Origin of the sequence: Rhodococcus sp. PML026, assembly GCF_000963615.1 — a bacterium.
Taxonomy (GTDB): domain Bacteria; phylum Actinomycetota; class Actinomycetes; order Mycobacteriales; family Mycobacteriaceae; genus Rhodococcoides; species Rhodococcoides fascians.
Map to the genome: position 1 here is coordinate 347,538 of NZ_KQ031373.1, position 115,052 is coordinate 462,589.

The following is a 115,052-nucleotide window of genomic DNA, read 5'->3' on the forward strand; positions in this document are numbered from 1 at the left end:
ACCGCCGATGTCGGGGTTGATACCGTAACCCTGGCCTGCGGTGTCGCCACCCCACAACAGGCGGATGTCGGATGGGCCGTCAGGAGCTGTGGAGAACACTCCGGTGATGGGTTCCGACGTCGCGCCGTCCTCGCCCTCGAGCGTGACGCGATAGTGAACCTTCTGTCCCGCAGGCAATCCGGTCAGGCGCAGCACTCCCGTGCCGTCCGACTGCGGGGTCAGCAGTGGCCCGCGCATCGTCGTCACCGAGGAGAACGAGTCCGTCGCGGACGTATCGACGATCATCGTCGCCGGAGTATCGGAACGTGCCCACACCAGCGCTCCGTCGGCACGCACATCACCGCTGGCGACGCCGTGTGTCAGCATCGGCCGGGTGCGAACCAACGCCGGGCTGCACGCCAGCACGGGCGTGGCAGCGGCACCGAGAGCGGCATATCTGAGGAGGGATCGACGGGTGAGCTGCATGTCCTCCACCGTCCAGCATCGACATGAACGGCCCGTAGCGCCCAGGAAGACAGACGATTTCCGCCACAAGCGCGTCGTACCGTGCGACGAGGAACGCGGCCGCAGGATCGGAAAACACAACCACCGATCCCGACCCTGCGGCGCTACCTCACCGAACCGCTGTGAGGGGTCAGCTCACCCCGGCGCGCACGTCCGGTGCCCCGAGCCTGGCCGCATCGGCAGTCTCGTCGTCGGGCTGTTGCTGTGAATCCCGTTCTGCCAGAACACGAAGACGGTAGTGCTCGATCTCCTCGGCCCGGTGCTGATCGTCCCAGCCGAGAATCGGAGCCACCAGCCGAGCCACTTCCTCGGCTGCCGCTTCACCACGATCGGGAACCTCGATGGAGATGCGGGTGCGCCGGGTCAGGATGTCCTCGAGATGCTGCGCGCCTTCGTGACTCGCGGCATAGACGACCTCTGCCTTGAGGTACTCCGGTGCGCTGTCGAGAGGCTTCCCGAGTTCGGGATCGGCGTCGATCAGATCCAGCACCTCACCCATCAGGGTGCCGTACCGACCCAACAGATGCTCGACGCGTGAGACCCGCATGCCGGTGCGCTCGGCCGTCAGATTGCGGGAGTTGTACGCCCCGAGGTAGCCGTCGGCCCCGACGAGTGGGATGTTCTCGGTGACGCACTTGGGCACTGTGCGTTCGAGCCCGTGCACCGCGGCATCCACTGCGTCCTTGGCCATCACGCGGTAGGTGGTGTACTTGCCACCGGCGATGACGGTCAGTCCTCGCACCGGGCTGGACACCGCATGCTCGCGGGAGAGCGTGCTGGTGGAGTCGGACTCTCCGAACAGCAACGGCCGCAGACCTGCGTAGACCCCGACGACATCGGCGCGGTCCAGTGGATCGGCCAGCAGCTTGTTCACGTGCCCCAGGATGTAGTCGATGTCGCTCTGGCTCGCGGCCGGGTGAGCGAGATCGAGCTTCCAGTCGGTATCGGTGGTGCCGATGATCCAATGGCTTCCCCACGGGATGACGAAGAGCAGGCTCTTCTCGGTGCGCGTGATGATGCCCGTGGCGCTGTTGATGCGGTTGCGGGGCACCACCAGGTGCACGCCCTTGGATGCGCGAACCTGGAACTGCCCACGCCCGCCGACCATCTGCTGGACCTCGTCGGTCCAGACACCCGCGGCATTGATGACCTGCTTGGCACGCACCTCGAACGAACGACCCGTTTCCAGATCGCTCGCCACGACACCGACGACCTTGTCGTCCTCCCGAAGGAAGCCCGTGACGCGAGTGCTGTTGGCGCACAACGCCCCATAGGCGGCCGCGGTCCGCGCAATCATCATCGTGTGCCGAGCGTCGTCGACCTGGCCCTCGTAGAACTTCACCGCACCGCGAATCGCCGACCGCTTACCCGAAGGGAAGGATTCGAGCGTCTTCTTCTTACCGAGATGCTTGTGATGACTTGGTACGCCGCGTCCGGCACCCATGACGTCGTACACGCCGATACCGAGCCCCACGTACGGACGGTCGATCACCTTTTCGAGCGGATAGATGAACGGGACCGGCCGAGCGAGGTGCGGGCACAACGTGTTCAGCACGAGCGAGCGCTCTTTGAGGGCCTCGAACACCAGCGAGAAGTTGAACTGTTCGAGGTACCGCAGACCGCCGTGGAACAGCTTGCTCGAGCGACTGGACGTGCCGGCCGCATAGTCGCGTGCTTCGAGCAGTCCGACCTTCAGACCACGCGTCACCGCGTCGAGAGCCGTTCCCGCGCCGACGACGCCGCCGCCGATCACCAGGATGTCCAGCTCTTCGGCTTCCATCCGTGCGATCGCCTCGGCGCGCGCGGTTGGACTCAAAGCCGTTGTGGTGGAACTCATTCTTCATCAACCCAATCGAGAGTACGTGTCACTGCCTTCTTCCAGCCGGCGTACAGCTTTGCCCGCTGGTCTTCGTCCATGGACGGTGTCCATGTCTTGTCCTCGGCCCAGTTCTGGCGAATGTCGTCCTCGCTCGCCCAGTACCCGACGGCAAGGCCTGCCGCGTATGCCGCTCCGAGAGCGGTGGTTTCGGCTACGACGGGCCGCACCACGTCGACGTTCAGGATGTCGGACTGGAACTGCATCAACAGTTCGTTGACGACCATTCCGCCGTCGACCTTGAGCACCTCGAGGTCGACGCCGGAGTCGGCGTTCATGGCCTCGATGACCTCACGCGTCTGGTACGCAGTGGCTTCGAGCACGGCACGGGCCAGGTGGCCCTTGTTGACGAACCGCGTCAATCCCACGATGGCACCGCGCGCATCGGCACGCCAGTGCGGAGCGAACAGACCCGAGAACGCGGGCACGAAATACGCGCCGCCGTTGTCGTCCACCGAACGCGCGTCGGTCTCGATGTCCGCAGCCGAGGAGATCATGCCGAGGTTGTCCCGCAGCCACTGCACGAGCGAACCCGTCACCGCGATCGAGCCTTCGAGCGCGTACACCGTCGGCTGGTCGCCGATCTTGTAGCAGACGGTGGTGAGCAGGCCGTTCTTGCTCATGACCTTCTCGGTGCCGGTGTTGAGCAGCACGAAATTGCCTGTGCCGTAGGTGTTCTTGGCCTCACCGGGAGACAAGCAGGCCTGCCCGAAGGTGGCGGCCTGCTGGTCTCCCAGGATGCCGGAGATCGGCACACCGCGGAACGGTCCGCGTTCACGGCCGGTGCCGTACACCTCGGAACTCGACCTGATCTCGGGCAGCATCGACATCGGAATGCCCATGTCGGCGCAGATGCCCTCGTCCCACTGCAGGGTGTCGAGATCCATCAACAGCGTGCGCGAGGCGTTGGTCGGATCGGTGTAGTGCAATCCGCCGTCGGTTCCGCCGGTCATGTTCCACAGCACCCAGGTGTCCATGTTGCCGAAACACAGCTCTCCCGCTTCGGCTTTGGCCCGTGCACCGTCGACGTTGTCGAGAATCCACTTGATCTTCGGCCCGGAGAAGTAGGTGGCCAACGGCAGACCGGTCTTGGCGGTGTACTTGTTGGCATCGCCGCCGCCGAGTGCGGTCGCGATGCGATCGGTACGGGTGTCCTGCCAGACGATGGCGTTGTAGATCGGCTTGCCCGTCTCGCGGTCCCACACCAGCGCCGTCTCACGCTGGTTGGTGATACCTACTGCGGCGATGTCCTCGCGCGTCAGATCCGCTGCGGCCATGGCACCGGCCGCGACGGCGCGCACGTTATCCCAGATCTCCGACGCGTCGTGCTCGACCCAACCGGCCTGCGGGAAGATCTGCTGGTGTTCCTTCTGATCGACGGCGACGACGGTGCCCGCGTGATCGAAGATCATGCAGCGTGAAGACGTGGTTCCCTGATCGATCGCGGCGACGTACTTTCCTGCGAACTCGGTCATGGCTTCTCTCCTGTGGTCTGGGTGTCTGCTGGGAGTCGTGATGGCGGCTCGGGCGTCGAACCTTCTTGTTTGCGTAGGTTCTTCCCGATCAACAGGTCGTACAGGAACACTCCTATCGGTCCACCTACGAGAGGTCCGACGATCGGCACCCAGAAGTACAGGCCGCCGTATTGATCTCGCCACGCTCCACCGTAGCCCGTGATGTACGACGCCAGGCGAGGTCCGAAATCTCGAGCCGGGTTGATCGCGTAGCCGGCGTTGGTGGCCCAGGCGAATCCGATGGCGACGACGATGAGGCCCACGATCAGGGGAGCCATGTTGGCCATCGGTGCGGTGCCGAGCGAATCGGTCACGGCCACGATGAGGAACAGCAGAATGGCGGTACCGATGATCTGGTCGATCAGCGCCGAGGACACACTCACCGGCAGTGTCCCGTTACCGGGCAGTGTCGAGAAGATGGTCTGGGTGGCGGTGGTGTGCCCGGGGTCGACCGCGTTGATCATGTCGTTGTAGTTCCAGCGCACCAGCAGGGCGGCCACGAAGGCACCTGCGGTCTGCGCGAGAATGTACGGCGCAACCATCTTCCAGCTGAATCCGCGGAAGAGTGCGAACGTAATGGTCACCGCGGGATTGAGGTGCGCGCCGGTGATACGGCCCGCGACATAGATACCGAACATCACGCCCAGCCCCCACGCCCAGGCGATCGAGTCGTGACCGCCGAGGCTGCCGGACTCACCACCCGAGACCACCTGAGCGACGACGCCGACACCGAACAGAATGAGAATCATGGTTCCGGCGAACTCCGCGGCCATGTGCGCCGGTAGCCCCCATTCCGGTTCCTTACGTGCCATCTTTCAGCCTCCACACAGTCAGTGATACACGCCACATTGCGTGCCATTTGCCACGGTAGACGGCCTGCACTGCGTTTCACAGCTGATGCACATATGTGCAATTCGGTCGTACACTGGCGCCGGTGACGGACCCCAGCATCACTCCCGAATCCGACCTGCGGACCGGCCATGCCACCCAGGCGGCGCGGCTCTACTACTTCCAGGACATGACGATGGCGGCCATCGGCCGTGAGCTGGGCGTATCTCGTTCGACAGTCTCACGACTCATCACGTTCGCGCGGGCGTCGGGACTGGTGGAAATCAAGATCTCCACCCCACTCGGTCAGGCACCGCGGATCGAGCGTGCATTCGCCGATCTGTACGACATTCGTGCACACGTGGTGCCGGTCGCGGAGACGGTCGACGAACTGCAGCGTCTCGATCGGGTCGCGACCTTCGCCGGCCGACTACTCACGTCGTTCTTCGAGTCGGACATGGTGATGGGCGTCGCCTGGGGAACCACCGTCAGCGCCGTCAGCCGCAAGCTCGCCCCCAAGCGAACCCACAACTCGAGCGTGGTGCAACTGAACGGGGCAGCCAACATGCGCACCACGGGGGTCTCGTATGCCACCGACATCATCCGGACGTTCGCCGACGCGTACGGGGCTGCGGCACAGGGATTTCCGGTTCCCGCATTCTTCGACTATCCGGAAACGAGACAGCACCTGTGGCGCGAGCGCAGCATCAGGCGCGTGCTCGAACTTCAGGATCGCATGAACCTCGCCGTCTTCAGCATCGGCGTCATGAGTGGAGCCGTTCCGAGTCACGTCTACAGCGCCGGCTATCTCGAACGCGAGGACAGAGCCGAGCTGCAACGTGACGGCGTCGTCGGCGACATCGCCACGGTGTTCCTCCGATCCGACGGCAGCTACAACCGAATTGCGTTGAACGACAGATCGAGTGGGCCGAGCCTCGATCGACTCAAGGCCGTCCCGCGCAGAGTCGCCATCGTGGCGGGAGAGTCCAAACTCGACGCCCTCACCGCCGCACTGCGCGGTGGCCTGATCACCGATCTGGTGATCGACGACATCAGCGCCGCGAAATTGGTGTTGCGCTCGCGCTGACCCATGTGAGTGGAAACTCGACCCCTGCTACGTGTGCTGTCTTGATACATGCGGGACACGGGTGTCTCGATACATGTGAGACACGATTCTAGGCTGCGGGGCGGTGGAGTTGTCCTTGGTAGCGCTTGTCGATGTTCAAGTGCAAATGGCCGAGGACTTCTCCGCTGGCCGTGTAGGTGGTGATGTGGTTGCCGTCGCGCAGGACGGTCACGCGACTGTGAGCGTGGGACCGTCCGACCGAGATCGTGTGGTCGCCGACGGAGATCACGCCGGAGCCGGAGACGGAGTGGGTACCGACTGTGGCGTCGACCTGGGCGGGTAGGTGCTGCGGACCGCCCAAGGTTGCAGCGCCGTTCCATGCCTGCTGCGGGGGCATGTTCACGGCACTGTGGCGGCGGTCGTTGTTGTAGAACGTCTGGTACCGATTGCACGATGTCTGCAACTCGGCGGTCGTGGCGGGCCGGGTGGGTTGGTCGGTGAGCCACTGTTTGAAGGTGCGGTGGTGGCGTTCGACTTTGCCGTTGGTCTGCGGGTGGTACGGGCTCGAGTGAATGAGCCTGGCACCGGACCCGGTGACGAACGCGCCGAACTTCGAGCGGCCCTTCGACGCGGTCGCGCAGAATGCCATTCCGTTGTCGGACAACACGATTGCCGGTACTCCGTAGTCGGTGAACGCTCTGCCGATGGCGGTGATGGCTCCGGCGGTGGTCTCGGCGTGGCAGACGTACGTCGCGACGAGGGTGCGGGTGCAGTCGTCGAGAACCTCGAAGACGGTGGCTTTCCCGCCGCCGGCGAGTACGACTTCGGTGGCGTCGATCTGATAGCAGTCACGGGGTCGGGCGTATTGGAATCGGCGGTAGGACGATTTGGGTCGCTTCTTGGGTTCCGGGGTCACCAGGCCGTGGCGGGTGAGGATGTTGTTGATGGTCGATCGGGCCGGGACCTTCCAGCCTTTGCCGGCCCAATCATGTTCGGCGGCAATCTTGGTCAGCTCGTAGCGGATGTTGTCGGCACCGTTGTCGCGGCCCAATTCGCCGCGGAGCGCGATGATGCGGGCTTCGACAGCGTCGGGGGTGCGTGCCGGGCTCGAGCGGGGCCGGCGGGAGTCGAGTTCCCACCGGCCCCGTTCTCGGATCCGGGCGGCGTGACGGTTGGCGGTACTGCGGGAGAGCCCGTGATCGGCGCAGAAGCCTGACAGGCCTCGTTCGTCGAAGACGTCGGCTCCCTCGATGATCCATGCGGTCAAGGTGGCGTCGAGCAGGTTCATCCGGGCATCCGATCTGGCCATGGATTACTCCATAGCCGGTCACAGTGCCCCGCAGCATCATCACAGCCCGTGTGTCACATGTCCGTGGACATCTCGTGTCTCATATGTCCCCGGACTGAACACGACCCCTGCTACGAACTTCCGCGCACGTGGGCAACCCTTGCGCTCGGCCGAATCTCGTGTCACTCTTGGTTCATGACAACAGGAAAGGCGGACACCGCCTCACCGACGTGAGCGCCGTGCCGATGCCGTCGACATTCCCCCGTCGAGGCACATTCTCCGAAGATCCCGATTCCTACGCCGAAGACATTCGCGCGGTCTGTGCACAACGCGACCGGTGGCTCGATTACGGACTGAAAGCCGGCCCAGCCGACAGATCCGTCGCAGAACATGCTGTGGCACAACTGTATCGATCAGCCGGGTTCGACGAGCCCGAGTTCCATTGGGTGCCGTCGCCACAGGCTGCAGCGACCTTCATCGCCGGCAGACACTTGGCGAGAACACCGTCGATATCCACCGCCGGTACCGAGGTGGACGCCGCGATCGCGACCATGTTGTCCGACTCCCGGCACCGTATGGACCGCATCATCGAGCGCCGCCACATCGAATGGCCGCGGGAAAATCGGTGGTCGACGGTCAACGGCAGCAACGACTTTCGAGCCCGCGGCATCGTCGCCCGCGGTACCCCGATCGAGGCGGCCCTCGCCGGTATCAGCCCGGATCCCATCATCGACCGGACCGTCCGTACGTCGTTGCACACCAGCCTGTTCGACGGAATTGCCACTTCCATCCGCACGACCACTCCCCGCCCGTTCGGCTCCATCACCTGGTACGGCCAACAAGAAGCCCATCGCGTCGCCTACTACGACGCTTTCCGTCGCCACGGACTCGCCCGGTTCTCCTTCGAAGACGTCGAACTACTCGACGTCCAAACCGCCGTCATCGAGTCGACGGGCTGGTGGTGGGCGTTCGAGAACATCGCAGTGATGGCAGAACGGCCCACCTCCGTATACGTCGAACCGCTACCCGATTCACCGCACGGTGAAGTGCGGCTGCATAATTCGGAGGGCCCGGCCGTGGAGTTCGCCGACGGCAGCGCAGTCCACGTACTGAGCGGCACCGTCGTTCCGAGCTGGGTGATCGACAATCCCACGATCGACCGCATCACTGTCGAACGCAACGTCGAAGTGCGACGAAGCGCCATCGAACGAATCGGCTGGGACACCTACCTGGAGCAGGCCGGTCTACGCCTCGTCGACACCGGCCAGGATCCGGGGAACCCGGGCTGCACCCTGGAGCTGTACGCAGCACCGGAGGGCTGGCAGGACGGGGGACGAATTCTGCTTGCCGTCAACGGTTCTCGTGAACGCGAAGGTCGACGGCGCCGCTACGGGCTGCGGGTCCCCGCTGCCTTCACCTCCGCCGTCGACGCGGCAGGCTGGACCTACGGTCTTGCCGGAGCCGACTATGCCCGGCTCCTCCGCCGTACGTGACTCCGCACGACCTCCATCGATACCCACCCCACAACTACCCACCCCAACGACCAACCACAGGTGACCCCATGAACTCGAACATCACGCTGTCCACTCTCACCGACCGCACCGGTCTGGATGTCTTCGACTACCTCGACAAGGAGATATCGGTGCCCGTCGTCAACGGGTCGCAGGCCCAGGGAGATCTGATCGTCGTCCCGCTCGCCGTACTCGACGGCATCGTCGTCACCACCGAACGGACACGACACGAGACCGTGCCGTTGTCCGGCATCGAACTGCTCCGCAGTGCGGCGGGCGGCAATCCGCACAGCCTCGTCGCCGACGGCCGCGGGTGCACGTGGTCGAGTCCGGTGCACGACGTTCGACGCCTTGCTCTGGGCATCCTGAGCAATTCGGAGACCGCCTACCTCATTCACCCCGAACACGGAGCCACCGGAATTGCACCCGGCCGATACGTCATCGGGCGTCAGCGCGAACGCGGCGGAGACGGCTGGTTCTCGTCGACGCAACTGATCGCGGACTGACACACCGACCGAGTGTGATCTGTATCGCATCAACCAGGCACTGATAGGTGCATCTCAGAAGGGGCGTCGGAGCAGTAAGTGTGACTCTATGTAGCACTAAGGTTCGCGTCATGACTGCTGTTGTCGCACAGACCGTCGCATGACCGGCGCCCCTTCGCCGGTGCAGAACCGTCTCCTCGGAATCGCCCTCGTCGTGCTCATCGTCGTGTTCGTCGGGTGGAGTGTCACCTCGTACAACAAGACGTTCGTCGACGTCGTGACCGTCTCCCTCGAGACCGACAGCGTCGGCAACGCGCTGCCCCGCAATGCCGACGTCAAGGTGCGCGGCATGATCGTCGGCGAGGTCCGATCGGCTACGACCACCGACGGCGTCGTCACCTCGGAACTGGCGATCGAGCCGGACAAAGCCCCGATGATCCCCTCGAACGTCACGGCCCGCCTGCTGCCGAAAACCCTGTTCGGTGAGCGGTACGTCGCGTTGATTCCGCCGGACGGCAAGCCCGGTTCGCCCATCACCGAGGGCACCGTGCTGAAGCAGGATCGCAGCGGAAATGCCATCGAGGTGGGGCAATTGCTCGACGGCCTGCTGCCGTTGCTCCAAGCCGTGCCGCCACAGGATCTCTCGAACACCCTCGGCGCACTGGCACAGGGGCTCAGCGGCCGCGGAGAACAGCTGGGCCTGACGATCGATCGGCTGGAGAACATCTTCTCCGGACTGAACACCGAACTCCCCGCCATCCAGCAGGACCTACGCGGATTGGCGGACTTCTCCCAGACCTACGCAGACGCAGCTCCCGAGTTGGTCAGCGCTCTCGACAATCTGCGGACCACCGGCAACACCGTCGTCGAGAAGCAATCCGCGCTCGCGACGCTGTACACGTCGGTGTCATCCGCCTCGAACACGACGGCCGGCTTTCTCGAGGCGAACTCGACGCAGCTGATCGGTCTCGCCGCGAATTCGCGCGAGGCACTCGAAGTGCTGGCCGAGTTCTCCCCCGCCCTGGGTTGCACGGTCGCGCAGTTCGCCGAAGGGGCTCGACGCGGCAGGATCGTCACCGGCGTCGGCGACGAGTATCCCGGCATCAACGTCTCGATGCCGTTCGTCAACCCGAAGGGTCGGTACCTGCCGAACCAGGACGAGCCACGGCTGTTCGAGCAGACCCGCGGACCGAGCTGCTACACCCCCCTCGACCGCAATGCGGGCGAGTACTTCCCGCAGTACCCGGGTGGGTCACCCAACGACGGCTCGTACCAGGTGCCGACCAGAAACCCGGGCGAGCAGAACATCCCGGTGCTCTCGGCTCCGCAGCTCTCTCCTGTTCCCGCTTCGTATGCGGGCTCGGTCACCGAGCAGCAGACCCTGGCCGTCATCTACGGCGGTGCCACCGGAATCGCACCGGAGGCCGTCCCCTCCTGGACCACCACGGTGGGCGCGCCTGCGCTTCGAGGAACTCAGGTCACGCTCCGCTGACACCGCCTGATTGAATGGTCCGCATCCCCCGTCGACGAGCGCGGCGGGTAACGATTCAGGAGTACAGATGCCAGTCGACACGAACGCCGCAGGATTCTCGATCCAGTCCTCCAACGACGGGCGCGCGGCCGTCATCTCGGTAGCGGGCGAGCTCGACGTCACCACCGCTCCGGCACTGTCCGAGGCCATCACCGCACAGACCGCGACCGGCCCGGCTGCACTGATCGTCGACCTGAGCGGAGTGTCGTTCCTGGCCTCGGCGGCCATGACCGTTCTCGCGACGGCGCAACAGGATCACGGAGAGTCCCTCTCGTTCTCGGTCGTCGCCGACGGACCGACCACCAGCCGGCCGATCAAGCTGATGGGCTTGGATCAGGAATTCACCCTGCACGCCGACCTGGCGTCAGCCCTCGCTGCCCTCGGCTGAGTCGGGGGCCGGGGATACGCCCAGTGCCATGACGGCGGCGTCGTCGGCCAGCCCGTCGCCGAAGCTGCGCAGCAGCAACCGCAGATCGTCGACGATCGCTGCCGGAGTCGCCGGAGCGTGCGCCGTCGCGAATTCCAGCAGGGCACCGTCGTCGTCGTATCGACCCCGGCCGACTCGCGCTTCGGTGAGACCGTCGCTGTAGAGCATCAGGGTGTCCCCTGCTTCGAGCGTGACGGTCGCCGGAACGAAGCGAGCGTGCCGAAGAATCCCAATCAGCTGGCCGCCCGTCATGGTCACGTAGTGGGCGGTGCCGTCGGCCCGAAGGACCAGCGGTGGGGGGTGCCCGCCACTGGCCATCGATACCTCGAATCCGGTGTCCGTTCGGCTCAGAATGCCGAAGACCGCGGTGCAGAACTGCGCATTGGCGTCCCGAAACTCTTGTCGCAGAACAGAATCCAGATTCTGCAGCACCGCGACGGGATTCTCGTCGTACACCGCTGCCGCGCGCAACGTGTACCGCGTCAGCGACGTCACAGCGGCCGCCGATGCACCTTTGCCACAGACGTCGCCGAGAAAGAAGCCCCAGCAGTCGTCGGACAACGGAAACAGGTCGTAGAAGTCGCCACCCACCTCGTCGCGGGACGCTGCCCGGTAGTGCGCCGCGGCGGTCATCCCCGACGGCGGTAGCAGTGCGGGCGGCAACAGCGACCGCTGCAGCGTCTTGGCCAACAGTTCTGCACGCGTGCGTGATTGCAGCAATTCGCGCTCGTAAGTACGGCGATCGCGAGCGTCGAGCGCCGTGATGCGGATCAGTACCGGCCGGCCCTCTGCGTCGATCTTGACGTTCGCCGTGATGAACACCGGCAGCCGTCGACGATCCGCCGTCACCAGGTCCAGTGCAATGCCGTCGAGCTTGCCGTTCATCAACAGCATCGGCCCGAAGTGGGTCTCGTAGTGAATGCGTCCACCGACGGTGAGCAGCTCCCCGAAGTCGGTGCCGACCAGCGCGTCGACCTCGAAGCCCAGCCAGGTTGCCAGCGTCGAGTTCAGTCGCGCGATCCGCATGTCGGGGCGCACGGACAAGTACCCGCATGGCGCATTCTCGTACAGGTCCTCGACATCGAGGTCATCGATCACGACGGTCTCACGAAGTCCGCGATGGTCTCGGCCGTCAGTTCGGGTGCGGTGATCTGCGGGCAATGGCCACTGACGTCGAGAGTGATGCGGACGCTCCCCGGGATCTGTTCGTGCACGAACCGGCCGACCTGAGGCGGTGCGAGCGAGTCGCGCGCACTGTCGATGATCAACGTCGGCACCGGTACTGCAGGCAGATCCGCCCGATTGTCGGACAGAAAGGTGGTGCGGGCAAACACCCGTGCGCACGCCGGATCGGTTCGGCACACGCTCGCGGTCCACATGTTCTCGAGTTCCGGTCGATCGGGTGCGTTCACGACCACCGATGCCATCGATGCAGACCAACCGAGGTAGTTGCTGTCCAGCGATTCGAGCAGTTCGTCGATGTCCTCTGCACTGAAGCCGCCGCGGTAGTCGCCGTCGTCGATGTACCGGGGGGACGGAGTCAGCAGAATCAACTTGGTGAATCGATCGGGCGCAGCGGTGGCGGCCAGCACCCCCATCATCGACGCCACCGAGTGACCGACCAACGTGACGTCGGTCAGGTCGAGTTCCTGCGCGATCTCGACGATGTCGGCGGCGTACGTGCTCATGTGGGCGTATCTCTCGGCGTCCCAGGCCGCGGGGTCGGCTGCACCGGCCCCCACGTGGTCGAACAGGACGATCCGGAATCGCGAAGCCAGGATTTCGGTGACGCCTCGCCACAACGTCTGGTCGCAGCCGAAGCCGTGCGCCAGCATCACGACCGGGCCGTCGGCAGCTCCGACGACTTTCACGTTGTTCCTGAGGCGCGCACTCACCTGCACAGTGTGTCATCCGGCACCGGAAGCGGGGAGTGAGACTGCCCGGACAGGGTATGACCCCTGTCTACAGAAACGAGAATCTCATGCGAGTGCTGGTCACCGGCGCAACCGGATACATCGGATCTCGGCTGATCCCCGTGCTTCTCGAACAGGGCCACGAGGTACACGCCGCGATGCGTGACCCCAAGAAGAAGTCGCGTTTCGCCTGGGGTGCGCACGTGACGGCAGTGCACTTCGACCTCGACGACCACGACAGCTTCGACTCCGCTACCGAGAACGTCGACGCGGTGGTCTACCTGGTCCACTCGATGGACGAAGGCGATTTCGTCGAGAAGGATCGCCATGCCGCGCAGTCCATGGCCGCCGCTGCGGAACGCAACGGGCTCCAGCGAATCGTCTACCTGTCCGGACTGATTCCCGACGACGGCACTCCGCTGTCGGACCACCTGCGCTCACGGCTGCAGGTCGAGGAGGCGTTCCTCGACAGTTCCGTCGATGCCACCGTCCTTCGGGCCGCCATTATCCTCGGTTCCGGATCCACGTCGTTCGAGTTGGTGCGGCGCATGACCGAGCGACTGCCGGTGACGCCGATTCCGACGTGGATGCGGAGGCAGGTGCAGCCGATCGCCGTCGTGGACGTCGTCGCCATCATCGCCCGCGCCCTCGGCGACACAGCCCGTCCCGGATCGTTCGACATCGGCGGCACCGAGACGATGAGCTACCCGGAACTCCTGCAGGCGTACGGCAGCGTCGCCGGTCTGCGCCGAGCACAGATTCCGGTGCCACTGCTGCCGACGGGGCTGGTCGGCCGCGCGGTCGCAGTCATCACCGCGATGCCGCCCGGCACCGTGATCTCGTTGGTGGAGAGCCTGACCCACGACATGGTTGTGCGACGCGGCAATGCCGCGACGGAGGTGTTCGCAGAACCGGATACGACGTTGCTCAGCGTGCGGGAGGCCTTGGAACGCTCCATCACGGTGGCAGCCGAGGAAGGTACGGACGCACACGCCGACCCTCAGGCCGCAGCCGACACCGATCCGGACTGGGCAGGCGGAGTCGTCGACATCGTCGACGGCACCGTGCGACAGCGTCCGTCCGGCATCGCGGGCAAGGTCCAGCTCGGGGCGACCCGCTAGCCGGTGTCGATGTCTGTCAGCTGATGTAGCTGTCAGCCGATGTCGCTGTAGCGATGAGCCCAGGGCACTGCTCGTTCCAACTGCGCCGCGAGTTGGACGAGGAGCCCCTCCCCGCCCAGCGGGGCGAGAAAGTGTGCGCCCATGGGCAGACCTGAGCTCGTCCAGTGCAGCGGAACGGACAGGGCGGGACGCCCGGTGACGTTGGCGGTCTGGGTGTACGGGATCCACGAGATGTTCTCGTCGATCATCTGATCCACGATGCCGGTGTACTTGAGCATTCCCGCAGTTCGGCTGCGCAACAACAAGTCCGATGCCAACTGCAGCGGCTTCGCGAGCTCGAACGCCCCGATCTTCGGGGGCAGCTCGGCCAGAGTCGGGGTCAGCAGCAGGTCGTACGTCTCGAAGTAGGTGGCCAGGGCCCGCACGTGCACGTGTCGGCCCTCCACCGCATCGAGGTAGTCGACTCCGCTCGCGGATCGGCCGAGCGCGGCCATGATTCGGGTGTCCCGCTCGAATGCGTCGTCACCGCACCCGGTTCTGCGCTTGACCTCTTCCATTTCCCACGCCAGGTACGTGAACCAGGCGAGCAGGAATTCGCGGTTGAGCGCTGCGTCGTCGAACGGCGGGGCCTCGAGGAGTTCGACGGTATGGCCCAGTTCGCCGAGCGTGGTCGCTGCCGATTCCATCGCAGCGATCGCCTCCGGGGCCGGAGACGGATTCACCGAGGTCGCGGCGTACATGCCGATCCGTAACGGCCGCGGGTCGGTGTCCATCCGAGACAGGAACCCGTCGGGCGGCGGCGTGGACGAGTATCCCGACGTCGGCTCACCACCGGCGAGGACATCGAGCATCGCGGCGGTGTCGCGGACCGACCGCGACACCACGCCCTGCACTGCGGCCCCGTGCATCGGCTCGCCGAACGTCGGTCCCGACGGCACCAGCCCGCGGCCGGGCTTGAGCCCGACCAGTCCACAGCAGGCCGCCGGAATGCGGATGGAGCCGCCGCCGTCGTTCGCTCCCGCCACCGGCGCGATCCCGGCCGCGACCGCCGCGGCGGAGCCACCCGACGAACCACCGGGAGTTCTGCTGCGGTCCCACGGGTTTCGAGCCGGGCCGAACACTGCTGGCTCGGTGATTCCCTTGGCACCGAACTCCGGGGTGTTCGTCTTACCGAAGATGACCAGGCCGGCGTCGAGCCAGCGCTGAACCACCGTCGCGTGTTCGGGCATCGGCAGCTCGGTGAGTGCGCGCGAACCACTGGACGTGGGCAGCCCCGCGTAATCCTGCGACAGGTCCTTGATCAGAAACGGCACCCCGGCGAACGGGCCTTCCAGCGTTCCGGCCAGCCGCTGCTCGGCCTCCTCGCGCATCGGGCGCACGATCGCGTTGAGACCCGGGTTCACCGACTTCGCCTGCTCCAGTGCGCAATCGAGAAGTTCACGCGGGGTGACATCGCCTGTGGAGACCAACTCGGCCAGCCCGAGGCCGTCGTACGTCCGATACTCGTCGATGCGCATGAAGTCACTGTAGATGTCGGTTGCCGCCGGAGGCACGAACTCGACGAGATCGCAGTTGTGCAGGCATTCCGGGCCGAAACAGCCGCATAACTGCGAACTCGACGCGAACCGTCAGAATCCGATGGGCAATCCGGCGTAGTTCTCCGCCAGTCCCTTGGCACCCGCCTCGCTGGACGCCACCCATTTCAGTTGCGAGAGTTGCAATTGCGCGTCGAAGGGGTCGTCGCCGGTATGCAGCATCGTGGTCATCCACCACGAGAAGTGGGTGCAGCGCCAGACGCGCCGAAGGGCGTCGTCGCTGTAGCTGTCTGCGGCCCGAGAATCGTTCCCCTTCAGCTTCTGCGCCAGGGCAGGCGCGAGCAGAGCCACGTCGGCTACCGCGAGGTTGAGGCCCTTCGCTCCGGTGGGCGGCACGATGTGCGCGGCGTCGCCGGCCAGGTACAGGTTGCCGTGTCTCATCGGTGTCTGCACGTAGCTGCGCATCGGCAACACGCTCTTCTCGGTGATGGGGCCGGGGTTCAGAGTCCACCCGTCCTGACCGTGACCGAGCCTTAACGCCAACGCATCCCAGATGCGGTCGTCGGACCACGTGTCGATATCGGTTCCGTTCGGCACCTGCAGATACAGCCGGCTGACCGCCGACGACCGCATCGAGTGCATCGCGAAGCCGTCCTGATGCCAGGCGTAGATCAGTTCGTCCGTCGAGGGGGCGACATCGGCGAGCACACCGAGCCAGGAGTAGGGATAGACCCTTTCCCAGGTGTTGCGCACCGAATCGGGCATCGCCGCCCGGCTCGGCCCGAAGGAACCGTCGCATCCCGCAACGACTGTCGCGTCGATTCGCACCGCGTTGCCCGACGCGTCGGTGAAGGTGACGTAGGGCGCGTCGGATTCGACGTCGTGCAACGCCGTGTCCGAGACGTCGTAGTAGATCTGTTGGCCGGCCTTCTCGCGTGCCACCACGAGGTCCTTGGTGACCTCCGTTTGCCCGTACACCCAGACACTCCGGTCGACGAGATCTCGAAAGTCGATGTGGTGCCGCTCTTCCGGCCACTGCAAGTAGATGCCTCGATGCTCGTCGCCCTCGCGGTGCAGACGCTCACCGAGCCCGTGTTCGTCGAGCAATTGGACCGTCGAGTGTTCGAGGACTCCGGCCCGGATTCGGGAGAGCACGTATTCCTGAGTACGTGACTCGATCAGAATGGAGTCGATCCCCTGCTCGTCGAGCAGGTGGGACAGCAGCAGACCCGCGGGCCCTGCACCGATGATGGCAACCTGTGTACGCATGCAAGCAGTAGACCCCGGGATCTCGACCCGAACAAGACCGCACTTCCACTCAGTGAAAACGGCCGACTACCCGCCAAGACTTCGTCCGATCCCGTGGGCCGCAACCTGAAGTGCGGCAACCAGTCTCACTCGATCGCGGCCCAGCTTGGGAACCACGATTCCCAATGCGGCGACCACACTGTCGCCGGCATGGACCGGCACAGCCACCGAACACGCACCGAGTGTCATCTCCTCGACCGTCTGCGCGAAACCCTCGCGACGCACTCGACGCAACTCGCTCTCCAGCTGCCCAGGATGCGTCACCGTGTACGGGGTGAGGCGATCCAGAGAGCGCATCACCTGCTCCTGCACCTCCCGCGGCGCGTACGCCAGCAGCACCTTGCCGACGCCGGTGGCGTGCAGCGGCAGCCGAGCGCCGACGCGACTGACCGCGGGAACCGATGCGTGGCCGGCCAACCTGTCGAGATAGAGCACTTCGCACCCGTCGCGGATGGCCAGGTGCACCGTCGCAAGGGTCGCTCCGTAGATGTCGTGCAGAAACGGTGATGCGATGTCGCGAAGATCGGACTGATCGGGTGCGAGCAAGCCCAGTTTCCACAACCGCCTACCGACGACGTAGCGCCCGTCGTCGCCCCGGACCAACGCGCCCCACTCCACCAGTTCTCGCACCAGCCGATGCGCAGTGGCGATGGGTAGGTCGGCACCGGCGGCCAGGTCGGTCAAGGTCAGCGACGGAGCCTTCTCGTCGAACACGCCGAGCAGGGCCAGCAGGCGCGCAGCCACCGAGACTCCGGGGTCCCGAGCATTGCCAGCCACCCCAAGGACGATAGCCGCCCCCACTCGCCGCCGAACTCGAAGTTATGGATGAAAACGGACTCGAATCCGTCCATAACTTCGAGTTCGGCGGGAAATCAGACAGTGGCAGCGGCAAAGCCGATTCGATTGAAACGCTTTTCGCGCGCGATCATCCGCATCGAAGGGTCCTGAGCGATCAGCTCGGCAAGTTCTCGGTGCAATACCGCCCCCACTCGATCGCAGAACTGCTGTGATTCGTCTGCGGCGTCGGGCAACTCGGGAACGATGATGTCGACGACACCGGCCCGGAAGAGATCGAGCGAGCGCACTCCCTGCTTGGTCGCCATCTCGGCGGCGTGGGTGGTGTCGCGATGCACGATGGCCGAGGCACCCTCGGGCGGCAACGGCGAGAGCCAGGCGTGCTGAGCAGCGAGAACTCGATCCGCCGGCACCAACGCAAGGGCACCGCCGCCGGTTCCCTGCCCCAACAGCAAGGAGAGCGTGGGGGTTTCGAGGTCGACCATGTCTGCGATACACCGTGCTATCTCGCCGGCCAGGCCGCCTTCCTCCGCCTCCTTGGACAGCGCTGCACCGGCAGTATCGATGACGGTGACGAGGGGAAGCTTCAAATCCTGCGCCAGCCGCATGCCGCGTCGGGCCTCACGCAGAGCCGCGGGGCCGAGTGGCGTCTTCGTCGTCTGACTCCTCCGGTCCTGCCCGAGAAGAACGCACGGCATGTCGCCGAACCGGACGAGCGCCAGAATGAGGCCCGGATCGGACTCGCCCTGACCGGTTCCGTTGAGCGGTAACACGTCTGCCGCTGTGTTGAACAGCAATTCGCGTACCCCAGGCCGATCGCTCCTGCGTGAGGCCAGAATGGAGGTCCATGCCGGCACGTCCTCGATCTCCCACTCGAGAGCATCGGAATGCCGGACGCGACACGACGGCACGTCGGTCATGATGCGTAGTGCCCGGTCGACGATCTCACCGAGCTGCTCGGGCGGACGGATGGCGTCGATGAGTCCGTGCGCCTGCAGGTTCTCCGAGGTCTGCACGCCGGCGGGGAATTTCGCGTCGTACAACGCCTCGTAGACGCGGGGCCCGAGGAATCCGACGAGCGCACCGGGCTCGGCAACGGTGACGTGACCGAGCGATCCCCAGGATGCGAAGACGCCGCCGGTGGTGGGGTGGCGCAGATAGACGATGTACGGCAGGTTCGCCGCCTTGTGTGCGGTTATCGCTGCGGTGATCTTGACCATCTGCAGAAACGCGACGGTGCCCTCCTGCATGCGCGTTCCACCCGAGGTCGGCAACGCGAGCAGCGGCATTCGCTCGGCGGTGGATCGGTGCACCGCACTGACCAAGCGTTCACCGGCGGCCACTCCGATGGATCCGGCCAGAAAGGCGAACTCGCCCAACAGGATTGCCACCTTACGTCCGCGCACGGTCGCGGATCCGGTGAGAACGGATTCGTCGAGTCCGGTCTTCTCACGCGCCGCAGCCAGTTCGTTCGCGTACTCGTCGTCGATGACGTAGTCGGCAGCCGGGCTGTCCCACGACTCGAAACTCCCGGGATCGATCACCAGATCGAGGAGTTCGAGCGCGGTCATCCTCGTCATCGGATCGCTTCCTTCAACCAGTCGCGGACGAGTTCATCGTCGGCTCCGAGAACCGGCGGTGCCAGATGTCGGTTCTCGGTGACCTCCGTCCCGTCGGATTCGAAGAATCGCAGCGGCGGCCCGGGCAGGGTCACCGTGCCCAGCGTCTCGTGCTCGACGTCGATGAGCAGGCCCTGAGACTTGGTCTGCTCCCACTCGTACACTTCCTGCACGTTGCGTACTTTGCCTGCGGGGACACCGATTTGGTCGAGAAGCGCCAACAACGGCTCGGTCTCGTAGGTACGGAAGATCTTGGACACGAGTTCGACGACGTCGTCGCGACTGTCGACGCGTTGCGGGTTGGTCGCCATACCCTCGAGGTCGGGATCGATACCGAAGCCCTCACAGAAGCGATGCCACAGACCCTCGCTGCCCACCGAGATCTGCACGGCTCCATCGGAAGTGGGAAAGAGGCCGTACGGACAGATCGACGGGTGGTGGTTGCCCTGCGCCTCACCGATCTCGCCTGCGACGGTCCACTTGGTGCCTTGAAAGGCGTGCACCCCGACGACGCTGGCCAGCAACGACGTTCGAACCACCTTGCCTCGGCCGGTGCGGTCGCGCTCGCGCAGCGCAGCGAGAACACCGAAGGCTCCGTACATTCCGGCGAGCAGGTCCGCGATCGGGACCCCCACGCGCTGAACATCGTCGGGACCGGAGCCGGTGAACGACATCAACCCGGCCTCGCCCTGAGCGATCTGGTCGTAGCCGGATCGGCCACCCTCGGGGCCGTCGTGTCCGAATCCACTGATCGACAGCACGACCGTGCGCGGGTTGATCTCGGCGATGCGCTCGGGCGAGAAGCCGAGCCGATCGAGCACTCCCGTGCGGAAGTTCTCGAGCAGAACATCCGCGCGTTCGATCATGCGCTCCAACGCTTCTCGGCCATCGTCGGTTTTGAGGTCGAGCGCGATCGACCGCTTGTTGCGGTTGGCCGAAAGGAAGTACGTCGATTCGCGCTCCGCGTCACGCGGGGTGACGAAAGGCGGCCCCCACACCCGAGTGTCGTCGCCGCCCTTGGGGGTCTCGACCTTGATGATGTCCGCACCGAGATCTCCGAGCATCATCGCCGCGTGCGGGCCGGCCAGGGCGCGCGTCAGATCCACCACCACGGTGCCGTCGAGCGGTCCGGTTCTGCCTGTCGTGTTGAGGGGCATCGAATTGATCCTTACGTCGAAAGCAATGAGGGGGTAAATCGCCAGTGTGGCCCATTGGGTCAGTGGCCTAGCCAATTTCATTGGACCAGCGATCCGGGGGGAAGTCAAGATCGAGTTCTCGGACGTCCGCGCAGCTCGAGAGCTAGAGCCAGCCGGGCACGACCAGTACCGCCCAGGCGATCAACGGACCGACGACGACGACCAACGCGCTGTATTTCAGGATCTGCTTGTAGAAGACGTCCCGATCGATGTCCTGGGCATTGGCCAGCACCAGAGCGCCGTTGGTGGAGAAGGGACTGACGTCGACGATCGTCGAGGCGATGGACAGGGCCACGATGACGCCGATGGCACCGACCTCGCCGGCGAGCAGGAACGGGACGGCCAGTGGGATGGTGACGCCGAGGATGGCGGTCGACGACGCGAACGCCGAGACGATGGCACCGATGTAGCACAGCAACAGAGCCACGAGCAGCGGAATACCGATGCCGGCAACCGCATCACCGACGTACTCGACCGTGCCGGCTTCCTGCAGCACGCCGACGAACGTCAGCACGCCGCCGATGAGCAATACCGTCGACCAGCTGATCTGGTTGATCGCACCCTTCTGCGCCTTGGGCGACGCCAGGGCGAGGACCACGGCGACCGTCATCGACACGAAGCCGACATCGAGATCGAGGACGAGTGAGAACAACGCCAGCGAGGCCAGCCCCACGAGCGTGAGGATCTGATCGAACGTGATGGCCTTGACGGCGGTGGCCAAAGGTGGCGCGTTCTCGACCGTGACCGTCTGACCGGACGGCTTGGGCGTCGACGATCCGAAGCCGCGCATCACAGTCCTCGAGCCGCCCCCGCCTACTCCGCCCGAATCTCCCTCGGGGCGGGTGCCGTCCTCGTCGTGCACGCTACGTCCGAGAAGTGCGCGTCCGCCCAGGAACATGAACAGCAACGCACCGATTGCCGCGTTGAACAGCATGCTGCCCAGGAACAAGGTGAGTGGGCTGTCGACCAGACCCGCCTTCTGAGCGATGTTGTTGACCGTGACGCCGTAGATGCTGATCGGCGAGAACCCGCCCGCCTGTGCGCCGTGAATGACCATCATGCCCATGAGCAGGGCATTGATCTTGTACCGCGCCGCGAAGCCGAGTGCGATCGGTGCGACGATGGCCACGGCTGCCGGTCCCAGCGCTCCGATGGAGGTCAGCACGCCGGTGATACCGAACATGACCCACGGAATCAGGGCGACCCGGCCACCGACCAGCCGCACCGCACCGCGGACCAGGAGGTCGACAGTGCCGTTGTTCTGGGCGATCGCGAAGAGGTAGGTGATACCGACCAGCGTCAGGAACAAGCTGCTCGGGAAGCCGGCGATGATGTCGTCGGTGCCCATGCCCACGGCAATGGTTCCGACGAAGAACGCCGCCACGAACCCCAGCGCGCCCATGTTCACCGGGAACACGGTCGCAGCGAGGAACATGACGACGAGCGCAATGATGGGTATCAACTCGGTCGACATCGAAGGTCTCCGGTTCGTCTGAGGTTGTCCCCCGAGCGGGCGCTCGGGTTCCGTGGCCAATTGGACTAGCCACTGAGTCTTTACAGACTGAACCAGTGAAGTGGATCACTTGTCAACAGTTGCTATGACCCGAGCCACTACCTACCCGACGGTTAAGGTGGGGGTCCAGAGGAGCAGAGAGCGAGTGACACAGTGGCTGAGCAAATTCGCCCGGTGACCCGACCACGGCTGTACGAGGTCATCGTGGAGCAGCTGTGCAGACACATCGCCGATCGCGACATGAAGCCCGGCGATCGCCTCCCGCCCGAGCGTGAACTGGCGGGTCACCTCGGCGTCAGCAGAGCCTCACTGAGCCAGGCCCTCGTTGCACTCGAAGTACAGGGCATACTGGCCGTCCGCCACGGCGACGGAGCGGTACTCGTGCGACGGCCAGTGGGGGACATGGCTATTCGCGCACTGCGCGAGCACGCCGATCGCCTGCCCGAGGTGATCGAAGCCCGTGAGGCACTCGAGGTCAAGCTCGCCGAGCTCGCCGCAACCCGTCGCAGCGACGCCGAAATGGCGGCGATCGACCACGCTCTGTCGGTGATGGCCTCGGAAATCACCGACGGAAATCGCGGCGACTCCGGCGACGAGCTGTTCCATCACGCCATCACCGAAGCCGCACACTCGCCGCTACTCGCCCGCCTCATGGGTGAAATCGCCGGCCTGATTCGCGAAACTCGAATCGAATCATTGTCGCAGTCGAACCGTCCGCAGACTTCATTGGAACACCACCGCCGCATCGCCGACGCTGTGCGGCAACAGAATTCGGCCGAGGCCGGACGCGCGATGGCCGAGCACATCCGCCTCGTCTCGGACGTTGCACTGCTCCGCTCCACGGACAGCTAGAGAACTCACCCGCCGCAGAACATGGTTGACATCCGTGGCCACGTCGGTGCATCGTTATTGGCACAGCGCCAACAACGCGTCGTACGCTCCGACCCGAGGACCCTCCATGACTGCACTCGCAGACCGCACCGACGACGTCACCACCGAGCTCGCCGACGTCCGACAGCTCGCCCGCAGCTTCTTCGAGAAGGAGGTCGCGCCGCACCGCGAGGAATTCGCGGCGGCCGGACGCCCCAGCCGCGAGGTCTACCGGAGTGCGGGCAGCCATGGACTCCTCGGAATGTCGATACCCCAGCAGTACGGCGGAGGCGGCGGCGACTTCCGCCACGAGGCGGTGCTGTTCGAGGAGCAGGTCCGCGCAGGCGACTCGGCCATGCAGTTGGGTGTGCACAGCGGCATCGTTCCGCACTACCTCTTGGCCTACGCCTCCGAGGAGAAGAAGCAGCAGTGGCTGCCGAAGCTGTGCTCGGGCGAGTGGATCGGCGCGATCGCGATGACCGAACCGGGCACCGGATCCGACCTCCAAGGCATCACCACCCGCGCGGTGCGCGACGGCGACGAATACGTGGTCACGGGCGGAAAGACGTTCATCTCCAACGGAGCTCACTGCGATCTGATCATCATCGCCGCCAAGACCGATCCGGCCGCCGGAGCGCGGGGGCTGTCGCTGCTCGTCGCCGAGGTCTCCGACGACACCGAAGGTTTCCACCGCGGCCGGGTACTGCACAAGATCGGCCAGAAAGGCCAGGACACAGCAGAACTCAGCTTCGACGGTCTACGTGTTCCGGCTGCCAACCTCCTGGGTGAAGAAGGTCGCGGCTTCGCGCAGTTGATGCAGCAGCTTCCTCAGGAACGGCTGATCTGCGGTATTGCCGCCGCCGCGATGATCGAGGCCGCCGTCCAGCAGACCGTCGACTACACCAAGACACGAAACGCGTTCGGCAAGACACTGTTCGACCTGCAGAACACCAAGTTCGAGCTCGCCGAATGCGCCACCATCGGACGCGTCGTCCGCACCTTCGTCGACGACGCAGTGGCCCAACATATTTCGGGTTCACTGGACGTGACGACGGCCGCGATGGTCAAGTACTGGACCACCGATCGACAATTCGAGGTGGTCGACCGCTGCCTGCAACTCTTCGGCGGCTACGGCTACATGGAGGAATACCCCATCGCCCGCATGTTCGTCGACGGTCGCATCGCCCGCATCTATGCCGGTGCCAACGAAGTCATGAAAGACCTCATCTCTCGCTCTCTGTAGAACCCGCACCGACCCGAGGACCCGATGACTAGCCCAGCCGCACTGCACACTTCCACCATCACCGGCGAGATCGGTACCGACCGTATCGTCGTTCTGACGATCGACGATCCTGCGCATTCCACGAACACCATGAACGCGGCATTCGGTGAATCGCTCGAGCAGACCGTCGACTGGCTCGAGACCGAACTCGATGCGTACGACGGCATCATCGTCACGTCGGGCAAGGATTCGTTCTTCTCCGGTGGCGACCTCGAATTGCTGCGTGACGCCGGTCCGTCCGACCATGCAGCCATCGCGGGTGCGCTCGATTTCACGAAGGACAAGTTTCGGCGGCTCGAGACGCTCGGCAAGCCGGTCGTGGCCGCACTGGGCGGCACCGCGCTCGGCGGTGGTTTCGAGATTGCCCTGGCCTGCCATCATCGAATTGCCCTGAACAACAGCAAGGCTCGGTTCGGGCTGCCCGAGGTGACCCTGGGGTTGCTGCCCGGGGCCGGTGGCGTCACCAGGACGGTCCGCATGTTCGGCATCGTCGAGGCTCTGACACAGGTCGTGGGCCAGGGCCAGCGGTATCGGCCGACGCAGGCCCTCGAACTCGGACTCATCGACGAGGTCGTCGACACCCACGAGCAGATGATGGCGCAGGGACGTTCCTGGATTGCCGCCAATCCCGAGGCCCTCCAACCCTGGGACAGAGAGGGATTCACAATCCCCGGCGGTACTGCGGCAGCACCGGCTGTGGCCGCGCAGCTGCCGGCACTCACGGCGACGGTACGTAAACAGGTCAAGGGCGCGCCGATGCCTGCCCCCATCGCGGTCGTTGCCGCGGCAGTGGAAGGATCGGTACTCGACTTCGAGGCCGCCTCGCTCGTCGAAACCCGCTACTGCACATCGCTCGCCTGCGAGCCGATCTCGGGCAACCTGATCCAGTCGATGTTCTTCGATCTCGGCTCCATCACCAAAGGCGCTTCCCGCCCTCCGGCCGAACCACATCGAGTTCCGGAGAAAGTGCTGGTGATCGGGGCCGGAATGATGGGTGCCGCCATCGCCTACGTCGTCGCCTCGGCCGGGGTTCCGGTGATCCTCCGCGATGTCTCGATCGAATCCGCCGAGCGCGGGAAGAATTATGCACGTTCGGTTCTCGGTAAAGCCGTCGCGAAAGGCCGCGCAAGCAAGGCCGATGCCGATGCGGTGCTCGCGCTCATCACCCCCAGCTCCGACGCGGCGGACGCCGAGGGGTGCGATCTGGTCGTCGAGGCAGTGTTCGAGGATCCCGCCGTCAAACAGCGTGCGTTCGAGGACGTCGACAAGTACTTGACCGCCGACGCGCTGCTGTGCTCGAACACCTCCACCCTCCCCATCACCGAACTCTCGCACTCTGTTTCGCGAGCCGGCGACTTCATCGGCACGCACTTCTTCTCCCCCGTCGACAAGATGCCGTTGGTGGAGATAGTGGTGGGAGAACACACCAGCGACTCCGCTCTTGCCCGCGCATTCGACTTCGTCCGCCTGATCGGCAAGACACCCATCGTCGTCGGCGACAATCACGGCTTCTTCACCACCCGCGTCATCGGCCGATTCATGGACGAGGCGATCTCGCTGGTCGCGGAGGGCGTGCATCCGGCCACCGTCGAGCAGGCCGCACTCCAGGCCGGCTACCCGTCCGGCGCACTGGCTCTGATGGACGAGATTTCGTTGACCCTGTCGCGGCACATCCGCGAGGGCATGGCCGAGGCCGCTCGCGCGGACCGTCGCCCCTGGATCGTCTCGAATTCGTACGCCCTGGTCGATCGCCTCGTCGACGAGTTCGACCGTCCGGGCCGCAAGGCGGGGCGCGGGTTCTACGAGTACGCCGAGTACGGCAGCAAGGTCCGGCTCTGGCCGGGCCTGGTGGAGCACTACCATGACCCCGATCACGGAATTCCGTTCGAGGACATGATGGATCGCATGCTCGTCGCCCAATCGCTGGATTCGGTGGCGTGCCTCGACGAGGGCGTTCTCCGAACAGTCGCCGACGCCAATATCGGTTCCATTCTGGGTATCGGCTTCCCTGCCTGGACCGGCGGTGTGCTGCAGTTCGTCAATCAGTTCGACGGCGGTCTCCCGGGATTCGTGCACCGAGCCGACGAGTTGCGGGCGCGATACGGCGACAGGTTCGTCGTACCGGCGTCGCTGCGAGCACGCACCGAGCGGTACCTCTGAGATCGCGCTCGCTCGGTTCGGTGCGATCATGACAACCATGCCGGCTGCAAGCACACCCAAGTGGAATCGACTGGAACCGGACGAGCGACGGACCCAGATCCTGGCCGCCGCCGTTCGCTTGTTCGGCGACAAGCCGTACGCCGAGGTCTCCATGGCCGACGTGGCTGCGGCTGCGGGTGTTGCACGCGGGCTCATTCATCACTACATCGGCAGCAAACGCGATCTGTACCTCGAGTGTGTTCGTTTCCTGGTCACCGTGCCGCCGATCGAGGACGTGCACTTGCCCACGGGCTCGGTCGAGGAGAGGGCTCGCGGGAGTGTGCACTGGCTGGTCGGCGTCATCGAGGCACACGGAACGGCGTGGGTGTCGGTGGCGAGCGGCTCGGGCGTGGACCAGCAGGTGGCGCAGATTCTGGACGAGGCGGACGACCTTGCCGCCGAGCGCGTCTTGGACGCAACGGCTTTCGAGACACACCGCGGCGACAGACGCATCGCAACGTCGGCAGTGCGGGCGTTCGGCGGCATGGTGAAGGCGGCAGGTCGCGAGTGGCTGGTGCGCGGCACGCTGACCCGGGACCAGGTGGAAACACTTCTGACAGACGTGCTCGTCACCGTTCTCTCCACCGCACGCTCTCTCGACAACGCCCCAGAACGGTAGCTGGGCAATCCTTTTCACGGTTCACATCCCGTCGATCACTCACGGCTTCGCTATTGACACCACGCCAACAAGGTGGAACTGTGACCGTATTCACTCGGGCGTACCGCGCCCCCTCTCGCACAAGGGACCTCGCCATGTATCTCACTCAAGGCCTCCATCGCTCCGCAGCCACCACACCTGATCGCGCTGCAACGGTGTTCGGCGATCGCGTGCGCACCTTCTCGGAACAGATCGATCGTGTGGCGAGGTTGGCGGCCGGTCTGCATTCCGTCGGAGTCGAGAGCGGCGATCGAGTGGCAATGCTGGCGTTCAACAGTGACCGCTACTCCGAGTACCTGCTTGCGGTCCCGTGGGCCGATGCCGTGCTCAATCCCGTCAACATTCGGTGGTCACCCGTCGAAGTTGCGTATGCACTCAACGACTCCGGGACCAAGGTACTCATCGTCGACGACACCTTCGGGGCGATGGTTCCGGCTCTACGCGCGTCGTGCCCCGACCTGGCCACCGTCGTCTACTGCGGGGACGGTTCCACCCCTGACGGCATGGTGTCGTACGAGGATCTGGTGGCATCCCACGGTCCCGTTCCCGATGTACGACGCAGTGGTGACGCCTTGGCCGGCCTCTTCTACACCGGCGGCACCACAGGATTCCCCAAAGGCGTCATGCTCTCGCACGCGAATCTGGTGACCTCCGGCCTGGGGACGGTGGCCACCGGACAGCTGCTCGACGACGCCTCGGTTCTTCTCCATGCCGCCCCGATGTTCCATCTCGCCGATCTGGCCGCATGGGTGGGTCAGGTCATGCTCGGTGGCACCCATGTCATGGTTCCGTTCTTCGAGCCGACCGCCGTCCTCGGCGCAATTGCGCGGCACTCCGTCACCGATGTGTTGCTGGTGCCGACCATGATTCAGCTGCTCGTCGACCACCCCACGTTGAGCGAGTTCGACACCTCGTCGCTGAGCCGCGTCCTGTACGGAGGATCGCCCATCTCCGCCGGCGTGCTCGAGCGGACCCTGGCCAGGCTTCCGCAGGCCCGCCTCACGCAGGCCTACGGCATGACCGAGCTTGCGCCGGTCGCAGCTCTTTTGTGGCCGGAACATCATGTGGGAGAACGCATCGGATCGGCCGGTCGCGCGGCCCCGCACTCCGAGATCGAGATTCTCGGACCCGACAACGAGCAGATGCCCACCGGCTCGGTCGGCGAGATCTGCGTCCGCGGCGGTCATGTGATGCTGGGCTACTGGAACAAGCCGGAGGAGACCGCGGCCGCCGTTCGAGACGGCTGGATGCACACCGGCGACGTGGGCTACCTCGACTCCGACGGATTCCTGTTCGTCGTCGACCGCTTGAAGGACATGATCATCACCGGCGGCGAGAACGTCTACAGCGCCGAGGTGGAGAGTGCGCTCAGTCGTCATCCCGCCGTTCTGGCCTGCGCTGTGATCGGCGTTCCGGACGAGGAATGGGGCGAGCGTGTCCATGCGTGTGTCGTTCTGGCCGAGGGACTCTCACCCACTACGACCGAACTGCGCGAGCACACCCGCACCTACGTTGCCGGATACAAAACTCCGCGCACCATCGAGTTCGTCACGGCTCTTCCCATGAGCGGGGCAGGCAAAATCCTCAAGCGCGACCTGCGTGACGCCTACGTCGCGAAGGAAGCGCTCGGAACCGCGACGGATTCGCGCCCGGGCACGACACGAACTCTGTGATCACCGAACCGATTTCACCTGCCATGTCACGGCTGCCCCGAGTGCGGCCAGTACCCCCACTGCCGCGAACAGAGCCGGGTACCCACCGACGGCGGAGAGGAACACGCTCGCGATCAGCGGAGCCATGGCAGGTGGAACGATCGCCCCGATGTTCATCACGCCGAGATCGGTCGCCCGACTGTCGGCGGACGGAAGGACCCCGGTCACCAGTGCCTGATCGACGGCCATGTACGCGCCGAATCCGCCGCCCAGCAACGCAGCCGAGACGAACGTCGCCTCCATCGTGGGATGTACCGCCAGGACGAAGCCGGCAACGGCCTGCATCGATGCCGCAACCGCCACGAAGATCTTTCGGCGACGCATCCTGTCCGACAACGGACCGAAGGTGAACGTGCACAGCACACAGGCGAACAGATAGACGACGGTGACCTCGAGCAGCGATGCCGTCGGATCGGCGACTCGAAGGCCGTCGGTGAGGAAGAACAGCAAGTAGCAGGTGCCGAGCGAGTTCGCCACGTTGACCAGGATTCGACCCCCGAAGACCCACGCGAAGTCGCGGTGACGCAAAGAAACGAGCAGCGAGGCCACGATGCTGTGTAGGCTCAACAGCGCTGTCGCTGAGTCAGTTTCGCGATACGACAGCAGAAACGGCACCGCGCAGATCACCAGGGCGATCGCCACGCAGAAGTACCCGCCCAGTACCGACAGGGCGAGCGTGGACACCAGGGCCAGGCCCGCCACCACGCCCAGTGCCTGTGGCGCATAGATCGCACTCGACACCGTTCCACGCTGCTCGTCCGCCACACGGTCGGCCACCACGGCTGTCAAGCCTGCTGTTGCAGCATTCAATCCGAGCATCGCTACCGACCACGCCGCCCCGATTCCGAAGACGGTGTTCTGCAGCCCGGTGACCACCAACGCACCGGCGAAGAACAGGACACCGCCGCCGAACCAGACGCGCCGTCGCCCCAACCTGCTGCGAGTGCGATCGCACAGCGACCCGCACACAGGCAGACCGATCAGAAGCACCACGGCAGAGACCGCGTTGATCACGGCGAAGTCGAACACCTTCGATTGCGGATCGATCTCCTGCAACCGCTCGGGTAGAAGCAGCTGCAGCGGAACCAGATCGGCCATCCAATAGCCCAGCCACGCCATGGAGAACACGGCAATCCAGAGCGGGCGCACCCGGGCGGTCATCGATCAGTCTCTTCGTACGGGTGCGGCTGTTCCGTATGCACGGCGCACCACCTCGTCGAGGGTCGCCGCCAGCTGCGCGTCGTCGAGGGTGCGCGGGTTCGACACCGACGCGGCGGAAAGGTAGACCCCGCAGAGCCATTCGAGCAGTTCGATGTTCGACAGCGCGGCCCCGAGATCGTGACCGGTGGCCACCGATCCGTGATGGGCCATGATCACCGCCGACCTCGAATGCATCGCCGCCACCACCGCGTCGGCGAGCTCGGCCGTACCGAACGGCGCGAACGGCACCACCGGGACCCTGCCGCCGAGGGCCAGCTGCGCGTAGTGCACGGGCGGCAGTGCGTCCGCGACGAGCGAAAGAGCAACGGCTGCAGAAGAATGCGCATGCACCACCGCCTGCACCTCGGACGACGCGTAGATGCCGAGGTGCAGGCCGAGTTCCGAGGTCGGCTCGCACGCACCTGCACGTACGACTGCGTCCATACCGACGAGCGTGACGTCCTCGAGCGTGGCGTTCGCCAACACCAGTCCGGTCGCCGTCACCGCCACCACATCACCCGCGCGTGCGCTGACATTGCCTGCGGTGCCGAGAACCAGGCCCCGTCGGCCCAGTTGCCGGGCGGTCTCGGCGACGGACTGCCGTAGCTCGTCCACGTCGGCCGGCATCAGATGGTCCTGCAGGTACGTGCGAACTTTCGGACGAAGTCGAGGTCGTAGGTGCCGAAGTCGGTACCGAGGCCCTGCGCCACCTGCGCGGCGGTCGCATTGCCCAGTTCGGCCGACTCGACGATGTTCAGATTCAGGGACAGGCCACGAACGAACCCGGCCGAGAACGCATCTCCACATCCGCTGGTGTCCACCACGTCCACGGAGTATGCGGGGACCTCGACGGCCCCGTCGGCCGTGACGACGAGAGTGGGCGACGCCCCCGCGGTGGCCACCACGCAGGACGCTCCGAGCTCGAGCAGTCGACGACACCCGTCCTCGACAGAGGCGCAGCCGGTCCAGCCGAGGACCTGCTCGTCGTTGGGCAGCAGGTAGTCCACGTGGGGCAGCGCGGCGGCGAACGCACCGAGTCCTTCCGGAACGGACGGTGCCAGGCTGTCGACAGTGACGACGACGCCGTCCTCGCGGGCGCGGCGTGCGATGTCGCACGCGGTGTCCGGTCCGAAGAACTCGGGTCCGCCGAGGTGAAGAAAGTCGACGTTGTGAAACATGTTCCACGGAACATGTCGAGCCAGATAGCCGTTGGCTCCGATCACGTGCAGAGCCGGCCGGGATCCGTCCGGCCTGATCGGCAACACCGACGCCGAGGTCTGCACCCCGTCCATGCGATGAACGAGGGAGACGTCCACCCCGTCATCGGCGAGAAGCTGCAGGAGAAACGCGCCTGCCGAATCATTACCGACAACTCCTGCGGTGTGTACCGCGGCACCCAGTCGGGACAGCACCAGCGCCGTTCCCGCGGCGGTGCCCGCGGCCGATAGCGCGATCTGCTCCGCCAGTACGGCCTGCTGACCGTCGGGTATCTCGGTCACCGGACGAACCAGAGTGTCGAGTACGTGCACCCCGAGAGTGAGGACTTCCGCCGGTTCTCTCATCGGATCGACGCGGTTCGCTCGGAGAGGATCAGCGCCTCGAGGTTGCACATCGAGACGTCGAATCGTGCGGACATCCCGGCGGTCGCGATCAGCCGCACAATACGTCCCAGCCAGCCCGGAGCCACATCGAACCAGAACTCGAAGGTCATTGCGGTGGAGGTTGCGTCACTGAGCGGTGCGAAGCGAAATACGTTGGCCACGTTGGTCAGCGGCGCGAATCCTTCTCCCGAATCGATCCGCAGTCGGTTCGGTTCCAGGTGCCGAACCGTCCATGTGGCGTGACTGGTGAAGCGACCGAGCGTCGCCACCTCCTCGGTGTAGACACCGCCGGTGCGCGCGCTGCCGTGATGCGTGGTGACGGCCCGAACGTCGGTGACCCATTCCGCGTAGCGTCTGGTGTCACTGGTCAGTGCCCACACTTCCTCCGGGCTCACCGACAGGGTGCGATGGGCCGAGACTACGAAGCGTTGTTCCACGAGAGTTCTCCTTCGGTCGAAAGTACTTCTGCTGCCGCCTTTTCACCCGATCGCACAGCACCGTCCATGTATCCGTTCCAATAGTCGGAGTGTTCGGCACCGGCCCACCGCACCCGACCGAACGCGGTGTCGCGCCACCGGCCCAGTCCGGTCGAGACGCCGGGCGTCAACACCGCGGTGGGACCACCACGGGTCCATTGCTCGCGGGTCCAGTCCAGTTCTATCCATTCGGTCGGTTCCAGTGCGCGCGGCCCCACCGCGGAGGCGAATGCCCGAAGAACCTCACCACGTCGCTCGGATTCGTTGCCCTCGGACCAGTTTCGACCTCCTCGACAGGCTGCGCCCCAGGTGCCGACGAATCCCATCAGCACTCCGTGGCTTCCGTCGGGAGGCGAGTTGTCGAACATCGAGGACACCGGTACGTCGCTGTCGCGAAAGAGTGCCTGGCCGGAGAGCCCGCTCGCGCGCCAGAACGGTTCGGGATACACGGCCTCACACTTGGCCAATCCGCCGAAGTTCATCCGCTGGAACAGGGCTTCTTGAGGCGCGGGCAGCGCTGGGCTCCAGTCGATTCGGGCAGCCAGAGCGGGCGGAATCGCAACAACGACCGATCGGGCCACCCACGATTCGGTATCACTGTGCACCACCACACGATCCGGATACTGCTCCACGCGGCGCACGGGAGTATCGAGGCGGACCGAATCACCGAGTCGCGACGCCATTTCGATGCAGATCGCCTGCGAGCCACCGAGAAATCGCCACTGCTGCGCTCCCCCAGCGACACTCATCAACCGGTCGACGGTGCCGGGGGTGTACTCGTTGCCCGCCCCGGCGATGTACGCCAGGCCGAAGAGCGCCGACACGTCGGCGGATGTGCCACCGAACACCGAACCGAGCAGGATGTCGAGTAGCTCCACTCCACCGTCGGTGGCCGCGTGCCTCCGGGCCCAGGTGGCGAGAGTCTGGGTGTCCCACTCGGTCGCACGCGGTGCAGCCCACGGTCTGCCCACGGGAATCTGCCCGGCGGCCCGATCGATTCGCGCCACCAGCATCCCGACGTCTGGAAGTGCCGCCAGGTCCGGCGGGACCCCGCCGTCGAAGCGTCGGGCGCGTCCGTTCTTGACGTACATGCTCGATCCGATGTCGTACGCGGGGAACGTCCCGACGCCCACCGACGCGGCCAAGCGGAGGATGTGGTCCTGCGTCGGACCGACGAACTGTCCGCCGGTCTCGACCACAGCGCCTCTGCCGATCGCATGGTTGACCGTCCGCCCGCCCACCCGGTCTCTGGCCTCGAGGACCTGGACGATCAACCCCGCGGCCGTCAGTTCCCTGGCGGCGGTCAGACCCGCGAGTCCTGCGCCGACGACCACTACGTCCACACGTGAGGCTTCCGGAATGTCGGTCATGGGTGCTCCTTGTCAGGGCTGTTCGATGTAGCGGCGACAGTAGCTCAATGTTGGCCACTAGGCCAGGATTGGGCGAAAGCGCCTGCTCGAAAGCACTGCGATGGGGGTATACGACAGCGCCCCGGCTACGTTGTATCGATGACCGAAGAGCGCCGAAAGACTCGATACGCACGTGGCCAGGAGCGCCGCGACGCGCTGGTCGCCGCTGCCATCGGCGTGATCGGAACGCGTGGACTCGAACGTGTCTCGTTTCGGTCCGTGGCCGACGCCGCCGGCTTTCCGCCGTCGACCACCAGCTATTTCTTCGGCTCGGTCGGCGAACTCATCGATGCCGCGATCACTCGAATCGCCGAGAACGTGACAGCGAAAGTGACGGCTCTACTCGACGTCGCGCACACCGGCGGGCTCACTCGCGACGATCTCGCCGACGCGATCATGGACCTCGTCTCGATGCTGTCCTCCCCCGAGGACGACGACTCCCTCGTCCAGTTCGAGGCATACCTCGCCGTACGCAGACGACCCGAGCTGACGGATTCGGTACACCGAATCATGCGGATGATCGAGGAAGCGGCCGAGGCGGCGCTCGGAGCATTCGGCATCCCGGAACCACATCTACCGGCTCGGCATTTCCTGGCTTTGATCGACGGCTACACCCTGCACGAGATCGCAAGGCCGACACCGGGTGGCAATCGAACTGCGTTGCGAGATGCCCTGTTTCGGGTTCTGGATTCTTACGATCGGGCACCCTGACCACAGCCCGCGTTGCTACAAACCAGCGCGCTCGAGGATCTCGTCCCAGTGGATTTCGGCCTCGGCCTCTCCCATGCCGGTGGCCGCCATTCGCTCGTAGTCGTCGATCAGTGAATCGGCCACTCTCTCATAGCGTTCGATCCATGCTTCCTTGTCGTCTCGCCAGTAGCCGACGATGGCCATGCGGCTAGCAGGGAAGCCGATCTCACTGCGGAAGTACTTCCGTACGCCTCTACCCACCGACGCCTCCCCGCCGAACCAGACGTACCCGTTTCCTGCCGGAACTCGGAACGTGCGCACAGCATCGACGAGTTGCGATGGTGCGCGCCCGTTTCCGGCCACCCTCCAGTCCATCGTCACCGAGGCTGCCGATCGAACGTCCAACACGTCGTTGTCGTGAGCCACCTCGACGATCGCATGCGCGCGGAGTCCGGCAGGCAGCTGCTCGAGAGCACGGCACAGAGCGGGTAGCCCCGGTAGATCGGCGATCAACAACATCCACTCCGTGTCGGCGGGCGGCTCGTACCACGACCGTGTTCCCCACATCCCCAGCGCCGTACCCGGCTCGGCCGAGCGAGCCCAGTCCGCGGCCACGCCGCCGACGTGGTCCACGAAGTCGATCGTGATCCGGTTCTCGTCCCAGCACCGGACGGTGTAGTTGCGGCATTCACGAACCACGTCGTCATGGTGCGCGAGAACGCCGTCGCGTCGGGTCATCTCGGGCGGTACGTCCTCTCCGTCGGCCGGAAAGTACAGGTGCACGATTTCGTCGGGCACTCCGCTCGACTCGAACCCGCGTGCAGCGGAAGCATCGAACACGACGCGAATCAGCGACGGTGACAATCGTTTCGATTGGACTACCCGTGCGGTGAGATATCCACCCTCGTCACGTCGACCGGCCATGACAGGGCGTTCAGCTCTGCTCTGCCGGCTCGACGAACATCGTTTCGATGTCGTCCATGATCCTGTTCAGGCCGATCGGGTCCGACGAATTCCACACGCTCGCCGAGACCCAGTGCACCCGATTCTGCTGCACCGCAGGCAGTGTCGACCACAGCGGTGCAGCACTGATCGCGTCCCGTTCACTGTCGGCACCCTGGTCGGTGTACACGAACAGGGTGTCGGCGGAGTTCAGAATGTTCAGCGTCTCGTCGGTGATGTCGATACGGAACACACTGGGATCCTGCTGGCCCTCGGGCTGCGCCATGCCCACACCGCGGAAGGCGATGCTCTCACCCGTGCCGACGCGAATCGAGTACTCCCCACGCTCGCTCAATCGAACAGCGGAGACCGGCTTGTCGGCCAGGCCCGCGTCGGCAACCCGTTGCTTCAGCGCGGCCATGCGATCGGTCAGCCCCTGCATGAGGTCCGTTGCCTGGCTCTGCTTTCCGAGCGCATCCCCTACGGCCGCTACCCCGTGCGAGACATCCTCGAGCGACACCCCGTCGTTGTAGGCGAAGCCGTAGGTCGGCACTCCGCTGGCGGCGAGCTTGTCGTAGATCTCCTTGTTCCACGCCTTCTCGCCTTCGCCGTCGTACCCGGCGACCACCACGATCAGGTCGGGGTCCTGAGCCAGAATTCCCTCGACGTTGGGATCGAAGCCGCCACCCTCACCCGCAATGTTCGCGATGTCGCCGATGCGCTCGTCGACGTGCGCGGGTAGCGCCAGCGGGTTGAAGGACGCGGCCACGGGATTCACATCGAGCGACAGCATCAAAGCCAGCGAGATGGGATCGGCGGCGACGACCCGGGCGGGTCGGTCGGGAACCTCGACCGGGCCGAAGTAGTCCTGCACAGTTCTGGTGCTCGCAGTCTCGCCTGGACTCGACGGTTCCGTGGTGGCGGTCGAGCATCCGACCAGAGCGATCGCGGCCAGGGAAAGAGCGCCGCCGAGCGTGTACAGCCGCGCACCGGCGGAACGTCTCATCCGGCCGGTTGCACGGCCGTGGAACACGAAGAATCGAGGCATGACTGGGCAGCCTAGCCTAACTCCTAGCCGCGGTGGTCATCGCCGACAAGCAACGGCACGATGCTGCGGTGCGCGAAGGCCAGCAGATCGTCGTACGTCTCGAGTGCAGCGCCGGCTGCCGGAGTCAGCAGAATCGAATGCACGACACGGACCACGATTTCCGGGGCGTCTGGTACTGCGAAACTGTCCGAGTCCAGCCCTCCCCGGGCGATCTGGGCGGCAGCGTCTATTGCAGACGCGAGCAGGGTCGACGCATTGGTCGTCAACTGTTCGAGTACCAGTGCACTCTCGGAGTCGAACATCTTGAGCAGGACGGGATTCGTTCGCACCGACTCGATCGTCGTCGCGAATCCGTGCGCGGCACGATCCGCCCGAGACGATTGTTCGGCGGCCGCTGCCGCCACCGCGACGAACAGTCTCGTCGACTCACGTGCCATGACCGCGCGCACCAGCTCGTCCTTGGAGCCGATGCGGCGATAGACCGTCACCCGGTTGATCTTGGCGCGCTTGGCTACGTCCCCGATGGTCGTTCTGGGGATGCCGACCTCGCCGAACAACTCCAACGCGGCATCGAGGATCGGCCCGTCGTCACCGTCTGGATGCATCGTCCGATCCTAACGGCACCTTCGATAATTGAATGCAACATTGCAACACTATCTGTTGCTATGTAGCATCACTGCATCAGCATCTCGACGAATGGAGCTCGAATGTCTCGTGACAGAGCGATCGACCCGAACGCGCGCCACCTGGACGAGTCCTACGCGATCGTGGCCCGCGCGGTGACGTTCGACTGGACCGGCGTTCCGCTGCAGTACATTCCGCACGAGTGGTATGCCACGCACTTCTGGAACGTGATGCACCTGGTGCTGCCCGAGGGCGAACGGGCGATGGCCGACGTGTTCGCCCTCGCGCTTCCGTACATCGACGACCGCAGACTGCACGAGGAGGTCGTCGGATTCGTCGGACAAGAAGCCACGCACGCGTCCTCGCACGAGAGCTTTCGTACGTACCTCGTCGCGCACGGAGTCGACATCGAGCCGATCCTGCAGCGCATTCGATTTGCGGTGGGCGTGGTGTTCGGCGACCACGGCCTCACCGGCCGCGCAGGCAAAGCGTGGCTGAACGAGCGCCTCGGGATCTACGCCGCAGCCGAACACTTCACCGCAGTAGTGGGCGAATGGCTTTTGGACAACACCGAATTCGATCGCCTCGGTGTCGATCCGACGATGCTGGACCTGCTTCGCTGGCACGGGGCCGAGGAACTCGAACACCGCAACGTTGCCTTCGACGCATTCCAGTACGTCGACGGGGGTGCGTTTTGCCGCGCCCGCACCGCGGTGATAGCCAGCGCGGGGTTGGCCGTGCTCTGGTTCAGCACCGCCGCGTACCTGTACAAGAACTCGGTGGCCACCCCGCGCACCGGGAAGCGCCGACTTCGCACCCCCTGGCCTCTCGCCTTCGCACGAGCATCCCGCAAGCAACTGATACCTGGCCTGTCGTTTCTGTTCGTCCAACTCGCCCTGTACATCCGACCGGGTTTTCACCCATCGAAGATGGGCGACATCGACAAGGCCGTGCGATACCTGGCGACGTCACCCGCGGCACTGGCGGCACAGCAGTGACCACCGAAACAGCCTCGAGGCACAGCCATCTGGGTGAGAACACGGTGACCGACCCCGGCCGTGGCCTCCGAGCCATCGCTGCGGCGTCTCGGGTGTACGCAAGACTGGTCACCGACTCGTCCGTCGTCACCGCCCTCTCCCCGGCGCGACCGCGCCGATGCGTCGGCTACGAATTCGAGACCACCATCGACGAGATCGTCGACGAGGCCGAGGACGTGCGCTCACTTCTACTGCGTCGCAGCGACGGAAGCGCAATGCCGACCTGGTTGCCCGGTGCACACATCGACGTGACCACACCGGCAGGCTCGGTTCGGCAGTACTCGCTCGCAGGTCGGCCGGCAGGAGGAGATCGGTATCGCATCGGTGTCCGCGGGATCCCCGGCGGCGCGGCCTCCACCGAAATACACGGTCTCGTTCCAGGAGACACCCTCCGAGTCCGTGGACCCCGCAACGCATTTCCCATGGCCGCCGCCGAGCACTACTTGTTCGTCGCGGCCGGCATCGGCATCACGCCCATTCGGTCCATGATCGAGCGCGCCGTCGCCGACGGCACACGGTGGACCCTCTACTACCACGGCAGATCTCGTGCGAGTCTGCCTTTCGTCGCCGAACTGCAGCGGCTGGCGCTCACCTCCCGCGGGCACGTGATCGTCAAAACCGATGACGTAGAGGGACTTCCGAGTCCGTCGGACATCGTCGATCTCGGGACGGGATCCTCCGCACTGTACGTCTGCGGCCCCGCGGCACTCTCGCGCCGGCTCCGCGAGGAGGCCGCCCGAAGTACCGCGGTTCGAGAGTTCCACACCGAGCTGTTCGCGCCCGCCCCCGTGGTCGACGGCCGCCCGTTCGTGCTGAAGCTCGCACGGTCCGGCGACACCGTCGAAGTCGGCGCACAGGAGACCGCCCTCGACGCCCTCCGACGAGTCCGTCCCGATCAGCCGTTCTCCTGCCGCCAAGGTTTCTGCGGTGCCTGCGTCGTCGGCCTCACCGGTGGACGCGTCGAACATCGCGATCGCGTGCTGAGCCGCACCGAACGCGAGAACTCACTCACCCTGTGCGTGTCACGCGCCGCGGTCGACGGCGACGTCGTCGTTCTCGATCTGTAGAAGGAGCCACACATCATGACCGACAACGACTCTGCCGCGGCGCACATCGACGTCGCCATCATCGGTGCCGGCTTCGGCGGTCTCGGAGCTGGAATACGGCTCGAACAGGAAGGCCGCGGCGACTTTCTGATCTTCGAGCGTGACAGCGCGGTCGGCGGGACGTGGCACGTGAACACCTATCCCGGTGCCCAGTGCGACATTCCCTCGGCGCTGTATTCGTTCTCGTTCGCACCCAACCCGGACTGGACCCGCCTGTATCCGCTGCAGCCCGAGATCGAGCAGTACCTCAACGACTGCACCGACCGGTTCGGTATCCGGGATCGAATCCGGTTCGGACACGAGGTGCTCGACGCGACGTGGGACGACGACCGGGCGCGTTGGATCGTGCGAACGAGCGGCGGAACATGGACTTCCCGGATTCTGATCGGAGCCCTCGGCCCGTTCAGTGAACCCGCCACTCCGAGTATCGACGGCCTGGACTCGTTCTCGGGCAGCGTCTTTCACTCGGCTCGGTGGAACCACGAGCATTCGGTCGAGGGTAGGCGTCTTGCCGTCATCGGCACCGGCGCATCGGCGGTACAGTTCGTACCCCGACTCGCTCCGTCGGCCGCACATCTGACGCTTTTTCAACGCACGCCCACGTGGATCCTTCCCCACCCGGACCGTCCCATCTCCGAGTCCGGCAGATCCGCGCTCAGGAAGTTTCCGGCGGCTCAGCGTGCCATGCGTCGTACGTTCGATCTGTTCCAGGAAGCTCTGGTGCCCGGCCTGATTCGGCACCGCGCCCTGCTGACGCCGTTGACTGCACTGGGCCGGGCTCACCTACGCAGACAGGTGAAGGATACCGTACTTCGTGAGAAGCTCACTCCCACCTACACATTCGGCTGCAAGCGGCCGACGTTCTCGAACAAGTTCTACCCCGCCCTGTGCCGCGACAACGTCACCGTCGAGACCACCGCCATCTCCCGCGTCGTGCCCGAGGGCGTCGTCACGACCGACGGAACGGTCCACGAGGTCGACACCATCGTTCTCGGAACAGGTTTCACCGTCGCCGGGCATTCAGGCTTTCGGCGCATCGTCGGTCGTGGCGGTCGGTCGTTGGCGCAGACCTGGCCCGACGGAGAGATGTCGTCGTATCGAGGGACGACGGTGCACGGCTTTCCGAACTTCTTCATGGTGCTCGGCCCCAATTCGGTGGTGTACACCTCGCAGGTCGTCACCATCGAAGCGCAGGTGAACTACGTTCTCGCAGCACTGCGAGCGATGGACGACAAAAGCTTGGCCGCAATCGACGTCACCCGCACTGCACAAACGGAATTCGCGGACTACACGGACGAACGGTTGGCCGGTTCGGTGTGGAACTCGGGTGGGTGCAGCAGCTACTACCTGAGCCCATCGGGCCGCAACGTCACCTACTGGCCGGGTTCGGTACGCAACTTCACCCGTCGTATGTCGACCATCGAACTCGACCACTATTCCTGCCGCAGTGCCACTGTCGATGTGCCGGGCACACTCGCCGTCACCGAGGAGTCCGCATGAAGAACCACATGGACCTCACCGGCAAGGTCGCACTGGTGACCGGCGGTGCACGCGGCATCGGTGCCGCGACCGTAGCGAAACTGGTGACCGCCGGTGCGTCCGTGGCAGTGGTGGATCTTCACTTCCCGACCGACGCGGCTGGTGCTGCACGGGTGTTGCTGTTGACCGGGGACGTCACGGATCCGGAGGCGATGACGGAGTGCGTGCAGGCGACGGTGCGCGCCTTCGGCGGGATCGACATCGTGATCGCCAACGCCGGCATCACACCGCCGCCTGCCACCATCAGGACCGTCGACCGCGCGGTCTTCGACTCCGTCATGGCGGTCAACTTCGGCGGTGTGCTCACCATCGTCCGCGCCGCGGCGGACGAGATCGTGACCAGTGGTGGACACATTTTGCTCGTATCGTCCTGTGCTGCATTCACTCCCGGCATGGACGGGTCTGCCTACATGGTCAGTAAGGCAGCCGTGGAACAACTGGGCCGCGCGCTACGCATCGAACTCGCCGCGGTCGGTGCATCGGCCGGTCTGGCGTACTTCGGGGTGGTCGACACCGATCTGGCGCGCCACACCCTCGACAACGATCCGATGGGCCAGCGGATCGGTGCTTTTCTCCCCTGGCCGTTGAGCCGTCGACTCCCGTCCCCACGGGCGGCGGACCTCCTGGTCGACGCGGTCCGTACGCGTCGAGCACGGCTGATCGCCCCTGCAGTGTGGGCACCGTACTTCTGGTTCCGTGGGATCCTCAACCCGATCCTGGAGTGGAAGCTACTGCGTGACAACGCAGTCGGCGATATCATTCGCGACCTCGAACACAGCCGGGCGCACTGACACCCGGACGGGCCCGTTAAGCGTCGACGCTGGGAACCGCGTCCAGCGGAGGCAGGGTTCGCGAACACAGCTCGCGCGCATCCGCGTCGGACATTCCGAGGGCGAGCAGCACGCTGTGCGCCATGTTGTCGACGGCATCGACGTCGCTACGTTCCGGCTGTTCGAGCAGTAGTTGCCCCATGCCCAGCAGTGCCCCCGCTGCCAGAGCCAGAGCCAGCTGGGTGTCCTGCACGCGGAAGTGCCCGGTCAGTACTCCGGCTTCGATGTCGCGCGAGGCCCGCGGACCGAGACCGTGCTTCGAGGTGATCAACTCCGGCCCGGAGTGGATGAGCACTCGGCTCAGATCCGGTTGTTGCCGGAACAGTCGGCCGGCGATGCGGAACGACCGGGTGAACGCTTCCGCGGGATCGTCCTCGTCGTCGCTCAACGAGTCCAGGTAGATGCCCAACAGCTCGAGGGCCCCGTCGACCGCAGCCTGGAACAGCTGCTCTCGGCTCTCGAAATGGTTGTAGAACGACCCCATGCCGACGTCTGCGGCCTGAGTGATCTCGGCAATCGGCACGTGCAATTCGCCGCGGGCGATGAAGCTCTGCGCGGCAGAGATCAGGGCACCGCGCGTGCGCGCTTTACGTCGCTCGAGGCGATTCGGGGTTTCGGTCATGGTCCCTACTCCTGAGTGCACTTGTCGCCGCCTTGACCCTTCCTCACCGCTGACGAATTTGTCAACACTCTTGACTGACCAATTAGTCATAGGTGACGATAGTGTCACCAACGAGGGAGGGCTGATGGGACACGACGTCGACGGCCACAAGAACATGCATGTGGATCAGGGCGCGCTTCCAGGCGAACACCCGGGGAAAGCCAGCGATCCGATCATCAAGGTGCGCGACATCGCGTGGCTCGAGTTCCGCAAACCCGACCTGGCCAAGGCCGAGGCATTCGCGGTGGCGTTCGGTTTCACCGTCTCACTGCGCACGTCCGAGGAGATTCACCTGCGCGGCACGCACGTCGGGTCGCCGTGCGTGATCATCCGACGCGGCAAACGAACGCGGTTCGTCGGCGCGGCATTCGCTGCCGCAGAGGACGCCGACGTCGTCCGCCTCGCCGATGCCACCGGGCAGCGCGTGCACCGGCTACCCGACACACTCGGCGGCATCGCCGTCACTCTGACCGATCCGGGCGGACAGCCAGTGCAGATCGTGTCGGGCTACACCGAACATCCCGAACTGCCGGGCCAGGATGCACACACCTACAACTTCGGTGATCCACGCAACCGGATCAACGCCACCCAGAGGCCCCCGCGTCAGCCGGCGCGCGTCCAACGGCTCGGGCACGTGGTGCTGCAGCGAGTGGACTATCTGGAGAACCTGAACTGGTACCTGCACCACCTGGGTCTGATCGTCAGCGATTTCCTCTACTACGACGGCCAACGCGACCGCGGACCGGTGATGAGCTTCATCCGCTGTGATCGGGGCAGCATCCCGTCCGATCACCACACACTCGCGATGACTCTCGGCCCGTCGAATCGCTACGTGCACTCGGCGTACCAGGTGACCGACATCGACGCCATCGCCGCCGGTGGCGAATTCCTCACCGAGCGTGGGTACAAGCACTCCTGGGGCATCGGCAGACACATCCAGGGCAGTCAGATCTTCGACTACTGGCGTGATCCCGACGGTTTCCTGGTAGAGCATTTCAGCGACGGCGACATGTTCGACAGCTCGCTCGAACCCGGCTGGGCACCGATGACGGCATCCGGCCTCGCCCAGTGGGGCCCACCGGCATCGAAGGACTTTCTCGGTATCGCCCCGAGCAAAGCCTCTCTGCACGAGCTCAAATCGATCCTGTCCTCCCTACGCACCGACAACGAGTTCGACACCGAACGCCTTCGTGGCCTGATGAAAGTGGCTTCCTCATGAGCATCGCTGTACTACGCACCGCCGACGCCTGGTGGGTCGAGACCCCGGCCGGGGCGTCGCGCATCGACACGTCGGCAACCACGACCGCCGAGCTTCTCGCCGATCGCGCCGCTGTGGACGCAGCGCGTACCGGCACCGATGTGGTTGCAGTGGAGACGCTTTCGCTCCTCTCCCCGGTCACCGCACCGTGCCGGGTAGTGGCGAACATGACCAATTTCGTCTCGCACGTCAAGGACTCGGGAATGAACCCCGACACGGTGCCACTGACGTTCTTTCGGAAGACGTCCGGTTCGATCAGCGGCCCCACCGACGACATCGTCAAGCCGCCACACGTGAAACTCCTCGACTACGAAATCGAGATCGGCCTCGTGTTCGGCAAGACGCTGACCGTCGGCACCACTATCGACGCCACCAACGTGGCCGAGTACGTCGCCGGACTCGTCATCACCAACGACGTATCGGCGCGAGACGTCCAACTACCGAAAACCCAGTTCTACGAGGGCAAGTCGTACCCCACGTTCACGCCGGTCGGCCCACGACTGCTCCTTCTCGAGGCCGGAGAATTCGACCGGTTCGGCGAGCTGACTCTGACACTGCGCGTCAACGGGACTGTGCGACAGGACAGTACCGTCGCAGACATGATCTACCGTCCCGTCGAATCTCTGAAGGCGCTGAGCAAGTTCCAGCGGCTCGACGCGGGAGATCTGCTGCTCACCGGCACTCCCGGCGGCACCGCGCTGAAGGCTCCGGCCAAGCCGATCGAGATGATCGGATCTCTGATCCCGCCCGCGCTCAAGTGGAAGGTGTTCTTCAAGAAGCAGGCCAAGAATCCCGACTTCCTGCAGGACGGCGACGTTCTCGAACTGACGTGCTCCACCCCCGACGGTTCCCTCGACCTGGGAGTGCAGCGCACCCGGGTCTCGTACCGATGACCGAACGCGGATCCGACGGCACCCACTACCCGGTGGTCATCGTCGGATCCGGCCCGACGGGCATGACGGCCGCTCTACTGTTGGCGCAGTACGGCATCTCCTGCCTGGTGCTCGATCGCTGGGCCGACGTCTATCCGCAGCCGCGCGCAGTACATCTCGACGACGAGGTGTACCGAATTCTGCACGACATCGGTGTCGCGGAGGATTTCGCCGGCATCTCACGTCCCGGCCGCGGGCTGCGACTGTGCACCAAAGATCTGCGCACCCTGGCCGAGTTCGAGCGCGATCCCGACGACAGACCGCACGGCTATCCCCAGGCGAACATGTTCGATCAACCGGACCTCGAGCGTCTCATGCGCACACACGTCGCCCGATACGAGACGATCGAGATGCGCGGCGGGTGCGAGATCACCGACGTGCAGAACCTGAAAGATGCTGTCCGAGTGTCGTACACATCCACCGAGGACGACACCCCACACTGGGTGACCGCGGATTACGTACTGGGCTGCGACGGTGCCAACAGCATCGTGCGCCGGTCTATCGGGTCGAAGATGGAGGACCTCGGGTTCGCGCAACGGTGGTTGGTGATCGATATCGCCACCGATGCCGAACTCGATCAGTGGGACGGCGTTCACCAGGTGTGCGACTCCGAACGATCCGCCACGTACATGCGGATCGGCTCCACCCGCTACCGCTGGGAGTTTCGGATGCTCGACGGCGAAACCCTCGACGAGTTCGGGGATCTCGCGGCCGTCCGGCCGCTCATTGCGCCGTGGCTGCGGCACGTCGACGACCCCGCCATGGAGCTGATTCGGAGCGCCGAGTACACATTTCGGGCGCAGGTCGCCGGCCGTTGGCGAGATCGACGTGTGTTCGTCCTCGGCGACGCGGCGCACTTGACTCCACCGTTCATCGGACAGGGAATGGGCGCGGGTCTGCGCGATGCGCGCAACCTGGTCTGGAAGATCGCCGGGGCCCTCGACGGGCACGTCTCCGATTCGGCACTCGACAGTTACGAAATCGAGCGAAAGACTCATGCCACGGCCATGATTCGGATGGCCGTCGCCATGGGCTGGACAATGACCGGTGGCAGCCGACTGACCGGAATTCTGCGCACCACGCTCGCACCGGCTCTCGGCCACCTGCCCCTCATCGGAGCGAAGGTGTCCGACAGCGCCACTCCCCCGCTCACCCGTTCCGATTTCGTCCAGCGTCCGGCAGCGCAGATCCGTTCGGTGATAGGCGCGCTGTGCCCCAACAGCTCCCTGGACAACGGCGCCCGACTGGACAGCATCGCGCCGGGACAGTTTCTCTTCGTCTCGACGACCCCGTTGACCGTCGAACAGCGACGCGAGATCGATCGTCGTGGCGCTGTCGTCGTCGAGGTCGCGGCCTCCTCCGAGCTCGGGCTGTGGTTGCGGCGCGGTCACGCGGTAGCGGCTGTCGTACGACCGGACCGAACCGTCATGGCGGCGGGTAAGTCGGTGCCGGCCTTGCACACCCGAGTTCCGAGCACCAGGTTGCGACGAATCGATCGAACCACTCCCACGGCGGCAGTAGCCACCCCGAGAACCAGAAACACCGCAACGAAGAGGCGCAGATGAATACCGCACTTGTCACCGGAGCCACGTCCGGTATCGGCCAAGCCGTCGCCGAACTACTGCTCGCTCGCGGCTACCGCGTCATCGGTACGAGCCGCAGTTGTTCCACCGTGGTCGACCCCATCCCCGGGGTCGAGTACCGAGATCTCGATCTGACCGACCCGGACTCCATCCGGACGTTCGTCGACGGACTGGCCGACGTGGAGATCGATGTTCTGATCAACAATGCGGGCGAAAGCCAGTGCGGCCCCGTCGAGGAACTCCCCATCGAGGCGGTCACCCGGCTGTTCCAGCTCAACGTGTTCGGTGCCGTCGAGCTCATGCAAGCCGTACTGCCGGGGATGCGCGAACGCCGTCGGGGCAAGGTCGTCAACATCGGCTCGATGCTGGCCAGCTTCCCGTTGGCCTATCGCTCGTCCTACGCCGCGACCAAGGCAGCGATCAAGGGCTTCTCGACAGCGGCCCGCTTCGAGCTCGCGCCCTACGGGGTGGACGTCACCACGGTCGAGCCCGGCTCCATCGCCACCGGACTCTCCGCCCGCCGCACCAAGTACTGCGGACCGCATTCGCCGTATCTGCGCGATTTCACGACAGTGATCTCGCACCTCGACGCCAAAGAGGCACAAGGCATCTCGGCGGACACCGTGGCCGAGACGGTCCTGAAAGCCGTCGAGGACAAGAGGACTCGACCCCTCTACGCCGTCGGCAGCAATGCTCCCGCAGTGTTCATGGCGCAGCGACTGCTGCCGCGCACCGTGCTCGAAAAGTTCACCGCCCGGGCATACGGACTGCCCAGCAAGCGACCGGTGACCTAACGGAACAGCCCTGCGACGAACGGAATCGTGTCGGCCTGTGATTGCACGAGCGTTCCGCTGTGATCGGCGTCGTAGGGTCGGAAGGTCACCGGCTGACCGTTGGCGGTGAGCCTGGCGACGTAGGCGGCGGTGGTCGGGAACGGGACATCGGTGTCCCGTAGGCCGTGACCCATGAAGAACGGCTTGTCGAAGCCGGCCTCGGGCATGGCCATGTAGTCGTCGAGTACTGCGGTGAAATTCGGCAGGCTGGTCAACGGCGCAGTGAAGAAATCACCGACCTTGACGCCCTCGAGCTGCTCCTCGAGGTCCGCGACACAGGCCGTCTCGGCCAGATCCGCGTACTTCTTTCCGGCGGGGGTGAGGATATCGTCCAGGCCCAGCTCGGGGTGCGAATAGCGAAGAGCCGCAGCGATGTACACGACGTACGCGGTCAGACCGGCCGGGAGCGCCACCGGCGGCATCCCCGGTCCGCCGATCGAGACGAGCTTCTCGATGTACGCGGGAGTTCCGGTACCCACTGCGCCGCGATAGTCCAGATCCGGTCCACCGAATTCGGTTGCGTAGCGCGCGGTGTAGATCGCTGCGCCGCCGCCCTGGGATTGTCCGACCGTCACCCACTTGCGCGAGAGTTGGTCGCTGTAGTTGCGGCCCGCCTTCACCATGTCGACCACGTTGTGCGCCGTGGTCCGCCCGTCCAGATATGCCTGCAATCCTTCGGTGCCGAGGCCGGCATAGTCACTGGCCACAACGGCGTATCCCTGCGCGAGCCAGTTGCCGAGGTACGGCAGATCTCGTTCGGCCAGCGCCGGTCCCGCAACCGAGGGCGCACACGAGTCACCGAGCCCGGAGGTGCCGTGGGCCCACGAGATCACCGGCCAACCGCCCTCGGGCGCAGTGCCCTGCGGGAGGAAGACGGTGCCGGTGCTGAGCGCCTTCTCGCCGAACGTATCGGTGGTGACGTAGGTGAGCACCTCGGCCGAGGACGAACCGGGGATCCAGAATTCCTGCGGTAGAGCGCGACTGGAGACGACGTCGCCGATGCTCTGGGTGATCGTCGGCGCTGCGGAGGCCGGGGCGGTCAGCAGGCCAGAAGCCATACTCGACGCCAGCGCCGTAACTACTGCGAGGGCACCGATCCGACGACGAGCGATCACTGGGTCTCCGTTGCATTCGAGTGTGCGCCACCGCGTTCGTCGATGCGCGCCACCTTGTAATACACGACCGCGCCGATCCAGACAACGAAAAATGTGCCGACGACGAGTTGGCCGGCAAGGTTGAGGTCGATGACGGCCAGTGCGTCCCACAGGCCACCGGTCAGCTCGAACTGCTCGGCAAGCAGCGTCAGCAGCTGGACCGTCCCGATCACCAACGCAACGAAGACCGACAGGCCCGTCATCGTCATGTTGTAGTAGATCTTGCGGACCGGAGTGACGAACGCCCAGCCGTAAGCCTTGGACATGAAGATGCCGTCGATGGTGTCCATCGTGGTCATGCCCGCAGCGAACAGGACCGGAAGCGCGATGATGGCCATCGGTGGGAGCCCGCCGGCGATAGCGGTGGTGCCGGCGATCGCGAGTAGACCGACCTGAGTGGCGGTGTCGAAACCGAGTCCGAACAGCAAGCCGAGCGGGTACATCTGCCACGAATGGTTGATTATCTTGTCGTAGCGGCCCCGAAACAGTCGATTCATCAAGCCGCGCTTGGCCAACAGCTCGTCGAGCCCGGCCTCGGTGACGTCACCGCGTTTTGCGCGCCGCCAGACTCCGACGATGCCGGCGAGGACCGCGATGTTCAGCGCGGCGATGAGGTACAGGAAGGTTCCCGACACCAACGTGCCGATGATGCCGCCGACCCCGGCGAACGCGTCCTGAAACGCCGTCGCCTGCGACGCGACGAACGCAATCGCAGCGACGAAGACGAACACGACCGTCGAATGCCCGAGCGAGAAGAACAGCCCGACGGCCAACGGTCGCTTACCCTTCTGCAGCAGGAAGCGGGTGGTGTCGTCGATGGCGGCGATGTGATCGGCGTCGAACGCATGCCTGAGACCGAGGGTGTACGCCAGCACACCGGCTCCGGCGTAGACGAGAGTGCCGTCGGCTCCGGTGAGGCCGTGGATGCTGGGAATCGAGTCGTAGTGGGTGAACAGGCCCCAACCGATCACATGCAGAGCGGCGATGAAGCCGGCCATCGCCAGCAGTCGCGGCACCTCGTCACGAGTGAATCGACTCTGCCGTCGGCCGGTCTCGACGGGCGAAAGTTGGGTCGTCATGGTGATCATTGTCGCCGATTTAGGCGGTTTGCTCTTCCTGTGCGCGGCGCAGAGGTGACCTCAGCGCCCACTATTCGTATCTGCAGGCGGAATCCCGCTTACGTAGTCGAATTGTGGGCGCTGAGGTCAGTGCAATACCCCCAATGCCGCCAATGCCATTGCTCGAAGCACCGGTCGAGCATTGCGCGACGGCGTGCGGCCCGCGCTGTAGGGCGTGGAGTTGATGAGTCCGAACACCGCGTGCGCCGTAGTGCGCGCATCGGCCTCGTTCAATTCCGGGTCGACGGCACACAACGTCGACACCCACAGCTCCACGTACTCGCGCTGCATGCGGCGCACCTTGCGTCGCGCACCCTCAGGGAGGCTCTGCAGGTCGCGATCCTGAATCCGAATGAAAGCCGGTGTCTCGAAGGCGAAGTCGAGGTGGAAATCGACCAGGGCCGACACCGTCTCCTCATCGACCTTCCGCGAGCCGACCACCTCGCGACCGCCGTCGAGCAGATACTCCGAGATTCCGACCATCAGTTCGACGAGCACCGCCTCCTTGTTCGGGAAGTGGCGATAGACGGCCGGTCCACTGATGCCGACGGCAGCACCCAGATCCTCGAGCCGCACCGACGCGAACCCGCGTTCGGCGAACAGCGATGCCGCGGCATCGAGCAGTTGCTGCCGACGTTCGGCTTTGCGTTGCTCACGCACAGTGGCCGGCTTGACCTCGATCTCCTGCACTGCCACCCCCTCGAACCTGGACTCTCGGTTAATCGTAGTTTACTATCATGTCAGTTATCAACCATTAACTGAACCCTGTGTGACACCGACGTCCAACCCCTGAAGGCGTGCATCTCATGGCGATCGATACCGCTGCCAACCGCGCAGATCATCAGCTACTCGCGCAGCAGCTCTCCCAGAAGCTCGCCGTGGCAGCACTCGGCGGTAGCGAGAAGTCCCGGGAACGGCACATCGCCCGCGGCAAGCTGCTCCCCCGCGACCGCGTCGACGAACTCCTGGATCCGGGTAGCCCGTTCCTCGAGATCGCACCGCTGGCGGCCAACGGCCTGTACGACGACGAGTGCCCCGGGGCAGGCGTGATCGCCGGCATCGGTCGCGTGGCCGGTCGAGAGTGCATCATCATTGCCAACGACGCCACCGTCAAAGGCGGCACCTACTACCCGATGACGGTGAAGAAACACCTCCGCGCTCAAGAGATCGCCCTGCAGAACACACTGCCGTGCATCTACCTCGTCGACTCCGGTGGCGCATTCCTGCCGCGTCAGGACGAGGTGTTTCCCGACCGCGACCACTTCGGACGCATCTTCTTCAACCAGGCGACCATGAGCGCCAAAGGAATTGCGCAGATCGCCGCCGTGATGGGCTCCTGCACCGCGGGCGGGGCATACGTACCTGCGATGAGTGACGAGGCCATCATCGTCAAGAATCAGGGCACCATCTTCCTCGGCGGCCCGCCCCTGGTGAAAGCCGCGACCGGCGAGGTCGTCACCGCCGAAGAACTCGGTGGTGGAGACCTGCACTCCAAGGTCTCCGGAGTCACCGACCATCTGGCAGACGACGACCGCGACGCATTGCGCCGCGTCCGGAAGATCGTCTCCACCCTCGGGCCCCGCACGCCGCGGCCATGGGATGTCGTTCCCACCCGCGACCCGATCGTCGACCAGAGCGAGATCTACGACGTCGTCCCCACCGACCCACGCACCCCGTACGACGTGCGAGAGGTGATCACCCGGGTGGTCGACGCAGGCGAATTCGACGAGTTCAAAGCCGAATACGGCAAGACACTCGTCACCGGATTCGCCCACCTCCACGGCCATCCCGTCGGAATCATCGCCAACAACGGTGTGCTGTTCGCCGAATCTGCGATGAAGGGCGCGCATTTCATCGAACTCTGCGACAAGCGCAGCATCCCACTGGTGTTCTTGCAGAACATCACCGGCTTCATGGTCGGCCGAGACTACGAAGCCGGCGGCATCGCCAAGCACGGCGCGAAGATGGTCACCGCAGTGGCCTGCGCCCGCGTTCCGAAGATCACCGTCGTCATCGGCGGCTCGTACGGTGCAGGCAACTACTCCATGTGCGGCAGAGCGTATTCCCCGCGCTTCCTGTTCATGTGGCCGAATGCGCGGATCTCGGTGATGGGCGGCGAACAGGCAGCGTCCGTCCTTGCCACCGTCCGAGGTGACCAACTGGATGCGTCGGGTAATCCGTGGTCGGAGCAAGACCAGGAGGCCTTCAAAGCTCCGATTCGTGACCAGTACGAAAGTCAGGGCAACCCCTACTATTCGACGGCCCGGCTGTGGGACGACGGCATCATCGACCCCGCCGACACCAGAACTGTTCTTGGACTGGCACTCTCGGCGTGCGCCAATGCGCCGCTCGAGCCGGTCTCCTACGGCGTTTTCCGGATGTGAGAGAGATGACCACGATGTTGGACACCATTCTGATCGCCAACCGCGGTGAGATCGCGGTACGCGTCGCTCGAACGTTGCGCCGCATGGGCATTCGGACCGTCGCCGTCTACAGCGATGCGGACGCCGACGCCCGGCACGTCCGCGAGGCCGATACCGCGGTACGACTCGGCCCCGCCAGCGCACGCGAGAGCTACCTCGACATCGACAAGGTGATCGCCGCCGCGAAAGCCACCGGCGCACAGGGAATTCACCCCGGCTACGGATTTCTCTCGGAGAACCCCCACTTCGCTGCGGCCTGCGCCGAAGCCGGAATCGCATTCCTCGGACCGCCGGAAAAGGCCATCGAGGTGATGGGCGACAAGATCGCCGCCAAGGCCGCCGTCAGTGCCTTCGGCGTCCCCGTCGTACCCGGCATCTCTCGCCCTGGCCTGTCCGACGAGGACCTGATCGCCGGTGCCCCCGACGTCGGCTTCCCGGTCCTGGTCAAACCCTCGGCTGGGGGCGGCGGCAAAGGAATGCGCCTGGTCGAGCGCGCCGAGGCCTTGCCTGCCGCGCTGGCCAGTGCCCGCCGCGAGGCGGCCTCCTCGTTCGGCGACGACACGCTGTTCCTCGAGCGATTCGTGTTGCGGCCCCGGCACATCGAGGTGCAGATCCTCGCCGACGGTCACGGCAACGTCATCCACCTCGGTGAGCGTGAATGCAGCCTGCAGCGACGCCATCAGAAGGTCATCGAAGAAGCGCCGTCCCCACTGCTCGACGCGCAGACCCGAGCGCGTATCGGCGAGGCTGCCTGCAACACCGCTCGCAGCGTCGACTACTCCGGTGCCGGCACCGTCGAGTTCATCGTCTCCGCCGACCATCCCGACGACTTCTTCTTCATGGAGATGAACACTCGACTCCAGGTGGAACACCCGGTGACCGAGATGGTGACCGGCATCGACCTCGTGGAGTGGCAGGTCAGGATCGCCGCCGGCGAGCCACTGACGCTGAGTCAGCACGATATTCGACTGACCGGACACGCCATCGAAGCCCGCGTCTACGCCGAGGATCCCGGCCGCGAGTTCCTCCCGACCGGCGGCACCGTCGTCGGGTTGCGCGAGCCCACCGGCACGGGCATCCGCGTCGACTCCGGTCTCGCCATCGGCACCGAGGTGGGCAGCAATTACGACCCCATGCTCTCGAAGGTCATCGCGCACGGCCCCGATCGGACTACAGCGCTGCGCAGCCTGGATCGTGCGCTGGCCGATACCTCGGTACTCGGCGTCGTCACCAACATCGAGTTCGCTCGATTCCTGCTCGCCGACACCGAGGTCCGTGCCGGCAATCTCGACACCGGCCTACTGGACCGCCGCGTCGAGGATTTCGTTGCCGCCGACGCCCCCGACGAGGCGATGATCGCCGCAGCCACCGTCGCCTGGCTCGATACGTGGCAGGAGGCGGGCCAGGACATCTGGGCAACGCCGTCGGGCTGGCGGGTGGGAGCGCACGCACCGTTCCAGCTCCGGCTGACATCCGGCACTCGGACCGCGCACGTGTCCATCACCGGGACCCTCGATGCGGCGACGGTCGTCGTCGACGACGAAGAACCGCGCCGACTGCGGGCCTCCGCTACCGAGGATTCCATCGACCTCGTACTCGAGGATCGACGCGATTCGATGACCGTAGCCCGAAACGAATCGTCCACCTGGGTATCCAGCTCACGCGGCACCTGGAGAATCGATCGAATCGCCGAACCCAATGTGCGCGAGGACGACACGCAGTCCGGCGACGCAGAGATCCTCTCGCCGATGCCGGGTTCGATCATCGCGATCGGAACGACCTCCGGCAGCGCCGTCACCGCAGGCACGGCCATCGTCGTCGTCGAGGCGATGAAGATGGAACACACTTTGACCACGCCCATCGACGGCACCGTCGAACTCACAGTCGCAGTAGGAGATCAGGTCCGCGTCGACCAGGTCCTCGCCCGCATCGTTCCCACCGACACCGAAGAGGACAAGTCATGACCGAACATCTGTCGTCGTCCAATCTGCCCGACGAATACCAGCAACTGGTCAAATCCGTGGCGGACTTCACCCGCACCGTCGTCGCGCCGGTCTCGGCGAAACACGATGCCGAGCACTCCTTTCCGTACGAGGTGGTCGCAGGGATGGCCGAGATGGGCCTCTTCGGTCTGCCCTTCCCCGAGGAGTACGGCGGCATGGGCGGCGACTACTTCGCCCTGTGCCTGGCACTCGAAGAGCTCGGCAAGGTCGACCAGAGCGTCGCGATGACGCTCGAGGCAGGCGTCTCGCTCGGTGCCATGCCCGTCTACCGTTTCGGCAACGACGAGCAGAAGCAGCAGTGGCTACCCAAGCTCACCGCGGGCAAAGCTCTCGCGGCCTTCGGGTTGACCGAGCCGGGTGCCGGTAGCGACGCGGGCGGCACCAAGACCACTGCCAAGCGCGACGGCGGTGACTGGATCATCAACGGCAGCAAGCAGTTCATCACCAACTCCGGAACCGACATCACCGAACTGGTGACCGTCACCGCTGTGACCGGCGTCGACGAGACAACAGGACGCAAGCAGATCTCGTCGATCCTGGTGCCCACCGACACTCCCGGGTTCGTGGCCGAAGCTGCGTACAACAAGGTCGGCTGGAATGCCTCGGACACACACCCGCTCAGCTTCACCGATGTACGAGTCCCGCAGGAGAACCTGCTCGGCCAGGAAGGCCGCGGGTACGCGAACTTCCTGCACATCCTCGACGAGGGCCGGATCGCGATCGCCGCGGTATCGGTCGGTGCGGCTCAGGGTTGCGTCGACGAGAGCGTCAAGTACGCCAAGGAGCGCGAGGCATTCGGTGCTCCGATCGCGCGCAATCAGGCGATCTCGTTCAAGATCGCCCGCATGGAAGCACGCGCACACACCGCGCGGACGGCGTACTACGACGCGGCGGCACTGATGTTGGCCGGCAAGCCGTTCAAGAAGGCCGCGTCCATCGCCAAGCTCGTGGCCTCCGAGGCTGCGATGGACAACGCCCGCGACGCGACGCAGATTCACGGCGGCTACGGATTCATGAACGAGTACGTCGTCGCCCGTCACTACCGCGACAGCAAGATCCTCGAAATCGGCGAAGGCACCACCGAGGTTCAGCTGATGCTCATCGCCCGGAGCTTGGGGCTATGAGCGACAAGCGCATTCGGCAACGCGGCCTGTGGTTCGAGGAGATGCAGCTCGGTACCGTCTACGAACATCGCCCCGGACGGACCATCACCGAGGCCGACAACACGCTGTTCACCACGCAGACGATGAACACCCAGGCCCTGCATCTCGATGCCGCCTACAGTGAGACAACCTCTTTCGGTCAGCGGCTGGTGAACTCGATGTTCACCGTGTCCACCCTCGTCGGATTGTCGGTGACGCAGCTGACCCAGGGCACGATTGTCGCCAACCTCGGCTTCTCCGAGGTCTCCTTCCCGAAGCCGCTGTTTCACGGCGACACCCTCTACGCGGAGACGGTGATCTCGGACAAGCGCGAATCCAAGTCCCGCCCCGGCGAGGGAATCGTGACGTTCACCCACACCGGTCGAAATCAGCACGGTGACGTCGTCGCGATCGCCGTCCGCAAGACTCTCGTCCGGATGCGGCCCGAGGACGACGCGTCGTGACCTGGATTCCCCCTGGCCCGGCGTGGCTGTTCTGTCCCGCTGATCGACCCGAGCGATACGAGAAGGCAGCGGCCCGAGCCGATGTCGTCATTCTGGATCTCGAGGACGCTGTCGGTGCCGCGGACAAAGCCGGCGCTCGCGAGTCCGTGGTGTCGACACCTCTGGACCCGTCGCGCACCATCGTTCGAGTCAACGCGCACGGCACCGAAGACCAGGCTGCCGACCTCGACGCGTTGCAGCGCACCGAGTACACGACCGTCATGTTGCCCAAGTGTGAATCTGCCGGTCAGATAACAGCTCTGGCATCACTGAATGTCGTCGCACTGATCGAATCCCCGCTCGGCGCGATGACGGTCTTCGACGCACTCGCAGCCGACAATGCCATCGGTGCCATGTGGGGTGCCGAGGATCTGGTCGCTGCGATGGGCGGGAATTCGAGTCGACTGGGCGACGGCCGCTACCGCGATGTCGCACAGCATGTTCGATCGCAGACATTGCTGGCCGCCAAGGCGCGGGGACTGTTCGCGCTCGATTCGGTCTACCTCGACATCCCCGATCTCGACGGGGTGCGCGCCGAGGCCGACGACGCTGTAGCCGTGGGCTTCGACGGCAAAGTGGCCATCCACCCCAGCCACATCCCCGTCATTCGCGAGGCCTATGCGCCCACGGTCGAGGAAATGGACTGGGCCACAGCCGTACTCGACGCCGTCGAGCACAATCGCGGGGTGTTCGCCTTCCGAGGTCAGATGGTGGACGCACCGGTGCTGGCGCATGCTCGACGCATCGTCGCCCGCCGACCGATGTAGTTGCAGACGCCGATTAACGGCAGGCGCTGTACGGTGGCTGTACGAGCATCGGCACGGAAGGCGCAGCAATGACGGCGAAGGACCCCGCCCTGACGGCGCTGGCCCAGAACTGGCTGGCGTTGTCGGTCCTGCACGGTCGCATCGAGAGCCGCATCGAGAAGGCTCTGCAGGCCGGCCACAACCTCAGCGCTCGCGAGTATTGGCTGCTCGACGTCCTGGCACGTCAGCACGACGGGGTGGGCGGACACCTGCAGATGAAGCAGGTGGCCGACGCCGTCGTCCTGAGCCAGAGTGCAACGACCCGTCTGGTCACCCGCCTCGAGGACCGCGGCCTGCTCACCCGGTACCTCTGCCCCACCGACCGCCGCGGCATCTACACCGACGTCAGTGACGAAGGCCTGGCTCTGCTCGAGGCAGCGCGGCCGACCAACGACGCGGCCCTGCGTGAGGCCCTCGACGAAGCAGCACGCGAACCGGACCTCGTACCCCTCGTCGACGCCGTCCGCCGATCCGCGAACTGACGTCAATCCAGCTGTTCGACGACCGTCCGAGTCGTATCGGCGACAAGGGCGTTCATGGCCGGTGAGTCCTCCGCGCCCGACGTCGTAGCACTGAGGACGACGAGCAGGATCCTCTGACCTTCGGGTCCGAGCATGAGGCCCGCGTCGTTGGAGACACCGTAGCTACCGGTTCCGGTCTTGTCGGCCGACGTCCACTGCGGGGGAATGCCCGCGCGGAAGCGAGCCGTGGAGGTTTGGGTGCCCGCCATCCAGTCCAGCAACTGCTGTCGTGATGCCTGCGTCAATACGTCGCCGTCGAGCAGGGTCCGATAGCCGGCGGCCATCGAATTCGGAGTTGTGGTGTCCCGAGGGTCGTCCGGGATGGCCGTGTTCAACTCCGGCTCGATGCGATCGAGGCGGAATTCGGTGTCGCCGAGCGATCGCGCGAAGTCGGTGAGCGCCGCTGTGCCACCTGCTTCACGTATCAGCAGATTGCCGGATGTGTTGTCGCTCTTCGTCAACGCTGCGGAGGCGAGATCTGCGATGGTGACGACCGAGCCGGGTGCCCAATCGACGGCCGACTCGGGCACCTTGTCCTCTGCGGCGATTGTTCTGGTGTCGGTCAGCTGCAGCCTGCCTGCGTCGACGGCAGCGAGTACGGCACCGACGGCGTACACCTTGAACGTCGAGCAGAACGCGAAACGTTCGTCACCGCGATAACTCTGGATGGATCCGGACGTGAGATCGAGTGCGCTGACGCCGAGCCGAGCGCTGTCCCTCGCCTCGAGCTGAGAATATGGCTGTTCGGCCATGGCCTGATCGGTCGTGGTCCGAGATGCACTCGCTCCGGATTGCGGTGGCTCGGTAGTGGTCGTCGAGGAGCACGCGACGCCTGCCGTCAACGTTGCCGCCGCGATCACGGTGATCAGTCGGGTGGATGTCGAGGTACGCATGGGGTCATGCGATCACAGAACCGTCGGTACGTAGCTACTGGCCCCACGCCCTTTCATTCCGCTTTCGGCCCAGCAGCTGTTCGCGGGCTCGAGCGCCTGGTGGCGAAAGCCGACCACGCGGGTGCGTGGAACCTTCAGCTCCATTATCGTTACTTCTGGTACGTAACGGAGGCCTCAATCGACCTCGAACGAGCCGCCCGGACGACAACAATCAGGAGGCACTTCATGAACGCCACCACACGCGCGATACTGAGCCCGGTCGTCGGTGCCGTCGTCGCGCTGGCAATTATCTGGGGCGTCGGCGGAGACATCCCGCTCTGGCGAGCCGCATCGATGGTGCTGGTCGGTGCGGGCGTCGTCTTCGCACTGAATTTTGCGTGGGAATCCAATCCCTGGACCGAGAATCCCACAAGCGACGAGCACGAGCAGGTCACTGCCCGATAGAGGAACACTGCGGGAGGATCAATCGACTTTCGACAGCGCCTCCCGCACTGCAACCGCCTGAGTAAAGCTTGGATTTCCCACGCTCACGGCCGTGCGCTCACTGCGCGGTCCATGTCGGGTCGCGTTTCTGCAGGAATGCGGTGATTCCTTCGACGACGTCCTGCGTGGTGGTGAGTCGATCCAATTCCTGACGGTTCTGTGCCCACGAATCTTTCTCGTGCGCGATGGCACCGTCGGTGATACGTCGGGCCAGACGCTTGGATGCGCGCACCGCCAGCGGAGCGCCTTCCGCGCAGAGCCGAGCGAGTTCGAGTGCGGTGTCGAGGACCTCGGTCGGGGCCACAACTCTGTTGACCAATCCCCACCGTGCGGCTTCCTGCGCGGAAATCGGCTGTCCGGTCAAGATCATCTCCAGGGCAATGTGTTCCGGCACCGCGGACATCAGCCGAAAAGCGCCACCTGCACCGGCGATGAGACCACGCCGGATCTCGGGCAGGCCGAACACGGCCGTGTCCGACGCGACGACCATGTCCGAGACCAGAGCTATCTCGGTTCCTCCTCCCATCGCCGACCCGTTCACGGCCGCGATGACCGGGACCGAGATCGGGTGTTGGACAATGCCGGCGAACCCCCAGTGTTCGGTCTCGGGCGGGGTCACCGCGCCGGGTCCTCCGGTGCCGAGGGCCTTCAGATCGGCACCGCCACAGAAAGTCGCCGATCCCGCGCCGGTCAGGACGATGGCTCGGATGTCTCGATCTGCCTCGGCGGACTCCCACGCCTCCCCGAGCAACGTGTGCACGCGGGCATCGATGCTGTTGGCAGCTCGCGGTCGGTTGATGGTGACGACGAGTACGTGACCTTCCCGCCTGGTCAGGACGACAGGTTCGGCGCTAGCTGCTTCGGACACGAATGTTCCCCTCGATGGTGTCGACAGTGACTGTGGTCCCGATGATTTCGCGTGCCGGGTCGGTTCGATACAGAGACAGCGCACGGGCGCTGGCCGTGTCCCCGGGTGCCGTCTGTGCGGCGACGCGTCGCCCGCGCTCGTCTCTCGCGACGAGGAACGCCTGGTTCGGTTCCTGCTGCCGAGAATGCTCGACGGACACTGCCTCCACCACGAGAGTCCCGTCCTGTACAGGTGCACGAGGCGGTGAATCCGGCATCAGCACTGCGGGTTCGGGATTTCCGACGTAGCCCAGTGGGTGCTGGTCGCCACCGAGCAGCACCGAGTGGTGATACGTCATGTATCCACCGTTCGCGTGCACCAGTGCGCAGTTCTTGCCGCCGCGAATCTCGCGGACGGATGCGGTGATCGAATGCAGCGAATGGCTACTGAGGGGACCACCGAAGGACGAATGACCACCGGTCACACTGGGTACCAATGATTTCGGCGTTCCGAGGTGTCGGGTGGCGAGGGTCGGCACGATCGGGAAGCAGCTGTACACGTCGACCACGTCGAGTTGTTCGACTCCGATCTCTGCGGCGCGCAAGGCTCGGTCCATCGCATCCTCCATCGCTGGAGACCGGCCGAAATCGCTGCGGTCGAGAATGTCGACCGAATCCTCGGCACCCGCACCACCCCAGACGAACACGATGTCGCCCTCGGGAACACCGCGTTCTCGGGCTTCGGCCAAGCTGGTCACCACGATGCACGCTGCCTGGTCGACGAAGGGCATGGCGTTCATCGACAACGGATACGGCTCGCACACGATGCGGTTCTTCGGCGACGGCGTGCCGATGTCGGCAGCCGTCCGCACTCGCCCGTTCCACGAGTACGGGTTCTTCTGGGCGACAACGGAAAACTCCGCATACAGGTCGCTGCACTCGGCCAGTCGAGACTCCGGATCCAGTCCGGCCTCGAATCTGAAGCGGCTCTCGAACAAGGGATAGATCCGAACCGGAGTGATCAGTCCGGCGTCTTGCATTGCGGCACTTCCGAGTTGATCGAGGTCGAAGGTGGGCGGACCTCCCGGGTCCGCGCTCCATCCCCCATCCCGCACGGGCTCTCGCCCGGCCTTGACCAAGGCACCCATCGAGGCCTGCGTTTCACCGCCCGCGATCACCGCTACCGTCGACTCCCCGGACGCAATGCGCGAGGCTGCGCGATCGAGAAGGCGCGCGGGCCACTGGCCACCGATCGGCGCGTCGAACACATCTGTGGGGGTGGCACCGATTCTACGGGCCAGCGCAGCGGCGGGACTGGCGTAAGCCCAGCTGGCGATGTGGCAGAACGTGATGCTGTCCGCTCTGCGAATCCACGGCTCCGACGTCTGCGAATCTTGGAGTGCCTCGGTGGCAGCGCGAGTGATCAGTTCCATGGGTTCGACGCCCATGGGTTCTCCGCGGCCGCTTGTCTCGCCGATAGCCACGATCACCGGAACACGTCTCGGATCCACCGTCGATGCCTCGTGGCGTACTGAACTCATGACCGGGAACCTATTACAGACACGGATTGTCCGCAATGCTGGGTAGGTGCCACAATCCCTGGGTGACCGACAAAACCAGGAGCCGACGGGGCAGGCCGCGTGATCCTGATCTGGAGGACCGCGTCTACGACGCAGTGCTCGAGGTCTACTGGGAGAAAGGCTGGTCGGGTTTCACACTCGACGCCGTTGCCCGCCGCGCGTCCGTCGGCAGGGCGGCGCTTTATCGGCGCTGGGAATCGAAGGGGGCCTTGGTCGTCGACGCGCTGGACGCTCGAAGTCCGCTCGCGACACCGATCGACCTCGGCAACCTGCGGGCGGATCTCGTCGAATTGGCGGTGCAGCTTCTGCAGGGCTACCGAGGAACGGCCGGTCTCGTCAGCCTGCGCGTCGCCCTCGATGCGCGGGTGCACCCCGACCTACTCGGGCACATGATCGACACACTCAACCGAAGCCGACTGGTTGCGGCCCGGCTGATCGTGCACCGAGCCCAGAAACGGGGCGAATTACCCGAGTCGGCCGATACCACCAGGATTCTCGAACTGGTAACCGGAGCGGTTCTCAGCCACGTCATCTTCTCGCATCACACCGATGCCGATCGAGGAGACACCGAGGACCGCGTCTACGCAGAAAGTCTGGTCGATGCTGTGCTCGGTGGTGTGTAGCTCCGGTCGTGCGCGTTTTGCGCGCCTCCAGGTACGCAAAACGCGCACGAGGGAAGCTGCTCAGAACGCGTGGGCACCGACCAGAGCCGGCATCGGCACCACGAAGAGGTCTGCGGTGGCGATGCGTCGCACTGCGCGGTGCAGGGTGACCGACTGCAGTAACCCGTTGGCGTCCACCGTGTAGTCGACCTCGAGCACTCCCGCGGCGGTACCGATTCGGATGGTTCCCGGACGGCCGGACCCTGCGTTGGCAGTGACGACCCCACCGATGACCGTCGCCGCTGCGGCCACGGCCACCGCGGAGGTCAGTCCGATCGCCGGGTGCGGGGCCATCATCGAGAGCATGCGTACCGAGATGTCGTAGTCGGCGGAGGCAACGTGCTCACCCGTCGTCGTCACGTACTCCCGCGGCGGGCCGACGATCCCGACCTTCGGAATGGCATGCGAGACAGGTTCTTCGGGCTTGCTGAGCCCCATCCGCAGAGCGGCCTGTCGCCGTAGCGCGATGAGGGTGGGGACGTGAGCGGCGACGACGTCGTTCGTCTCCGACCCGGTCAGCCCGAAATCGGCGGCGTCGAACAATGCGGCGGGTGCGCCCGCTCGAACGAACGTTCCGCGGAACTCGTTGCCGCCGAATGCGACTCGATCGACCTCTGCGCCGGTGGGAAGCATCGTCACTCGATCCGAGGCCGGATCGGTGAAGGTCAACCCCACCGGGACGCCGAGTGCCGTGGTGCCGGGGACGGACGCGTCACCCTCGGCAGGAATGCGTCCGCCGGGGGTCGCGATCTCCGCCGCCAGAATCGCGCCGGTGTTCTCGTTGCGCATCCGGACCACGGTGACGTGGTCGTCCACGGCGACGAGACCGGTCTGCACGGCGTAGAGGCCGATCGCCGTCGCACAGTTTCCGCAGTTGCTGCCCCACTCCACGGTGCGGTTCTCGATGGCAACCTGAGCGAACAGGTAGTCGACGTCGATACCGGCTGCGCTGGAGCGTCGCACGATGGCGGCCTTGGAGGTGGTGGAGCTGCCGCCCCCGACCCCGTCGAGCTGACGCGGGTCACCCGAACCGAAGGCCGCGGTCAGGATGTTGTCGAGACCGCCGGCGTCGGCGATGTACGGGTCGATGTCGACCGCGTTGAACAGCCAGCACTTGCTGGTGCCTCCACGCATCCACGTTCCACGAAGAGTGAACATCTGGTGTGCCTTCCGATCAGGATCCGATGCTTCCACCCTGCGACAGAGGATGGTCAAGCACAATTACGAAATATGTTCAGTCCGTGCAGCAGCGCTTAACGTGCTCGCCTCGGTCAGAACAGCTCGGGCACGACCACCAGGATCAACCAGCACAGGGCCGGCGCGATGGCGACGACGATTCCTGCATTGAGCAGCAGCTGACGGTAGAAGCGCGGGCGCTCGATGTTCTGAGCGTTGGCCAGCACCAGCGCACCGTTGGTCGAGAAGGGCGAGACGTCGACGACGGTGGCCGAGATGGCCAGAGCAGCGACGACTCCGACGACCGGCAGTGCACCGGTTCCCAGCAGCGGCATGGCCAGCGGGATGACGGCGGCCAGAAGGGCGGTTGAGGACGCGAACGCCGAGGTGATGCCGATGACGTAGCACAGCACAATGGCCACGATGATCGGAGCGCCGATGGTGATCGCCATTTCGGCCAGGTGATCGATGGTGCCCACTTCTTGCAGGATCGAGATGTAGGTGACCATGCCGGCGACCAACAGAACCGTCGACCAACTGATGTCTGCGATCGCCTCGTTCTGCTTCTTCAAATCCGTGAACGCCAGGACCGCTCCGGCTCCGATGGCGATGAAGCTGATCGGCAAGTGCAGTACGAGAACGAGTACCAGGAGTGCGCCGATGAGGAAGAGCGTGAGCTTCTGGACGAACGTGACCGGGGCCGGGGCGTCGACCAGGGTGGTAGTGGTCGGACGAGTGAGCACCTGGGTGCTGCCGCCTGCCGAGCTGCCGCCGCCGGTACCGCCGCCGGTGGGGACGGACGTCTTGACCGGCGTTCCGCCGACGGGGCCACTGCCGGGAGCGGGGTCGGTGGACCCCGTTGCGGTGTACTCGAAGCCCTTCATGCGGGCCAGGGCCGCGTAGCCGACAACCGTCAGCACCGAGAGCAGCAGGTTGATGCCGTAGCTGGCGAAGAACAGCGTCCACGGGTTCAGGGCGAGGCCGTTGTTCTCGACGATGTCGCGAACCAGGACACCGGAGACGGAGATCGGGGAGAACGCGCCTGCATGGGCACCGTTGATGACCATGATGCCCATGACCAGCGGGCTCATGCCGGTTCGAGCTGCGAATGCCATGGCTGCAGGCACGATGAGCGCCACCGCGGCGGGGCTGAAGGTACCGAGTGCAGTCAGGACCGAGGCGACGAAGAAGAACACCCACGGAACCACCGTCACTCGACCGTGCACCGCTCGGATGCAGCTGTTGACCAGAAGATCGATGGTGCCGTTGCGTTTGGCCATGCCGAAGAAGTAGGTGACTCCGACGATGGTCAACACGATCGAGCTGGGGAACTCGTTCAGAATTTCCTTGTCGTCGAATCCCAGCGCGAAGTATCCGACCACGAAGGCACCGATGAAGCCGAGGATGCCGATGTTGATCGGAAAGAAGGTTGCGATCACGAACATCGCAACCAATGCGATGAGCGGGAGGATCTCGATGGAGGTCATGGGCGTCTTTCAGGTGGCTGGTAGGTGCTCGGTTACATCCGCACTCGAACGTTGTCCCAGTCACATTATTGACGTCCGCCTTTTAGGACAATATCGTTTTGCTACCTGGCCGTTTAGCTCAGCTGAAAGATATCCGTATGAACCACACCTTCGACGTCGTGACGTTGTTTCTTCTTCTCGACATCGCCGAGGCCGGATCGCTGACGGCCGGTGCCGAGCGGGCGAACATGACCCCCTCCGCGGCGTCGCAGCGCATCAGCAAACTCGAACACGGCATCAAACAACCGGTGTTGACCCGCCTGCCACGCGGCGTACAACTCACCGAAGCCGGCGAAATCCTCACCAGCCGCGCCCGCTTGTTCAGACGGGAGATGCGCGCCGCGAGCGGCGACCTCGAAGCGATCCGAGGGCTCGAACGCGGTTCGGTCCGCCTCGGCTCGTTTCCCACGGTCAGCGCGTCGCTGCTCTCCGACGCGTTGAAGGACTACCACTCGCGGTGGCCCGGCGTCGACGTCCGCGTGCGATCGGCGGTCCGCCCACAGTTGCTCGACATGCTGCATTCGAGCGAAATCGACCTGGCGCTGCTGTGGAGCTACGCCTGGACGGAAGAGGCCGAACGATCGCTGTCCCTCGAGCCGCTGATGGAAGACCCGACCGTGCTGCTGCTGCCGATCGACGACGATCGGGTGCAGCACGATGTATCGCTGCACGATCTTCGTGACGCGCGATGGATCATCCGCAGCAACGACCACCCGGCTGCCGAAGTTCTCTATCGCAGTTGTCGCGTAGCAGGATTCGAGCCCGACGTCGTCTACGAGGCACACGACTACCAGGAGATCGAGGCCATGGTGGCTGCCGGTGTCGGAATCGCAATGGTGCCCGGGTTGTCGGTGATTCACCATCGACCCGACGTCACCACCATCGACTTCCCCGACACGGATCGGGTGCCGACGCGCGTCATTTACATCGCGTCACTCGCCAGGCGTCAGTACACCCCGGCGATGTATGCCATCTCGACCGCGCTGCGCGGTGCCGCCGAGCGCATCGCGGCGGCGACTACAACAGTTCCCTGATCGCGTTCTCGAAGCCGGTGACGTGTTCGAGGGTCAGTTCGGCAGCGGTATCGGCGTCGCCGTCGATGATCGCCTGAAGCAACACGACGTGCTCACGGACATGGCCGGCCACGTTCGGCAGTCGGTCGAGAAACAGGCACCAGATGCGCGTGGCGTGCGCGTCGAGGCTGACCAGAATGTCTTCGAGGTGAGGATTGCCCGACGCCCGATAGATCTCTCGATGCACCGCAACATCTTTGCGCAGCACCTCGCGTGAATCGTCGGTGTCGTCGATGCTCGCGATGGAGGCCGCGAGCTCGGCCAGCCGGTCTCGAGCCGCCCGTGTCGCGGTCCGCGCCGCACGAGCCGAGGCCGCCGGCTCGAGCTGCTTGCGGATCTCCGAGATGTTGGCCAGGTCGGTCATGTCGACGGCGGTCGCGAAGGTTCCGCGTCGGGGATACGCGACGACGAGGCGCTCACGTTCGAGTCGTTTCAGACCCTCACGAATCGGTGTGCGCCCCAGCCCCAATTGCTCGGCCAGGCGGTCGTCGTTGATCGGTTCACCGGGACGAATTTCAAGCATGATCAGCTGCTCACGCACTATTTCGTAGGCTCGATCGGCATTGGTTCCGACAAACTGCGTTGCATCCATCACCGGCTGAATTTCGATCGTCATCTTGTCTGCTCACTCCCGGTCGACGCCCCGCCCTTGACGGCTCTGCTTTGTGATCTTACTCTATTGGCATCTTGATATATCAGTTCCAGATCATTGATCTTCCAGAAGGGCGGCCATCTTGACGCAGGACTTCGCACCGACGGCGACGGCACCGCACCCGAGAGGCGTGACGAACCGAGTACTCGCCGATCTCGACCCCGAGGTGCACCGCGCGATCAGTGCCGAGCTCGGCCGCCAGCAGAACACCTTGGAAATGATCGCGAGCGAGAACTTCGCACCATTGGCCGTCATGCAGGCGCAGGGTTCGGTACTGACGAACAAGTACGCCGAGGGCTACCCCGGCCGGCGCTACTACGGCGGATGCGAGAACGTCGACGTCATCGAGCAACTCGCGATCGACCGGCTCAACGCCCTGTTCGGGTCGTCGTTCGCCAACGTGCAGCCGCACTCGGGTGCGCAGGCGAATGCCGCTGCCATGGCGGCACTGCTGCAGCCGGGCGATTCGATTCTCGGTCTCGCACTCGCCCACGGCGGACACCTCACGCACGGCATGAAGCTGAACTTCTCGGGCAAGTTGTACGACGTCTCGGCCTACCACGTCGGCGAGCACGACCACCGCGTCGACATGGAAGAGGTGGAGCGCCTCGCCCACGAGCACCGTCCCAAGCTGATCATGGCCGGTTGGTCCGCCTACCCGCGCCACCTCGACTTCGCCGAATTCCGCCGCATCGCAGACGAAGTCGGTGCCTACCTGATGGTGGACATGGCGCACTTCGCCGGCCTGGTCGCCGCCGGACTGCACCCGTCACCGGTACCGCACGCGCACGTGGTCACCTCGACGACGCACAAGACGCTCGGCGGACCGCGCGGCGGCGTCATCATCACCAACGACGCCGCGCTGGCGAAGAAGTTCAACTCCTCGGTCTTTCCCGGTCAGCAGGGCGGGCCCCTCGAACACGTCATCGCCGGCAAGGCCGTCGCCTTCAAACTTGCTGCCGAAGAGGACTTTCGGGAACGGCAGCAGCGCACCCTCGAAGGCGCGAAGATCCTGGCCGATCGACTGTTGACCGACGACGCAGCAGCCGCAGGCATCGACGTGGTCTCGGGCGGCACCGACGTCCACCTCGTTCTCGTGGACCTGCGCAAGTCCGAACTGGACGGCAAGCAGGCCGAGGACCGACTCCATCACGTCGGAATCACCGTGAACCGCAACGCAGTTCCGTTCGATCCACGGCCGCCCATGGTGAGCTCCGGAGTCCGCATCGGCACCCCGGCCCTCGCGACCCGCGGCCTGGACGCCACGGCGTTCGCCGAGGTCTCCGACGTCATCGCCCACGCGTTGCGTCCCGACACCGACGACCGCGGACTCGATGCACTGCGAATCCGGGTCGAAGCCGTCGCCGCGCAGTTCCCCCTCTACTCCGACCTGACGGAAGGCTACCGATGACCGCCCCCGCAACCCCTCCGGGCGCACATCTGCCCGACCATCCGGACTTCCTGTGGCGCAACCCCGAGCCGAAGAAGTCCTACGACGTCGTGATCATCGGCGGCGGCGGACACGGCCTGGCCACCGCGCACTACCTCGCCAAGAACCACGGCATCACCAATGTTGCTGTGCTGGAGAAGGGGTGGCTCGCCGGCGGAAACATGGCGCGCAACACCACCCTCATCCGGTCCAATTACCTGTGGGACGAGAGCGCGCGCATCTACGAGCACTCGCTGAAGCTGTGGGAAGGGCTCGCCGACGACCTCGACTACCCCATCCTGTTCAGCCAGCGCGGCGTCCTCAACCTCGCGCACAGCCTGCAGGACGTGCGCGACAGCGTGCGACGCGTCGAGGCCAACCGACTCAACGGCATCGACGCTCAGTGGGTCGACCCCGACGAGGTCAAGAAGCTGTGCCCGATCGTCAACATCTCCAGCGACATTCGCTACCCGGTGCTCGGTGCGACGTACCAGCCACGCGCCGGCATCGCCAAGCACGACTACGTCGCCTGGGGATTTGCCCGACGCGCCGACGCGGCCGGTATCGACATCATCCAGAACTGTGAGGTCACCGGCTTCACCACCGACGGCAACCGCGTCACCGGGGTGAAGACCACGCGTGGCGACATCGCCACCGGCCAGGTCGCGCTGTGCGCGGCCGGGCACACCTCGACGCTGACGGACATGCTCGGCATCAAGACTCCGCTGCAGAGCCATCCGCTGCAGGCCCTCGTCTCGGAGTTGCTCGAGCCCGTGCATCCCACGGTCGTCATGTCGAATGCCGTGCACGTGTACGTCTCTCAGGCCCACAAGGGCGAACTGGTGATGGGTGCAGGCGTCGACTCCTACAACGGCTACGGCCAGCGCGGTGCGTTCCACATCATCGAACGGCAGATGGCAGCTGCAGTCGAGTTGTTCCCCGTCCTCGCTCGCGCGCACCTGCTGCGCACCTGGGCCGGCATCGTGGACGTCTGCCCCGACGCCTCCCCCATCGTCGGACGCACCCCGTTCGACAACGTGTTCCTCAATTGTGGCTGGGGTACAGGCGGATTCAAGGCCACCCCCGGTGCCGGTTGGTGCCTGGCCGACACCATCGCCAACGACGAGGTGCACGAGTACATCGCACCGTTCAGTCTGGACCGATTCGTCACCGGCGCGCTGGTGGACGAGCACGGTGCCGCAGGCGTGGCGCACTAGTTTCTCCGCCCCGACACACGCAGCACCCGAACGAGAAATCTTGGAGTGGCAATGCAATTGATCGAATGCCCGTGGTGCGGGAGTCGAGAAGAGACCGAGTTTCACTACGGCGGCCAGGCGCACATCGCCTACCCCGAGGACCCCTCGGCCCTCACCGACGAACAGTGGGCGCATTTCGTGTTCTTCCGTGACAACCCCAAGGGGCTCTTCGCGGAACGGTGGAGCCACAGCGCGGGCTGTCGGCGATGGTTCAACGCCGTGCGGGACACCGCCACCTATCGAATCCACAGTGTCTATCGCCTCGACGACCCGAAGCCGGTGAACCCATGACCGCATTCCGCACCGCATCCGGCGGCCGCATCGACCGCACGAACACCTTCGAATTCACGTTCGGCGGCTCGGCCCTGCAGGGACATCCCGGCGACACGCTGGCGTCTGCGTTGCTCGCCAACGGTATTCATCAGGTCACCACCAGCATCAAGCTCGGTAGGCCGCGAGGATTCACCGCAGCGTGGGCCGAGGACACCGGCGGACTCGTACAGATCGAGGAGCCGTTCCCCGAGCCGATGCTGCTCGCCACGACGATCGAGCTGTACGACGGCCTGGTCGCTCGGGGCATCCCCGGACAGGGGCGTCTCGCCGAGATCTCCGACTCCGCCAAGTACGACGCCATGCACGCCCACGCCGACCTGTTGGTCGTCGGAGCCGGCCCGGCCGGTCTGACGGCCGCTATGGTCGCCGCCCGCAGTGGCGCTCGCGTGGTCGTCGTCGACGATCAGAGCGAGTTCGGCGGCTCCCTGCTCGGCTCCGACGACGTCATCGACGGACGGCCGGCCCTGGACTGGGTTGCCGACGCGGTGGCCGAGTTGTCGACGTTCCCCGACGTGACGTTGCTGCGCCGCACCACCGCGTTCGGTTCCTACGACGACGGCTTCGTGCTCGCCCTCGAGCGCCGCACCGATCACCTGGGCTTGGAAGCTCCTGCAGCGCTGAGCCGTCAGCGAGTCTGGCGTATTCGCTCGCGTCACATCCTGGTGGCCACCGGTGCCCACGAGCGGCCCGTCGTTTTCACCGACAACGACCGACCCGGAATCATGTTGGCGCACAGTGCACGTACGTTCCTGCATCGCTACGGCGTGACGGTAGGAACCGAGGCCGTGGTGTTCACCACCAACGACAGCGCGTACAAGGCAGCCGTCGATCTGCACGACGCTGGGGTCCGCATCGCGCGCATCGTCGATGCCCGCTCCGAGGCACCGGAACACTGGCTCGGCCTGTGCCGCGAGCGCGGTATCGAGGTGCGCACCGGCAGCGTCGTATCCGGCACCCGAGGCGACACCCGCGTCACCCACGCACTGGTCACCGGTGCCGACGGTGCCACCGACACCGTGGCGTGCGACGTGCTGCTCGTCAGCGGTGGCTGGAACCCCGCCGTCCACCTGTTCAGCCAGGCCCGCGGAAAGCTCCGCTACGACGGCGAACTCGGTGCGTTCGTCCCGGCGGACGACGTCGAGGGCATCAGTGTCGCCGGGTCGGCCTCGGGAGTGTTCGATCTGGCCGGATGCCTCCGCGACGGCAACTCGGCCGCGGCAGGTGTGCTGACCCGTCTCGGCTTCGACATCACCGAAACATCGCTGCCAGCAGTCGACTCCGTGCCGAACACCGAGTCACTGGTGCTGTGGCGGGTGCGCGACGACTTCGGAGCCGACAGCCAGTTCGTCGATGTGCAGCGTGACGCGACGGTGGCCGATCTGGTCCGCGCCGTCGGTGCGGGCATGTCGTCGATGGAACACATCAAGCGCTACACCACGATCGGTACCGCACACGATCAGGGCAAGACCTCCGGTGTGGTGTCCTCGGGCATCGTGGCGGAACTGCTCGACAAGCCGGTGGAGAACCTGGGCACCACCACCTTCCGCCCGCCGTACACTCCGGTGGCGTTCGCGGCGTTGGCCGGCCGCAACCGCGGCATGGCCTTCGACCCGGAACGGGTTACTGCAGTTCATGATTGGCACGTCGCACGCGGCGCGGTCTTCGAGGACGTCGGACAGTGGAAGCGGCCCCGCTACTATCCACTGCCCGGTGAGGAGATGCACGACGCCGTGCTCCGCGAGTGCGCGGCCGTGCGTGCGAGCGTCGGCATGCTCGACGGTTCGACACTGGGCAAGATCGACGTACAGGGCCCCGACGCCGGTGTGGTGCTGGACATGTTCTACACGAACATGATGAGCAACTTGAAGGTCGGCATGGTTCGCTACGGCGTGATGTGCGGTGCCGACGGCATGGTGATCGACGACGGCACCGTGATGCGGTTGGCGGACGACCGATTCCAGGTGTTCACCACCACGGGCGGCGCAGCAGGAATGCTCGACTGGATGGAGGAATGGCTGCAGACCGAATGGCCGCACCTCGCGGTTCGGCTGACATCGGTGACCGAGCAGTGGGCCACGTTCCCCGTCGTCGGACCGCGCTCCCGCGACCTCGTCGGCGAAATCTTCCCCGAGCTCGACGTCTCCAACGAAGCGTTCCCGTTCATGGCCTGGCGTGACGCCTCGGTCGACGGTGTGCCGGTACGCGTGGCGCGCATCAGCTTCTCCGGTGAACTGGCCTTCGAAGTGAACATCGATTCTTGGCACGCCCACGCACTGTGGTCGCGGCTGATCGATGCGGGCGAGAAGTACGGCATCACCCCGTACGGCACCGAGACCATGCACGTACTGCGGGCCGAGAAGGGCTACCCGATCGTCGGCCAGGACACCGACGGGACCGTCACCCCACAGGACCTCGGTATGAGCTGGGCGGTATCGAAGAAGAAGCTCGACTTCATCGGAAAGCGCTCGTTCGAGCGTGCCGAGAACCGGAACCCGTTGCGCAAGCAGTTCGTCGGGCTCCTGCCCGTCGATCGGGAGACCGTCCTCCCCGAGGGCTCGCAGATCATCGAGCACTCCGAGAGCGGCGTCCTCCCCGAGCTTCCGGTTCCGATGCTCGGCCACGTCACGTCGAGTTACGCCAGCGCAGAATTGGGCAGGCCGTTCGGGCTGGCCCTGCTCGAGGCCGGGCGTGACCGACTCGGCGACATCCTGCACGTCCCGGTGGGCGACACCCTCGTCGCCGTGGAAGTCACCGGCTCCGTACTCGTCGACCCGGAAGGTAACCGCCGTGATGGCTGACCGACTCGCCGCCAGAAGCCCACTCGCAGAAACAGTTCTGCCGGACTCGTCTGCTGTCCGCATCGTGGAGGAACCGTTCCTGGCCGGGATCGACCTGTGGGTCGACCCGAGCGGGCCGGGCGGTGCCGCTGCCTCGACCGAGCTCGGCACCGAGCTGCCCGGCCCCGGCCGCGTCGCCGAGGGCACGAACACCACCGCGATCTGGCTCGGCCCGGAGGAGTGGCTGATCATCGGGGCTGGCCTCGATCCGGTCGAACTCGAACACCGTCTCGGCTCGGCCGTTCGTGAGCATCGCGGTGCGGCAACCGATGTGTCCGCACAGCGAACCAGTCTGCGCCTGAGCGGTTCCCGGGCCCGCGACGTGCTGGCGAAAGGGTGCTCGATCGATCTGCACCCCCGCGTCTTCCCGGCCGGGTCGACGGTACAGACGATGCTGGCGATGGCAGGCATGATCCTCATTGCCTGTGACGACACCGGAACGGACTATCGAATCCTGGTGCGCTCGTCGTTCGCACGCTATCTCGCAGCCTGGCTGACCGACGCGGCCGAGGAATACACCGACGCCGGCTGAGTCGGACCACCGAACCCGACGCGAGAGAAAAGGTGACCGCAGTGCTCACGACCGTCTCCACGGCAACCCGGGCAGCCGATGCCCGCGACCGGCTGCTGACCCGGTTGACGACCTCGCATCCGGTCGTCTGCGGAATCGTCAACGTCACCCCGGATTCGTTCTCCGATGGCGGCCGCTTCCTGGACTCGGATCGTGCTGTGGCGCACGCTCTGTCGATGGTCGACGAGGGTACCGAACTGCTCGACATCGGCGGTGAGTCGACCCGGCCGGGGGCCACCCCACCCACCGTCGACGAGGAGATCGAACGAGTCGTACCGGTGATCGACGCCCTGTCCAGGCTTACCTCGACACCGCTGTCGGTCGACACCTCACGACCCGAGGTGATGCGAGAGGCGGTGCGCGCCGGGGCGAGCGTCATCAATGACGTTCGTGCTCTTCGTCTTCCGGGCGCACTCGCCGCAGCTGCCGAACTGGACGTTGCCGTGTGCCTGACGCACATGCAGGGCGAGCCGGCGACGATGCAGCATTCCCCTCGGTACGGCGACGTCACGGCAGAGGTCTGCGAGTTCCTCGACGACCGGGCCGCCGAATGCATCCGAGCCGGAATCCCGGCGTACCGCATCCTGGTCGATCCCGGATTCGGATTCGGAAAGACTCTCGAGCACAATCTGCAACTGCTGCAGAGCCTTCGGGCGCTCACCGCGGCCGGGCGACCGATCATGGCGGGTCTGTCGCGGAAGGGAATGATCGGTGCCATCACCGGACGAGAGGTCGACGGCCGACTCGCCGGATCACTCGCCGCCGCGATCTTCGCGGCCCAGAACGGGGCGTCACTCCTGCGGGTTCACGACGTCGCCGCCACCATCGACGCACTGGCCGTGATGCGGGCAGTGCGGTCGCTCGACGTACTGCCCTCACACCCAGGTCAATCCACGACGAATGCCGAGGCCACCTCATGACCGCATCCCTCTCCTCCGCCCGTCGGCTCTTCAGCGCCGAGCACGGTTGGATGGCCGTCGACCCGTTCGGCTCACCGGCCCAGACTCCGAGCCGTGTGGGTGTGACGCCGGCAGCGTTGGCCGACGCGGCCGACATCGTCGGCGTCGATCTTCCGTCGGTACGTACCGTGCTCACCGCCGGTGATGCGTGCGGCACCATCCACACTTCCGCCGGCTCGGTCACGGTGTACGCCCCGGCGAGCGGCATGGTCACGATCGTCAATCCGGCTGTGCGCGAGGACCCGTCGCTCGTCGCTGCCGATCCACTCGGTGCCGGCTGGCTGTTCGCCGTCCTGACTCCCGCGGCCTCGTCGTTCGACGACCTGACCATGCGCGAGCCGACCGGCGCAGTTCGGACTACCTCATGACCATCAGTGTGTTCGACCTCTTCTCCGTCGGAGTCGGCCCCTCGAGTTCGCACACCGTCGGACCGATGCGCGCGGCCGCCCGGTTCGTCGACGACCTGCGGACCATGTCTGCGTTCGACGACGTTCGAGAGCTGGCGGTCGATCTGTACGGCTCGTTGGCCGCGACCGGAGCCGGCCACGGCACCATGACCGCCGTACTGCTGGGGTTGGAAGGCCATGCGCCCGAGACCATCACGACCGAGGTCATGGAAGAACGGCAGGCATCGATGGCGGCCACCGGCCGAATCGTCTTCGGTGGTCACCGCGAGATCGACCTGGCGGTCGACGACATCGTGCTGCGTCCGTTGACGGTACTGCCGTTCCACCCGAACGGGATGAAACTGACTGCGCGCAGAGCGGATTCGACCGAACTGCACAGCGAGGTGTACTTCTCCGTCGGTGGCGGCTTCGTGGTGACCGAGGCCGAAAGCGTCGAGGCCGTCGCACCCCTCGCCTCCGCGAACGGATTCGCGTCGGCCAAGGAACTACTTCAGCTCTGTGAACGTCGGCGCTGCAGCATCAGTGACGTCATGACCGAGGTCGAACTCGAACGCCGCACGCACGAGGAAATTCGGGACGCGTTGCTGCACATCCGTGACGTCATGGTCGAGTGCGAGGTTCGCGGCATCTCCCGCGACGGCTACCTTCCCGGCGCGCTGGGAGTGCGGCGTCGAGCACGGGACTGGTTCCTGCGGCTCGATGCCGAGGATCCGAACCGTTCGAGCGAATTCGCCGAGGACTGGGTCAATCTCGTCGCCCTCGCCGTCAACGAGGAGAACGCCTCCGGCGGACGCATCGTCACGGCACCCACCAACGGCGCGGCCGGCATCATCCCGGCCGTGCTGCACTACGCCACTCGCTACACCGCCGCGGGGGTCGCCGATCCCGACGGCAGCACGGTGCGTTTTCTGCTCACCGCCGGCGCGATCGGATCGCTCTACAAGGAGATGGCGTCGATCTCCGGTGCCGAAGTGGGCTGCCAGGGCGAGGTGGGTTCGGCGGCGTCGATGGCCGCGGCCGGTCTGGCCGAGGTTCTGGGCGGCACACCCGAACAGGTGGAGAACGCCGCCGAGATCGCCATGGAACACAGCCTCGGTCTCACGTGCGACCCCATCGGCGGACTGGTGCAGATTCCGTGCATCGAACGCAACGCGATCTCGGCCGGTAAGGCCATCAATGCGGCTCGGATGGCATTGCGCGGCAACGGTACCCACCGCGTCAGCTTGGACCAGGTGATCGAGACGATGCGGTCCACCGGGGCCGACATGCACTCGAAGTACAAGGAGACCTCCAGCGGCGGCCTCGCGATCAACGTGCCGGTGAACTTCGTGGAGTGCTAGAGGCCGAGAACTTTCTCTACCGCCACACAACGACGAGGGGCCCGTACCGATTCGGTACGGGCCCCTCGTCGTATGTCGGTTCAGCTGAAGATGACTGTCCGGTGTCCGTGCAGCAGGACGCGATTCTCGCAGTGCCAGCGGACCGCCCGCGAGAGTGCGAGTGCCTCGGCATCCTGTCCGACGGTGGCCAGACGAGACGGGTCGTGAGTGTGGTCGATGCGAATGACCTGCTGCTCGATGATCGGGCCCTCGTCGAGATCGGGAGTGACGTAGTGCGCCGTCGCTCCGACCTGCTTGACGCCCCGGTCGAAGGCCTGGTGGTAAGGCTTCGCGCCCTTGAAGCCGGGCAGGAACGAGTGGTGGATGTTGATCGCCTTGCCGTGCAGCGCTCGACACGTCTCGTCGGAGAGCACCTGCATGTACCGGGCCAGGACCACCAGGTCCACCTCGTACTCCGCGACGAGGTCCAGCAGACGCTGCTCGGCCTCGGCCTTGGTGCCCGGGGTGACGGGGACGTGGACGAACGGCAGCCCGGCGGCCTCGGCCATCGGCCGCAGCACCTCGTGATTGCTCACCACGGCCACCAGTTCGCCGCCGAGATTCTGTGAGCGCCAACGGAAGATGAGGTCGTTGAGGCAGTGCCCCATCTTGGACACCATGACGAGCACACGCGGCTGGCTGCAGCCGTTGAAGGTGTACATCATCGAGAATCGCTCGGCCACCTCGCGGAAGCTCTCGGTCAGCTTTTCGATGTCGGTGGTGCCGCTGGCCACGAACGAGGTGCGAAGAAAGAACGAGCCGTCCGTGGAGTCGTCGAACTGTTGGTGTTCGGCGATGTCGCAGTCGTTGTCGAAGAGGAATGCACTGACGGCCCGGACGATGCCCGGCCGCTGTCCGCAGCTGAGCGTGAGGGTGAAGTTCTCGGTCATCGAATCTCCTGGTACTGGTCGGTCGTCAGCTGCGGATCTTGGCCATCTCGGGGTCGACGAGGGGCTCGGCCACGACGGTGGCGGACACGAGCCGATCGAAGTATCGAATCTCTACTGCTGCACCGGGTTCAGCGCTACCGGCCGGAACCCAGGCGTAGGCGATCGGCGCACCGACGGTGTGCCCGAACGAGGCGCTGGTGACGTAGCCGGCGGGTTCGCCGTCCACCAGGACCGGCTCGTGGCCGAGTACCACCGACGTGCCGTCGCCGATCTTCAGGCAGACCAACTTCTTGGAGACGGTGTCGTCGGACATCTCGAGTACGGCGTCGCGGCCGCGGAATTCACCCTTCTGGGGGCGCACCGCGAAGCCGAGGCCTGCCTCGTAGGGATTGTGCTCGGTGGTCATGTCCGAGCCCCACGACCGGTAGCCCTTCTCCATGCGCAGGCTGTTGAACGCAGCGCGCCCGCCGGCGATGATGCCGAACTCGGAACCGGCCTGCCACAACGTGTCCCACAGTCGCTGCCCGTAATCGGCAGTGGTGTACAGCTCCCACCCGAGCTCGCCCACGTACGACAACCGCATCGCGGTGACGGGCACACCCCCGATGCGAACCTGCTTGCAGCGGAAGTACTTGAAGTTCTCGTTCGAGAAGTCGTCCTGGGTCAGCTTTTCGACGACCTCGCGGGCGTGCGGACCCCACAGACCGATGCAGCACGTGGATCCGGTGATGTCGTCGACGGTGACGCTGCCGTCGCTCGGTGCTTCGCGGCGAAGGTAGTCGAAGTCGAGGTTGCCGTTGGCCCCGACCTGGAACTCGTCGGCGGACAACCGCGCCACGGTGAGATCGCTTCGGACGCCGCCCTTCTCGTCGAGAGCCAGCGTGTACGTAACGGCCCCGACGGACTTGTCCATCTTGCCGGACGTCAATCCCTCCAACAGTGCCAGCGCACCGGGTCCACGTACGCGCAGCCGCTTGAGCGGGGTCATGTCGTACATGGCGACGGACGTACGGGTCTTCCATGCCTCGGCCGCGGCAATGGGCGAATGGAACATCGACGCCCACTCGTCGCGCTCGGGCGGCTGCCACTCGACGGGAAGCTGGTGCACCAGATCGGCATTGGCCTCGTACCAGTGCGGGCGTTCCCACCCGCCGCCTTCGAGGAACACGGCACCGAGTTGATGCTGCCGCGCATTGAAGGGGCTGACCCGAACGTCACGCGGGGACAACCGCGGCTGCGAGGGGTGCAGCACGTCGTAGATCTCGACGAAGTTCTGCTGCGAGGTTTCGCTGACGTACGAGGGATCGAGCTGGAAATCCTCGAAGCGGTTGACGTCGCATCCGTGCAGCTCGACCTCGGATCGTCCGTCGACCAGCAACTGTGCGATGGCCCGGCCGACTCCGGCCGAGTGCGTCACCCACACGGCCTCGGCGATCCAGAAGCCCTTGACGTCCGGGGATTCACCGAGCAGCGGTCCGCCGTCGGGGGTGAACGAGAAGACTCCGTTGAAGCCGTGGTCGATCTTGGCGGTCTCGAGGCAGGGCAAGAGCAGCTTGGACTGCTCCCACGACGGCGCGAAATCCTCCTGCGTGAAGTCGAGCATGGACGGCATCGCCTCGTCGGACACACCGTCTCCGCCGGGCAGGGTCTTGGTGTCGACGGGCATCGGGCGGTGCGCGTAGGTTCCGATGCCGAGACGGTCGACGTGCTCACGGAAGTACAGATCCTGATCCTGGTGACGCAGGATGGGCATGCCGGCCTCGGCCGCTTCGGTGTTGCGTCCCACCAGTTCCGGGATTTGATCGGTCTTGGCGTACTGGTGCGCCAAGGGCAGCAGCGGCACCTTCATGCCGACCAGTTCGCCCACATCGGGGCCCCAGAAGCCGGCGCAGGACACCACGATGTCGGCCTCGATGACGCCGTTGTCGGTTGCCACACCGGTGACGCGGCCACCCGTCTGTTCGATACCGATGACCTTGGTGGAACCACGGAACACGGCTCCGCGCGATTCTGCGCGACGGGTGAGTGCCACGACGGCACGGGACGCTTTGGCAAGACCGTCGGTCTCGACGTACAGACCGCCGAGTACCCGCGAACGATCGATCAGCGGATGCAGTTTGGCGCATTCGGACGGGTCGATGACCGATCCTTCGATGCCCCAGGACGTGGCCCAGCCCTGCTTACGATGCAGGTCGGCCAGTCGCTCCTCGGTGGTGGCCACTTCGAGGCCGCCGAGCTGATTGAAGCACCACTGCCCGTCCACCTCGAGGCCCATGAACTTCTCGACCGTGTATCGGGCGAGTTCGGTCATGGTCTTGGATGCATTGGTCTGGAACACCAGACCCGGTGCGTGCGAGGTGGATCCACCCGTGAGAGGGAGCGGCCCCTGATCCAGCACGGTGATGCGATCCCAACCGCGTGCGGTGAGCTCGTCGGCCACGTTGGTACCGACTATGCCGGCGCCGATGATGACAACACTCGGTGAACCCATGGTGGTCCTTCCGTATCGGGGTGGAGAGATGGAGCTCGGCCGAAGCGGTCCACGGCCTGCACGACAACTAACCAGAGATTGATATATCAAGAGTATGGGCAGGGATGGTTGTGGTCAACCCCCGAAATACCGATGGTGCGGGACCCATAGTTTCGCGTCCCGCACCATCGCTCACTTCACTTGCCGGCCTTGACTTTCGGCGGGGCCTTGGGGTTCTTGACGATGAACGGATCGTTCGTGACGTCCTTGTACAGCGAGACACACGTACCGATCATCACCAGTACGAACGGCGCCGCCACGATGATGGTCATCGTCTGCAACCCGTTGAGAGCGTCCGAACCTCCCGTCCACAGCATCAGGATCGCGATGCCGCCGGTGACGACACCCCAGAAGGCGACGACCCCACGGGACGGATCCAGGGTGCCCCGTTGCGACAGCGTGCCCATCACGATCGAGGCAGCGTCGGCACCACTGACGAAGAAGATGCCCACCAAGACCATCACCAACACCGACGAGATGCCGGCCAACGGGAAGTGGTCGAGAACCGCGAACAGCTGCGACTCCGGCTTACCCAGGGCCACCAGATCCTCGGTTCCCTTCTGCTGCTCGCCGATTGCCGCTCCACCGAAGATCGAGAACCAGACCAAGCTCACCGACGTCGGGATGAGAATGACGCCGATGACGAACTGGCGGATGGTACGGCCGCGACTGATGCGAGCGAGGAACATACCGACGAAGGGGGTCCACGAGATCCACCAGGCCCAGTAGAAGATCGTCCAGGACGAGAGCCAGGACTCGGTCTCGGGGCCACCGGATGCCGCCGAGCGCGCCGACATGCCGGCGATGTGCGCGGCGTAGTCGCCGAGAGTGGTGGGCAGCAGATTCAGGATCAGGACCGTGGGGCCCGCGACGAACACGAAGATCGCAAGCACGAGAGCCAGCACCATGTTGATGTTCGACAGCCACTGAATTCCCTTGGAAACCCCGGACACTGCCGAGGCCACGAACGCAAGTGTCAGGATGGCGACGACAGCCACGAGCAGAAGCGTCCCCGCTTGGTTGACCCAGCCGAGAACCTCGATACCGGAACCGATCTGGAGTGCGCCGAGGCCGAGGGATGCCGCGGTGCCGAACATCGTGGCGAAGATCGCCAGAATGTCGATGACCTTGCCGATGGGGCCTTCGGCGCGGCGACCGATCAACGGAATGAACGAGGAGCTGATGAGCTGCTTGCGGCCCATCCGGTAGGTGCCGTAGGCGATGGACAATCCGACCACCGCGTACATCGACCAGGGATGCAGTCCCCAGTGGAAGATGGCTGTCGAAAGTGCCGTTCCCACAGTAGAATCGGTGATTCCGGGCGGCGGGGTGACGAAATGAGTGAGGGGCTCGGCCACTCCCCAGAAGATCAATCCGATTCCCATGCCGGCGCTGAACATCATCGCGATCCAGCTGACGGTGTTGAATTCGGGCTTCTCACCGTCTTTACCGAGCGGAATCTTTCCGTAGCGACTGAGCGCGAGCCACAGCGCGAAGATCACGAACCCGGTGGCCGAGAAGATGAACAGCCAGCCGACGTTGGTCACGACCCAGTCGAGTACCGACGCGTTGACGGACTTCATGTTCTCGGTGCCGAGGATGCCCCATGCCAGAATCGCGATGACGATGGCGGCGGTGATACCGAACACCACCTTGTCGGTGCGCGGCTTGCCCTCCTCTCCGTGGTGGTAGACCTCGAGGGGGCCGTAATGATGAGGGGAATGTTTCTCGGGTGCAGCGACGCGAGTTTTGTCGCCCCGGGGTTTGCTGTTCGTTGTCACATCGTTCTCCCTCCGGCTCTCGCCGAATAGGTGTGTCGCCCGTGCACGCAGCGTGGGTGGTCGGATAGGTGCGCGACTCGTTGCTCTCTGCGCAACTACGATTTGTTTGGACTCGAACAAGACTGAGCCGACCCAGGGGCTATGTCAATAGACGGCTGGTCATTTCGACGCATTCATCACGGATCTTCGAAACGGACAACGCCTCTGAACAGCATCTACGCAAGTACAAATGCCAAAAGTTGTCAGAATTCGATACTCGCTTTTAACATTGGATACTGTCCGGTAACTGATATATTAAGCCGATTCCACACCGCCGGCGGCCTCGAACGCCGCTCCTTCACCTCACCCAGGAGTACCAGTCATGCCGCAGCAGGTCCGCGCCGTCGTCGCCAAGAGCAAAGGCGAGCCCGTCTCGATCGAGACGATCACCATTCCCGATCCCGGCCCGAACGATGTCGTGGTCACCATCGCCGCGTGCGGGGTGTGTCATACCGATCTGCATTACCGCGAGGGCGGCATCAACGACGAGTTCCCGTTCCTGCTCGGCCACGAAGCCGCAGGCACCGTCGAAACCATCGGCGACGCTGTCACTCATGTCGAGGTCGGCGACTTCGTGGTGCTGAACTGGCGGGCGGTGTGCGGGGAATGCCGAGCCTGCAAGAAAGGCACCCCCTGGTACTGCTTCGACACCCACAATGCCTCGCAGAAGATGACCCTCGCCGACGGCACCGAACTGTCCCCGGCGTTGGGAATCGGGGCGTTCGCCGACAAGACCCTCGTCCACGAAGGACAGTGCACCAAGGTCGACCCCGAGTCCGATCCCGCCGTCGTGGGACTGCTCGGGTGCGGGGTGATGGCCGGACTCGGGGCGGCGATGAACACCGGCCACGTCTCGCGCGGCGATTCGGTGGCGGTGATCGGCTGCGGCGGTGTCGGCGATGCCGCGATCGCCGGAGCCCGCTTGGCGGGGGCGTCGACGATCATCGCCGTCGACCGCGACAAGAAAAACTCGACTGGGCTCTCGAACTCGGTGCCACGCACACCGTCGACGCCTCCCAGGTCGATGCAGTCGAGGCCATCCAGGAGCTGACGGGCGGGTTAAGGGCCGATGTCGTCATCGATGCCGTCGGTCGCCCGGAAACCTGGAAGCAGGCGTTCTACGCCCGCGATCTCGCCGGGACCGTCGTCCTCGTCGGCGTCCCGACGCCGGAGATGACCGTCGAGATGCCGTTGATCGATTTCTTCTCCCGAGGTGGGTCGTTGAAGTCGTCGTGGTACGGCGATTGTCTGCCCGAACGGGATTTTCCGATGTTGGTCGATCTGTACGAGCAGGGCCGATTGCCGCTCGAGAAGTTCGTGACCGAACGCATCGGTCTCGGTGATATCGAGGCGGCGTTCGACAAGATGCACCAGGGCACCGTGCTGCGTTCGGTGGTGGTCCTGTGAGCGGGCAGTTCCGCGTCCAGGAGGTCGTCAGGCTCGGCACCTCGAGCCCGTACGCTGAGGCTCGACACCGCTGATATATCAAGATGGCGGTTTTTACCCGTCGGTAGCGTTTCGCTTCCTGGTGCCCTCGACGTATTGCGACGTCGGGGGCATCATCGAGTCGAGCGGACACGGCACCGGCTCCGCATGTCATTGCACGGGCTAACCACCTGCTCAGCTGGTACGAAGCGTGATTTGTCCGGTTCCGGTTACGTCGTGTTTCGCGTGTATGAAAAGTGCCGTCACCTATTGACACACTCTTGTGGCGATGTTCACACTGTTGTTGCGGGAAGTAAGACGTGTTCCGCATAGCGATACAGAAAGGATCCGAATGCTCAAGGTGTGTTCCTTGGCCGATCTCCCCGGCGGCGAAGCTCTGCGCGTCGACACCACCCCTCCCGTGGCGGTGTTCCACACCGAGGACGGTGAGCTGTTCGCGATCGATGACACCTGTACGCATCAGGACGCGTCGCTCGCCGACGGCTGGCTCGAGGGGTGCGCGGTCGAATGCCCGCTCCACGCATCCACCTTCGACCTGCGCACCGGAGCTGTCGACGCTCCGCCCGCCAAATTGCCGGTCCGCACGCATACCGTCGTCGTCGAGGACGGCGTCGTCTACGTCGAGCTGAGCACCGCGGCCCCCAATCTTCCGCCCGACGTTCGCAGCCGGTTGGCCGCCGAGGGACATTCGTGAAGAGCGTCACCATCGTCGGAGCCTCCCTGGCAGGCCTGTGCTCTGCGCGTGCACTGCGGGCGGCCGGATTCGACGGCTCGGTCACCATCGTCGGTGCCGAAAACCACCGCCCCTACGATCGCCCTCCCCTGTCCAAGGAGTACCTCGCCGGCGACGTGGACATGAGCACTCTCGCCCTCGAACCCGACGACGAAGACCTCGATGCCACCTGGATTCTGGGCCGGACAGCCACCGCCCTCGATCCGTCGCGTCGCACCGTCACTCTCGACGACGGTGCCGAACTGACCTCCGACGGCGTCGTCCTCGCCACCGGCTCACGCGCGCGCTCGCTTCCCGGTACCGATCACCTCGCCGGTGTGCACGTATTGCGGACGATCGACGACGCCGACCGGCTGCGTGCAGATCTCGCGCCCGGTGCACGTCTCGTCGTCATCGGTGCCGGCTTCATCGGAGCCGAAGTAGCCTCCACCGCAAGAAAACTCGGTCTGGACGTCACCGTCGTCGAAGCCGCCCCGTCACCGCTCGCCGGGCCACTCGGTGCACGGTTGGGTAGCGCGGTGGGAAATCTGCACCGCGACAACGGCACCACGCTGATCTGCGGAACAGCCGTCGACGGCCTGGCCGGCACCGACCGAGTGACGGGCGTTCGTCTCGCGGACGGCCGACTGCTCGATGCCGACGTTGTGGTCGTCGGCATCGGCGGCATTCCGAACATCGACTGGCTCGGCACCAGCGGCCTCGCACTGGGCAACGGAATCCTGTGCGACGGCGGCGGCGCGACTGCCGTGCCCGGAGTTGTCGCAGTCGGCGACTGCGCCGCATGGCTGGATTCGACCGGTGTCCACCGACGCGTCGAGCATTGGGCCGGGGCCTCCGAACGACCCACTGTCGCGGTGGCCACCCTGCTCTCGGGTAGTTACGGCGGCCAACACGTCAAACCTCCGTACTTCTGGTCCGACCAGTACGGGTCGCGTATTCAGTTCGCCGGCACCGCTGGACCGGACAGTGAATGCACCATCGAAGAGGGGTCGCCCGAACTCGGGAGCTTCCTCGCCGTGTATCGATCCGACGGACTCCCGGTCGGCGTACTCGGTGTCAACCAAGTTCGGTTGTTCACCCGCTGGCGCCGACAGCTCTCGGCTCCCGCTCGCGCGGTCTGAAACCACCCGGACCGCTGTTCCACCCGTCGTATTCCATTACCCCAGTTGACGTCTCGTCACCGATCCACAAGATCGGCCACGTACGGAGGACCGAAGTGACCACCATTCCCGACACCACGCCGCCCGCAACCTCCCTTCCCCTGCCCGAAAGTCTGATCTCCACCCTTCCCGGCCGGTATTACACCGATCCGGCCATCTTCGAGCTCGAGCAGGAGAAGATCTTCGAGGAGCTGTGGATCTGCGCGGTCCGTGCCGCTGACCTGGACAAGCCCGGCGCCTTCCGCACCGTGCAGATCGGCCGCGAAAGCGTCATCGTGACGCGCACCAGAACAGGGGCGATCAAGGCCTACCTGAACGTGTGCGCGCACCGCGGTGCGCGAATCTGCATGGAGGACAAGGGCGAAGTCAAGCGATCGTTCCAGTGTCCGTACCACGCGTGGACCTACGACCTCGACGGAAAGCTCATCGCAGCACCGAATCTCACCAAGATGCCCGACATCGACCGGGTTCGTTACGGCCTGTCACCGGTGTCGGTCGAGGAATGGCTCGGGTATGTCTGGGTCAATCTCAGCGACAATCCGGCCTCCTTCGACACCACTGTCGTGCAGGACATCCGTGATCGACTCGGCGACGTGGAGTCGATCGACCGCTACAAGATCGAAGACCTCGGTCTCGGCCGCCGCGTGAGCTACGACGTCAAGGCCAACTGGAAGCTCATCATCGAGAACTTCATGGAGTGCTACCACTGCGCCACAATCCACCCCGAGCTGACCGAGGTACTTCCCGAATTCGCCGACGGTTACGCCGCCCAGTACTACGTGGGCCACGGAGCCGAATTCGGGGAATCCGTCAAGGGATTCACGCTCGACGGTTCCGAGGGACACGACTCCATTCCCGGAATCGCACCCGAACAGGACCGGCGCTACTACGCCATCACCGTCCGGCCACAGGTGTTCGTCAACCTCGTCCCGGATCACGTGATCATCCATCGGATGTACCCGCTTGCCGCCGATCGCACTCTGGTGGAATGCGATTGGCTGTACCTGCCCGGAGTCGTCGCATCGGGACGGGATCTGCAGAAATCGGTGGAGTTGTTCCACCGCGTCAATCTGCAGGACTTCGAGGCGTGCGAACGCTGCCAGCCCGCCATGAGCTCACGGAAGTACCGCGACGGCGGAGTGCTGGTGGGCAGCGAACACCACATCGGCATCTTCCACGATTGGCTGAAGAACCGCATCGAGGCCTGACCGCACGCTGCCCCGCACTCGGTGCCGATAGGATCGGTAACCATGAGTGTCGAGGTCGCATCGCCGGGCGCCCCCGGATCGTCGGGGGTGCCGGGCGAACCCGGAGCGACGATGGCCGACGTCGCCTATTCGGCTATCCGCGACAAACTGATCATGCTGACCATCAAGCCGGGTGAGGCCGTCGTCGAATCGGCGTTGTCCGCCGAGCTGGGCGTTGGACGCACGCCGGTACGGGAAGCTCTCAAACGGCTCGAGTACGAGCGCCTCGTCATCTCGCACGCCCGCCGCGGCACTTTTGCCACTGCCATCGACGTCGCCGATCTGGGCAACATCTCCGAAATCCGCCAGCGGCTCGAGCCCCTGGCCGCCGCCAAGGCAGCCACCGCGGCCACCGCAACCCAACGCCAAGTTCTGCTGGGCATGGCCGACCGCACCGAGAAGTTCGAGGCGACCCCGCCGAGCCAACACGACCTGATCAACTGGGACGCCGAAGTGCATCGCACCGTCTACCGGCTGGCGGCCAACCCGGTTCTCGAAGACGCATTGATTCGCTACAACAATCTCGCGACGCGAATCTTCTGGTTGTTCATGGATCGTCTGCCTCCGCTGGCCGACCACGTGGGAACGCACACCGAGCTGCTGCGCGCCATCGCGGCCGGCGATGCCGAGAAGGCCGCGACCATCGCCCGAGCACACGTGACCGAGTTCGACGACGCGGTGCGCGCCGTCATCTAGATCGCCGGCTCGAGCCACGCTCCGAGGGGCAACACCACGGCCAAGTGCCTGTTACGTATAGTCGCGGGGGTGGCCAGCGACGATTCGACACGTGCCCCCGAGGGTGGCGTCCAGTCCGTCGACCGCGCATTTCGGGTGCTCGAGGTCGTGGCACGGCTCGGAGAGGCCGGCGTGAGCGCCATCGCCACCGAGATCGGTGTGCACAAATCCACGGTGTCGAGGCTGCTGGCGTCGCTCGAAGAACACGACATGGTGATGCAGACGCACAATCGCGGCAAGTACCGGCTCAGCCTCGGAGTCCTCCGGCTCGCGGCGGCCGTGCCCGAGCGTCTGGAGATCACCGAATACGGCCACGCGGTCTGTGAACGCCTCGCCGGCAAGCTCGGCGAAACGGTCAATATCGCTGTGCTGCGGTCCAATACAGCGGTCCACCTGGACCAGGCCCGCGGGCCGAGTTCGGTGGGAACTCATAACTGGATCGGGGAGCAGACACCGCTGCACGCCACCGCGAGCGGCAAGGTGTTGCTGGCTGCCCTCGACTCGGATACGCGTCAGGACGTCGTGGACGGACTCGACCTCCACCGGTACACCGAGCACACGCTCACCACCAAAGCCGGTCTCACTGCCGAACTCGACGCCGCGGTATCCCTCGGATATGCCGTCGTCGTCGAAGAGTTCGAGACCGGACTCAACGCCATCGCAGCCCCGATTCTCGACTACACCGGCAAGACCACCGCCGCGCTGAGCATCTCGGGACCGGTATACCGCTTCGACGAAACCAGAATGCGGGCCATCGTCCCCGACGTACTGGCCGCCGCCGCCGAGATCAGCGAGAAGATGGGCTACCGGGAGTCCTTCATCCCCTCGGCCTGAGCGGCCTCCGCGCACTCCACCACGTTCGTCAGCAGCATCGCCCTGGTCATCGGCCCGACCCCGCCGGTCGCTCCACTGAGCCGCCCCGCAATGTGCTCGACGCCGGGGTGCACGTCGCCGAGAATCCCCTCGACGGTACGGGTGATTCCCACCGACAACACCGTGGCTCCGGCACTGATCCAGTCCGGTTGCACCAGATGCGCAACACCCGCTGCCGCGATGACCACGTCGGCGGCCCGAGTGTGCGCGGCGGTGTCCACCGTCGCCTCGTGACACATCGTCACGGTGGCGTGTTCGCTGCGACGCGTCAGCATCAAGCCGAGCGGACGACCCACCGTGATTCCACATCCGATGATGCAGAAGCGAGCACCGGTGATCGGAACATCGTGGTGCCGAAGCAGTTCCAATATCCCCCGTGGGGTGCAGGGCAGCGGCCCATCCATGCCGAGTACGAGCCGGCCCAAATTGGTCGGATGCAGCCCGTCGGCATCTTTACGAGGATCGATCAGCTCGATCACCCGATGGGTGTCGACGTGCGAGGGCAGCGGCAACTGAACGATGAACCCGGTGCACTCGGGATCCTCGTTGAGAGCGTGCACGGCATCTTCGATCTCCTGCTGACTCGCGGTTGCAGGCAACCGGACCTGAATCGAATGCAGTCCCACCTCGGCGCAGTCGCGATGCTTCGCCGCGACATAGGAACGGCTACCCGGATCGTCGCCCACCAGAATCGTGCCCAGACCGGGCCGAATCCCCTGCTGGGCGAGCCGTTCGACGCGGTATCGTAGATCGTCCTTGACGATCGCGCTGACCGCGGTTCCGTCGATCTTGAGCGCTGTGGTCATACTTTCGATTCCTCGGTTCGGCGGTCCGCTGCGGTTCTGATATATCAACTGTCGGTCAAGGTACGGTGAGTCGCAGCGACCGGTCAAGAGCCGCTGTATGGGAGGGTCGAGTCATGGAGCCCCTGCAGCCGATGCGGCCGGTCGACGTGCAACGGGACGAGCGCGAGGCTGCACCTCGATGGAAGGTGTGGGGTGCGCGCATCGTCCTTGTAGGACTTGTTCTGACGGCGGTTCTGGTCGAGGACGGACAGTCATGGATGGTCGTCGCAGGGATATGCACGACAGCGATAGGCGCGGCGCTGACCGTTGCGTCGACGCGCCGAAGGATGCGCGAGAACGCGGGCCGCCGAATTCCCTGGAACGGTCGGCCGCCGATCGAACCCCGGCAGGTAGACCTACTGGACACCTTCGGATTTCCGATGGTCGTCTTCGGTGTTGCAGTGGCCGCGAAGAGCGCATCCGTACCGTGGTTTTTCGCGTTGCCGGTCGTCTGCATCGGCGCTGTCGGGATGCCTCTGGCGGCGCAGGCATGGCACAACTACCGCGTTCGCAGAACCACGCCCACGCCCTGACCATTCGGGTCATGTGCGAGGCTCGACGGCGATTGCCCGACGGCACAGCGCATACAACTGGCCGCGAGTCCCACCCCGTTCCGATGAAATCCGACTGACCGTCGCCGATGAAGAGATGATCGAGTCTCTACTATGGAGGCGTCGTTGCCGGTTACCTGCAGAAAAACAGGTCGGGGCGGTGCTGCCGCACTGCATGCGAGAAGGAGTGCCGGTGATGCGCAAGTCCCCTTCTCGGTCGATGTTCCGTGACGGTGCCGGAAACCTGGCGTTGATTGCGGGCATTGTCGCGGTCGTCTGTGCGTTCGTGCCATTCGTCGGAGACTTCGTGACCATCCCGGCCGGAGTGGTCGCGGTTGTCAGTGGCTGGATCGGTCTCGGCCGTGCAGTCGAGGGCGACGCGTCAAACGGTCGCGACGCGGTGATCGGTGCGGCGCTCGGTGGCATCGGGTTGTTTGTGGTGTTCCTGACCTACTTGGCGTCGTCCATGTGATCGCGGCCGTCCTGAGCCGGTAGCGACGGAGAAGTTCGGATCGGACTATGCGCCGAGCTCCTTCTTCACGATCTTTCCGACGGAGTTCTTCGGTAGGGCGTCGTGGACGACTGTCCGAGTCGGTCGCTTGAACTTGGCCAGGCTCTGAGCGCAGTGCGCGTCCAGATCGTCGACCGAGATACTGCGACCGGCTCGTGCAACGACGTGCGCGACGGGCACCTCCCCGTAGACCGGATGCGCCTCGCCGACGACGGCCACTTCCAGGACGTCGGGATGGGATTGCAGGACATGTTCGATTTCGCTCGGCGCGATGTTCTCGCCGCCGCGAATGATCATGTCCTTGAGTCGATCCACCAAGACGAGATAGCCGTCCTCGTCGAGGACTCCGATGTCGCCGGTGTGCAACCACCCCTCTCGAATGGTCTTTGCGGTCACGTCCGGCAGGCCCAGGTATCCCTGCATGACTGTCTCTCCACTCACCAACACTTCGCCGGTCCGGCCGGGCATGGTGCTCGGGCCGTCGGATGTATCGATCGCAATCTCGACACCCGGTAGCGCGATGCCGACCGTGCCCGGCTTGCGAATCCCGTTCGGCGGGTTGATCGTTGCCGCCACAGTGCATTCCGACAGGCCGTACCCTTCGACGACCGGCACGCCGAAGATCGATTCGAACGACGCGATCAGGCCGGCAGGCATGGGCGCTGCTCCACAGATGACGAATCGAAGCGACGAGATGTCGCGGTCGGTCGATCCACGGTCCGCAAGCAGTGAGTACATGGTGGGCACTGCGGAGAAGTAGGTGGGCCGGACGGTCTCCACGTTGTCCCAGAACGTGTCCGGCGAGAAACGAGGCGCGATGTGCACACGTCCGCCGGCTCGCAGCGGAGCGACCGAGCCGACGACGAGTCCGTTGCAGTGGAAGAGTGGAAGTACCAACAGGCTCGTATCGGCGTCGGTCAGTTCGCAGGCCGTCACGATCGCGGCGCTCATCCGGTCGACGTTGCGATGAGTCAGCACACAGCCTTTCGGCCGTCCCGTCGTTCCCGAGGTGTAGACGATCAAGGCCGGTGCCGAGCTGTCGACAGGCCCCGTTCCACGATGCGTGCCGTCGATCTGCGGCGCGCGGGGACGACGATCGCGGGAGTCCACGTCGATGAACGAAATACCCTGTGCGCGTCCGAGAGTGCAGGCTCGCTCGCTACCGACGAGCACGCGGGCGGTCGAGTCCTCGAGTTGATAGCGCACCTCGTCGTCGGTGAGTGCGGGATTGACGGGAGTCAACGTTGCTCCCAGCACCCATGCCGCGAACATCGTGGTGATGATGTCGATGCGATTCGGGAGCAAGACTGCAACCACATCACCCGCTCCCACCCCTGCGTCGACGAGTTCGGCGGCAACCGAGTCGACTTCGAGCCCGAACTCGGCATTGCTCAACCGAGTGGAGTCGTCGGACAGACACGCGCCGTCCGGGTCGTTGTCGATCCGGCGGTACATGGCCTGCAGAACCGGCGAGGAGGCGTCGAGAATTGGCAGCATGTGACGTAGGTTACGGATTGCCCATTTGAAAGACTTCGGTCCAGCAGCACAAAAACCGCGGATTATTTGTAGCCCGAAACGAAAAGGAACACCCGTGCCGACACCTGCCGACATCTCGCCCGCCTCCGCCGAGGCGGTGCGCACTCACGTGGCCGCGGTTGCCGCGCACCTCAATGCCCGGCTGGCGGATGTCGTGGCGCAGATGCGCACGACACTCGCGTCGCGCATCACGGAACTCAACAACGAACCATCGCTGATCGAGCTGCTGGGATCGAGTATCGAGGGCAACGTCGACACCATCCTGCACGCTCTGCAGCACGACATCGGCGGTGCCGGATTCGAGCCGCCGGCGGCGGCCATCGAATATGCGCGCCGCCTGGCTCAGTGGGGCGTGCCGGTCAATGCCTTGGTTCGCGCCTATCGACTCGGACAGCAATTTCTGCTCGATCGAGCGTTCGAGACCTCGATGTCGCTGGCCGCGCCGGACCCGGTCCGGATGGAAGCGCACCGCGTGATCGTCGATTCGGTGTTCGACTACATCGACTGGATCTCGCAACGGGTGGCCGCGGTGTACGAGACCGAGCGGGAGTCCTGGCTGGCGGATCGCGAGAATGCTCGACTCGATGCGGTACTCGATCTCCTGAACGGCAAGGGGTCGGTGGACGTCGTCGAGCGAGTGACCGGGTATCGACTGCGCGGACGCCACCTGGCCGTCGTGGCCTGGGTCAGCGAGTCCGCCGTTCGCGGCGACCGGATGCGCAGGTTCACCACCACCATCCGCGCTCTGGCGGCGGACTTGGACAGTCCGGCCCCTCCCCTGGTGGTCGGACGCGACGGCGCTACCGCGTGGGGATGGATTCAGATTCCAGCGAACGACACAGATCTCGCCGTCGTTCTCGATCGCATCAACACTCGACCGCGGACCGAGGACGCACCCCTGTTGGCGGCCGGGGCCATCGGACTCGACGCGGCCGGGTTCGTCACGTCCTACCGACAGGCTCAGCGCGCCCATCACGTGGCCGTTCTGGGTGGCCGAGGCCGAACGATCGAACGCTACGACGACCCCGGGTTGGCCGTGGTGGACCTGTGCGCTCGCGACCCGTCGGCATTGCAGGCCTGGGTCCTGACCGTGCTGGGACCGCAGTTGGCCGCCGACACCACACATGCCGAACGATTGCGCACCACGTTGCGGATCTACCTTGCGTGCGAACGGAGCCTCTCCGCGGCGGCTGCGGTGATGACGATGCACAAGAACTCGATTCGCTACCGCGTCGACAATGCCGAGAAACTGCTCCCCCGGCCACTGTCCGACGACCGACTCGCCGTCGAGGTTGCCCTCACCGCATGTCAGTGGCTCGGGGCTCGGGTCCTCTCCTGAGAGTGCACTTTGTGTCGGCGTCACAAAAATGAAGGTGAGCCTCGGGTCGGCGAACCATTGGGACCGCCGATAGGAAACCCGTAGCTTTCTGTGGTGCAGGACACAGTCCGATGGTTGCGTCACCGCGACCCGAGCCTCGGGCGAAAGGGCTGACTCCTGCTCCTTCATCCTCAGCGCTCGCTACAGAAAGCTCACTCATGGGATTCAAGAACGGACAGTTTCCACCTGTCGACCTCGAAACCTTCCTCGACCGGCCCCTGCTGGAACGAGTGAAAACCCTTGCACTGCATTGGGTCGACTACGGCTTCGGCTCGCCGAAGGTCATCCCCACCACCTACGTCGTCAAGCTTCTGGTGCTCTACATCGGGATCGGCCTGACTCTGGCGACACTGACTTCCGGCGTCGGAATGCCGTGGGACGTCGGCTCGTGGTGGGACGACATGATCGTCTACCAGAAGTTGGTCTACTGGACGATGCTGCTCGAAACCGTCGGACTCGCGGGGTCATGGGGACCGATCGCCGGCAAGTTCAAGCCGATGACAGGCGGAATTTTGTTCTGGGCGAAACCGGGGACCGTTCGGATGCCTCCGTGGCCGGGCAAGGTGCCGTTCACCTCGGGTGACGCCAGGACGCCGCTGGACGTCGTGCTGTATCTCGCGCTCCTGGTGAGTCTGTTCGTCCCCGTCATCGTGCCCGGAACACCGCCCGGTGCATTTGCCTCGATCCTGCCCGAGGGCATCGGCAACCTCGTCGATCCACGCTGGGCGATCGCGCCGGTCTTGCTCACCATCGTTGTGGGCCTTCGTGACAAGACGATCTTCATCGCTGCCCGCGCCGAGCAGTACGGTCCTGCGATAGTCCTGTTCGGCCTCGTGGGAATTCTCGGTGACAACGCCATCGTCGACCTCGTGGTCGGACTGAAACTGCTCATTTTCTCGGTGTGGGTCGGGGCCGGCATCTCGAAATTCGGTGCACATTTCGCCAACGTCGTTCCGCCCATGGTCTCGAACAGCCCCTGCATTCCCACGCGCTGGGCCAGGCGCAAGCACTACCGGAATTTCCCGCACGACATTCGCCCCTCGGCAACGGCCAAATTGATCGCGCACGTATTGGGCACCACCGTCGAGATCGCGGTACCGGTCGTGTTGCTGCTCACCACCAACACGACCGTCGCACTCGTCGGAGCACTTCTCATGGTGGCATTCCACCTGTTCATCATCTCGACGTTCCCGCTGGCGGTGCCGCTCGAGTGGAATCTGTTGTTCGCCTACGCAGCAGTCTTTCTCTTCGTCGGACACCCTGCAGGACAGGGATTCTCGATCTTCGACGCCTCCCCGTGGTTCGTGGCGACAGCGCTGGTGTGCTTGTTCTTCTTCCCGGTTCTGGGCAATCTACGACCGGACCTCGTCGCCTTCACGCCCTCGATGCGCCAGTACGCGGGCAACTGGGCCTCCGGTCTGTGGGCGTTCGCACCGGGTGCCGAGGACAAGCTCGATCAGATCGTGCGCCCCACCCGCAATCAGGTACGACAGCTCGAAGCCATGGGTTACCCGCCTTCCGTCGCCGAGATCACGATGCAACAGACCATCGCATGGCGCTCGATGCACAGTCAGGGCCGCGGATTGTTCTCGCTTCTGATCCGCAACGTTCCCGACATCGATCGATGGACGGTGCGTGAAGGCGAATTCGCCTGCAACTCGATTCTCGGCTTCAACTTCGGCGACGGCCACCTGCACGACGCCTCCCTCATCGCAGCGATTCAGCGACGCTGCAACTTCGAGCCGGGAGAGTTCGTGGTGGCATGGGTCGAATCGCAGCCCATCCATCGAAAGACGCAGTCGTACAAACTCATCGATGCCGCCCTCGGCGTGATCGAAACCGGCACGTGGAACGCCGACGACGCGGTGTCCGCCCAGCCGTGGCTACCCGACGGCCCCATCCCCATGTCGGTGACGTGGCGGCGTCGCGCAGACTCGACAACCGCTCGACACTCGGCACCGGAGACGTCGTCGGCGACGGCCGGTGCTGGAGAATCGACATCATGACGCGATCCGCGACGATAGTGGGCAGCGGCCCGAACGGTCTTGCCGCTGCACTTGCTCTGGCACGCGACGGCATACACGTCACCGTGCTGGAGGCGGAGAGCGAGATCGGCGGCGGCACCCGTAGCCACCGGCCTTTCACCACCGTCGATCTGCTCGTCGATCACTGTGCCGGTTTTCATCCGATGGCGGTGGGTTCACCTGCCCTCGCCGGTCTCGAGCAACACGGACTGACGTGGCGGTGGCCCGAGATCGATTGTGCACATCCGCTTCTCGACGACGCGGCAGCGCTGCTCCATCGATCGGTAAACGAGACTGCTGTGGGCCTGGGTGCGGACGGCAAACGATGGAAGGCACTGTTCGGGCAACCGTCGTCGTCGTACGACAGACTGTCCGCAGACCTTCTCGGACCGGTCGTGCACCTGCCCCGACATCCACTGCTGCTGGCGAGATTCGGTGCGCCGACTGCTCTGCCCGCTGCGGTGTTGTCACGGGCGTTCGCCACACCGCAGGCGCGGGCACTGTTCGTCGGAGCAGCGGCACACGCGATGCGGCCGTTGACCGAAGTGTTCTCCTCCGCCATCGGGGTGGGAATCCTGACCGCGGGACACCACAACGGATGGCCGGTGGCGGAGGGCGGAACCGCGGCGATCTCACGGGCGATGCACTCCGCGCTCATCGAACTGGGAGCAACCGTGCAGACCTCGACGCGGGTTGCCTCGCGAGCCGATCTGCCGTCGTCGGACATCACGATCTTCGACACGACGCCGTCCGTGGTGGCCGACGTACTCGGCCAGGAACTCACGACGCGTACACGTCGCTCCTACAACAGGTTTCGGCATGGACCAGCTGCGTTCAAGGTCGACCTCGCGGTGCGCGGTGGAGTCCCGTGGACCGACCCCAGGGTCGCACAGGCCGGCACTGTGCACGTGGGAGGTAGCGCCGAGGACACCGTCGCAGCCGAGGCGGCCGTCGCTGCAGGACGAATGCCCGATCGGCCGTTCGTCCTCGTCGGGCAGCAGTTCGTCGCAGATCCTCAGCGCGCGGACGGAGACGTCGTACCGCTGTACGCATACGCCCATGTTCCCGCCGGCCTCGACCACGATGTCACCGACGTCGTGATCGACCGCATCGAACAGTTCGCACCGGGCCTGCGTTCGCGAATTGTGGAGACAGTCACCACGTCTCCGCAGAGCTTCGCCGGAGGAAACGCGAATTTCGTCGGCGGCGACATTCTGTGCGGTACGTCGTCGCCGACACAATTGCTCCTCGGACCACGGCCCGGCCGAGACCCGTACCGCACGGGTACGCCGGGGTTCTATCTCTGCTCGGCGGCAACTCCCCCCGGACCCGGTGCACACGGCATGGCGGGACTGAATGCAGCGCGACGAGCTCTGGATGACCTGCTGAAGCGCTGAAACAACGACACAGCAATACCTTTCGCCTTCTCTGTCGTCAGCGAGAAGGCACCACCTCTGCTTTCCCACGGAAGGACCGAACACAATGCCAATCGACGAATCTCTCCACGGCAAGGTCGCACTCGTCACCGGTGCCGGGGCAGGCCTCGGTGCCGCCATCGCGCGGCGACTGGCCTCCGACGGTGCACAGGTGGTCGTCTCCGACATCGATCTCGACGCCGCTCGCCAGGTGGCGTCTTCGATCGACGGTGCGATCGCTGTAGCGACAGACGTCACCGACGAGGATCAGGTTCGATCTCTCGTCGAGCAGACGGTCGAACACTTCGGCAACCTGCACATAGCAATTCCCAACGCCGGTGTCGGCGAAGTCAGAGCGATCGCACAGATGTCGTACGCCGATTGGCGGCGTACCACCGCAGTCAACCTGGACGGCGTGTTCCTGACCATCCGCTACGCCGCACCCGCGATCGCAGCATCCGGCGGCGGCTCCATCGTCACCATCAGCTCGATCACCGCGACGGCAGGTTCGGCGCTGCTCGCGCCCTACGCCGCCAGCAAGGCCGCGGTGAGAAATCTGACCGAAACCGCCGCAACGGAGTTCAGAGCGCAGGGTGTTCGAGTCAACGCTGTGCTGCCGGGGTTCATCGACACCGCCCTGGTCACCAAGGCAGCCCCCGAATTCGAGGCAGCTCTGGGGCTACCGGAAGGAGGGTTCGACACCCTCATCGCCGACAAACAAGGGCGCTACGGCACACCGGAGGAAGTAGCAGCAGCTGTCGCGTTCTTCGCATCGCAACAGTCGTCGTGGTGCACGGGGAGCAGCCTCGTTCTGGACGGCGGACTGGTCGGCTCACTGCTCTGAACGCCTGACGGGAGTTCGAGGACGAAACACATCGGCAGAGGCTTGCCGATGTGTTTCGTTCACTCAGGTGGGACGTCCTCTGTCGCCTCTGCGGACGTTGTCGATACCTCGCCCTGCGCGAGAATTGCGATACGCCGACAGTCTCAGGTTGCGGAGCCACTCCGGCTGGGGGCGCACCGACGCAGGACTGTTCAGCACCGGATCGAACGCGTCGATCTCTTCGGACGGTTGCAGAATTGTCGTCGAGTGAACGACGGCCAGTGGCTCGAACGCAGCTGTACCACAAGCATGTTCGAGAACCAGGCTCACACCGTGGTCGTCGATCGCTTGTCGAACGTCCGCGACGCTCATCCCGTTCATCTGCGGGCGGGTCAGCCGTGCACGCAACCACCACATCCTGCCCTGGTACTTCACCGGCATCAGAGACGACAGATGCGCGTCGTTCCACGACGTCGACGGCCACGGCACCATACGTCCTACCACTCCGGTCGCCGAGCCGGCGAGCAACAGATCCCACGGGGTGGCCCCGACCTCGAGCGGTGGGACCCGGATCGCTACCCCGGCGACATCGGGGAGGCCTGCGGGAATACCGATCCCCTTCGAGATTCGCACGGTCACCTCGCAGGAACGCAACGGGATTCCGTATCGGTCCGGCAACAGCCGTTCGAGGGAGCCGCTGAAACTCACCCCGTCCGGATGAAAAGCCCGGGCGTTCCGCACGGCCGAGAGGCCGCGAAAAGGCAGACCCAGCAAGTGCGTCGATACAGTGCGGAGTTCGGAGAATCTGCTGTCGTCAGCGCGCTGCGCATCTCGACTGCGTCGCGCGAGATCGAGGACGGACATGGAATTCACCCCCTGCTGTGTCGGTTCTCGCTACGGGGTGAATGCAGGTAACTCATGCGCCCAACTTTGCAGCGATGTCATCGACGACCGGGGCGAAGTCTTCCAACGCCGCGCGGGAGAAGCCGCCGGCGTCCTGCAGACGCTCCGTCAACGCTGCTCGGGTCACAACAACAACAGCGACGTCGTCCTGCGACTCGTCGCCGGACTTTTCCGGGACATCGAGCACGAGTTCGCCCTCCACCAGAACGAGTCGTGCATCGGGGGTGCTGTCGTACAGAGCTTGCAGTCGATCGGCGGTGTCGTTCACGGTCGGTCCTTTCGGGTGACGAAGTCGGTGGCTTTACCTCGACATCGAGATATCCGGTCCGGATCGAATCAAACGACCGAGTGCCGATTGAGTACGTTCCGCGCGGGTAGAGCTGCAGTATGACCAGTGAAAACAGTCCACAGAATTCGACGGACCCATACGACCCCGGCCAGGATCCGGATGCGGACCCGGCCAACCTCACGCAGAACGCCGGCACGCAACCGGATCAGGCGGAAGGCGAGTAAGAGGACGACGCGCAATGAACGCCGTCGGAGCCGAAGAGCGAGGAGGGCGCATCCGTGGTGAACAGTAACTACGAACGATGGAGAACCGGCTCCACTCCACAGGCCTACACCGGTTCTCCGGTGGAGGCGGTCCGCGTCGATGGAACCAACGCCGACGACGTCGTGACCTGGCTCGAGACCAAGGGACTCGACGCGGCCAACTGCGGTGGCGCGGTCGAGATCGGGCACGTGATCGCCGACGTGGGTAGCTGGATGGTCGTCACTGCATCGAATCACGTGATGACATTGGACGACGCGACGTTCAGCGAGATGTACGAGCACACCCCGCCGCCTCTGATCGGCGGGTAACTTTTCGCGCCATCGAACCTGAACACGCCTCAGGCCCCCGGTACGACCGTAATAGGGCTGGAACGACCAGCATTCCGACGCGAATCGACGCGAGGCCCAGGTGTGGAAACCGCCCGCGTGGGTAACCGAAGAACAAGGAGCCGTTGACGCGGCCGCCAAAACCTCTCGTACATCGCGCGTTTCGCGATCGGAGCAGCGCACACAACCGAAGGATCCTCAGATGTCCAACAGAAATACCCTCATCCGTTCGCTACACGATCTCGGTGCTGCTGCCTGGTTCGGCGGCTCGCTCATGGGTGCCGTGGGCGTGAACGGTGCTGCCACTGCGGTGCAGGATCCGCGAGACCGCGCACAGGTTGCCGCGGCAGGGTGGGCGAAATGGGCTCCGGTCAACGCCGCGGCCATCGGTGCACATCTCATCGGCGGCGCAGGCATACTCATGGCCAACCGCGGTCGTGCTCGTCATCAGCAGGGTGTTACCGCCAACACCAACTTCAAGATCGCCGTTACCGGGGCCGCCCTCGCCGCCACCGCGTACAGCGGTGTCCTCGGCGCGAAAACGACCAAGGCTCAGGGTCATTCGATCGATTCGGCAACCGAGCCGTCAGCAGCTACCCCACGCGAGGCCGCCGCAGCACAGAAGCAACTGAAGTACCTCCAGTGGGCATTGCCGGTCCTGACCGGAACCCTCGTGGTGCTGGGTGCTCAGCAGGGTGAGCAGCAGAGGCCGACCGAAATCTTGTCGGGAATCGCAGGAAAGCTGGTCGCCCGCGCGTAGATACACGCGCATGTGCCCTACCCCGTCGCAGACACTGCGGCGGGGTCGGACTTGTTGGGGCAGTGCCGACACCGGCGTGCAAGGTACGGCGGTCAAGGGGGCCTAGAAATTCCAGCGAAGACCGGGCGTCATCGCGATGTCGGTCACTTGCTGGACCGTCAACACGGGGTCGGCGGATACATCGACGATGCTGCCGTCGGTCCCGTATACCTCTACGCGACTGCCTCTTTCGGATGATCTCAGATCGACGACTGTGCCGTCACTCAGTGTCCGACGCTCATCGACGTAGCCGGCCAAACATGGACCGGCAGATCGGTGGGGAAGGCTCGCGCCAAAGCGGCCGACTTGGCCGAAGCGTCGAACCCAGCCGGGGCGGAATCCGGTCCGACAATGGCGTAGTTGATTCTCTGCATGTCCTCGGGCTGGACTACCTCCGCACAGCCGGGTATCGACACGGCGTCGGGTTGCGGATCGTGGAGAGGACCGGCGACTACGACGCCTGCTGCCACGGTGCCGACGATCACCGAGACTGTCGTCCACACCGACTTCGGGTCACCTGGGCTGGCCATCCTGCCAGTGTCCACCGCCGGCGACGACCCCCATCGCCCGGGTCACGCTGCGTTGCAGGCTTTACCGCCTGGACCGTTCGGCAAACCCCGACCCCACTGCTCCGACCGCGAACACCGCTGCGGTCAGCACGATGTTCGGCCACAGACCGAAGCGGGGGTCCAGTGCCCACTCCCGCGGCACGAGATTCTCGACGTTGTAGAGGTTGGACACCAGACTCGCAGCGACGGCGACAACACCGATTGCCACCAGCAACCGCGACCGCAGGCCGACACCCCACACCAGGACCGCGATCGATATCGCCAGTAAGGGCAACAATCCTCGAATCGTCATGTTACCCACGTAGAACATCATTCCGTTCTGCACGAAAACTGCTGTTGCACTCGACAATCCGAGACTCGCAACGAGCCACAGCCGAACATGCATGGCGACGCCCGATCGACGTTCGCTCCACACGCAGTAGACCGCGACGGCCCCGATGCACACCGGCAGAGCGCACAGCCAGTACACATCGGCTGCTGGTTCTCCGAGGTGCGCACCACCGAACCACGCCGGACCCGACACCGACTCACCGCCGACGACCGGTTGCCGAACGTAGAACGGCAACGCACCGACGAAGAGCAGCGAGATGAACAACAGCGGGATGAACAACGGCGAAGCCTGAGCATCCGACTCGCTCACAGTCGCGGTTCTGCCTGATCGATCGCTCACGTGCCCTCCTCGGCGAGACAAGCACACCTTACGTCCGGTTTGTTTCTAAAGGGTGTGCTTTGTACCGATCTGCACGCCGTCTACCAGGCCGCCCCTCGCCGGCGTCCCCGTTGTTCATCCCACATGCGGACCCGTCGTCGGAGATCTAGACCGGGCAGGTGTCGAGCCGCCAACCACTGGCCTATACGACGAAAAAGCCCTGAACTGCATCGCTGCAGTTCGGGGCTTTTTCTTCTGTGCGCCCGAAGGGATTCGAACCCCTAACCTCTTGATCCGTAGTCAAGTGCTCTATCCGTTGAGCTACGGGCGCATGTTCAGTTGTGTCGGTTCCGAGGAACCGACGTGCCGATCCTTGCGGATCAGCGTGGCGGAGGCGAGAGGATTTGAACCTCCGGACCCGGTGAAGGGTCAAGTCATTAGCAGTGACTCCCATTCGGCCGCTCTGGCACGCCTCCTAGGCTGCCGGCCCTCTCGGACCGCCGAGGAAAGAGATTACACACGGCTGAGGCCAGAAGGCAAAACGGCTGGTCGACGCCCCAGGTTCGCGCGGCGTTCGCGTAAAAGATGCTTGTTGCTCGTCAACGCATGAAGCTGTCGAACCAGTCGAAGATGCGCGTCTGCGCATCGACGAGAGCGGCCTCGGCGGGGTCGGTGTCGTCGCTGCTGCCCGGCTGTTCCCGAGGATGATCGGCGCGATGCTCCACACCGGAGTAGCTGACGACGTTCGTGGCCACTGAGGCGCGCGTGGCGGCATCGCGAAGGGCTTCGATGTGTTCGGGTGGGGTGTGGGGGTCGTTCTCGCCGTAGAGGCCGAGCCACGGCGCCTGCAACTTCGGCACGGCGTCGACCAAAGCGATCGCGTCCGAATTGAGCGGCTCCACGATCCCTGCTGCGGCGACACTGACCGCCGCTCCGACCGGACGGCTGGTGGCCACGATCAACGCGGCCGTTCCGGCATCGTCGAATCCGATGACGCCGATGCAATCGGAGTACACCCCGCGCTGGACGAGCCAGTCGGAGGTGGCGTCGAAATCTGCGAAGAGGTCGTCGCCGAACACTTCCTTGTCGTCACCGTGCCCCCGATGGAACAGGTCCGGCGCTACCGCCAGCCACCCTTCCAACGCGAGGGCGCGCAGGAGATCTTTCAGCGACTCGGGAATCTCCCTGGCCTCGTGCAACACGACGATCCCGCCGCGCGGTGACCCATCGGGCTCGACGGCCGTCAACGGCACTTTCTCCTGCGAGACGGGTTTCGATGCGGCCGTATCCACCTCGTCGTCCGCGCCGACTGTGGGCGCGGGGGCGGACCGAAGGACTGCGAAGTCGCTGAAAGTTCCCGACATACTGTACGAAGATAGGACGATCGCGGCCGTCCTGCACAGCTTTGACGCGGACAGGCAGAAGTCGCTTACCGACAGGGTCGGCGCATAATGACTGACGTGACCGTGCACATCCGCCCCGACCTCGACGCCATCCCCGCTTACGTACCCGGCCGCAGCTTTCCCGGTGCGATCAAGCTGGCGAGTAACGAAACGACACAGGGCCCTCTGCCGAGTGTCCGCGAGGCGATCGTGGAAGCCGCCGGCGGCGTCAATCGCTACCCCGACATCCGCGCGACAGCGCTCGTCGAGTCGTTGGCGGAGAAGCTCGGAGTGGCCCCGGAGAACGTGGCCGCCGGAAATGGCTCGGTCGCGTTGTGCCAGGAGGTCGTCCAGATTACCTGTGGCCCCGGTGACGAAGTGATCTTCGCGTGGCGCTCGTTCGAGGCCTATCCGATCATCGTCCGGGTGACGGGAGCGACGCCCGTTCAAGTGCCGCTGACCTCGGACCACGTGCACGATCTCGACGCAATGCTCGACGCCATCACCGAGCGCACCCGACTGATCTTCGTCTGCAACCCGAACAACCCGAGCGGAACCGTCGTTCAGCGCGACAAGCTCGTGGCCTTTCTCGACGCGGTGCCGCCCAACGTCCTCGTCGTCCTCGACGAGGCCTACTTCGAGTACACCCGGCCCGACGCGGCAGGCAATCACACCGATGGGGTGGAGATCGCACGCGGTCGGCGCAACGTGATCGTGCTGCGGACGTTCTCGAAGGCGTACGGCCTCGCGGGTCTCCGAGTGGGCTACGCGGTGGCCGATCCCGAGGTGATCACTGCGCTGTCCAAGGTTCGTATTGCGTTCGCAGTCAGCACCATTGCTCAGCAGGCGGCTCTGGCGTCGCTCGAAGCCTCGGCCGAGCTACTGGCTCGTACCGATGCGCTGATCGCCGAACGTGATCGAGTGCGCGACGCCCTGGTCTCGGGTGGCTACGACGTGGGCGTATCCCAGTCCAATTTCATTTGGCTGCCGCTAGGCGAACGTTCGGGTGAATTCGCCTCGGGCGCAGCCGAACAGGGCGTGTTGTTGCGTTCCTACGGAAACGACGGAGTGCGGGTCACCATCGGCGACCCGCACGAGAACGACGCGTTTCTGAAGTTCGCTCTACAGTCCTAGCGCGCGCTCGAGCGTCGGCCAGGATTCCCGGAGATCGTCCTGCCAGTACGGCCACTGATGAATGCCGTACGGGCGGTAGGTGAAGGTGGCCGGTATGTCGATCGAGCGCAGGCGTGTGTCGAAGAGCGTGGTGCAGTACAGCGCTGCAGCTTCGAGCGGTCCGCCCATCGCAGCTTCCTGCACACCACCGCCGCCGGGGCCCAGTTCGTACGGGCCGGGTAGGCCGGTGCCGACGGACACGTAGACGTCCTTGCCGCGCAATGCTTCTGCGTTGCGTGACGGATCGTGTTCGATCCACTTCGCGTCGGCGTTCTCGCCCCACATGTTGGTGGCGTTGCCGCCGTTGGTGGCGACCGTGGCGCGCACAGCGTCCTTGAGGTTGTTCTGCGAGTTGTCGTAGCAACCGCTCAAACCGGCTACTCCGGTGTAGAGATCGGGGTGACGCGTGATGAGATCCATCGCGGCCTGGGCACCCATCGACACACCGCCGATGGCATTGGTGCCGTTACCGGAGAACCGCGCATCGATCAGCGGCGGCAACTCCGCCGTCAGGAACGTCTCCCACTTGTTGACACCCAAGACGGGGTCGGGCACATTCCAGTCGGTGTAGTAGCTACTCGATCCGCCGACCGGCAACACGACATTGACCTGCTTGTCCGCGAAGAAATCGACGATGTCGGTCTTCTGCGTCCAAGTGCTTTCCTTGTAATCGGATTCCTTGCCGGCACTGACGCCGTCGAGCATGTAGAGCGTCGGACGGGACACGGCCTGCGCGGCTGGAAGAAGAACCTGCACCTGGATCGCCCGACCCATCGCCGGCGAATCGACCCACACGGCCGCACGACGCGGAGTCAACATGTCGACTCGATCGATACGAGCCGCTGCCGTCGGCAACGACTGCGCCTGTATGCCAGGTGCTGCCCCGCCACCATCGGCACTGCCGGTACCCGGAAGCGGCTGCGCTCCGGCGATACCCGACGACAGCAAGGACACAGCCAGCGCAGCCCCCGCTACTGCCAACACACGACGGTGCATCTGATCTGCCATCCTCCCCAGGCGCACCCTCGCGGGCGCAACACAAACAACATCCGTTCCACAACGTACCCACCGCGACGCAGACACGCCGAGGGCTGTGGGTCCGCTCACAGTAGCCGCGAAATCCCGGGTACAAAAGTCTGCGTAATCCTTTGTTACATGTACCGAAGAAATAACGGTCTACCTGGTCGGATGCTGCCGTCGGGAGGTCCTTCAGAAGGCACTCAATGTGACATTCGGTGGACTTTTCGGGGGTCGATGTCACATCGAGTGGACTTCTGACGGAGCAGGCTCAACCGCGGCCGGTTTCGCCCTGCAACTTGTCGATCATTTCCGACGCCTGCGCCTTGTTCAGGTCGTCGGGAACTTCCTCCCCTGCTTCCTGAGCGAGGGTGCTCAGATAGCTCTTCTGCGGACCGGTCATCGGCTCGTCGCCGGTGACCCAGTCATCGGGATCCTTCTCGGGGTTCTGGTTGACCTGCTCGTTTTCGCTCATACGTTCGTAAATACGCCCTCGTGACGGTTTCCAAACGCGTCGACCCTGCGCATTTCGGTGCCGCCCTGCTCAGCGCGGCTGTCGGTCGCGCGAATGACTTCGTTGACAGTTCAAGGATCCGTCGAGCAAGCTCCATCGCACCCCCTCGAATTGGAGCAACATGAAGACGAAGAATCTGCTGGTCAGAATCAGCATCGGAAGCGCGATCGCTGCGGCAGCCATGGTCACCACCCCCGCCCTCGCTTCGGCGGATCCGATCACCGATTTCCTGTGCGGTGCCGGCTCGGCTCAGTTCTGCATCCTTCCGCCGCCGCCTGCTTTCGCTCCCCCGCCCGCACCGCAGGGTGCACCCGCCCCACAGCCGCAGGGTGCGCCGGCTCCCGCACCTCGGCCCAACGGTGGGTTCCAGTACCAGAACTGCGACGCCGCCCGCGACGCCGGAGCTGCACCGGTCTATCGCGACGAGTACGGCTACGGCCCCCACCTCGACCGCGACAACGACGGCATCGGCTGCGAGTAGCGAGTTCGCACTTGTGTAGGTGAATCGCTGTCGATCGTCTGCACAAGTGCGATCTCGGCGGACGGATACGCTCGGCCGGTGAGACGACGCCAGCAACCGCCCCTGGCGAAGCGCTACGGCCTCGACCCCGCACGCGTCCGAATGCCCAAGGACGGGACATGGCCCACCGTCCGCGAGTTCCTGACGGCGACCGAGCAACGGATCTCGCCGGGACGCATCGACGAGATGCTCGCTGCGGGCGAGGTCGTCGACATGGGCGGGCCTGTATCCGCTGATGCGCCGTACGTCCCCGGCGAGGCTGTCTGGTTCCACCGCGACCTGCCGACGGAAACCGTTGTGCCATTCGACATCTCGATCGTGCACCGGGACGACGCCGTACTGGTGATCGACAAGCCGCATTTTCTGCCGACGATCCCGCGCGGCGGCCACATTCTGCAGACCGCGTTGGTGCGCCTGCGCCTCGAACTCGGCCTTCCACAACTGGTGCCTGCTCATCGACTCGATCGCGTCACCGCCGGCCTGGTGCTGTTCGTCGTTGATCCGGCACTTCGCGGGGCGTATCAGACGTTGTTTCAGGATCGAAAGGTCCGCAAGGAGTACGAGGCCATCGCGGCCTACGAACCGACCCTCGCTCTGCCTACCGAGGTACGCAGTCGAATCGTCTCTGACAAGGGCCAGTTCACTGCACGCGAAGTGACCGGAGAACCCAACGCGCACACCGTCGTCGAACTCGTGGACCACCGCGAGGGCATCGGACGGTACCGGCTGACACCGTCGACGGGACGAACCCACCAGCTACGTCTGCACATGAACTCGTTGGGCATCCCCATCCTGGGTGACGATCTCTACCCGACGGCAACCGGCCGAGCCGTCGACGATTTCACAGCTCCACTCCAATTACTCGCCAGTGCAATCGAATTCATCGACCCGATCTCGAAAGTTGTACGACGCTTCGAGACTCGGCGCAGCCTGGAGCGTTGGGTGCAGAACTGAAGTCCATGACTCTCGGCTCCGCTGCTACTCAGAATTCTGGTCGCGCTCGGACTTCACGAGTTCCTTCGTGCGCACCAAGCGCAGCGCCGTGACCAACACGACGCCGCCGATGATGTTGAACAGCACTGTGTAGCCGAACCATTCGATCCACTCGCGGTAGGTCACATCCGCTCCTGCGTGGATGGCCCCGAAGATCAGCAGGGAATCCAGGACCGAGTGAAACAACTGCAATCCGGCCAACAGAAAACCCGCCGCCATGGCGGCGATGATCCGCGCTACGTCGGATTCTGTTCCCTGCTGCATGCGGGTCAGCAGTGTCATCGTGCTGCCGCCGAGAACAGCGAGGCAGATCGACTGAAGATCCAAGGGTGCGTAGACGAAATGATGCGCCGACTCGGACAACACTTCGAGCCATTGCGGAAACGCGTGCGCGATCAACCACATCACGAACCAACCGCCGAGCAGATTCGCGAGCAGCGTCCCGACCCACAACTTCGCGAGCTGCGCAGGCGTGCCGTTGCGGGCCACAATCGCGGCGATCGGCATCAGGAAATCCTCGGTGAACAGCTCACCGTGTGCGAGATAGATGGCCACCAGGCCGATTCCGAACGCCAGGCCCGCCAGCAGGTGACTGCCGGTCTCGTCCAGCACCGCCAGGTACGCCATCACCCCCAGAGCGACCTCGAGTCCGCCGAAGAGTCCGGTGATCAGCACGGTGCGTACGGTGCGGTGCAAGCGCTCGCCACCTTCGGTGACGACAGCGTCGAAACTCTCCTCGAGCTCTTCTTCCAGAGGCCCCTCGTTGTCGCCGTCGTTGCGCCGCGCTTCTTCGCTCATTGGCAGGTAGTACCCACCTAACCGGTATTGATGCCACGCCGAGAATTCGCTGCTTCGCAAACGAACAAACCCGGTCCACCCTCGCGGGCGGACCGGGCTCGGTCAATCGACATATGGCGGAAGCGGAGGGATTTGAACCCCCGGACGCTTTTACACGTCTCTCGCTTTCAAGGCGAGTGCATTGGGCCGCTCTGCCACGCTTCCGTGTGCGATCTTAACGGCCGGGGCGGCACCGGCCCAATCGCCCCTCGTTGCCGGTCTGTCAGCGTCGGGGTCGGGTTGCCGATGCGTCCATTGCGGCGTCCACTTTCTGGAAGATGTCGCCCAGGACCTCCAGTTCGGCCGGGGTGAGGAGATCGACCAGATGTTGCCGGACGCTGCGGACGTGCGTGGGTGCTGCCTCCGTCAGTCGTCGTCGACCTTCCTCGGTGATGACGGCGAGGACGCCACGGCCGTCGTGCGCGCAGGTACTGCGGCGCACCATGTCCTGGACTTCCATCCGCCTGATCTGGTGGGTGAGGCGACTTCGGGAGGACAGAACCCCGTCGGCCAACTCGCTCATGCGGATGGAGCCGTCGTCCGCCTCGGACAGCATCACCAGGATGCGGTATTCGGCCATCGACAGGTCGTGTCTGTCCTGTAGATCCCTGTTCAATACCTCCATCAATCGTTGACCGCCGTCGACATAGGCACGCCAAGCTCTCATTTCCGCAGTGTCGAGCCACTGCGGGTCCCCCCCGGGACCAATGGCTAATTCGGCCGTCACGCGAGTCATCTTAGGCAGGAAATCTACTCACGAGTAGCTTGCCGTGGTTCGGGGCCCGATTCGCCGATGCGACCTAGGGTCGAGTTATGACAGATCCCTACATCGACCCTCCGTACGTTGCCGCCGCCGATCGCTACGAATCCATGTCGTATCGCCGAGTGGGATCGCGTGGGCCGGTACTGCCGGCTGTGTCGCTGGGCCTGTGGCACAACTTCGGCGACGACGTTCCACTGATGAAGCAGCGCGCGATTCTCCGTCGCGCCTTCGATCTGGGAATCAACCATTTCGACTTGGCGAACAACTACGGTCCGCCGTACGGAAGCGCCGAGAAGAACTTCGGCCGCATCTTCTCCGAGGACTTCGCCGGGTACCGCGACGAACTGATCATCTCCAGCAAAGCGGGATGGGACATGTGGCCCGGCCCATACGGCTTCGGTGGCTCCCGCAAGTACCTGCTGTCCTCACTCGACCAGTCGTTGACGCGTATGCGACTCGACCACGTCGACATCTTCTACAGCCACCGCCCCGACCACGACACCCCCATCGAAGAGACAGCCGGCGCGCTGATCAGCGCTGTCCAGCAGGGGAAGGCCCTGTACGCGGGCATCAGCTCGTACAAGCCCGAGGGCACGCAGAAGATGGCGGATCTGCTCGCCGACGCCGGTGTTCCGCTGCTGATCCATCAGCCCAGCTACTCGATGGTCAACCGGTGGATCGAACCCGAACTACTGGGCACACTCGACGCGATCGGCGCAGGCGTCATTGCATTCTCTCCCCTCGCCCAAGGCATGCTCACCGACAAGTACCTCGACGGCATTCCCGCGGATTCGCGAGCAGCACAAGGCAAGTCACTGAACCCGGACTGGCTCACCGACGACCACATCGGGCACCTTCGCGCACTGAACGACATCGCGTCGGCCCGCGGTCAGTCACTGGCTCAGCTCGCGCTGAGTTGGGCGCTGCGCGACCGGCGAGTGACGTCGGTACTGATCGGCGCATCGAGCGTCGAGCAGCTCGAGAACAACGTCGCGGCGCTGGACAATCTGGATTTCTCCGACGCCGAACTCGAACAGATCGACAGTCACGCCGGCGACTTCGGCATCAACCTCTGGGACCTGTAAAGCGCCTGCGACAGTGGTGGCGCATCATGGATGCATGCGTGCAATCACACTGAAAGAATTCGGCGATCCCGACGTCATGGAGTGGACCGAGGTTCCCGATCCACGACCGGCCCGCGGACAGGTGATCGTCGACGTCTCCGCCACCGCCGTCAACCGTGCCGATCTGATGCAGCGTCAGGGCAACTACCCGCCGCCCCCGGGTGCCAGCGAGATCCTCGGTCTCGAGTGCTCGGGAATCATTTCCGAGCTCGGTGACGGCGTCAGCGGTTGGAACGTCGGCGACAGGGTCTGCGCGCTTCTGGCAGGTGGCGGGTACGCCGAGCAGGTCGCCGTGCCTGCCACCCAGCTGTTCCCGATCCCTGCGGGCCTCGATCTCCATGTGGCAGCAGCACTTCCGGAGGTCGCGTCCACGGTGTGGTCCAACCTGGTGATGGATGCGCACATGCGTTCGGGCCAAGTACTGCTGATCCACGGCGGCGGCAGCGGAATCGGTACGCACGCAATCCAGGTCGCGAAACAGATGGGCGTCACCGTCGCCGTGACCGCCGGATCCAAGTACAAGCTGGACATGTGCGCGGACCTCGGCGCCGACATCCTCATCGACTACAAGAACCAAGACTTCGTCACCGAAATCCGTTCACAGACAAACGATCACGGAGCCGACCTGATCCTGGACAACATGGGCGCTAAATACCTCGACCGAAACCTCGACGCGCTCGCCATGGACGGCACCGTCGTCACCATCGGAATGCAGGGCGGCGTGAAGGGTGAGCTGAACTTCGGCAAGCTCATCGCCAAGCGCGGCTCGGTACACGCGGCCGGATTGCGTGGACGCCCCGAGACCGGACCGTCGAGCAAAGCCGACATCGTCGCCGACATGACCGCACACCTGTGGCCGATGATCTCCGAGGGCCGGGTCACCGCCGTCGTGCATGCCGAAATCCCGATAACCGAAGCAGCACAAGGGCATCGAATGCTCGATGACGCCGAGACGATCGGGAAGGTCATCCTGCGCGTGCAGTGATGTGCGTCCAAGGGTCGTGAGTGGAACTTCGTAGTGGGCTACGAAGTTCCGTGCACGTGCGGCGCAGCCGCTCTCACAGGGCGAGCGCAGCGAGAGCTTTCACGAGCTGATCGATCTCGTACCGGGTGGTGTAGGGAGCGAGTCCGATGGTGACGGCACCACCTTCGTCGTTGACGCCCAGGGCGTCGAGCAGACGACTGCCACCGTGGACCCCGCTGACGCTGCCGATGCGAGCCTGCGCGAGTTGCTCGGACACCTTCACCGCGGGCATACCGTCGACGGTGAAGCTGACGGTCGGGATACGCGTGGGCGCAGTGCCGAGCACCATGACGTGATCGAGGGTGGCGAGCGCAGCCATCAGATGCTCGAAGAGTCGATCCTGATAGTGCTGCAGCGACCCGATGGACAGCTCCAGCCGCTCACGTCGGGTCCCCGTCGCTGCGTCGTCGAGGTTGGCCAGGTAGTCGATGGACGACACGACACCGGCCAGCAGCGCGTACTGGTGACCACTGACCTCGAGCCGTTCCGGCCCCTTCGCCGACGGGTTCAGCGACATCGACGGCAACTGGTCGAGCAGAGTCGGATCGCGGAAGATCAGCGCACCCACCGACGGCCCACCCCACGCGGCCGCGTCGATCGCGACGACGTCGGCTCCGAGTTCCTTGATGTCGACGTGTGCGTAGGGGGCTGCTCCGGCGGCATCGACGACGATGAGTCCACCGACCTCGTGGACCAGATCCGCCGCGACGCGAACGTCGGGAGCGCTACCCACGATCGGCGACGCCGCGGTGACCGCGACGAGCCGGGTGGTGGAGGTGATGAGTTCCTCGAACTGCCACGTGGGCAGCTCGCACGTATCGATCTCGACCTCGGCCCAGCGCACGTGTGCGCCGGTTCGGCTGGCGACCCGCAGCCACGGCGCAACGTTGGCTTCCTCGTCCAGACGTGAGAGCACCAAGCCGGTTCCCAGCCCGAGCCGGGAGCTCAGAGAATCGGCGAGCCACGACAGCAGCGTCGCCCGATCCGGTCCGATGACCACCCCGGACGGATAGGCACCGACCAGATCTGCGATTGCGACGCGGGCGGATTCGAGCAGAGCAGCACTCCGCTTGGCGGCGATGTTGCCGGCCGAATGATTGGACGCACTGTGCCGGAACGCCGTGGAGACGGCCGTCGACACGCGATCCGGAATCAGCATTCCCAGCTGAGGGTCCAAATGAATCCACCCGTCGCCGAGGGAGGGAATGGACCCTCTGACCCGTGCGACGTCGTACCCCATGCCGGACACTCTAAGCGCCGACCCGCCGAGGGTGTGTTTCACGTCCCGTTTCCCCAGGGAACGGCAGCCAACAACGCACGCTTCGATCCTCCTGACACCCCGGTTGCGAACGACCGAACCAGGATAATCGCCCCTGTCGATCGCGCAACGGCAGGCGACGCGTAAAGATGGATGCATGACGCAATCCGAGTCGAACAATGCACCCGGCGATCACGTCGTCGTGATCGGCCCCAACGGAGAGCCACTCGCACTGAGCCGTGAGGAAGCCACCGCTGCTGCAGCCCGCGCTTCCGGCTCGGCGGCAAACGAGGAGTCGTCCGACGGATCGGACCTCTCGGAGATGGTGGAACAGCCCGCCAAGGTGATGCGCATCGGCACGATGATCAAGCAACTGCTCGAAGAAGTGCGCGCGGCACCTCTCGACGACGCCAGCCGCAATCGGCTCAAGGAAATCCACAAATCGTCCATCCAGGAGCTCGAGCAGGGCTTGGCCCCGGAGCTGCGCGACGAGCTCGAGCGTCTGGTGCTGCCGTTCGGCGACGACGTCGTGCCCACCGACGCCGAACTGCGGATCGCGCAGGCTCAGCTCGTCGGCTGGCTCGAAGGACTGTTCCACGGCATCCAGACGGCACTGTTCGCTCAGCAGATGGCCGCACGGGCCCAGCTCGAGCAGATGCGTCAGGGCGCATTGCCGCCCGGTGTCATGCCCACACCGGGCGGCGGCCACGGCAGCGGTACCGGCCAGTACCTGTAACACCACACACACGCTTGCAAAATGAGCTGCATGGTCGATTACAGGTAGTGTCGACCGTCGTGTCGGCACCAGCGAAGGATCCCGAGAGCGAGGCAGGAGAACAGATGCCTGCTCCGGTTTCGGACTCACAGACTTATCGGCGCGCGTTCGGCGATCTGCGGACCGGTTTCAACCAGCGTGAGCTGTGGCTGCATCTCGGCTGGCAGGACATCAAGCAGCGATATCGACGGTCGGTGATCGGCCCGTTCTGGATCACCATCGCCACCGGCGTGCAGGCCATCGCCATGGGCCTGCTGTATTCGGTGCTTCTCGACATCGATCTGCGCGAGTTCCTGCCGCACGTCACGGTCGGCCTGATCATCTGGAACCTCATCAGTGCCGCGATTCTCGAGGGCGGAGACGTCTTCGTCGCCAACGAGGGTCTGATCAAGCAGCTGCCCAGTGCGCTCAGCGTGCACGTGTATCGCCTGGTGTGGCGTCAGCTCCTGCTGCTCGGCCACAACCTGCTGATCTACGTGATCATCATCGCGATCTTCTGGCCGCCCGGCGGACTGCACTGGACCGTGATCTTCGCGATCCCGGCGCTGGTCCTGATTCTGCTCAACGCGGTGTGGGTGTCGATCCTCTTTGGCATCATCGCCACCCGCTACCGCGACATCGCCCCGATCCTCGGCAGCTTCGTCACGCTGATGTTCTTCATGACGCCGATCGTGTGGACCACCTCGGGACTCGTGCAGATGGGCGGCGAGGCCGCGAAACGCGCCAAGCTCGTCGAGATCAACCCGCTCTTCCACTACCTGGACATCATCCGGGCCCCTCTGATCGGCGAGGACCAGCAGGCGTATCACTGGTACATCGTGCTCGGGTTCACCGTCGTCGGGTGGGCGCTGGCCATCGTCGCTCTCAAGAAGTACCGGGCCCGCGTGCCCTACTGGGTTTAGGGGTCAGCAGTTGTCCATCAGCATCAGTACTCATGACGCATGCGTCGACTTCCCGATCTTCGACGCCAAGACGCGGTCCTTGAAGAAGGCGTTCCTCGGCAAAGCCGGCGGTGCCATCGACCGGAACTCCTCCGACGTCGTCGTCGTCGAAGCCCTCAAGAACATCACGATGAACCTGAAGGACGGCGATCGCGTCGGCCTGGTGGGACACAACGGCGCCGGCAAGTCGACGCTGCTGCGGCTGCTCTCGGGCATCTACGAGCCAACGCGAGGCAGCGCCACCATCCGCGGCCGCGTCGCGCCGGTGTTCGATCTGGGCGTCGGAATGGACCCGGAGATCTCCGGTTACGAGAACATCATCATTCGTGGGCTGTTCCTCGGCCAGACGCGCAAGCAGATGCTCGCGAAGATGGACGAGATCGCCGACTTCACCGAACTCGGCGACTACCTCGACATGCCGCTGCGCACCTACTCCACAGGTATGCGGGTGCGCGTCGCGATGGGCGTCGTCACCAGCATCGACCCGGAGATCCTGCTGCTCGACGAGGGCATCGGTGCCGTCGACGCGGAGTTCATGAAGAAGGCCCGGCACCGACTGCAGCAGTTGGTGAAGCGCTCGGGAATCCTGGTGTTCGCCAGCCACTCCAACGAATTCCTGGCTCAGCTGTGCGACACCGCGATGTGGATCGATCACGGCCAGATTCGCCAGCAGGGCGGCATCGAGGACGTGGTGCGGGCATACGACGGCGACGACGCCGGGGACCACGTCGCGCAGATCTTGAAAGAGATCGAGCGGGAAGATACAGCCGGTGCCTGACAAGATCGTCGGGGTCATCGTCACGCACAAGCGTCGGGAGTTGTTGGCTCTGTCGTTGGACGTCATCGGTGCCCAGACGCGTCCGCTCGATCATCTGGTCGTCGTCGACAATGCGAACGAGCCGGCCGTCCGTGAATTGGTGGACTCGACGGCCCTGCCGACGACGTACCTCGGCTCGCAGCACAACCTGGGTGGCGCAGGCGGATTCGCGCTCGGCATTCTGTACGCCCTCTCGCTCGGTGCAGACTGGGTGTTTCTCGCCGACGACGACGGCCGCCCCGAGGGCCCGAAGGTGCTCGAGACCCTCTACGACTGTGCGCTCGCGCACGGACTGGACGAGGTCTCCCCCGTCGTCTGTGACATCGAGGATCCGGATCGCTTGGCGTTTCCGCTGCGACGCGGCGTCGAGTGGCGTCGTCTTCGCTCGGAGTTGATCGACCCGGAGAATCCGGACGACGATCTGCTCGAAGGCATCGCGTCGTTGTTCAACGGTGCCCTGTTCAAGGCGTCGACGATCGATGCGGTGGGCGTGCCCGATCTGCGGCTGTTCGTGCGCGGCGACGAGGTGGAGGTACACCGCCGATTGCAGCGCTCGGGCCTGAAGTTCGGAACGTGTCTCACGGCCGCGTACGTCCACCCCAACGGGGCCGAGGAGTTCAAGCCGATCCTCGGTGGGCGGATGCACACGCAGTACCCGGAGGATGCGACCAAGCGGTACTTCACCTACCGCAACCGCGGTTACTTGATGTCGCAGCCAGGCATGCGAAAGCTGTTGCCGCAGGAGTGGATTCGCTTCACCTGGTTCTTCCTGATCACCACCAGGAATCCTCGCGGTCTGGCGGAGTGGTTCCGGTTGCGCGGACTCGGCCGTCGAGAGCACTTTCGTAAGCCCTGACGTGTTTGCGAACGCGTCCCCACCGGCTACCGTGTGCCCATGACGGAACCTCGGAAGCTCGCGGATCGCATCAAGTCGTCGGCTCGAGAAAAACTTCAACGAGCAATCGGTGAGGTTCTGGCGCAGCAGACCGCGCAGCTGGCCGAGCAGACCAGCGATCAGCAAGCGAAATTGCTCGACGTCCTCGAACGTCAACGACGTGAGATCGACGATTTGCACGCCTTCATTCGCGGTCTCGAAATGCGGATGCGTCGCGACATTCCGTACGCTTCCGACGTCGAAGCCGCCGCCCAGAGCGCAGAGTTCGCCGAAGAGATGATGCCGGAGGCCCCGACCTTCCTGCGGCCGCACGCCACGCTGCGATTCGCACTCGGTGAGGTCTCCATCCGCGGCATGGCGCTCGAGTTCGGAGTGGCCAGCGGGACGACGCTCGAGATCATCGCCGAGGAATTGGCGTCGCGTCAGGACATCACCGTCGTCGCCGGATTCGACGTGTTCTCCGGCCTACCCGAGACCTGGCGTACGGGCTTTCCGAAGGGACTCTTCGAGCAGGACACGATCCCCGAAGTGCCCGGCGCACAGATCGTCCCGGGGCTGTTCGAGGATTCGCTGCCGGGATTCCTGAAGGGCCACCACGAGAAATTGGCCTTCCTGCACCTCGACGCCGACCTGTACTCGTCGACGGTCACCGTGCTGGACCTCGTGGCCGATCGACTCGCAGTGGGCACCGTCATCGTGTTCGACGAGTACTTCAACTTCCCCGGCTGGCGCAACCACGAGTACCGGGCGTGGACGGAATTCGTCGCACGCACCGGCACCGAATTCGACTACCTCGGGTACACCGCCGACAACGAACAGGTCGTCGTACGGATTCGCACGGCACCCAAGGTCCGCGGGAAGAACAACTAGCGCGCGACGAGCTACCGCACCAGCCGCACAACCTGGGTGACGTGCACCGTGTGCTGTTCCACGACGCGGAATCCGGCACTGTGAAGTTCGGAGTAGTCGGCCGAGCTCTCGAAATTCGACGGCGGCAACACCCAGGTGTCGTTCGACGTCAAACGCACAGTTTCGGGGTCACTTCGGTCTCGGTCGGTGAAATACCAGATCACCTGGCATCCGGCGAATTCCGGCGCGAGTTCGGACAGTGGGCGCTCGTCGTCCCACAGTTGACCCCAGTCTGCGGCGTCCTTCGCGAGGCCGATGCTGCGTGTTCCGTTGAACGAGGACGGATCGATATCCTCGATCAGGCGCTGGGAGGACGGGTTCCAGGCGGCGCGGCCGAAGAGAACACAGTCTCCCGGAACAACATTGGCAGAAGCGAACTCGTTGGCTGCACTGAAGTCCATCTGCAACGGCTTGGCCCATGACGATCTCTGTTGCAGATATGCAGGCAACGCGGCCGATGCCAAGGCTCCCACGAGCAGCACCGACAGCCATCGCGGCCGACTCAGACGATCGAGGGCGACTCCGAGCAACAGGGCCACAGCCGGCGTGGTGAAGGTGAAGTACCGGTCGAGATAGATCGGCGACCGAACGATCGAGTAGACAACCATCACAGCCATCGGTACGACAATCCATGGGAGCGCGACTGGCAACGGCCCGCTGCGCCAGTCAGCAGAGTCCGATTTTTTCGTGACCGAAACATACAGTGCAGCAACGAGAATGACACCCACGAGTATGCCGAACAGAGGTGCACCGAGGAACCACTGATATTCCAGCACAACCCGGGGAAAGTTGCCGTCGATGGGGGGTATCCATCCGACCTGCTTCGCCTGCCGGAACACGACCTTCAAGAAGACGGCGGTGACCGCCAGCGTCGTCCCCACAGCGGCGGACCATGGCAAGAACGACGCGCGAAGTCGACGGCGCGCCAGCATGATCAGCAGATGCACTCCGACGAGGGTCGCCAGGTAGACGAACAGCACTATCGATACGGTAAGCATCGCGCAGTAGAGAACCCACCACCATCGCGAACGACTGTGCAGCGCAACGACGAACACCACCGTCAACCACACTGCGACAGCCGCGGTCGCGGCGTAACTGCGCGCTTCGACCGCAGCCCACAACACTCTCGGCAGTAGTGCGAACGCAACGCCGGAGAGCAGAGCGACCCGAACTGTGGATAGCCGCTGGGCCAGCACCACCACCCCTGCTGCCGCGACTCCCACCGCCAACGCACTCGGCAGGCGCATCGAGAGCTCTGAAAAACCGAATACACTGCCCCACAGATGCATTGCGACGTAATAAGCACCATGGACTACGTCGGTACTCCGCAACAGGTCGAGCAACTCGGGAAACGGGCGACGGCTCGAATACACCGTCGCGGCCTCGTCGTACCAGAAGGACGGAACCCACGCAGCGGTGACGCCGATGGCAAATGCCACGACCCCGACGATGGGCGCAAATACCGCGGGGGTGCGAGCGCCCCTTGACGTCATACGTCTGTCGAGTACAAGCGAGCCCAATTTTCTCTGCTGGTCAGCTGTG

108 protein-coding genes, 3 tRNA genes and 1 pseudogene (2 of these 112 cut by a window edge) are annotated in these 115,052 nt (G+C 64.7%); 61 read left to right on the top strand and 51 right to left on the bottom strand.

The genetic code is table 11. The features are described from left to right. The 4 genes from VF34_RS12250 to VF34_RS12265 all read right to left on the bottom strand — a co-directional run. Positions 1-465: the beginning of an alkaline phosphatase D family protein gene (locus VF34_RS12250; RefSeq protein WP_045841666.1), read on the bottom strand. It extends 1,050 nt beyond the left edge of the window; only the first 465 of its 1,515 coding nucleotides appear in the window; it begins with the start codon at positions 463-465; its stop codon lies off the left edge, out of view. Between the two features lie 169 nt (positions 466-634). Next, on the bottom strand, positions 635-2,341 hold the full coding sequence (locus VF34_RS12255) for a glycerol-3-phosphate dehydrogenase/oxidase (protein ID WP_032384182.1): 1,707 nt from the start codon (positions 2,339-2,341) through the stop codon (positions 635-637). After that, the gene (glpK, locus tag VF34_RS12260; protein WP_032367858.1) at positions 2,338-3,855 is read right to left on the bottom strand and encodes a glycerol kinase GlpK; all 1,518 of its coding nucleotides are present in this window, start codon (positions 3,853-3,855) and stop codon (positions 2,338-2,340) included. The genes VF34_RS12255 and glpK overlap by 4 nt, the downstream gene beginning before the upstream one ends. Continuing rightward, entirely contained in the window at positions 3,852-4,706 is an 855-nt protein-coding gene (locus VF34_RS12265) for an MIP/aquaporin family protein (protein ID WP_027494674.1), read from the bottom strand. Before VF34_RS12265 ends, glpK begins: the two co-directional genes overlap by 4 nt. 122 nt (positions 4,707-4,828) lie before the next feature. On the opposite strand from VF34_RS12265, the gene VF34_RS12270 reads away from it, so the two are divergent. Further along, entirely contained in the window at positions 4,829-5,809 is a 981-nt protein-coding gene (locus VF34_RS12270; protein WP_094623152.1) for a sugar-binding transcriptional regulator, read from the top strand. 88 nt (positions 5,810-5,897) lie between these two features. Here the strand turns inward: VF34_RS12270 and VF34_RS12275 are convergent, their stop codons facing one another. Further along, complete coding sequence (locus VF34_RS12275) at positions 5,898-7,097, bottom strand: DDE-type integrase/transposase/recombinase (RefSeq protein WP_231578190.1); 1,200 nt, start codon at positions 7,095-7,097, stop codon at positions 5,898-5,900. A 209-nt stretch (positions 7,098-7,306) separates the two neighbouring features. Here VF34_RS12275 and VF34_RS12280 point away from each other — a divergent pair, with 209 nt between their 5' ends. The 4 genes from VF34_RS12280 to VF34_RS12295 all read left to right on the top strand — a co-directional run bounded on the left by VF34_RS12280 (position 7,307) and on the right by VF34_RS12295 (position 10,991). After that, a complete protein-coding gene (locus VF34_RS12280; protein ID WP_045841478.1) occupies positions 7,307-8,569 on the top strand; it encodes a DUF6745 domain-containing protein in 1,263 nt (420 codons plus the stop codon). A 68-nt stretch (positions 8,570-8,637) separates the two neighbouring features. Continuing rightward, the gene (locus tag VF34_RS12285; RefSeq protein WP_027494677.1) at positions 8,638-9,093 is read left to right on the top strand and encodes a hypothetical protein; all 456 of its coding nucleotides are present in this window, start codon (positions 8,638-8,640) and stop codon (positions 9,091-9,093) included. A 139-nt stretch (positions 9,094-9,232) separates the two neighbouring features. Then, positions 9,233-10,564, top strand: a complete 1,332-nt coding sequence (locus VF34_RS12290) for an MCE family protein (RefSeq protein WP_045841479.1) — start codon at positions 9,233-9,235, stop codon at positions 10,562-10,564. A 67-nt stretch (positions 10,565-10,631) separates the two neighbouring features. Further along, positions 10,632-10,991: an STAS domain-containing protein gene (locus VF34_RS12295; RefSeq protein ID WP_032367862.1), complete on the top strand. Its 360-nt coding sequence runs from the start codon at positions 10,632-10,634 to the stop codon at positions 10,989-10,991. Here the strand turns inward: VF34_RS12295 and VF34_RS12300 are convergent. Both VF34_RS12300 and VF34_RS12305 read right to left on the bottom strand, forming a co-directional pair. Then, positions 10,968-12,125 carry a PP2C family protein-serine/threonine phosphatase gene (locus VF34_RS12300; RefSeq protein ID WP_442970662.1) on the bottom strand — a complete coding sequence of 386 codons (1,158 nt, stop codon included), beginning with the start codon at positions 12,123-12,125 and terminating at the stop codon, positions 10,968-10,970. The genes VF34_RS12295 and VF34_RS12300 overlap by 24 nt on opposite strands. Next, entirely contained in the window at positions 12,125-12,925 is an 801-nt protein-coding gene (locus VF34_RS12305) for an alpha/beta fold hydrolase (RefSeq protein WP_197077463.1), read from the bottom strand. The genes VF34_RS12300 and VF34_RS12305 overlap by 1 nt, the downstream gene beginning before the upstream one ends. Positions 12,926-12,981: 56 nt before the next feature. Here VF34_RS12305 and VF34_RS12310 point away from each other — a divergent pair, with 56 nt between their 5' ends. Beyond that, a complete protein-coding gene (locus tag VF34_RS12310; RefSeq protein WP_051364916.1) occupies positions 12,982-14,064 on the top strand; it encodes an NAD(P)H-binding protein in 1,083 nt (360 codons plus the stop codon). A 32-nt stretch (positions 14,065-14,096) separates the two neighbouring features. Here VF34_RS12310 and VF34_RS12315 read toward each other — a convergent pair whose 3' ends face one another. The 6 genes from VF34_RS12315 to VF34_RS12340 all read right to left on the bottom strand — a co-directional run bounded on the left by VF34_RS12315 (position 14,097) and on the right by VF34_RS12340 (position 21,991). Next, entirely contained in the window at positions 14,097-15,581 is a 1,485-nt protein-coding gene (locus VF34_RS12315) for an amidase (protein WP_032408374.1), read from the bottom strand. 111 nt (positions 15,582-15,692) lie between these two features. Next, positions 15,693-16,868 (bottom strand): 4-hydroxybenzoate 3-monooxygenase, encoded by a 1,176-nt coding sequence (locus tag VF34_RS12320; protein WP_045841481.1) that lies wholly within the window; start codon positions 16,866-16,868, stop codon positions 15,693-15,695. Between the two features lie 66 nt (positions 16,869-16,934). Next, complete coding sequence (locus VF34_RS12325; RefSeq protein WP_032388051.1) at positions 16,935-17,684, bottom strand: IclR family transcriptional regulator; 750 nt, start codon at positions 17,682-17,684, stop codon at positions 16,935-16,937. Between the two features lie 95 nt (positions 17,685-17,779). Beyond that, positions 17,780-19,282: a carboxyl transferase domain-containing protein gene (locus VF34_RS12330; protein WP_045841482.1), complete on the bottom strand. Its 1,503-nt coding sequence runs from the start codon at positions 19,280-19,282 to the stop codon at positions 17,780-17,782. Then, positions 19,279-20,478 (bottom strand): CaiB/BaiF CoA transferase family protein, encoded by a 1,200-nt coding sequence (locus VF34_RS12335; RefSeq protein WP_032384192.1) that lies wholly within the window; start codon positions 20,476-20,478, stop codon positions 19,279-19,281. The genes VF34_RS12330 and VF34_RS12335 overlap by 4 nt, the downstream gene beginning before the upstream one ends. Positions 20,479-20,620: 142 nt before the next feature. Continuing rightward, positions 20,621-21,991, bottom strand: a complete 1,371-nt coding sequence (locus tag VF34_RS12340) for an SLC13 family permease (RefSeq protein WP_045841483.1) — start codon at positions 21,989-21,991, stop codon at positions 20,621-20,623. Positions 21,992-22,183: 192 nt separating this feature from the next. Here VF34_RS12340 and VF34_RS12345 point away from each other — a divergent pair, with 192 nt between their 5' ends. The 5 genes from VF34_RS12345 to VF34_RS12365 all read left to right on the top strand — a co-directional run bounded on the left by VF34_RS12345 (position 22,184) and on the right by VF34_RS12365 (position 28,712). Continuing rightward, positions 22,184-22,882 (top strand): FadR/GntR family transcriptional regulator, encoded by a 699-nt coding sequence (locus VF34_RS12345; RefSeq protein WP_045841484.1) that lies wholly within the window; start codon positions 22,184-22,186, stop codon positions 22,880-22,882. A gap of 106 nt (positions 22,883-22,988) precedes the next feature. Further along, positions 22,989-24,143, top strand: a complete 1,155-nt coding sequence (locus VF34_RS12350) for an acyl-CoA dehydrogenase family protein (RefSeq protein ID WP_045841485.1) — start codon at positions 22,989-22,991, stop codon at positions 24,141-24,143. A 24-nt stretch (positions 24,144-24,167) separates the two neighbouring features. Then, on the top strand, positions 24,168-26,342 hold the full coding sequence (locus VF34_RS12355) for a 3-hydroxyacyl-CoA dehydrogenase NAD-binding domain-containing protein (protein WP_045841486.1): 2,175 nt from the start codon (positions 24,168-24,170) through the stop codon (positions 26,340-26,342). A 28-nt stretch (positions 26,343-26,370) separates the two neighbouring features. After that, positions 26,371-27,000 (top strand): TetR/AcrR family transcriptional regulator, encoded by a 630-nt coding sequence (locus tag VF34_RS12360; RefSeq protein WP_306427547.1) that lies wholly within the window; start codon positions 26,371-26,373, stop codon positions 26,998-27,000. A gap of 134 nt (positions 27,001-27,134) precedes the next feature. Further along, a complete protein-coding gene (locus tag VF34_RS12365) occupies positions 27,135-28,712 on the top strand; it encodes an acyl-CoA synthetase (RefSeq protein WP_045841487.1) in 1,578 nt (525 codons plus the stop codon). Here the strand turns inward: VF34_RS12365 and VF34_RS12370 are convergent, their stop codons facing one another. The 5 genes from VF34_RS12370 to VF34_RS12390 are packed head-to-tail and all read right to left on the bottom strand — an operon-like array spanning position 28,713 to position 33,398. After that, entirely contained in the window at positions 28,713-29,912 is a 1,200-nt protein-coding gene (locus VF34_RS12370; protein ID WP_045841488.1) for an MFS transporter, read from the bottom strand. 3 nt (positions 29,913-29,915) lie between these two features. Continuing rightward, the gene (locus VF34_RS12375) at positions 29,916-30,578 is read right to left on the bottom strand and encodes a class II aldolase/adducin family protein (protein ID WP_045841489.1); all 663 of its coding nucleotides are present in this window, start codon (positions 30,576-30,578) and stop codon (positions 29,916-29,918) included. Beyond that, on the bottom strand, positions 30,578-31,513 hold the full coding sequence (locus VF34_RS12380; RefSeq protein ID WP_032384200.1) for a carbohydrate kinase family protein: 936 nt from the start codon (positions 31,511-31,513) through the stop codon (positions 30,578-30,580). The genes VF34_RS12375 and VF34_RS12380 overlap by 1 nt, the downstream gene beginning before the upstream one ends. After that, complete coding sequence (locus VF34_RS12385; RefSeq protein ID WP_052718666.1) at positions 31,510-31,989, bottom strand: SRPBCC family protein; 480 nt, start codon at positions 31,987-31,989, stop codon at positions 31,510-31,512. Before VF34_RS12385 ends, VF34_RS12380 begins: the two co-directional genes overlap by 4 nt. Next, positions 31,971-33,398, bottom strand: coding sequence for a flavin monoamine oxidase family protein (locus VF34_RS12390; RefSeq protein WP_045841490.1), 1,428 nt, complete (start codon positions 33,396-33,398; stop codon positions 31,971-31,973). The genes VF34_RS12385 and VF34_RS12390 overlap by 19 nt, the downstream gene beginning before the upstream one ends. A gap of 138 nt (positions 33,399-33,536) precedes the next feature. On the opposite strand from VF34_RS12390, the gene VF34_RS12395 reads away from it, so the two are divergent. After that, on the top strand, positions 33,537-34,148 hold the full coding sequence (locus VF34_RS12395; protein WP_045841491.1) for a TetR/AcrR family transcriptional regulator: 612 nt from the start codon (positions 33,537-33,539) through the stop codon (positions 34,146-34,148). A 15-nt stretch (positions 34,149-34,163) separates the two neighbouring features. Here the strand turns inward: VF34_RS12395 and VF34_RS12400 are convergent, their stop codons facing one another. From VF34_RS12400 to VF34_RS12410, 3 genes are read right to left on the bottom strand one after another with little or no spacing between them, the layout of a single operon-like run. After that, positions 34,164-35,051, bottom strand: a complete 888-nt coding sequence (locus VF34_RS12400; RefSeq protein WP_045841492.1) for a siderophore-interacting protein — start codon at positions 35,049-35,051, stop codon at positions 34,164-34,166. A 10-nt stretch (positions 35,052-35,061) separates the two neighbouring features. Next, a complete protein-coding gene (locus VF34_RS12405) occupies positions 35,062-36,117 on the bottom strand; it encodes an ABC transporter substrate-binding protein (protein WP_082079187.1) in 1,056 nt (351 codons plus the stop codon). A 23-nt stretch (positions 36,118-36,140) separates the two neighbouring features. Next, a complete protein-coding gene (locus VF34_RS12410; RefSeq protein ID WP_032368713.1) occupies positions 36,141-36,722 on the bottom strand; it encodes a TetR/AcrR family transcriptional regulator in 582 nt (193 codons plus the stop codon). A gap of 102 nt (positions 36,723-36,824) precedes the next feature. On the opposite strand from VF34_RS12410, the gene VF34_RS12415 reads away from it, so the two are divergent. The 4 genes from VF34_RS12415 to VF34_RS12430 are packed head-to-tail and all read left to right on the top strand — an operon-like array spanning position 36,825 to position 41,214. Beyond that, positions 36,825-37,739: a metal-dependent hydrolase gene (locus tag VF34_RS12415; RefSeq protein ID WP_045841494.1), complete on the top strand. Its 915-nt coding sequence runs from the start codon at positions 36,825-36,827 to the stop codon at positions 37,737-37,739. Beyond that, positions 37,736-38,845, top strand: a complete 1,110-nt coding sequence (locus VF34_RS12420) for a PDR/VanB family oxidoreductase (protein WP_231578218.1) — start codon at positions 37,736-37,738, stop codon at positions 38,843-38,845. The genes VF34_RS12415 and VF34_RS12420 overlap by 4 nt, the downstream gene beginning before the upstream one ends. Positions 38,846-38,860: 15 nt before the next feature. After that, positions 38,861-40,384, top strand: a complete 1,524-nt coding sequence (locus VF34_RS12425) for a flavin-containing monooxygenase (protein WP_045841495.1) — start codon at positions 38,861-38,863, stop codon at positions 40,382-40,384. Continuing rightward, positions 40,381-41,214 carry an SDR family NAD(P)-dependent oxidoreductase gene (locus VF34_RS12430; RefSeq protein ID WP_045841496.1) on the top strand — a complete coding sequence of 278 codons (834 nt, stop codon included), beginning with the start codon at positions 40,381-40,383 and terminating at the stop codon, positions 41,212-41,214. The genes VF34_RS12425 and VF34_RS12430 overlap by 4 nt, the downstream gene beginning before the upstream one ends. Before the next feature lie 16 nt (positions 41,215-41,230). On the opposite strand, the gene VF34_RS12435 is transcribed toward VF34_RS12430, so the two are convergent. Continuing rightward, the gene (locus VF34_RS12435; protein WP_027494706.1) at positions 41,231-41,875 is read right to left on the bottom strand and encodes a TetR/AcrR family transcriptional regulator; all 645 of its coding nucleotides are present in this window, start codon (positions 41,873-41,875) and stop codon (positions 41,231-41,233) included. A gap of 124 nt (positions 41,876-41,999) precedes the next feature. Here VF34_RS12435 and VF34_RS12440 point away from each other — a divergent pair, with 124 nt between their 5' ends. Genes VF34_RS12440 through VF34_RS12455 form a run of 4 tightly spaced genes read left to right on the top strand, consistent with a single transcriptional unit; the run spans position 42,000 to position 46,481 of the window. Further along, positions 42,000-43,133, top strand: coding sequence for a VOC family protein (locus VF34_RS12440; RefSeq protein WP_045841497.1), 1,134 nt, complete (start codon positions 42,000-42,002; stop codon positions 43,131-43,133). Then, positions 43,130-44,065 carry a fumarylacetoacetate hydrolase family protein gene (locus tag VF34_RS12445; protein ID WP_045841498.1) on the top strand — a complete coding sequence of 312 codons (936 nt, stop codon included), beginning with the start codon at positions 43,130-43,132 and terminating at the stop codon, positions 44,063-44,065. Before VF34_RS12440 ends, VF34_RS12445 begins: the two co-directional genes overlap by 4 nt. After that, the gene (mhpA, locus tag VF34_RS12450; RefSeq protein WP_045841499.1) at positions 44,062-45,669 is read left to right on the top strand and encodes a bifunctional 3-(3-hydroxy-phenyl)propionate/3-hydroxycinnamic acid hydroxylase MhpA; all 1,608 of its coding nucleotides are present in this window, start codon (positions 44,062-44,064) and stop codon (positions 45,667-45,669) included. Before VF34_RS12445 ends, mhpA begins: the two co-directional genes overlap by 4 nt. Continuing rightward, complete coding sequence (locus VF34_RS12455) at positions 45,666-46,481, top strand: SDR family oxidoreductase (RefSeq protein WP_032384207.1); 816 nt, start codon at positions 45,666-45,668, stop codon at positions 46,479-46,481. The genes mhpA and VF34_RS12455 overlap by 4 nt, the downstream gene beginning before the upstream one ends. Here VF34_RS12455 and VF34_RS12460 read toward each other — a convergent pair. From VF34_RS12460 to VF34_RS12470, 3 genes are all read right to left on the bottom strand, one after another. Continuing rightward, the gene (locus tag VF34_RS12460; RefSeq protein WP_156158529.1) at positions 46,478-47,578 is read right to left on the bottom strand and encodes an alpha/beta hydrolase family protein; all 1,101 of its coding nucleotides are present in this window, start codon (positions 47,576-47,578) and stop codon (positions 46,478-46,480) included. The two genes, VF34_RS12455 and VF34_RS12460, sit on opposite strands and share 4 nt — an antisense overlap. A gap of 53 nt (positions 47,579-47,631) precedes the next feature. After that, the gene (locus tag VF34_RS12465) at positions 47,632-48,753 is read right to left on the bottom strand and encodes a Nickel transporter NicT (RefSeq protein ID WP_045841671.1); all 1,122 of its coding nucleotides are present in this window, start codon (positions 48,751-48,753) and stop codon (positions 47,632-47,634) included. A gap of 126 nt (positions 48,754-48,879) precedes the next feature. Further along, positions 48,880-49,482, bottom strand: a complete 603-nt coding sequence (locus VF34_RS12470; RefSeq protein WP_032373647.1) for an SACE_7040 family transcriptional regulator — start codon at positions 49,480-49,482, stop codon at positions 48,880-48,882. 116 nt (positions 49,483-49,598) lie between these two features. On the opposite strand from VF34_RS12470, the gene VF34_RS12475 reads away from it, so the two are divergent. The 6 genes from VF34_RS12475 (at position 49,599) to VF34_RS12500 (ending at position 56,151) form a co-directional block, all read left to right on the top strand. After that, on the top strand, positions 49,599-51,176 hold the full coding sequence (locus VF34_RS12475) for a carboxyl transferase domain-containing protein (RefSeq protein ID WP_032373648.1): 1,578 nt from the start codon (positions 49,599-49,601) through the stop codon (positions 51,174-51,176). 5 nt (positions 51,177-51,181) lie between these two features. Then, positions 51,182-53,179 (top strand): acetyl/propionyl/methylcrotonyl-CoA carboxylase subunit alpha, encoded by a 1,998-nt coding sequence (locus tag VF34_RS12480; protein ID WP_032373548.1) that lies wholly within the window; start codon positions 51,182-51,184, stop codon positions 53,177-53,179. Next, positions 53,176-54,342, top strand: coding sequence for an acyl-CoA dehydrogenase family protein (locus VF34_RS12485; RefSeq protein WP_027494717.1), 1,167 nt, complete (start codon positions 53,176-53,178; stop codon positions 54,340-54,342). The genes VF34_RS12480 and VF34_RS12485 overlap by 4 nt, the downstream gene beginning before the upstream one ends. Continuing rightward, entirely contained in the window at positions 54,339-54,824 is a 486-nt protein-coding gene (locus VF34_RS12490; protein ID WP_032373549.1) for a MaoC family dehydratase, read from the top strand. Before VF34_RS12485 ends, VF34_RS12490 begins: the two co-directional genes overlap by 4 nt. Beyond that, the gene (locus tag VF34_RS12495; RefSeq protein WP_032373550.1) at positions 54,821-55,630 is read left to right on the top strand and encodes an HpcH/HpaI aldolase/citrate lyase family protein; all 810 of its coding nucleotides are present in this window, start codon (positions 54,821-54,823) and stop codon (positions 55,628-55,630) included. Before VF34_RS12490 ends, VF34_RS12495 begins: the two co-directional genes overlap by 4 nt. Positions 55,631-55,698: 68 nt before the next feature. Then, positions 55,699-56,151, top strand: coding sequence for a MarR family winged helix-turn-helix transcriptional regulator (locus VF34_RS12500; protein WP_032373551.1), 453 nt, complete (start codon positions 55,699-55,701; stop codon positions 56,149-56,151). Between the two features lie 2 nt (positions 56,152-56,153). On the opposite strand, the gene bla is transcribed toward VF34_RS12500, so the two are convergent. Continuing rightward, positions 56,154-57,083: a class A beta-lactamase gene (gene bla, locus VF34_RS12505; RefSeq protein ID WP_032373552.1), complete on the bottom strand. Its 930-nt coding sequence runs from the start codon at positions 57,081-57,083 to the stop codon at positions 56,154-56,156. Positions 57,084-57,308: 225 nt separating this feature from the next. On the opposite strand from bla, the gene VF34_RS12510 reads away from it, so the two are divergent. Further along, positions 57,309-57,527: a hypothetical protein gene (locus VF34_RS12510; protein WP_032373553.1), complete on the top strand. Its 219-nt coding sequence runs from the start codon at positions 57,309-57,311 to the stop codon at positions 57,525-57,527. A gap of 97 nt (positions 57,528-57,624) precedes the next feature. On the opposite strand, the gene VF34_RS12515 is transcribed toward VF34_RS12510, so the two are convergent. Together VF34_RS12515 and VF34_RS12520 are read right to left on the bottom strand one after the other, a co-directional pair. After that, positions 57,625-58,434 carry an enoyl-CoA hydratase/isomerase family protein gene (locus tag VF34_RS12515; protein WP_032373554.1) on the bottom strand — a complete coding sequence of 270 codons (810 nt, stop codon included), beginning with the start codon at positions 58,432-58,434 and terminating at the stop codon, positions 57,625-57,627. Further along, entirely contained in the window at positions 58,418-59,953 is a 1,536-nt protein-coding gene (locus VF34_RS12520; protein WP_045841501.1) for a hypothetical protein, read from the bottom strand. The genes VF34_RS12515 and VF34_RS12520 overlap by 17 nt, the downstream gene beginning before the upstream one ends. A gap of 62 nt (positions 59,954-60,015) precedes the next feature. Here VF34_RS12520 and VF34_RS12525 point away from each other — a divergent pair, with 62 nt between their 5' ends. Further along, entirely contained in the window at positions 60,016-60,615 is a 600-nt protein-coding gene (locus tag VF34_RS12525) for a TetR/AcrR family transcriptional regulator (RefSeq protein ID WP_032373556.1), read from the top strand. A 60-nt stretch (positions 60,616-60,675) separates the two neighbouring features. On the opposite strand, the gene VF34_RS12530 is transcribed toward VF34_RS12525, so the two are convergent. Together VF34_RS12530 and VF34_RS12535 are read right to left on the bottom strand one after the other, a co-directional pair. Then, a complete protein-coding gene (locus tag VF34_RS12530; RefSeq protein ID WP_032373649.1) occupies positions 60,676-61,812 on the bottom strand; it encodes a PrpF domain-containing protein in 1,137 nt (378 codons plus the stop codon). A 113-nt stretch (positions 61,813-61,925) separates the two neighbouring features. Beyond that, positions 61,926-63,317 carry an SLC13 family permease gene (locus VF34_RS12535; RefSeq protein WP_032373557.1) on the bottom strand — a complete coding sequence of 464 codons (1,392 nt, stop codon included), beginning with the start codon at positions 63,315-63,317 and terminating at the stop codon, positions 61,926-61,928. 137 nt (positions 63,318-63,454) lie between these two features. Between VF34_RS12535 and VF34_RS12540 the strand changes: the two genes are divergently transcribed. Next, positions 63,455-64,390, top strand: a complete 936-nt coding sequence (locus tag VF34_RS12540) for a LysR family transcriptional regulator (protein WP_032367892.1) — start codon at positions 63,455-63,457, stop codon at positions 64,388-64,390. Here the strand turns inward: VF34_RS12540 and VF34_RS12545 are convergent. Beyond that, complete coding sequence (locus VF34_RS12545; RefSeq protein ID WP_027494729.1) at positions 64,374-65,045, bottom strand: GntR family transcriptional regulator; 672 nt, start codon at positions 65,043-65,045, stop codon at positions 64,374-64,376. The two genes, VF34_RS12540 and VF34_RS12545, sit on opposite strands and share 17 nt — an antisense overlap. Positions 65,046-65,211: 166 nt before the next feature. Here VF34_RS12545 and glyA point away from each other — a divergent pair, with 166 nt between their 5' ends. Genes glyA through VF34_RS12585 form a run of 8 tightly spaced genes read left to right on the top strand, consistent with a single transcriptional unit; the run spans position 65,212 to position 74,213 of the window. Further along, entirely contained in the window at positions 65,212-66,492 is a 1,281-nt protein-coding gene (gene glyA / locus VF34_RS12550) for a serine hydroxymethyltransferase (protein WP_032373558.1), read from the top strand. Then, positions 66,489-67,727, top strand: coding sequence for a sarcosine oxidase subunit beta family protein (locus tag VF34_RS12555; protein ID WP_032373559.1), 1,239 nt, complete (start codon positions 66,489-66,491; stop codon positions 67,725-67,727). The genes glyA and VF34_RS12555 overlap by 4 nt, the downstream gene beginning before the upstream one ends. 51 nt (positions 67,728-67,778) lie before the next feature. Next, positions 67,779-68,057, top strand: coding sequence for a sarcosine oxidase subunit delta (locus VF34_RS12560; RefSeq protein ID WP_027494732.1), 279 nt, complete (start codon positions 67,779-67,781; stop codon positions 68,055-68,057). Further along, complete coding sequence (locus VF34_RS12565) at positions 68,054-70,897, top strand: 2Fe-2S iron-sulfur cluster-binding protein (RefSeq protein WP_032373560.1); 2,844 nt, start codon at positions 68,054-68,056, stop codon at positions 70,895-70,897. The genes VF34_RS12560 and VF34_RS12565 overlap by 4 nt, the downstream gene beginning before the upstream one ends. Then, entirely contained in the window at positions 70,890-71,468 is a 579-nt protein-coding gene (locus VF34_RS12570; protein ID WP_032373561.1) for a sarcosine oxidase subunit gamma, read from the top strand. Before VF34_RS12565 ends, VF34_RS12570 begins: the two co-directional genes overlap by 8 nt. Before the next feature lie 41 nt (positions 71,469-71,509). Then, a complete protein-coding gene (folP, locus tag VF34_RS12575; protein ID WP_045841672.1) occupies positions 71,510-72,427 on the top strand; it encodes a dihydropteroate synthase in 918 nt (305 codons plus the stop codon). After that, positions 72,424-72,834: a glycine cleavage system protein H gene (locus VF34_RS12580; RefSeq protein WP_045841503.1), complete on the top strand. Its 411-nt coding sequence runs from the start codon at positions 72,424-72,426 to the stop codon at positions 72,832-72,834. Before folP ends, VF34_RS12580 begins: the two co-directional genes overlap by 4 nt. Then, the gene (locus tag VF34_RS12585) at positions 72,831-74,213 is read left to right on the top strand and encodes an L-serine ammonia-lyase (protein ID WP_027494735.1); all 1,383 of its coding nucleotides are present in this window, start codon (positions 72,831-72,833) and stop codon (positions 74,211-74,213) included. Before VF34_RS12580 ends, VF34_RS12585 begins: the two co-directional genes overlap by 4 nt. 80 nt (positions 74,214-74,293) lie before the next feature. Here the strand turns inward: VF34_RS12585 and purU are convergent, their stop codons facing one another. The 3 genes from purU to VF34_RS12600 all read right to left on the bottom strand — a co-directional run bounded on the left by purU (position 74,294) and on the right by VF34_RS12600 (position 79,321). After that, on the bottom strand, positions 74,294-75,142 hold the full coding sequence (gene purU / locus VF34_RS12590) for a formyltetrahydrofolate deformylase (protein WP_032373562.1): 849 nt from the start codon (positions 75,140-75,142) through the stop codon (positions 74,294-74,296). Positions 75,143-75,167: 25 nt separating this feature from the next. Further along, complete coding sequence (locus VF34_RS12595; protein WP_032373563.1) at positions 75,168-77,633, bottom strand: GcvT family protein; 2,466 nt, start codon at positions 77,631-77,633, stop codon at positions 75,168-75,170. 176 nt (positions 77,634-77,809) lie between these two features. Continuing rightward, positions 77,810-79,321 carry a BCCT family transporter gene (locus VF34_RS12600; RefSeq protein WP_052053699.1) on the bottom strand — a complete coding sequence of 504 codons (1,512 nt, stop codon included), beginning with the start codon at positions 79,319-79,321 and terminating at the stop codon, positions 77,810-77,812. A gap of 493 nt (positions 79,322-79,814) precedes the next feature. Between VF34_RS12600 and VF34_RS12605 the strand changes: the two are divergent. The 6 genes and pseudogenes from VF34_RS12605 (at position 79,815) to VF34_RS12630 (ending at position 85,647) form a co-directional block, all read left to right on the top strand. Continuing rightward, a pseudogene (locus VF34_RS12605) lies at positions 79,815-80,899 on the top strand (S-(hydroxymethyl)mycothiol dehydrogenase). A 370-nt stretch (positions 80,900-81,269) separates the two neighbouring features. After that, positions 81,270-81,632 carry a bifunctional 3-phenylpropionate/cinnamic acid dioxygenase ferredoxin subunit gene (locus VF34_RS12610; RefSeq protein WP_027494739.1) on the top strand — a complete coding sequence of 121 codons (363 nt, stop codon included), beginning with the start codon at positions 81,270-81,272 and terminating at the stop codon, positions 81,630-81,632. Then, positions 81,629-82,792 (top strand): NAD(P)/FAD-dependent oxidoreductase, encoded by a 1,164-nt coding sequence (locus VF34_RS12615; RefSeq protein WP_196249547.1) that lies wholly within the window; start codon positions 81,629-81,631, stop codon positions 82,790-82,792. Before VF34_RS12610 ends, VF34_RS12615 begins: the two co-directional genes overlap by 4 nt. Positions 82,793-82,887: 95 nt before the next feature. Beyond that, entirely contained in the window at positions 82,888-84,039 is a 1,152-nt protein-coding gene (locus tag VF34_RS12620) for an aromatic ring-hydroxylating oxygenase subunit alpha (RefSeq protein WP_197077464.1), read from the top strand. A 42-nt stretch (positions 84,040-84,081) separates the two neighbouring features. Continuing rightward, the gene (locus VF34_RS12625) at positions 84,082-84,774 is read left to right on the top strand and encodes a GntR family transcriptional regulator (RefSeq protein ID WP_197077465.1); all 693 of its coding nucleotides are present in this window, start codon (positions 84,082-84,084) and stop codon (positions 84,772-84,774) included. A gap of 69 nt (positions 84,775-84,843) precedes the next feature. Further along, on the top strand, positions 84,844-85,647 hold the full coding sequence (locus tag VF34_RS12630) for an IclR family transcriptional regulator (protein ID WP_027494743.1): 804 nt from the start codon (positions 84,844-84,846) through the stop codon (positions 85,645-85,647). Here the strand turns inward: VF34_RS12630 and VF34_RS12635 are convergent. Continuing rightward, positions 85,617-86,492 carry a bifunctional methylenetetrahydrofolate dehydrogenase/methenyltetrahydrofolate cyclohydrolase gene (locus VF34_RS12635; RefSeq protein WP_032374061.1) on the bottom strand — a complete coding sequence of 292 codons (876 nt, stop codon included), beginning with the start codon at positions 86,490-86,492 and terminating at the stop codon, positions 85,617-85,619. The two genes, VF34_RS12630 and VF34_RS12635, sit on opposite strands and share 31 nt — an antisense overlap. Before the next feature lie 113 nt (positions 86,493-86,605). Between VF34_RS12635 and VF34_RS24335 the strand changes: the two genes are divergently transcribed. Together VF34_RS24335 and VF34_RS12645 are read left to right on the top strand one after the other, a co-directional pair. Then, positions 86,606-87,064: a hypothetical protein gene (locus VF34_RS24335; RefSeq protein WP_052061668.1), complete on the top strand. Its 459-nt coding sequence runs from the start codon at positions 86,606-86,608 to the stop codon at positions 87,062-87,064. Positions 87,065-87,278: 214 nt separating this feature from the next. After that, positions 87,279-87,554: a hypothetical protein gene (locus VF34_RS12645; protein WP_032374235.1), complete on the top strand. Its 276-nt coding sequence runs from the start codon at positions 87,279-87,281 to the stop codon at positions 87,552-87,554. Between the two features lie 45 nt (positions 87,555-87,599). On the opposite strand, the gene VF34_RS12650 is transcribed toward VF34_RS12645, so the two are convergent. Next, entirely contained in the window at positions 87,600-89,090 is a 1,491-nt protein-coding gene (locus VF34_RS12650) for a class I adenylate-forming enzyme family protein (protein WP_080733294.1), read from the bottom strand. Between the two features lie 94 nt (positions 89,091-89,184). Between VF34_RS12650 and VF34_RS12655 the strand changes: the two genes are divergently transcribed. The 4 genes from VF34_RS12655 to VF34_RS12670 all read left to right on the top strand — a co-directional run bounded on the left by VF34_RS12655 (position 89,185) and on the right by VF34_RS12670 (position 94,790). After that, positions 89,185-90,468 (top strand): PucR family transcriptional regulator, encoded by a 1,284-nt coding sequence (locus tag VF34_RS12655; protein ID WP_052062987.1) that lies wholly within the window; start codon positions 89,185-89,187, stop codon positions 90,466-90,468. Positions 90,469-90,665: 197 nt separating this feature from the next. Next, positions 90,666-92,513: a DUF3556 domain-containing protein gene (locus VF34_RS12660; RefSeq protein WP_032374062.1), complete on the top strand. Its 1,848-nt coding sequence runs from the start codon at positions 90,666-90,668 to the stop codon at positions 92,511-92,513. Beyond that, positions 92,510-93,928 carry a phytoene desaturase family protein gene (locus VF34_RS12665; RefSeq protein ID WP_032374238.1) on the top strand — a complete coding sequence of 473 codons (1,419 nt, stop codon included), beginning with the start codon at positions 92,510-92,512 and terminating at the stop codon, positions 93,926-93,928. The genes VF34_RS12660 and VF34_RS12665 overlap by 4 nt, the downstream gene beginning before the upstream one ends. A gap of 85 nt (positions 93,929-94,013) precedes the next feature. Continuing rightward, positions 94,014-94,790 (top strand): glucose 1-dehydrogenase, encoded by a 777-nt coding sequence (locus tag VF34_RS12670; RefSeq protein WP_094621255.1) that lies wholly within the window; start codon positions 94,014-94,016, stop codon positions 94,788-94,790. A 63-nt stretch (positions 94,791-94,853) separates the two neighbouring features. Here the strand turns inward: VF34_RS12670 and VF34_RS12675 are convergent, their stop codons facing one another. Both VF34_RS12675 and VF34_RS12680 read right to left on the bottom strand, forming a co-directional pair. Next, positions 94,854-95,633: a hypothetical protein gene (locus VF34_RS12675; RefSeq protein ID WP_052062988.1), complete on the bottom strand. Its 780-nt coding sequence runs from the start codon at positions 95,631-95,633 to the stop codon at positions 94,854-94,856. A 52-nt stretch (positions 95,634-95,685) separates the two neighbouring features. Then, positions 95,686-95,940: a hypothetical protein gene (locus VF34_RS12680; protein ID WP_027494751.1), complete on the bottom strand. Its 255-nt coding sequence runs from the start codon at positions 95,938-95,940 to the stop codon at positions 95,686-95,688. Positions 95,941-96,239: 299 nt separating this feature from the next. On the opposite strand from VF34_RS12680, the gene VF34_RS12685 reads away from it, so the two are divergent. Both VF34_RS12685 and VF34_RS12690 read left to right on the top strand, forming a co-directional pair. Continuing rightward, on the top strand, positions 96,240-96,533 hold the full coding sequence (locus VF34_RS12685) for a hypothetical protein (RefSeq protein WP_045841504.1): 294 nt from the start codon (positions 96,240-96,242) through the stop codon (positions 96,531-96,533). A gap of 220 nt (positions 96,534-96,753) precedes the next feature. Then, complete coding sequence (locus VF34_RS12690) at positions 96,754-97,311, top strand: hypothetical protein (protein ID WP_032374064.1); 558 nt, start codon at positions 96,754-96,756, stop codon at positions 97,309-97,311. 263 nt (positions 97,312-97,574) lie between these two features. On the opposite strand, the gene VF34_RS12700 is transcribed toward VF34_RS12690, so the two are convergent. The 5 genes from VF34_RS12700 to VF34_RS12720 all read right to left on the bottom strand — a co-directional run bounded on the left by VF34_RS12700 (position 97,575) and on the right by VF34_RS12720 (position 99,932). Further along, complete coding sequence (locus VF34_RS12700) at positions 97,575-97,880, bottom strand: hypothetical protein (RefSeq protein ID WP_032374066.1); 306 nt, start codon at positions 97,878-97,880, stop codon at positions 97,575-97,577. A 61-nt stretch (positions 97,881-97,941) separates the two neighbouring features. Beyond that, entirely contained in the window at positions 97,942-98,589 is a 648-nt protein-coding gene (locus VF34_RS12705) for a hypothetical protein (RefSeq protein WP_155288754.1), read from the bottom strand. 237 nt (positions 98,590-98,826) lie between these two features. Continuing rightward, positions 98,827-98,899: transfer RNA gene (locus tag VF34_RS12710), tRNA-Arg, on the bottom strand. Between the two features lie 55 nt (positions 98,900-98,954). Next, positions 98,955-99,044, bottom strand: a tRNA-Ser gene (locus VF34_RS12715). Between the two features lie 123 nt (positions 99,045-99,167). Then, entirely contained in the window at positions 99,168-99,932 is a 765-nt protein-coding gene (locus VF34_RS12720) for a dienelactone hydrolase family protein (RefSeq protein WP_032374149.1), read from the bottom strand. Between the two features lie 96 nt (positions 99,933-100,028). Here VF34_RS12720 and hisC point away from each other — a divergent pair, with 96 nt between their 5' ends. Beyond that, the gene (gene hisC / locus VF34_RS12725; protein WP_032374275.1) at positions 100,029-101,084 is read left to right on the top strand and encodes a histidinol-phosphate transaminase; all 1,056 of its coding nucleotides are present in this window, start codon (positions 100,029-100,031) and stop codon (positions 101,082-101,084) included. Here hisC and VF34_RS12730 read toward each other — a convergent pair. Continuing rightward, positions 101,073-102,119 (bottom strand): alpha/beta hydrolase, encoded by a 1,047-nt coding sequence (locus VF34_RS12730; RefSeq protein ID WP_027494765.1) that lies wholly within the window; start codon positions 102,117-102,119, stop codon positions 101,073-101,075. The genes hisC and VF34_RS12730 overlap by 12 nt on opposite strands. 292 nt (positions 102,120-102,411) lie before the next feature. Further along, positions 102,412-102,615: a DUF3072 domain-containing protein gene (locus VF34_RS12735; protein WP_027494766.1), complete on the bottom strand. Its 204-nt coding sequence runs from the start codon at positions 102,613-102,615 to the stop codon at positions 102,412-102,414. Positions 102,616-102,775: 160 nt separating this feature from the next. Here VF34_RS12735 and VF34_RS12740 point away from each other — a divergent pair, with 160 nt between their 5' ends. Beyond that, positions 102,776-103,135 (top strand): excalibur calcium-binding domain-containing protein, encoded by a 360-nt coding sequence (locus VF34_RS12740; protein WP_032374150.1) that lies wholly within the window; start codon positions 102,776-102,778, stop codon positions 103,133-103,135. Between the two features lie 78 nt (positions 103,136-103,213). Beyond that, positions 103,214-104,128, top strand: a complete 915-nt coding sequence (locus tag VF34_RS12745; protein ID WP_196251049.1) for a pseudouridine synthase — start codon at positions 103,214-103,216, stop codon at positions 104,126-104,128. 24 nt (positions 104,129-104,152) lie between these two features. Here VF34_RS12745 and VF34_RS12750 read toward each other — a convergent pair whose 3' ends face one another. The 3 genes from VF34_RS12750 to VF34_RS12760 form a co-directional block, all read right to left on the bottom strand. Then, the gene (locus tag VF34_RS12750) at positions 104,153-104,965 is read right to left on the bottom strand and encodes a formate/nitrite transporter family protein (protein WP_032374152.1); all 813 of its coding nucleotides are present in this window, start codon (positions 104,963-104,965) and stop codon (positions 104,153-104,155) included. A gap of 114 nt (positions 104,966-105,079) precedes the next feature. Then, positions 105,080-105,169: transfer RNA gene (locus VF34_RS12755), tRNA-Ser, on the bottom strand. Between the two features lie 58 nt (positions 105,170-105,227). Further along, complete coding sequence (locus tag VF34_RS12760) at positions 105,228-105,740, bottom strand: MarR family winged helix-turn-helix transcriptional regulator (RefSeq protein ID WP_045841505.1); 513 nt, start codon at positions 105,738-105,740, stop codon at positions 105,228-105,230. 77 nt (positions 105,741-105,817) lie between these two features. Between VF34_RS12760 and mgrA the strand changes: the two genes are divergently transcribed. Together mgrA and VF34_RS12770 are read left to right on the top strand one after the other, a co-directional pair. After that, positions 105,818-106,852 (top strand): L-glyceraldehyde 3-phosphate reductase, encoded by a 1,035-nt coding sequence (mgrA, locus tag VF34_RS12765; protein WP_032366524.1) that lies wholly within the window; start codon positions 105,818-105,820, stop codon positions 106,850-106,852. Positions 106,853-106,886: 34 nt separating this feature from the next. Then, positions 106,887-107,876 carry an NAD(P)H-quinone oxidoreductase gene (locus VF34_RS12770; protein ID WP_032366525.1) on the top strand — a complete coding sequence of 330 codons (990 nt, stop codon included), beginning with the start codon at positions 106,887-106,889 and terminating at the stop codon, positions 107,874-107,876. A 73-nt stretch (positions 107,877-107,949) separates the two neighbouring features. Here the strand turns inward: VF34_RS12770 and VF34_RS12775 are convergent, their stop codons facing one another. Next, positions 107,950-109,155 carry a cysteine desulfurase-like protein gene (locus VF34_RS12775; RefSeq protein WP_032366782.1) on the bottom strand — a complete coding sequence of 402 codons (1,206 nt, stop codon included), beginning with the start codon at positions 109,153-109,155 and terminating at the stop codon, positions 107,950-107,952. A gap of 175 nt (positions 109,156-109,330) precedes the next feature. Here VF34_RS12775 and VF34_RS12780 point away from each other — a divergent pair, with 175 nt between their 5' ends. From VF34_RS12780 to VF34_RS12800, 5 genes are all read left to right on the top strand, one after another. Beyond that, on the top strand, positions 109,331-109,909 hold the full coding sequence (locus VF34_RS12780) for a bacterial proteasome activator family protein (RefSeq protein WP_027494774.1): 579 nt from the start codon (positions 109,331-109,333) through the stop codon (positions 109,907-109,909). A 104-nt stretch (positions 109,910-110,013) separates the two neighbouring features. Further along, positions 110,014-110,850 carry a galactan export ABC transporter permease subunit Wzm/RfbD gene (wzm, locus tag VF34_RS12785; protein WP_167669101.1) on the top strand — a complete coding sequence of 279 codons (837 nt, stop codon included), beginning with the start codon at positions 110,014-110,016 and terminating at the stop codon, positions 110,848-110,850. 10 nt (positions 110,851-110,860) lie between these two features. Further along, positions 110,861-111,667 carry a galactan export ABC transporter ATP-binding subunit Wzt/RfbE gene (wzt, locus tag VF34_RS12790; RefSeq protein WP_032374153.1) on the top strand — a complete coding sequence of 269 codons (807 nt, stop codon included), beginning with the start codon at positions 110,861-110,863 and terminating at the stop codon, positions 111,665-111,667. Continuing rightward, on the top strand, positions 111,660-112,562 hold the full coding sequence (gene glfT1 / locus VF34_RS12795) for a galactofuranosyltransferase GlfT1 (RefSeq protein ID WP_032374154.1): 903 nt from the start codon (positions 111,660-111,662) through the stop codon (positions 112,560-112,562). The genes wzt and glfT1 overlap by 8 nt, the downstream gene beginning before the upstream one ends. Positions 112,563-112,601: 39 nt before the next feature. Then, on the top strand, positions 112,602-113,471 hold the full coding sequence (locus VF34_RS12800) for a TylF/MycF/NovP-related O-methyltransferase (protein WP_032374155.1): 870 nt from the start codon (positions 112,602-112,604) through the stop codon (positions 113,469-113,471). Positions 113,472-113,482: 11 nt separating this feature from the next. On the opposite strand, the gene VF34_RS12805 is transcribed toward VF34_RS12800, so the two are convergent. Then, positions 113,483-114,949: a glycosyltransferase family 39 protein gene (locus VF34_RS12805; RefSeq protein WP_052718667.1), complete on the bottom strand. Its 1,467-nt coding sequence runs from the start codon at positions 114,947-114,949 to the stop codon at positions 113,483-113,485. 50 nt (positions 114,950-114,999) lie between these two features. Continuing rightward, positions 115,000-115,052, bottom strand: the 3' end of a protein-coding gene (locus tag VF34_RS12810; protein ID WP_032374157.1) for a glycosyltransferase. It continues 1,843 nt past the right edge of the window; the window shows 53 of its 1,896 coding nt (coding positions 1,844-1,896); the start codon falls outside the window, past its right edge; it ends in the stop codon at positions 115,000-115,002.

Bases quoted from the DNA above. Each gene is read 5' to 3' on its own strand.
- VF34_RS12255 (WP_032384182.1), bottom strand. From the start codon at position 2,341: ATGAGTTCCACCACAACGGCTTTGAGTCCAACCGCGCGCGCCGAGGCG.
- glpK (WP_032367858.1), bottom strand. From the start codon at position 3,855: ATGACCGAGTTCGCAGGAAAGTACGTCGCCGCGATCGATCAGGGAACC.
- VF34_RS12265 (WP_027494674.1), bottom strand. From the start codon at position 4,706: ATGGCACGTAAGGAACCGGAATGGGGGCTACCGGCGCACATGGCCGCG.
- VF34_RS12275 (WP_231578190.1), bottom strand. From the start codon at position 7,097: ATGGCCAGATCGGATGCCCGGATGAACCTGCTCGACGCCACCTTGACC.
- VF34_RS12285 (WP_027494677.1), top strand. From the start codon at position 8,638: ATGAACTCGAACATCACGCTGTCCACTCTCACCGACCGCACCGGTCTG.
- VF34_RS12290 (WP_045841479.1), top strand. From the start codon at position 9,233: ATGACCGGCGCCCCTTCGCCGGTGCAGAACCGTCTCCTCGGAATCGCC.
- VF34_RS12295 (WP_032367862.1), top strand. From the start codon at position 10,632: ATGCCAGTCGACACGAACGCCGCAGGATTCTCGATCCAGTCCTCCAAC.
- VF34_RS12310 (WP_051364916.1), top strand. From the start codon at position 12,982: ATGACCCCTGTCTACAGAAACGAGAATCTCATGCGAGTGCTGGTCACC.
- VF34_RS12315 (WP_032408374.1), bottom strand. From the start codon at position 15,581: ATGCGCATCGACGAGTATCGGACGTACGACGGCCTCGGGCTGGCCGAG.
- VF34_RS12320 (WP_045841481.1), bottom strand. From the start codon at position 16,868: ATGCGTACACAGGTTGCCATCATCGGTGCAGGGCCCGCGGGTCTGCTG.
- VF34_RS12330 (WP_045841482.1), bottom strand. From the start codon at position 19,282: ATGACGAGGATGACCGCGCTCGAACTCCTCGATCTGGTGATCGATCCC.
- VF34_RS12335 (WP_032384192.1), bottom strand. From the start codon at position 20,478: ATGCCCCTCAACACGACAGGCAGAACCGGACCGCTCGACGGCACCGTG.
- VF34_RS12340 (WP_045841483.1), bottom strand. From the start codon at position 21,991: ATGTCGACCGAGTTGATACCCATCATTGCGCTCGTCGTCATGTTCCTC.
- VF34_RS12350 (WP_045841485.1), top strand. From the start codon at position 22,989: ATGACTGCACTCGCAGACCGCACCGACGACGTCACCACCGAGCTCGCC.
- VF34_RS12355 (WP_045841486.1), top strand. From the start codon at position 24,168: ATGACTAGCCCAGCCGCACTGCACACTTCCACCATCACCGGCGAGATC.
- VF34_RS12360 (WP_306427547.1), top strand. From the start codon at position 26,371: ATGACAACCATGCCGGCTGCAAGCACACCCAAGTGGAATCGACTGGAA.
- VF34_RS12365 (WP_045841487.1), top strand. From the start codon at position 27,135: ATGTATCTCACTCAAGGCCTCCATCGCTCCGCAGCCACCACACCTGAT.
- VF34_RS12370 (WP_045841488.1), bottom strand. From the start codon at position 29,912: ATGACCGCCCGGGTGCGCCCGCTCTGGATTGCCGTGTTCTCCATGGCG.
- VF34_RS12375 (WP_045841489.1), bottom strand. From the start codon at position 30,578: ATGCCGGCCGACGTGGACGAGCTACGGCAGTCCGTCGCCGAGACCGCC.
- VF34_RS12380 (WP_032384200.1), bottom strand. From the start codon at position 31,513: ATGAGAGAACCGGCGGAAGTCCTCACTCTCGGGGTGCACGTACTCGAC.
- VF34_RS12390 (WP_045841490.1), bottom strand. From the start codon at position 33,398: ATGACCGACATTCCGGAAGCCTCACGTGTGGACGTAGTGGTCGTCGGC.
- VF34_RS12395 (WP_045841491.1), top strand. From the start codon at position 33,537: ATGACCGAAGAGCGCCGAAAGACTCGATACGCACGTGGCCAGGAGCGC.
- VF34_RS12400 (WP_045841492.1), bottom strand. From the start codon at position 35,051: ATGGCCGGTCGACGTGACGAGGGTGGATATCTCACCGCACGGGTAGTC.
- VF34_RS12405 (WP_082079187.1), bottom strand. From the start codon at position 36,117: ATGCCTCGATTCTTCGTGTTCCACGGCCGTGCAACCGGCCGGATGAGA.
- VF34_RS12410 (WP_032368713.1), bottom strand. From the start codon at position 36,722: ATGCATCCAGACGGTGACGACGGGCCGATCCTCGATGCCGCGTTGGAG.
- VF34_RS12415 (WP_045841494.1), top strand. From the start codon at position 36,825: ATGTCTCGTGACAGAGCGATCGACCCGAACGCGCGCCACCTGGACGAG.
- VF34_RS12425 (WP_045841495.1), top strand. From the start codon at position 38,861: ATGACCGACAACGACTCTGCCGCGGCGCACATCGACGTCGCCATCATC.
- VF34_RS12430 (WP_045841496.1), top strand. From the start codon at position 40,381: ATGAAGAACCACATGGACCTCACCGGCAAGGTCGCACTGGTGACCGGC.
- VF34_RS12435 (WP_027494706.1), bottom strand. From the start codon at position 41,875: ATGACCGAAACCCCGAATCGCCTCGAGCGACGTAAAGCGCGCACGCGC.
- VF34_RS12440 (WP_045841497.1), top strand. From the start codon at position 42,000: ATGGGACACGACGTCGACGGCCACAAGAACATGCATGTGGATCAGGGC.
- VF34_RS12445 (WP_045841498.1), top strand. From the start codon at position 43,130: ATGAGCATCGCTGTACTACGCACCGCCGACGCCTGGTGGGTCGAGACC.
- mhpA (WP_045841499.1), top strand. From the start codon at position 44,062: ATGACCGAACGCGGATCCGACGGCACCCACTACCCGGTGGTCATCGTC.
- VF34_RS12455 (WP_032384207.1), top strand. From the start codon at position 45,666: ATGAATACCGCACTTGTCACCGGAGCCACGTCCGGTATCGGCCAAGCC.
- VF34_RS12460 (WP_156158529.1), bottom strand. From the start codon at position 47,578: ATGGCTTCTGGCCTGCTGACCGCCCCGGCCTCCGCAGCGCCGACGATC.
- VF34_RS12465 (WP_045841671.1), bottom strand. From the start codon at position 48,753: ATGACGACCCAACTTTCGCCCGTCGAGACCGGCCGACGGCAGAGTCGA.
- VF34_RS12475 (WP_032373648.1), top strand. From the start codon at position 49,599: ATGGCGATCGATACCGCTGCCAACCGCGCAGATCATCAGCTACTCGCG.
- VF34_RS12480 (WP_032373548.1), top strand. From the start codon at position 51,182: ATGACCACGATGTTGGACACCATTCTGATCGCCAACCGCGGTGAGATC.
- VF34_RS12485 (WP_027494717.1), top strand. From the start codon at position 53,176: ATGACCGAACATCTGTCGTCGTCCAATCTGCCCGACGAATACCAGCAA.
- VF34_RS12490 (WP_032373549.1), top strand. From the start codon at position 54,339: ATGAGCGACAAGCGCATTCGGCAACGCGGCCTGTGGTTCGAGGAGATG.
- VF34_RS12500 (WP_032373551.1), top strand. From the start codon at position 55,699: ATGACGGCGAAGGACCCCGCCCTGACGGCGCTGGCCCAGAACTGGCTG.
- bla (WP_032373552.1), bottom strand. From the start codon at position 57,083: ATGCGTACCTCGACATCCACCCGACTGATCACCGTGATCGCGGCGGCA.
- VF34_RS12510 (WP_032373553.1), top strand. From the start codon at position 57,309: ATGAACGCCACCACACGCGCGATACTGAGCCCGGTCGTCGGTGCCGTC.
- VF34_RS12520 (WP_045841501.1), bottom strand. From the start codon at position 59,953: ATGAGTTCAGTACGCCACGAGGCATCGACGGTGGATCCGAGACGTGTT.
- VF34_RS12530 (WP_032373649.1), bottom strand. From the start codon at position 61,812: ATGTTCACTCTTCGTGGAACGTGGATGCGTGGAGGCACCAGCAAGTGC.
- VF34_RS12535 (WP_032373557.1), bottom strand. From the start codon at position 63,317: ATGACCTCCATCGAGATCCTCCCGCTCATCGCATTGGTTGCGATGTTC.
- VF34_RS12540 (WP_032367892.1), top strand. From the start codon at position 63,455: ATGAACCACACCTTCGACGTCGTGACGTTGTTTCTTCTTCTCGACATC.
- VF34_RS12545 (WP_027494729.1), bottom strand. From the start codon at position 65,045: ATGACGATCGAAATTCAGCCGGTGATGGATGCAACGCAGTTTGTCGGA.
- VF34_RS12555 (WP_032373559.1), top strand. From the start codon at position 66,489: ATGACCGCCCCCGCAACCCCTCCGGGCGCACATCTGCCCGACCATCCG.
- VF34_RS12560 (WP_027494732.1), top strand. From the start codon at position 67,779: ATGCAATTGATCGAATGCCCGTGGTGCGGGAGTCGAGAAGAGACCGAG.
- VF34_RS12565 (WP_032373560.1), top strand. From the start codon at position 68,054: ATGACCGCATTCCGCACCGCATCCGGCGGCCGCATCGACCGCACGAAC.
- VF34_RS12570 (WP_032373561.1), top strand. From the start codon at position 70,890: ATGGCTGACCGACTCGCCGCCAGAAGCCCACTCGCAGAAACAGTTCTG.
- VF34_RS12580 (WP_045841503.1), top strand. From the start codon at position 72,424: ATGACCGCATCCCTCTCCTCCGCCCGTCGGCTCTTCAGCGCCGAGCAC.
- VF34_RS12585 (WP_027494735.1), top strand. From the start codon at position 72,831: ATGACCATCAGTGTGTTCGACCTCTTCTCCGTCGGAGTCGGCCCCTCG.
- purU (WP_032373562.1), bottom strand. From the start codon at position 75,142: ATGACCGAGAACTTCACCCTCACGCTCAGCTGCGGACAGCGGCCGGGC.
- VF34_RS12595 (WP_032373563.1), bottom strand. From the start codon at position 77,633: ATGGGTTCACCGAGTGTTGTCATCATCGGCGCCGGCATAGTCGGTACC.
- VF34_RS12610 (WP_027494739.1), top strand. From the start codon at position 81,270: ATGCTCAAGGTGTGTTCCTTGGCCGATCTCCCCGGCGGCGAAGCTCTG.
- VF34_RS12625 (WP_197077465.1), top strand. From the start codon at position 84,082: ATGAGTGTCGAGGTCGCATCGCCGGGCGCCCCCGGATCGTCGGGGGTG.
- VF34_RS12635 (WP_032374061.1), bottom strand. From the start codon at position 86,492: ATGACCACAGCGCTCAAGATCGACGGAACCGCGGTCAGCGCGATCGTC.
- VF34_RS24335 (WP_052061668.1), top strand. From the start codon at position 86,606: ATGGAGCCCCTGCAGCCGATGCGGCCGGTCGACGTGCAACGGGACGAG.
- VF34_RS12645 (WP_032374235.1), top strand. From the start codon at position 87,279: ATGCGCAAGTCCCCTTCTCGGTCGATGTTCCGTGACGGTGCCGGAAAC.
- VF34_RS12650 (WP_080733294.1), bottom strand. From the start codon at position 89,090: ATGCTGCCAATTCTCGACGCCTCCTCGCCGGTTCTGCAGGCCATGTAC.
- VF34_RS12660 (WP_032374062.1), top strand. From the start codon at position 90,666: ATGGGATTCAAGAACGGACAGTTTCCACCTGTCGACCTCGAAACCTTC.
- VF34_RS12665 (WP_032374238.1), top strand. From the start codon at position 92,510: ATGACGCGATCCGCGACGATAGTGGGCAGCGGCCCGAACGGTCTTGCC.
- VF34_RS12670 (WP_094621255.1), top strand. From the start codon at position 94,014: ATGCCAATCGACGAATCTCTCCACGGCAAGGTCGCACTCGTCACCGGT.
- VF34_RS12675 (WP_052062988.1), bottom strand. From the start codon at position 95,633: ATGTCCGTCCTCGATCTCGCGCGACGCAGTCGAGATGCGCAGCGCGCT.
- VF34_RS12690 (WP_032374064.1), top strand. From the start codon at position 96,754: ATGTCCAACAGAAATACCCTCATCCGTTCGCTACACGATCTCGGTGCT.
- VF34_RS12700 (WP_032374066.1), bottom strand. From the start codon at position 97,880: ATGGCCAGCCCAGGTGACCCGAAGTCGGTGTGGACGACAGTCTCGGTG.
- VF34_RS12720 (WP_032374149.1), bottom strand. From the start codon at position 99,932: ATGTCGGGAACTTTCAGCGACTTCGCAGTCCTTCGGTCCGCCCCCGCG.
- VF34_RS12730 (WP_027494765.1), bottom strand. From the start codon at position 102,119: ATGCACCGTCGTGTGTTGGCAGTAGCGGGGGCTGCGCTGGCTGTGTCC.
- VF34_RS12735 (WP_027494766.1), bottom strand. From the start codon at position 102,615: ATGAGCGAAAACGAGCAGGTCAACCAGAACCCCGAGAAGGATCCCGAT.
- VF34_RS12740 (WP_032374150.1), top strand. From the start codon at position 102,776: ATGAAGACGAAGAATCTGCTGGTCAGAATCAGCATCGGAAGCGCGATC.
- VF34_RS12750 (WP_032374152.1), bottom strand. From the start codon at position 104,965: ATGAGCGAAGAAGCGCGGCGCAACGACGGCGACAACGAGGGGCCTCTG.
- VF34_RS12760 (WP_045841505.1), bottom strand. From the start codon at position 105,740: ATGACTCGCGTGACGGCCGAATTAGCCATTGGTCCCGGGGGGGACCCG.
- mgrA (WP_032366524.1), top strand. From the start codon at position 105,818: ATGACAGATCCCTACATCGACCCTCCGTACGTTGCCGCCGCCGATCGC.
- VF34_RS12770 (WP_032366525.1), top strand. From the start codon at position 106,887: ATGCGTGCAATCACACTGAAAGAATTCGGCGATCCCGACGTCATGGAG.
- VF34_RS12775 (WP_032366782.1), bottom strand. From the start codon at position 109,155: ATGGGGTACGACGTCGCACGGGTCAGAGGGTCCATTCCCTCCCTCGGC.
- VF34_RS12780 (WP_027494774.1), top strand. From the start codon at position 109,331: ATGACGCAATCCGAGTCGAACAATGCACCCGGCGATCACGTCGTCGTG.
- wzm (WP_167669101.1), top strand. From the start codon at position 110,014: ATGCCTGCTCCGGTTTCGGACTCACAGACTTATCGGCGCGCGTTCGGC.
- VF34_RS12800 (WP_032374155.1), top strand. From the start codon at position 112,602: ATGACGGAACCTCGGAAGCTCGCGGATCGCATCAAGTCGTCGGCTCGA.